Annotated in this window: 91 protein-coding genes, 4 tRNA genes, 2 pseudogenes and 2 riboswitches (2 of these 99 only partly in view); of the genes and pseudogenes, 44 read left to right on the top strand and 53 right to left on the bottom strand. The window is 36.1% G+C overall.

All coding sequences use genetic code 11. The features are described 5' to 3' along the window. Both KIK00_RS17580 and KIK00_RS17575 read left to right on the top strand, forming a co-directional pair. Positions 1 to 36 carry the 3' portion of a hypothetical protein gene (locus KIK00_RS17580; protein ID WP_255813654.1) on the top strand. Its footprint begins 942 nt before the window's first position, so the window shows 36 of its 978 coding nt (coding positions 943–978); the start codon falls outside the window, past its left edge; its stop codon occupies positions 34 to 36. Between the two features lie 79 nt (positions 37 to 115). Next, complete coding sequence (locus KIK00_RS17575; RefSeq protein WP_255813653.1) at positions 116 to 2,842, top strand: hypothetical protein; 2,727 nt, start codon at positions 116 to 118, stop codon at positions 2,840 to 2,842. A gap of 119 nt (positions 2,843 to 2,961) precedes the next feature. On the opposite strand, the gene KIK00_RS17570 is transcribed toward KIK00_RS17575, so the two are convergent. From KIK00_RS17570 to rpsL, 8 genes are all read right to left on the bottom strand, one after another. After that, on the bottom strand, positions 2,962 to 3,453 hold the full coding sequence (locus KIK00_RS17570) for a low affinity iron permease family protein (RefSeq protein ID WP_255813652.1): 492 nt from the start codon (positions 3,451 to 3,453) through the stop codon (positions 2,962 to 2,964). 107 nt (positions 3,454 to 3,560) lie between these two features. Next, complete coding sequence (locus KIK00_RS17565) at positions 3,561 to 4,757, bottom strand: PepSY domain-containing protein (RefSeq protein WP_255813651.1); 1,197 nt, start codon at positions 4,755 to 4,757, stop codon at positions 3,561 to 3,563. A 270-nt stretch (positions 4,758 to 5,027) separates the two neighbouring features. Next, the gene (locus KIK00_RS17560; RefSeq protein ID WP_255813650.1) at positions 5,028 to 5,645 is read right to left on the bottom strand and encodes a hypothetical protein; all 618 of its coding nucleotides are present in this window, start codon (positions 5,643 to 5,645) and stop codon (positions 5,028 to 5,030) included. Positions 5,646 to 5,663: 18 nt separating this feature from the next. Next, a complete protein-coding gene (locus KIK00_RS17555) occupies positions 5,664 to 7,922 on the bottom strand; it encodes a TonB-dependent siderophore receptor (RefSeq protein WP_255813649.1) in 2,259 nt (752 codons plus the stop codon). Positions 7,923 to 8,250: 328 nt separating this feature from the next. Then, positions 8,251 to 8,556 (bottom strand): 30S ribosomal protein S10, encoded by a 306-nt coding sequence (gene rpsJ, locus KIK00_RS17550; RefSeq protein ID WP_002661363.1) that lies wholly within the window; start codon positions 8,554 to 8,556, stop codon positions 8,251 to 8,253. Positions 8,557 to 8,572: 16 nt separating this feature from the next. Continuing rightward, entirely contained in the window at positions 8,573 to 10,690 is a 2,118-nt protein-coding gene (fusA, locus tag KIK00_RS17545; RefSeq protein ID WP_255813647.1) for an elongation factor G, read from the bottom strand. Positions 10,691 to 10,696: 6 nt separating this feature from the next. Continuing rightward, complete coding sequence (rpsG, locus tag KIK00_RS17540) at positions 10,697 to 11,173, bottom strand: 30S ribosomal protein S7 (protein WP_034694654.1); 477 nt, start codon at positions 11,171 to 11,173, stop codon at positions 10,697 to 10,699. Between the two features lie 23 nt (positions 11,174 to 11,196). Then, complete coding sequence (rpsL, locus tag KIK00_RS17535; RefSeq protein WP_002983146.1) at positions 11,197 to 11,610, bottom strand: 30S ribosomal protein S12; 414 nt, start codon at positions 11,608 to 11,610, stop codon at positions 11,197 to 11,199. A 457-nt stretch (positions 11,611 to 12,067) separates the two neighbouring features. Between rpsL and KIK00_RS17530 the strand changes: the two genes are divergently transcribed. From KIK00_RS17530 to KIK00_RS17520, 3 genes are all read left to right on the top strand, one after another. Then, entirely contained in the window at positions 12,068 to 12,544 is a 477-nt protein-coding gene (locus KIK00_RS17530) for a Dps family protein (RefSeq protein ID WP_255813645.1), read from the top strand. A gap of 95 nt (positions 12,545 to 12,639) precedes the next feature. After that, on the top strand, positions 12,640 to 13,818 hold the full coding sequence (pncB, locus tag KIK00_RS17525; RefSeq protein ID WP_255813644.1) for a nicotinate phosphoribosyltransferase: 1,179 nt from the start codon (positions 12,640 to 12,642) through the stop codon (positions 13,816 to 13,818). Positions 13,819 to 13,940: 122 nt separating this feature from the next. Continuing rightward, positions 13,941 to 14,411, top strand: a complete 471-nt coding sequence (locus KIK00_RS17520) for a YciI family protein (protein WP_255813643.1) — start codon at positions 13,941 to 13,943, stop codon at positions 14,409 to 14,411. A gap of 32 nt (positions 14,412 to 14,443) precedes the next feature. Here KIK00_RS17520 and KIK00_RS17515 read toward each other — a convergent pair whose 3' ends face one another. Beyond that, entirely contained in the window at positions 14,444 to 14,611 is a 168-nt protein-coding gene (locus KIK00_RS17515; protein WP_156106412.1) for a hypothetical protein, read from the bottom strand. 266 nt (positions 14,612 to 14,877) lie between these two features. Here KIK00_RS17515 and KIK00_RS17510 point away from each other — a divergent pair, with 266 nt between their 5' ends. Both KIK00_RS17510 and KIK00_RS17505 read left to right on the top strand, forming a co-directional pair. Further along, entirely contained in the window at positions 14,878 to 15,114 is a 237-nt protein-coding gene (locus KIK00_RS17510; RefSeq protein ID WP_255813641.1) for a hypothetical protein, read from the top strand. Positions 15,115 to 15,186: 72 nt separating this feature from the next. Continuing rightward, positions 15,187 to 15,942, top strand: coding sequence for a DUF5995 family protein (locus KIK00_RS17505; RefSeq protein WP_255813640.1), 756 nt, complete (start codon positions 15,187 to 15,189; stop codon positions 15,940 to 15,942). A 75-nt stretch (positions 15,943 to 16,017) separates the two neighbouring features. Here KIK00_RS17505 and KIK00_RS17500 read toward each other — a convergent pair. The 5 genes and pseudogenes from KIK00_RS17500 to KIK00_RS17480 all read right to left on the bottom strand — a co-directional run bounded on the left by KIK00_RS17500 (position 16,018) and on the right by KIK00_RS17480 (position 23,693). Then, a pseudogene (locus KIK00_RS17500) lies at positions 16,018 to 19,111 on the bottom strand (efflux RND transporter permease subunit). Continuing rightward, on the bottom strand, positions 19,111 to 20,226 hold the full coding sequence (locus KIK00_RS17495) for an efflux RND transporter periplasmic adaptor subunit (protein ID WP_255813639.1): 1,116 nt from the start codon (positions 20,224 to 20,226) through the stop codon (positions 19,111 to 19,113). The pseudogene KIK00_RS17500 and the gene KIK00_RS17495 overlap by 1 nt, the downstream one beginning before the upstream one ends. A 3-nt stretch (positions 20,227 to 20,229) precedes the next feature. Continuing rightward, positions 20,230 to 21,504 carry a TolC family protein gene (locus KIK00_RS17490; protein WP_255813638.1) on the bottom strand — a complete coding sequence of 425 codons (1,275 nt, stop codon included), beginning with the start codon at positions 21,502 to 21,504 and terminating at the stop codon, positions 20,230 to 20,232. 132 nt (positions 21,505 to 21,636) lie between these two features. Continuing rightward, complete coding sequence (locus KIK00_RS17485; protein ID WP_255813637.1) at positions 21,637 to 23,016, bottom strand: HAMP domain-containing sensor histidine kinase; 1,380 nt, start codon at positions 23,014 to 23,016, stop codon at positions 21,637 to 21,639. Between the two features lie 2 nt (positions 23,017 to 23,018). Then, positions 23,019 to 23,693 carry a response regulator transcription factor gene (locus KIK00_RS17480; RefSeq protein ID WP_077413690.1) on the bottom strand — a complete coding sequence of 225 codons (675 nt, stop codon included), beginning with the start codon at positions 23,691 to 23,693 and terminating at the stop codon, positions 23,019 to 23,021. A 124-nt stretch (positions 23,694 to 23,817) separates the two neighbouring features. Here KIK00_RS17480 and rmuC point away from each other — a divergent pair, with 124 nt between their 5' ends. The 4 genes from rmuC (at position 23,818) to KIK00_RS17460 (ending at position 27,846) form a co-directional block, all read left to right on the top strand. Continuing rightward, positions 23,818 to 25,323 (top strand): DNA recombination protein RmuC, encoded by a 1,506-nt coding sequence (gene rmuC, locus KIK00_RS17475; RefSeq protein WP_255813636.1) that lies wholly within the window; start codon positions 23,818 to 23,820, stop codon positions 25,321 to 25,323. 12 nt (positions 25,324 to 25,335) lie between these two features. Beyond that, complete coding sequence (locus KIK00_RS17470) at positions 25,336 to 26,175, top strand: LytTR family DNA-binding domain-containing protein (RefSeq protein ID WP_255813635.1); 840 nt, start codon at positions 25,336 to 25,338, stop codon at positions 26,173 to 26,175. A 91-nt stretch (positions 26,176 to 26,266) separates the two neighbouring features. Further along, a complete protein-coding gene (locus KIK00_RS17465; protein ID WP_255813634.1) occupies positions 26,267 to 27,058 on the top strand; it encodes a CPBP family intramembrane glutamic endopeptidase in 792 nt (263 codons plus the stop codon). 20 nt (positions 27,059 to 27,078) lie between these two features. After that, positions 27,079 to 27,846, top strand: a complete 768-nt coding sequence (locus tag KIK00_RS17460) for an RNA methyltransferase (protein WP_255813633.1) — start codon at positions 27,079 to 27,081, stop codon at positions 27,844 to 27,846. Positions 27,847 to 27,975: 129 nt separating this feature from the next. Here the strand turns inward: KIK00_RS17460 and KIK00_RS17455 are convergent, their stop codons facing one another. Then, positions 27,976 to 28,317 carry a hypothetical protein gene (locus KIK00_RS17455; protein WP_255813632.1) on the bottom strand — a complete coding sequence of 114 codons (342 nt, stop codon included), beginning with the start codon at positions 28,315 to 28,317 and terminating at the stop codon, positions 27,976 to 27,978. 183 nt (positions 28,318 to 28,500) lie between these two features. Here KIK00_RS17455 and KIK00_RS17450 point away from each other — a divergent pair. Further along, positions 28,501 to 29,684: pseudogene (locus KIK00_RS17450) on the top strand (hypothetical protein). After that, on the top strand, positions 29,668 to 30,249 hold the full coding sequence (locus tag KIK00_RS17445; RefSeq protein ID WP_142717134.1) for a hypothetical protein: 582 nt from the start codon (positions 29,668 to 29,670) through the stop codon (positions 30,247 to 30,249). Before KIK00_RS17450 ends, KIK00_RS17445 begins: the two are co-directional and overlap by 17 nt. Here the strand turns inward: KIK00_RS17445 and KIK00_RS17440 are convergent. Further along, complete coding sequence (locus KIK00_RS17440) at positions 30,198 to 30,773, bottom strand: 5-formyltetrahydrofolate cyclo-ligase (RefSeq protein ID WP_255813631.1); 576 nt, start codon at positions 30,771 to 30,773, stop codon at positions 30,198 to 30,200. The genes KIK00_RS17445 and KIK00_RS17440 overlap by 52 nt on opposite strands. A 71-nt stretch (positions 30,774 to 30,844) precedes the next feature. After that, positions 30,845 to 32,206, bottom strand: a complete 1,362-nt coding sequence (locus KIK00_RS17435) for a rhodanese-related sulfurtransferase (protein WP_255813630.1) — start codon at positions 32,204 to 32,206, stop codon at positions 30,845 to 30,847. Positions 32,207 to 32,544: 338 nt separating this feature from the next. Between KIK00_RS17435 and KIK00_RS17430 the strand changes: the two genes are divergently transcribed. Further along, the gene (locus KIK00_RS17430) at positions 32,545 to 34,080 is read left to right on the top strand and encodes a trypsin-like peptidase domain-containing protein (RefSeq protein WP_255813629.1); all 1,536 of its coding nucleotides are present in this window, start codon (positions 32,545 to 32,547) and stop codon (positions 34,078 to 34,080) included. A gap of 69 nt (positions 34,081 to 34,149) precedes the next feature. Here the strand turns inward: KIK00_RS17430 and KIK00_RS17425 are convergent, their stop codons facing one another. The 3 genes from KIK00_RS17425 to KIK00_RS17415 all read right to left on the bottom strand — a co-directional run bounded on the left by KIK00_RS17425 (position 34,150) and on the right by KIK00_RS17415 (position 37,703). Further along, a complete protein-coding gene (locus KIK00_RS17425; protein WP_255813628.1) occupies positions 34,150 to 34,605 on the bottom strand; it encodes a hypothetical protein in 456 nt (151 codons plus the stop codon). Then, positions 34,605 to 34,985 (bottom strand): RidA family protein, encoded by a 381-nt coding sequence (locus tag KIK00_RS17420; RefSeq protein WP_034694591.1) that lies wholly within the window; start codon positions 34,983 to 34,985, stop codon positions 34,605 to 34,607. The genes KIK00_RS17425 and KIK00_RS17420 overlap by 1 nt, the downstream gene beginning before the upstream one ends. 132 nt (positions 34,986 to 35,117) lie before the next feature. Then, positions 35,118 to 37,703, bottom strand: coding sequence for a putative LPS assembly protein LptD (locus KIK00_RS17415; protein WP_255813627.1), 2,586 nt, complete (start codon positions 37,701 to 37,703; stop codon positions 35,118 to 35,120). Between the two features lie 53 nt (positions 37,704 to 37,756). Here KIK00_RS17415 and KIK00_RS17410 point away from each other — a divergent pair, with 53 nt between their 5' ends. From KIK00_RS17410 to KIK00_RS17370, 9 genes are all read left to right on the top strand, one after another. Then, the gene (locus tag KIK00_RS17410) at positions 37,757 to 39,043 is read left to right on the top strand and encodes an N-acetylmuramoyl-L-alanine amidase (RefSeq protein WP_255813625.1); all 1,287 of its coding nucleotides are present in this window, start codon (positions 37,757 to 37,759) and stop codon (positions 39,041 to 39,043) included. Between the two features lie 59 nt (positions 39,044 to 39,102). After that, positions 39,103 to 39,174: transfer RNA gene (locus KIK00_RS17405), tRNA-Glu, on the top strand. A gap of 371 nt (positions 39,175 to 39,545) precedes the next feature. Then, complete coding sequence (locus KIK00_RS17400; RefSeq protein ID WP_047376538.1) at positions 39,546 to 39,866, top strand: hypothetical protein; 321 nt, start codon at positions 39,546 to 39,548, stop codon at positions 39,864 to 39,866. Positions 39,867 to 39,932: 66 nt separating this feature from the next. Then, positions 39,933 to 40,187, top strand: a complete 255-nt coding sequence (gene rpsT, locus KIK00_RS17395; RefSeq protein WP_002983073.1) for a 30S ribosomal protein S20 — start codon at positions 39,933 to 39,935, stop codon at positions 40,185 to 40,187. A gap of 10 nt (positions 40,188 to 40,197) precedes the next feature. After that, positions 40,198 to 40,269, top strand: a tRNA-Glu gene (locus tag KIK00_RS17390). An 82-nt stretch (positions 40,270 to 40,351) separates the two neighbouring features. Then, positions 40,352 to 40,423 (top strand) — tRNA-Glu (locus KIK00_RS17385). 66 nt (positions 40,424 to 40,489) lie between these two features. Further along, positions 40,490 to 40,561 (top strand) — tRNA-Glu (locus KIK00_RS17380). A gap of 336 nt (positions 40,562 to 40,897) precedes the next feature. Next, positions 40,898 to 41,671 carry a T9SS type A sorting domain-containing protein gene (locus KIK00_RS17375; protein ID WP_255813623.1) on the top strand — a complete coding sequence of 258 codons (774 nt, stop codon included), beginning with the start codon at positions 40,898 to 40,900 and terminating at the stop codon, positions 41,669 to 41,671. A 225-nt stretch (positions 41,672 to 41,896) separates the two neighbouring features. Beyond that, entirely contained in the window at positions 41,897 to 42,685 is a 789-nt protein-coding gene (locus KIK00_RS17370) for a T9SS type A sorting domain-containing protein (protein ID WP_255813622.1), read from the top strand. A gap of 169 nt (positions 42,686 to 42,854) precedes the next feature. Here KIK00_RS17370 and KIK00_RS17365 read toward each other — a convergent pair whose 3' ends face one another. From KIK00_RS17365 to KIK00_RS17275, 19 genes are all read right to left on the bottom strand, one after another. Beyond that, a complete protein-coding gene (locus tag KIK00_RS17365; RefSeq protein ID WP_255813621.1) occupies positions 42,855 to 45,113 on the bottom strand; it encodes a DUF5074 domain-containing protein in 2,259 nt (752 codons plus the stop codon). 28 nt (positions 45,114 to 45,141) lie between these two features. Next, complete coding sequence (locus KIK00_RS17360) at positions 45,142 to 46,335, bottom strand: cell surface protein (protein WP_255813620.1); 1,194 nt, start codon at positions 46,333 to 46,335, stop codon at positions 45,142 to 45,144. A 14-nt stretch (positions 46,336 to 46,349) separates the two neighbouring features. Continuing rightward, on the bottom strand, positions 46,350 to 47,483 hold the full coding sequence (locus KIK00_RS17355) for a YncE family protein (protein ID WP_255813619.1): 1,134 nt from the start codon (positions 47,481 to 47,483) through the stop codon (positions 46,350 to 46,352). After that, on the bottom strand, positions 47,480 to 49,513 hold the full coding sequence (locus KIK00_RS17350; protein ID WP_255813618.1) for a TonB-dependent siderophore receptor: 2,034 nt from the start codon (positions 49,511 to 49,513) through the stop codon (positions 47,480 to 47,482). The genes KIK00_RS17355 and KIK00_RS17350 overlap by 4 nt, the downstream gene beginning before the upstream one ends. A gap of 108 nt (positions 49,514 to 49,621) precedes the next feature. Continuing rightward, positions 49,622 to 49,808, bottom strand: a riboswitch (cobalamin riboswitch). A 92-nt stretch (positions 49,809 to 49,900) separates the two neighbouring features. Next, positions 49,901 to 50,848 carry a transporter gene (locus KIK00_RS17345; protein WP_255813617.1) on the bottom strand — a complete coding sequence of 316 codons (948 nt, stop codon included), beginning with the start codon at positions 50,846 to 50,848 and terminating at the stop codon, positions 49,901 to 49,903. Between the two features lie 12 nt (positions 50,849 to 50,860). Further along, positions 50,861 to 51,910: a cytochrome-c peroxidase gene (locus KIK00_RS17340; RefSeq protein ID WP_255813616.1), complete on the bottom strand. Its 1,050-nt coding sequence runs from the start codon at positions 51,908 to 51,910 to the stop codon at positions 50,861 to 50,863. Beyond that, entirely contained in the window at positions 51,903 to 52,730 is an 828-nt protein-coding gene (locus KIK00_RS17335; RefSeq protein ID WP_255813615.1) for an MbnP family protein, read from the bottom strand. Before KIK00_RS17335 ends, KIK00_RS17340 begins: the two co-directional genes overlap by 8 nt. Before the next feature lie 201 nt (positions 52,731 to 52,931). After that, complete coding sequence (locus tag KIK00_RS17330) at positions 52,932 to 53,300, bottom strand: hypothetical protein (protein WP_255813614.1); 369 nt, start codon at positions 53,298 to 53,300, stop codon at positions 52,932 to 52,934. A 4-nt stretch (positions 53,301 to 53,304) separates the two neighbouring features. After that, positions 53,305 to 53,979: a superoxide dismutase gene (locus KIK00_RS17325; RefSeq protein WP_304664981.1), complete on the bottom strand. Its 675-nt coding sequence runs from the start codon at positions 53,977 to 53,979 to the stop codon at positions 53,305 to 53,307. Positions 53,980 to 54,083: 104 nt separating this feature from the next. Continuing rightward, positions 54,084 to 54,761, bottom strand: a complete 678-nt coding sequence (locus tag KIK00_RS17320) for an SCO family protein (protein ID WP_255813613.1) — start codon at positions 54,759 to 54,761, stop codon at positions 54,084 to 54,086. Further along, positions 54,748 to 55,023: a YHS domain-containing protein gene (locus KIK00_RS17315; RefSeq protein WP_255813612.1), complete on the bottom strand. Its 276-nt coding sequence runs from the start codon at positions 55,021 to 55,023 to the stop codon at positions 54,748 to 54,750. Before KIK00_RS17315 ends, KIK00_RS17320 begins: the two co-directional genes overlap by 14 nt. 207 nt (positions 55,024 to 55,230) lie before the next feature. Further along, positions 55,231 to 55,593 carry a hypothetical protein gene (locus tag KIK00_RS17310; protein WP_255813611.1) on the bottom strand — a complete coding sequence of 121 codons (363 nt, stop codon included), beginning with the start codon at positions 55,591 to 55,593 and terminating at the stop codon, positions 55,231 to 55,233. 470 nt (positions 55,594 to 56,063) lie between these two features. Beyond that, entirely contained in the window at positions 56,064 to 58,031 is a 1,968-nt protein-coding gene (locus KIK00_RS17305) for a heavy metal translocating P-type ATPase (RefSeq protein WP_255813610.1), read from the bottom strand. 45 nt (positions 58,032 to 58,076) lie between these two features. Next, positions 58,077 to 58,496 carry a Fur family transcriptional regulator gene (locus KIK00_RS17300; protein ID WP_121486359.1) on the bottom strand — a complete coding sequence of 140 codons (420 nt, stop codon included), beginning with the start codon at positions 58,494 to 58,496 and terminating at the stop codon, positions 58,077 to 58,079. Between the two features lie 17 nt (positions 58,497 to 58,513). Continuing rightward, positions 58,514 to 59,410 carry a cation diffusion facilitator family transporter gene (locus KIK00_RS17295; protein WP_255813608.1) on the bottom strand — a complete coding sequence of 299 codons (897 nt, stop codon included), beginning with the start codon at positions 59,408 to 59,410 and terminating at the stop codon, positions 58,514 to 58,516. A gap of 18 nt (positions 59,411 to 59,428) precedes the next feature. Next, on the bottom strand, positions 59,429 to 60,310 hold the full coding sequence (locus KIK00_RS17290; protein ID WP_255813606.1) for a bestrophin family protein: 882 nt from the start codon (positions 60,308 to 60,310) through the stop codon (positions 59,429 to 59,431). 132 nt (positions 60,311 to 60,442) lie between these two features. After that, a complete protein-coding gene (locus tag KIK00_RS17285) occupies positions 60,443 to 61,672 on the bottom strand; it encodes an efflux RND transporter periplasmic adaptor subunit (protein WP_255813604.1) in 1,230 nt (409 codons plus the stop codon). 82 nt (positions 61,673 to 61,754) lie between these two features. Continuing rightward, a complete protein-coding gene (locus tag KIK00_RS17280) occupies positions 61,755 to 66,116 on the bottom strand; it encodes a CusA/CzcA family heavy metal efflux RND transporter (RefSeq protein ID WP_255813602.1) in 4,362 nt (1,453 codons plus the stop codon). A 147-nt stretch (positions 66,117 to 66,263) separates the two neighbouring features. Further along, positions 66,264 to 66,587, bottom strand: coding sequence for a DUF6660 family protein (locus tag KIK00_RS17275; protein ID WP_255813601.1), 324 nt, complete (start codon positions 66,585 to 66,587; stop codon positions 66,264 to 66,266). A 375-nt stretch (positions 66,588 to 66,962) separates the two neighbouring features. On the opposite strand from KIK00_RS17275, the gene KIK00_RS17270 reads away from it, so the two are divergent. The 6 genes from KIK00_RS17270 to KIK00_RS17245 all read left to right on the top strand — a co-directional run bounded on the left by KIK00_RS17270 (position 66,963) and on the right by KIK00_RS17245 (position 76,150). Next, complete coding sequence (locus tag KIK00_RS17270) at positions 66,963 to 67,832, top strand: cell wall anchor protein (RefSeq protein WP_255813600.1); 870 nt, start codon at positions 66,963 to 66,965, stop codon at positions 67,830 to 67,832. A gap of 6 nt (positions 67,833 to 67,838) precedes the next feature. Beyond that, positions 67,839 to 68,306, top strand: coding sequence for a hypothetical protein (locus tag KIK00_RS17265; protein ID WP_255813599.1), 468 nt, complete (start codon positions 67,839 to 67,841; stop codon positions 68,304 to 68,306). Between the two features lie 5 nt (positions 68,307 to 68,311). After that, on the top strand, positions 68,312 to 68,485 hold the full coding sequence (locus tag KIK00_RS17260; RefSeq protein WP_255813598.1) for a hypothetical protein: 174 nt from the start codon (positions 68,312 to 68,314) through the stop codon (positions 68,483 to 68,485). A gap of 195 nt (positions 68,486 to 68,680) precedes the next feature. After that, the gene (locus tag KIK00_RS17255; RefSeq protein WP_255813597.1) at positions 68,681 to 75,316 is read left to right on the top strand and encodes an RHS repeat-associated core domain-containing protein; all 6,636 of its coding nucleotides are present in this window, start codon (positions 68,681 to 68,683) and stop codon (positions 75,314 to 75,316) included. A 4-nt stretch (positions 75,317 to 75,320) separates the two neighbouring features. Further along, positions 75,321 to 75,686 carry a hypothetical protein gene (locus KIK00_RS17250; RefSeq protein WP_255813596.1) on the top strand — a complete coding sequence of 122 codons (366 nt, stop codon included), beginning with the start codon at positions 75,321 to 75,323 and terminating at the stop codon, positions 75,684 to 75,686. A 26-nt stretch (positions 75,687 to 75,712) separates the two neighbouring features. Then, positions 75,713 to 76,150 carry a hypothetical protein gene (locus KIK00_RS17245; protein ID WP_255813595.1) on the top strand — a complete coding sequence of 146 codons (438 nt, stop codon included), beginning with the start codon at positions 75,713 to 75,715 and terminating at the stop codon, positions 76,148 to 76,150. A gap of 125 nt (positions 76,151 to 76,275) precedes the next feature. Here the strand turns inward: KIK00_RS17245 and KIK00_RS17240 are convergent, their stop codons facing one another. Beyond that, entirely contained in the window at positions 76,276 to 77,769 is a 1,494-nt protein-coding gene (locus KIK00_RS17240) for a RagB/SusD family nutrient uptake outer membrane protein (protein ID WP_255813594.1), read from the bottom strand. Between the two features lie 17 nt (positions 77,770 to 77,786). Beyond that, positions 77,787 to 80,720, bottom strand: a complete 2,934-nt coding sequence (locus KIK00_RS17235; protein ID WP_255813593.1) for a TonB-dependent receptor — start codon at positions 80,718 to 80,720, stop codon at positions 77,787 to 77,789. 83 nt (positions 80,721 to 80,803) lie between these two features. Continuing rightward, positions 80,804 to 80,902: riboswitch (SAM riboswitch) on the bottom strand. A 245-nt stretch (positions 80,903 to 81,147) separates the two neighbouring features. On the opposite strand from KIK00_RS17235, the gene KIK00_RS17230 reads away from it, so the two are divergent. Both KIK00_RS17230 and KIK00_RS17225 read left to right on the top strand, forming a co-directional pair. Next, a complete protein-coding gene (locus tag KIK00_RS17230) occupies positions 81,148 to 81,555 on the top strand; it encodes a type II 3-dehydroquinate dehydratase (protein WP_255813592.1) in 408 nt (135 codons plus the stop codon). Between the two features lie 72 nt (positions 81,556 to 81,627). After that, positions 81,628 to 82,068 (top strand): hypothetical protein, encoded by a 441-nt coding sequence (locus tag KIK00_RS17225; RefSeq protein ID WP_255813591.1) that lies wholly within the window; start codon positions 81,628 to 81,630, stop codon positions 82,066 to 82,068. A 49-nt stretch (positions 82,069 to 82,117) separates the two neighbouring features. Here KIK00_RS17225 and pckA read toward each other — a convergent pair whose 3' ends face one another. The 12 genes from pckA to rimP all read right to left on the bottom strand — a co-directional run bounded on the left by pckA (position 82,118) and on the right by rimP (position 101,743). Continuing rightward, positions 82,118 to 83,734, bottom strand: coding sequence for a phosphoenolpyruvate carboxykinase (ATP) (gene pckA / locus KIK00_RS17220; protein WP_255813590.1), 1,617 nt, complete (start codon positions 83,732 to 83,734; stop codon positions 82,118 to 82,120). A 127-nt stretch (positions 83,735 to 83,861) separates the two neighbouring features. Further along, positions 83,862 to 84,767 (bottom strand): GYDIA family GHMP kinase, encoded by a 906-nt coding sequence (locus tag KIK00_RS17215; protein ID WP_255813589.1) that lies wholly within the window; start codon positions 84,765 to 84,767, stop codon positions 83,862 to 83,864. A 10-nt stretch (positions 84,768 to 84,777) separates the two neighbouring features. Then, positions 84,778 to 85,653, bottom strand: coding sequence for an ACP S-malonyltransferase (gene fabD, locus KIK00_RS17210; protein ID WP_047376515.1), 876 nt, complete (start codon positions 85,651 to 85,653; stop codon positions 84,778 to 84,780). A 72-nt stretch (positions 85,654 to 85,725) separates the two neighbouring features. Beyond that, on the bottom strand, positions 85,726 to 87,696 hold the full coding sequence (locus KIK00_RS17205; protein ID WP_255813588.1) for a LysM peptidoglycan-binding domain-containing protein: 1,971 nt from the start codon (positions 87,694 to 87,696) through the stop codon (positions 85,726 to 85,728). Positions 87,697 to 87,734: 38 nt separating this feature from the next. Then, positions 87,735 to 89,321: a bacillithiol biosynthesis cysteine-adding enzyme BshC gene (bshC, locus tag KIK00_RS17200; protein WP_255813587.1), complete on the bottom strand. Its 1,587-nt coding sequence runs from the start codon at positions 89,319 to 89,321 to the stop codon at positions 87,735 to 87,737. Positions 89,322 to 89,333: 12 nt separating this feature from the next. Next, positions 89,334 to 91,271, bottom strand: a complete 1,938-nt coding sequence (locus KIK00_RS17195) for a putative porin (protein WP_255813586.1) — start codon at positions 91,269 to 91,271, stop codon at positions 89,334 to 89,336. A 92-nt stretch (positions 91,272 to 91,363) separates the two neighbouring features. Then, the gene (locus tag KIK00_RS17190) at positions 91,364 to 92,191 is read right to left on the bottom strand and encodes a hypothetical protein (RefSeq protein ID WP_255813585.1); all 828 of its coding nucleotides are present in this window, start codon (positions 92,189 to 92,191) and stop codon (positions 91,364 to 91,366) included. 18 nt (positions 92,192 to 92,209) lie between these two features. Beyond that, positions 92,210 to 93,757 carry a RagB/SusD family nutrient uptake outer membrane protein gene (locus KIK00_RS17185; protein WP_255813584.1) on the bottom strand — a complete coding sequence of 516 codons (1,548 nt, stop codon included), beginning with the start codon at positions 93,755 to 93,757 and terminating at the stop codon, positions 92,210 to 92,212. Between the two features lie 12 nt (positions 93,758 to 93,769). After that, positions 93,770 to 96,658, bottom strand: coding sequence for a SusC/RagA family TonB-linked outer membrane protein (locus tag KIK00_RS17180; protein WP_255813583.1), 2,889 nt, complete (start codon positions 96,656 to 96,658; stop codon positions 93,770 to 93,772). 304 nt (positions 96,659 to 96,962) lie between these two features. Next, a complete protein-coding gene (gene infB, locus KIK00_RS17175) occupies positions 96,963 to 99,947 on the bottom strand; it encodes a translation initiation factor IF-2 (RefSeq protein WP_255813582.1) in 2,985 nt (994 codons plus the stop codon). 76 nt (positions 99,948 to 100,023) lie between these two features. Then, positions 100,024 to 101,259 (bottom strand): transcription termination factor NusA, encoded by a 1,236-nt coding sequence (gene nusA, locus KIK00_RS17170; protein WP_047097519.1) that lies wholly within the window; start codon positions 101,257 to 101,259, stop codon positions 100,024 to 100,026. Between the two features lie 16 nt (positions 101,260 to 101,275). Next, positions 101,276 to 101,743 (bottom strand): ribosome assembly cofactor RimP, encoded by a 468-nt coding sequence (gene rimP / locus KIK00_RS17165; RefSeq protein ID WP_255813581.1) that lies wholly within the window; start codon positions 101,741 to 101,743, stop codon positions 101,276 to 101,278. Between the two features lie 215 nt (positions 101,744 to 101,958). On the opposite strand from rimP, the gene KIK00_RS17160 reads away from it, so the two are divergent. The 13 genes from KIK00_RS17160 to KIK00_RS17100 all read left to right on the top strand — a co-directional run. Continuing rightward, the gene (locus tag KIK00_RS17160) at positions 101,959 to 103,272 is read left to right on the top strand and encodes a UDP-glucose/GDP-mannose dehydrogenase family protein (protein ID WP_255813580.1); all 1,314 of its coding nucleotides are present in this window, start codon (positions 101,959 to 101,961) and stop codon (positions 103,270 to 103,272) included. Positions 103,273 to 103,276: 4 nt separating this feature from the next. Next, positions 103,277 to 104,356, top strand: a complete 1,080-nt coding sequence (gene rfbB / locus KIK00_RS17155) for a dTDP-glucose 4,6-dehydratase (protein ID WP_255813579.1) — start codon at positions 103,277 to 103,279, stop codon at positions 104,354 to 104,356. A gap of 126 nt (positions 104,357 to 104,482) precedes the next feature. Further along, positions 104,483 to 105,346 carry a glucose-1-phosphate thymidylyltransferase RfbA gene (rfbA, locus tag KIK00_RS17150; protein WP_255813578.1) on the top strand — a complete coding sequence of 288 codons (864 nt, stop codon included), beginning with the start codon at positions 104,483 to 104,485 and terminating at the stop codon, positions 105,344 to 105,346. A 174-nt stretch (positions 105,347 to 105,520) separates the two neighbouring features. Then, positions 105,521 to 106,369 (top strand): ABC transporter permease, encoded by an 849-nt coding sequence (locus tag KIK00_RS17145; protein WP_255813577.1) that lies wholly within the window; start codon positions 105,521 to 105,523, stop codon positions 106,367 to 106,369. A gap of 33 nt (positions 106,370 to 106,402) precedes the next feature. Continuing rightward, a complete protein-coding gene (locus KIK00_RS17140) occupies positions 106,403 to 107,662 on the top strand; it encodes an ABC transporter ATP-binding protein (protein WP_213277819.1) in 1,260 nt (419 codons plus the stop codon). Positions 107,663 to 107,705: 43 nt separating this feature from the next. After that, positions 107,706 to 108,113, top strand: coding sequence for an FdtA/QdtA family cupin domain-containing protein (locus KIK00_RS17135; protein WP_047376502.1), 408 nt, complete (start codon positions 107,706 to 107,708; stop codon positions 108,111 to 108,113). Continuing rightward, a complete protein-coding gene (locus KIK00_RS17130; protein WP_255813576.1) occupies positions 108,103 to 108,882 on the top strand; it encodes an acyltransferase in 780 nt (259 codons plus the stop codon). The genes KIK00_RS17135 and KIK00_RS17130 overlap by 11 nt, the downstream gene beginning before the upstream one ends. Positions 108,883 to 108,891: 9 nt before the next feature. Next, a complete protein-coding gene (locus KIK00_RS17125; protein WP_255813574.1) occupies positions 108,892 to 110,766 on the top strand; it encodes an acyltransferase family protein in 1,875 nt (624 codons plus the stop codon). Between the two features lie 4 nt (positions 110,767 to 110,770). Further along, positions 110,771 to 111,871, top strand: a complete 1,101-nt coding sequence (locus tag KIK00_RS17120) for a DegT/DnrJ/EryC1/StrS aminotransferase family protein (RefSeq protein WP_255813573.1) — start codon at positions 110,771 to 110,773, stop codon at positions 111,869 to 111,871. A gap of 48 nt (positions 111,872 to 111,919) precedes the next feature. Beyond that, entirely contained in the window at positions 111,920 to 112,840 is a 921-nt protein-coding gene (locus KIK00_RS17115; RefSeq protein ID WP_255813572.1) for a glycosyltransferase, read from the top strand. A gap of 18 nt (positions 112,841 to 112,858) precedes the next feature. Continuing rightward, on the top strand, positions 112,859 to 113,983 hold the full coding sequence (locus tag KIK00_RS17110; protein WP_255813571.1) for a glycoside hydrolase family 99-like domain-containing protein: 1,125 nt from the start codon (positions 112,859 to 112,861) through the stop codon (positions 113,981 to 113,983). Next, the gene (locus tag KIK00_RS17105) at positions 113,976 to 114,821 is read left to right on the top strand and encodes a glycosyltransferase (RefSeq protein ID WP_255813570.1); all 846 of its coding nucleotides are present in this window, start codon (positions 113,976 to 113,978) and stop codon (positions 114,819 to 114,821) included. The genes KIK00_RS17110 and KIK00_RS17105 overlap by 8 nt, the downstream gene beginning before the upstream one ends. Before the next feature lie 42 nt (positions 114,822 to 114,863). Continuing rightward, positions 114,864 to 115,343, top strand: partial view of an NAD-dependent epimerase/dehydratase family protein gene (locus KIK00_RS17100; protein ID WP_255813569.1) — the 5' portion only. Its footprint extends 189 nt past the window's final position; only the first 480 of its 669 coding nucleotides appear in the window; the start codon lies at positions 114,864 to 114,866; its stop codon lies beyond the right edge, outside the window.

The following is a 115,343-nucleotide window of genomic DNA, read 5'->3' as shown; positions in this document are numbered from 1 at the left end:
TTAGATAGTAAATTTGTGTTAGATCGGAAATTTTAATCTCACAGAGATAGAGGCACACCACCTGTCAAACCAACCATAAACTATTATATAAAACTAAAAAAACACTACGAACCCTATGAAAAAGTATATTCTTTCACTTGCGGTTGTATCACTTTTCTATACAAAATCTGACGCCTGTGCATGGTCAGATCCTGATTATGATTACTTCAACCTTTTTACGCAAAGCATTATCAAGGATAAGGCTTACCTCCCTTTTCTGCACAATTATTCAAGCAGATTTTATGGGGGATACAATCCTGCATTGATTCCTGATGATAATATTGAAACATGGAAAAAGTTCTTTAACAATCAGCTTAGCTATACCGAAACTCAGAATCTGGTATATAAAGTGAGTATGAGCGACCTGAATGCCTTAAAGAATGGAAACCCGACAAATCCTCTTCTACAAAAGCTGGGAACAGGATTCTACCAGAAATATAAGGAAGGCCTTGATTATTTGATTGAAGCCAAGTATCTGGAACCTTACATGAGCATCAATTATGTTGAAAATGAGAATTCATTTTATTACGACAGAGATGCCAACAGAAAAAATGCTACAGCTCTTGATTATGATAAAACCATTGCTGCTTTAACGTCTTTGTACAATGCTGCGAGAAACCCAGAAATCAAACAGCGTTACGGATATCAGCTGGTACGTCTGAATCATTATACCAGAAATTATGATTCTGCGGTGCAGGCTTTTAAAACCTATGTTGCCCCGATTAAACTGAAAGGATCAGTTTATTTCATGTCTCTGGATCAGCTGGGGGGAGCACAAAGAGGATTGGAGATGAACAGTGATGCCAACTGGAATTTCTTTCAGGTCTTCATGAACAGCAAAGACCGCAAGGAATCTGCATTTGTTTCTATGAAACTTTCTGATACGGCATCTTTCAGCAATATCATGAAAAGAGCCAATACCAACGAAGAAAAGAATATGGCTTATTTTCTTTTAGGATATGAAGATTTCAACAATCCTATTCCTACTATGGAAAAGATGTATGAGATCAATCCTGATTCTGAGATCCTGAAGGTAATGGCTGCGAGAAGCATCAATGAACTGGAAAGAAGCTATCTGCCTACTTATTATTACACTTCTGATGCAGCCAACAATCCCTATGTACAAAGAGGAAAAGCTGATAACAATACTACTTCAAAAGATACTAAAGCCACTACTACAGCTGAAGTAAAAGAGGAAAAGCTTTCTTTCTGGCAAAAAATTGTAAGATTCTTTAAAAACCTGTTCGGAGGGTCAAAATCTAAAGAGTCTGCTGATGGAAAGAAAACGGATCAAAGCGATGATGAATTGCTGGACAATCCAAACAGGATTCCATTCTATACGACTTCCGGCTATGGCTATGATGATAAGATGAAGGACTATCTTGACGATCTTCAAAAATTCACCGACAAAACCAAAGAAAAGTCTAAGGATGAATATTGGCAGATCGCAGATGCTTATCTTAAATTCCTGAAAAAAGATTACAAGGGAAGCACAGAAATCCTGGAAGATATTAAAACAACAAACCCTGAATATCTGGAAGAGATCAAAAGAATGAAAGTTCTGAATGACATTGTTTCCCAGCCAAGGATTGACGCTGCCTATGAAGATCACCTGATGAAAGATTATGCTGAGTATTTCGTAGAAAAAAAGGTAGAGAAAGACACAGCCACTACAGATAATTTTGATTATTATGGTGAAGTGCCGTCTACTGCTGATTTCCTTAAGGATGTTATGGCAAACCGTTATTTCCTTCAGGGTGAAGACGGAAAATCATTCCTGATGAACAATAAGCTTTCGGATCTTCAGTACAATCCGAACTCAGCTCTTGTGAAAAGTGTGGAAGAATTCTACAGAAAGCCTAATAAAACTCAGTTTGAACAGCAGATTATTGCCAAAAACATGGACAGCGTAGGTAATATCGATGCATTCTTCAATACCATTTATGGAGACAGAGCAATGAGACTTGCCGATTTTGAAAAGGCGAAATCTTATTATGAAAAAGCAAAAAGCTTTGCCGGTATCCCAAGACAGAATTATGAATGGACAGAAAAGAATGGACAGACCATTACAACCAAACAATATGCTCCTACTGAATACGATGGATTTAAAAATATTTCAGATCTTGTATTCGGGCATAATGTTTGGGAAAGCTTTGGAAGTCCGGATGCGGAAAGCATGAAAGCTGAGAGCTATACCGATTTCCCTTTCATTAAAACCAGTATGGACAAACTTGAATTAGCAGATGCATTGATTCAACTTAAAAAGATAGGAAACGGAACAGATGAAAAAGCCGCAAAAGCCAACCAGCTTATTGGAAACCTATTGTACAACACCTCTATTTTAGGATACTATCGTCAATTATTTGTAATGGATATTGACAACAGCAACGGAGGCAAATATGACTTCTGGAATACTGATAGAAAGAATCCTTACAAGTATTATTATAAAAACTTCCTGGACACTTCTTATATTGAACCTGATAATTTTGATCTATCAATCAGCTATTATCAAAAGGCACTTAAACTTTCCAACAATAAGGAAGAAAAAGCAAGAATCTTATTCCAGATGGCAAGTGCTGAACAGGGTAAATATTATCAGTATGAAGCGAAGGCTCCAAAAGATTTTGATTATTCTGATCCTAAGTGGTCTGAAAAAGAAGATGCCCGCCAAAAGGAAATGGACAATCTTAAAAACCAGAAATACAGAACCTATTTTGCTCAGTTGAAAGCTCAGTATTCTGATACTGAAACAACGAAGAACCTGATGGGAAGCTGTAGCTATTTCAGCTATTTTATGAGATAATACAAACCATAAAAAAACCTCTGATAACTCAGAGGTTTTTATTTTTATCTTTTACTCAGCCATGTCTTAACAAAACACAAGTTATAAAGTTTAAAGAATTTTTTAAATCAAAAGTCCATTTATTTTTTTTGTTCCTTCTTCTGCATCCATTCTTCATGTCTTCTTTTAAAAAACTCATACTTATAATCATGATTTATCTGTGCAACGTCAATGGAATGAGACATATGGATATCTGTATCTTTTTTGGCAAGCTGCCCCAGTTTTTCATAATAGATATGAAGCTGATCAAGTTCTTCCTCTGTAAGATCTTCAATATCTACAATCCGGTTACTGGCTTTTTCGTGAGCGGCTAAAAGTTCATTCAGCTTGATCTGTATTGCTTTTGAATCTTTATTTTGAGCTTTCTGAATCAGGAATACCATCAGAAAGGTAATGATTGTCGTTCCTGTATTGATCACCAGCTGCCAGGTTTCAGAGAAGTCAAAAAGAGGACCGGAAACCGCCCATATCACCACTATAAGGAAAGCTCCGATAAAAGCAGACGGACTCCCGGTAAATTTTACAGCCCCGTTTGAAAATTTTTCAAAAAAATGTTGACCTTTATGACCCATATCCTCTGTTTTAGAATAATAAATGTATAAAAATTAATCTGAAAACAAGGAAAAGATAATGAATATGAGGTATCTAAATATTTACGACCGTTTTAAACTCCATTCTCTTATTTCATTTTCCTGAATCTATGCCACCAGATCAGAAACCCTGTCACCGGTAATGAACAACCGATAAGAGAGGCTATAAAGTAAAGAATAATACTTGGCAGCCCCATGATCTCTCCTGTATGTAATGGTTTTGCCAAAGCTGTAAACTTTTTGTTCAAAGGTTTGTCCGAAAACAGTTCTTTCGTTTTGAATGCTCCGGTTTTATCAAATGTTACTTCATCCGGGAACATCATTCCCAGAAAGTTTTGTCTGTTGATTTTGATAACAACATATCGCGGATTTTCTTCATTAGGAAGCTCTATACTTGTAACAGCAGGGTAAGGAAGCTGATGGTCTGCCAGCTTCAAAATCTTATCCACAGAAGCGGAAGTGACTTCTTTCAGGTTTTTCTTTTCGTCCTGTTTCTGAAGCATATCTTCCAGCAGCCCTCCGAAAGCATCATCTCCACTGTCTTTTTCTTTTGAAATATTATCTATTGATGATCCTCCCAGACTTATGATAAGAGTATTCTTCACCCACGGATAAGTCACATATAATCCGGTAACAGCAATAAAGAACAGCATCAGGAAGGTATAAAAACCCAATGTATTGTGCAGATCATAATTAACTCTTTGAAATTTTGCTTTGAACATGAAAGTCAGGCCTTGTTTCAAAAACTTCAGTTTCTTCGGGAGCCAGAGAATCAATCCTGAAATCAGCAGAATACAAAACATAAGAACCGAAGCTCCTACAATCTGTCTTCCTATATTTCCCATCATCAGATTTCTGTGAAGATCCAGAACAATTTCAAAGAATCTACCGGAACCAACATCGGGCTGTCCCAGTACCTCTCCTGTATATTGGTTATAATAAGTACTTTTGTCCAAATTATTTTCACGGTAACCAATCATATAGCTATTTCCTTTATCGTCCGGAATCATCAGGGAAGTAAGTTCTTTATTCTGCTTTAATAATTCTGCCTGAATCAGATCTGGATTCATCGCTTTTTCAGAACTCGGGCTGATGTACACCTTATCCCTGTTGCTAAAATCAATAATTTGATTTTTGAAAGCATAAAGACAACCGGTAAGACACATCACAAAAACAATACTACTTGATAAAAGTCCCAGCCAGAGATGAGTAATCCACATCAGGTATTTTGTAACTGATTCGTTTTTTCTTCTTTTCCTGTAAAGGCTTTTAAGTAATACTCTCATTGTTTAACAGCAAAAACATTAAGACGGTATTACCGTCTTAATGTCTTAAATTAAAATTGATATGAATAAATTAAAAAAAGTTAATACAAATTCGGGCAAGGAAGCATGAAGCTTTTGATGGCAGTTATTTGAGTTTAAAAGATTACTGATCTAACTTTAATCTACTTTCACCAAATTGAATAAGTTTTCTTAAAAGTAGTAAGAACTTTTAGCCCAATATCATATCCATCTCCTTCTTCTGCTTCCAGCCCTCACTGGTATCAATATCGTTTATTTTCTTCCTTTGAACTGAATTTCTTTTACGATTTCTTCAAACTTCGTATAATGTTCAGGGCTTAGTGCTTTCTGAATTGCAGCCTTTCTTTGGGTATCAAATTTCTCCCAGTATTCTTTGGCCAAATCGTTATTCCCGTGATACACATCATGAGCATCATTAAATGCTTTTTCAAAAGCATCATTCGCTGCATTTACTACTTTGAACTCATCTTCAGAAAGCTGTGCTTCCGTTTTGATTTTCTCTAACAGTGCATTATCATATCTCGGTCTTTTTCTGGAATTTTCGTCCACAAACTTATTGAACTTTTCCATCTGAGGAGCATCCAAAACGGTAGCCATTTCAATAGACTGCTGAGCTCTCAGTTCTTCATTTTTTATTCCTAAAGCTACGCGGTCCATATTACCGCCCTGAGCTTTTGCTGCCTGGAAATTCTGCTCCTGAAGCTGCTGATATTTTGCAGTAATTTCATTAAAGTTTTTTTCCTGTTCAGCAGTAAGTTTCACTTCTGTTTTAAACTGATTGTAATCTATTCCTTTCTTTTTGTCTCCGGAACATGACACAGCCGCTGCACCAAGAGCCAATGCTAAGAATACTGTTTTGATACTTTTCATATTGAATGATTTTGTTGATTAGAATTTATAGTTTACCTGTACAGCAAAGTTTCTAGGCTGAATTTGGTCAATATATCCTCCTCTGAAATAAGAGCTGTATCCTACACTATCAAAAATATTATTAAAGAATACTCTTACTCCCATTCCGTTTTTCAGGGAATATCCTACCTGAGCATCTACCGTAGTATATTCTGGCATATCGAAAGGCTGATCTCCAGGTTTTACACTGTTGATGTGACCTGCACTGAATGTTTTCTGAGTCCATTCGTCTACCGGGCGCTGTCCCACATAGTAGATTCCTGCCCCTACATCTAATCTGTCTAATAGACCCTTGTTAAATTTATAATTCAACCATGCATTGGCTGTATGTTTGGGAGCATTCATTGGTCTTGAACCATTGATATATGCCGGACTGTCCTGATATTGTGCATCAAGGTAAGCCCATCCTGACATCACCTGAAGGTTTGGCAAAATTCTTCCGATAAGTTCTACCTCTACTCCTTTTCTTCTCAGATTACCTGCTAATCCGTAAAGGATATTTTTATTGGCATCTTTAATGGGATTATAGTTAGCATCCAAAATCTGGAATGACAGGTTATCTGTATTAATATCAAACCAGGTAACATTGAATCTTAAACGTTCATTAAACCAGTCTGACTTAATTCCCGCTTCCCATTGTTTTGTATGTGATGGACCTACCAATCCTCCAGCCTGAAGAATATTATTAGAAGATCTCAATGAAGTAGTTGTGGTATAAGATCCGAAAACATTAATATTTTCAATGGGAGAAATGATCAACCCAAAATTAGGATTCCATGTATCTACAGATTCATTGGCAGAACCATTTAGTCTGCTGTATCTGATTCCCAGATGAGCTTTTACATATTTACCTATTGACATCACATCCTGAGCCATTGCTCCGATGCTTGGAGTCAATACAGAATTGGAACGTCCAAGGCTTTTATAAACAACATTTGCCGGGAGTGCGTTAGAAATAGATCCGTTTACTACGTCAAATATATCAAGCGGATTGGCTGCATATTTCACACCACCAATTTCTGTTGGCCTTGCTGTAATTAAATTTTCAGGGGCAATGGAGTTTTTATAGGCTTCATAAGTAACGGAAGATGTTTCTGTTTCTCTCCAGTCAAAACCAACCTGAAAAGTATGATTAATGATTCCTGTTTTTACTTTCTCACCAATGAAATCCAACTGTAAAACTCTGTTGATATCCAATGATTCTGACTTACCAATGGTGCGTTGTCTGATATTATAATCTGTGCCTCCTGTTGGCAATGAAACTGATGATGCTTCGCTATCTGAATTGCTCATAGAATTCACAAATGCAGCTCTTACTTTTAGTTTATCATTAAGCTGTCTGACAGCCGTTGTAGAAAAATTGTATGCTTCAGTGATGGCATAATCCGAAGTATATCCAAGGAACTTCCCTTTTGGCATATGATATAATGCTTCTACATTTCCCGGAGCCAAATTGATGGTTCCTCTATCCGGAGTTCTTTTATCATGCAGATAATCCATTTCCACATTGATGTATGTTTTATCATCCGGACGGAAAGCGATTGATGGATTTACATAAATTCTTTCCCCTTTTACATGGCTTCTGAATGAATTGTTATTCTGATAAGCTCCGTTGAATCTTACAGCAACTTTCCCCTGAGAATCCAAAACTCTCTGGAAGTCTACTGTAGGTCTGTAAAAATCCCAGCTTCCATATCGGAAACCTACATTAGTCTGATCAATAAACTGAGGTCTTTTGGTTACTACATTGATGACTCCACCTGCAGATCCAAGACCGTTTCCGATTCCCTGGCTCACTGCTGCAGATCCTTTGATCACCTGAATACTTTCTACTCCCTGCATATCTGTCATCATTCCGGCAGTACGGAAGTCAGAATCAAGCTGAACACCATTTTTCAATACCGGAACACCGCGGTACCCTCTGATGGACATACTTTCACTTCCTCCTCCGTAGCTTGAGAACAATGTTACACCGGGTACATTTTTAGCAACATCAGTGACTGTAAGTGCTCCTAGTTCTTCAATTGCTTTATGGGAGATCACAGAAATACTCTGAATCTGATCTCTGGTTTTCAATGGCAATCTTGTAATTGCTTCCAACCCTTGCGGCTGTTTTTTTCTTTCACCAAAAACTTCTACTTCGTCAATATTCTTGTGTTTTACTGAATCATTTACTTTCTGCGCATTGGCAAGAACCCCACCCAATAATAGCAGAGAAAAGGATACTACTTTATTCATCTGATAATTTTTGGCAAAATTATTATTTTTATTAATTCTAAATAAACAAACGGAAATGACATATGTCACCTGAAAAAGAACTATTAATATCAGATCATTAATCTCTGCTAAGGACCCTTTGCAATCCCAAAACAAATCAATCCTATCGTTAAGGGTAATCCCTTTAAGGCTTTTTATGGTTACAGAAAGTACAATGCAAAAAAAGCAGATTTGTAAGTTATCAAATCTGCTTTTCATGTCCTGGTCAAACTTATCAAGATAATATTCATAAAAAAATCCGTCCCTAAAAAGGAACGGATTTGTATAATCATTGCAAAGTATGCATTTATCACACTTTAATTTCAACGTCTACACCTGAAGGAAGTTCTAATTTCATTAGAGCATCAACAGTTTTAGAAGAAGAAGAGTAGATATCCATTAGTCTCTTGTGAGCTGAAAGTTGGAACTGCTCTCTTGCTTTCTTGTTTACGTGCGGAGATCTCAACACTGTGAAGATTCTCTTATTCGTTGGCAATGGAATTGGACCGTTTACAACAGCACCAGTAGCCTTTACCGTTTTTACGATTTTCTCAGCAGACTTGTCTACCAAGTTGTAATCGTAAGATTTTAGTTTTATTCTGATTCTTTGTGACATTTCTTTAATTTAAAAATTAACCTTTTGCTTTAGCTATGATTTCTTCAGCAACGTTTTGTGGAGTAGCTTGGTATTTCTCTAATTCCATAGAAGAAGTAGCTCTTCCTGATGAAAGTGTTCTTAGAGTTGTTACATATCCAAACATTTCAGAAAGTGGAACAGAACCTTTGATTACAACAGCACCGTTTTTCTCTTCCTGACCACTGATAGTACCTCTTCTTTTGTTAAGGTCACCAATGATGTTACCCATATATTCTTCCGGAGTTACAACTTCCAGTTTCATAATTGGCTCCATAATTACTGGCTTAGCAGCACGTCCCGCTTCTTTAAATCCTAATTTAGCAGCCATTTCAAATGAAAGAGCATCAGAATCCACCGCGTGGAAAGATCCGTCTTTAAGAACAACTTTAATACCTTCAACTTCGAAACCAGCCAAAGGACCGTTCTTCATTGCAGCTTTAAAGCCTTTTTCAATTGCAGGAACAAATTCTCTAGGAACGTTACCACCTTTGATCTCATTGATGAATTCTAAACCAATTTTACCTTCTTCAGCAGGTCCTAATTCAAATACAATATCAGCAAATTTACCTTTACCACCAGATTGTTTTTTGTAAACTTCTCTGTGTTGAGCAACTTTTGTTAAGTTTTCTTTGTATTCTACCTGAGGTTGTCCTTGGTTAACTTCAACTTTGAATTCTCTCTTCATACGATCTACGATGATATCCAAGTGAAGCTCACCCATACCAGAGATAATCGTTTGTCCAGAAGCTTCGTCAGTTCTAACCGTAAACGTAGGATCTTCTTCAGCCAATTTAGCTAAAGCGTTACCCATTTTATCCTGGTCAGCTTTAGTTTTAGGCTCAACAGCGATACCAATTACCGGATCAGGGAAAACCATCGATTCAAGAACGATTGGGTTTTTCTCGTCACACATAGTATCACCAGTTTTAATAGACTTGAATCCTACCGCTGCACCAATATCACCAGCTTCAATATATTCTACTGGGTTTTGTTTGTTAGCGTGCATCTGATAGATTCTAGAGATTCTTTCTTTATCTCCTGAACGAGTGTTCAAGATATAAGAACCTGCATCTAATCTTCCAGAGTATGCTCTGAAGAATGCTAATCTTCCCACGAACGGGTCAGTAGCAATCTTAAATGCTAATGCAGAGAAAGGCTCATCTACAGATGGTTTTCTTGTGATTTCAGCGTCAGTTCTTGGATCAGTACCTTTGATATCATCTTTATCCAATGGAGAAGGCAAGTATTTACATACTGCATCCAACATAAACTGTACTCCTTTATTCTTGAATGAAGAACCACAAGTCATTGGGATAATAGATAAATCAATAGTAGCTTTTCTAAGAGCTTCGTTGATTTCGTCTTCAGAGATTGAATCTGGATCTTCGAAGAATTTCTCCATCAAAGTCTCATCGTAGTCAGCCACAGCTTCTACTAATTTCTCTCTATATTCTAGAACTTCAGCTTTCATGTCTTCAGGAATTGGCACTACTTCGAAAGTAGCTCCTTGTCCTGCTTCATCCCAGATGATAGCTCTGTTTTTAATTAAGTCAACAACACCTTTGAAATCTTCTTCAGCACCGATTGGTAAAACAATTGGAACTGCGTTAGATCCTAACATTTCTTTAACCTGGTTTACCACGTTAAGGAAGTCAGCACCTTGTCTGTCCATTTTGTTTACGAATCCCATTCTAGCAACTTTGTAGTTGTCAGCAAGTCTCCAGTTTGTTTCAGACTGAGGCTCTACTCCATCTACTGCAGAGAATAAGAATACCAATCCATCCAATACTCTTAAAGATCTGTTTACTTCTACTGTGAAGTCAACGTGTCCCGGTGTATCAATGATGTTGAAGTGGTAAGGCTTAGTTTCAGGTAAAGCTTTTCCTTGATCTGTTGGAAAGTTCCAAGAACAAGTGGTAGCTGCAGAAGTAATGGTAATACCTCTTTCTGCTTCCTGCTCCATCCAGTCCATTGTAGAAGCACCATCGTGAACTTCTCCAATTTTGTGGTTTACCCCTGTATAGAATAGAATCCTTTCTGTAGTGGTAGTCTTACCTGCATCAATGTGAGCAGCGATACCAATATTTCTTGTAAATTTAAGATCTCTTCCCATTTCAGATTAGAATTTGAAGTGTGAGAAAGCCTTGTTAGCTTCCGCCATTTTGTGAGTATCAGATTTCTTTTTGAAAGCAGCACCTTCTTCTCTTGAAGCAGCTACAACTTCGTTAGCTAATTTCAAAGCCATAGACTTATCATTTCTAGCTTTAGAATACTTGATTAACCATTTCATTGCCATAGAAATTTTTCTATCAGCTCTGATTGGCATAGGGATTTGGAAGTTAGCTCCACCTACTCTTCTAGAACGTACTTCTACGTGAGGCATTACATTTGTAAGTGCATCTTTCCAGATTTCAAGTGCAGTTTTTTCGTTATCTCCTTTTTTAGTTTCTACGATCTCTAATGCATCATAGAAAATTTTGAATGCGATTGACTTCTTACCGTCAAGCATTAAGTTGTTTACGAATCTCGTTACCAATTGATCATTAAATTTCGGATCTGGTAACAACGGTCTTTTTTTCGCTTTTGTCTTTCTCATTGCTTTTGTACCTTATTTAATGATTATTTTTTCTTTCCTTTTGCAGGAGCAGCAGCTGCTTGTCCTGGTTTAGGTCTCTTAGCTCCGTACTTAGATCTTCTCTGAGTTCTTCCATTTACACCAGCTGTGTCTAATGCACCTCTTACGATGTGGTAACGTACTCCCGGTAGGTCTTTCACCCTTCCGCCTCTAACCAATACTATCGAGTGCTCCTGTAGATTATGTCCTTCGCCCGGGATATAGGCATTCACTTCTTTACCGTTAGAAAGTCTTACCCTTGCTACTTTTCTAAGTGCAGAGTTAGGTTTCTTAGGTGTAGTTGTATATACTCTCGTACATACACCACGTCTTTGTGGACAAGAATCAAGGGCAGCCGATTTGCTCTTCTTGGCAAGCGTGGCTCTTCCTTTTCTTACTAATTGTTGAATAGTAGGCATTTAATTGCTTTTTATTTTAGGGTGCAAAAATAGTAATATTTTTTTAATCTGCAAACACTTATATAAAAATTAAAATCAAATACTTACATCCGAAATAGAACACGTTTCTCAATGACAATCAGAGAAGCATAATATACATGCGGAAAAGGAACTGAAAAATAGAAATTTCTCCCCTGAAAAAATGAGTATTAAATAATTATGAAATTTACATTATAAAAGATAGCTATCACAATTCTTCATGTATAAAGAGAATCTGAACATCTCATCTGATACATCCAAACTATTTTTAAAAACTTTCGTATAGTTATCATCTATTAATAATCAGAGGAGTTCGGCACGATATTTCGTAAATTTGGGATATACAAAATGACAAACACATCTGTCACCTTAATAGAACTTCACGTCTGCTCAACTGAAGCCGGTGATTGTATCTGACCTTAAAAATAAATATATACATATGAAAAATGCTAGTATCATTGGCCTTAAAGAAGCCGATTGTAAAAAGATCTCAGAAAAATTAAATGCACTTTTAGCCAACTATTCTGTATTTTATCAGAACACAAGAGGTTCTCACTGGAATATTAAAGGAGAACAGTTTTTCACCCTTCATCCAAAATTTGAAGAGTTGTACAACAGCCTTGTTTTAAAGATTGATGAAATTGCAGAAAGAATCCTGACATTAGGAGCAACTCCTGCACACAATTACTCAGATTATTTAAAGATAGCAACTATTAAAGAAAGTAGAGAAGTAACTGACGGCACCAAAAGTGTTGAACAGATTTTAAGTTCGTTCAAAGTAGTCATTGATCTGCAGAGAGAACTTTTAGATATTACAGATGAAGCAGGAGATGAAGGTACCAATTCGCAAATGAGCGATTATATTACCGAACAGGAGAAAGAAGTTTGGATGTACAATTCTTATCTTGGAAAATAACTCCATCAAAAGCATTGAAATATTTCAAAAAAATCGCCTTACATTTAGGCGATTTTATTTTTTATTTTTATATTTGCGTTAAAATTACACATATTATGAACGACGTAAGACTGAACTCTATCCTAGATAATGATTTTTATAAAATAACCATGCAGAATGCAGTGGTAAAACTATTCCCTAGTTCTATTGTAAAATACGAATTTATCAACAGGGGGAAGCACCACTTTCCGGAAGGATTTGATGTTGCTTTAAGAGAAGCTGTTAATAAAATGGCTGAACTTAAACTTACGAAAGACGAGAAAAAGTTCATGGCAAGAACATGTCCTTATATTGACCTTCCTTATCTTGATTTTTTAGAAGGCTATCATTATGATCCGTCTGAAGTAAAAATACATCAGGAAGGAGGTGACCTTTCCGTTATTGTAGAAGGGCTTTGGTACAGAACCATTCTTTGGGAAGTTCCATTGCTGGCATTGATCAGTGAACTTCATTATGAAATGAACCACATGGAAAGGGATTCCAATGAAGTGGTAATGAGCAAAACAATAGAAAAAGCAGACTCATTGGGCAGGCTTGGGGTAACTTTTGCAGAGTTTGGGACGAGAAGAAGACATTCTTATAAGGTGCAGAACCTGGTAATGGAAGCTTTGACTCAAAAAAGGGAATCAACTTTCATCGGAAGTTCAAATGTTCATTTTGCCATGAAATATGGTGTAAAACCTATTGGAACGCATGCTCATGAATGGTTTATGTTCCATGCTGCCGAATATGGATTCAAAATGGCCAATGAAATGGCTCTGGAACACTGGGTAGACGTTTATAGAGGTGATCTTGGAGTTGCCTTGTCTGATACATATACCACAGATGTTTTCTTCCAGCAGTTTGACAAAAAATTTGCAAAACTTTTTGATGGTGTACGTCATGACAGTGGTGATGCTTTAGAATTTGCAGACAAAACCATTGCCCATTATCAAAGCAATGGCATCAATCCTATGTTTAAATACATTATTTTTTCAGATGCATTAAATCTTGAAAAAGTAGAAGAAATAACCAATTACTGCAAAGGAAAAATCGGTATCTCATTCGGAATCGGAACTAACCTTACGAATGACGTAGGATTGAAACCAATGAATATCGTGATGAAGCTCATTGGCGTACAAGCTCCCAATAAAGAATGGATTCCTACGGTAAAGCTTTCCGACGAACATGGTAAATATACCGGAGATCCTAAGATGATTGAACTGGCAAAAGAGTTTTTAAGAATAAAAGATTAGTAACCTCATCAAAACAAATAGATAACCTCGTAACTATCGAGGTTTTTTTGTATCACACCATCATTTGAAATTCGGTTTCAGAAATCTGTAAGGTTTTGTTATATTTATCAAAATAAAACAAGATGAAATCAAAAACATTACTAACCGTGTGCTTCCTCATATCAGCATTGTCCTTTGCTCAAGAAAAGAAAGCAGAAAAATCAAAGTTTAATCCGGAATTGGCAACTTCCCTAGGAGCTGACAAATATGGAATGAAACCTTATACTATTGTCATGCTGACAACAGGCTCTGTTAAGATTGAAGATAAAGCCAAAATAGGCGAACTCATGAAAGGCCATATGGCTAATATCGGCAAACTGGCAGATGAAGGTAAAATTGTTGTAGCCGGACCTTTTCTTGAAAAGAATAAAGAAAACTACCGCGGCATGTTTATATTCAATACCAAGTCTAAGGAAGAAGCTGAGCTATGGGTAAAAACAGATCCCGCTGTACAGGCTGGTGTTTTCAGTTATGAAATCTTCCCTTGGTACGGCTCAGCAGCACTGCCTTTGTATCTTAAGCATCATGATGAAATTTCAAAAGAAAATCCTTAATAAATAAAATCCCTCAACTGAGGGATTTTTTATTAATCAAAACAGATATACGGTTTTCTTGGCGGATAACAGCAATAAGGATTGCTGCAGAATATATATCCTGCCGGACAGCCTCCATCAACAGGTGTTTCACAAGCTAATGCTGCACCACCTAAAACAGTTTTTAACTCTTTTCTGTTTAAGCTTTTTAAATTTTTCATGATTAATTTAGTTTAATTTGATTTCCTACTCTTTAAGATTTTCGGATTCCTCTTTATTATTTCTCTTTGTCTGGAAATAAATATACAATTTATTTTTAAAACTTCTATATTTCAATCAATTATCTATAAATTATATGAAAATTTTAAATAATATCTCTTGTTTCAATGAATTAATTTAATTACTTTAGCTCATTGACAATTCAACTTATTTACCTAATTATAAGTGAGTTACCAACAAACCAATACCATAATTAAAACTTAATCTCATGAAAAAAATGAATTTTACAAAACTTTCGAGAACAGAACTCAAAGATGTATTTGGTGGAACCCTTTATCCGGCAGAATGTCCCGGAGGATGCCACGGTGAAGGCATGATCAGATGTCCTGACGGCACCACTACGATGACAAATTTTATATGCATGGGAGGAACCTGCCAACCTGCTGCCATGTGCAAGCCACTGGTTCTTGAACCTTTTCCAGACCCAATTATCATCACCCCATAATCTGAATGAACAATACATAAAGTGAGCTTTCCAGCTCACTTTTTTAGTATATTTAAATAAACAAATACCATCATGAAAACCATTGAGGAAGTTCTGAAAAAACTGGATGAAATCATCATCTGGTGCAAAGAAAATAAGAGTCCTGCAGGGTATTTTGCCTGTACCTACAGAATTATGACTGCACAGGTTCTAAAAGGAATTCAGCAGAAAAAATTTGAAGATAATCCCAGAATGATATCACTTGATCTTGCTTTTGCACAAAGATACCTTCAGGCATGGGATAACTACAACAAAGGAGAAAGATGTAGCAATTCATGGTATACCTCCTTTGAGGCTGCTAAAAACAAGAATCTATTGATATTGCAGTACATATTTTTGGGCATGAATGCACACATCAATCTGGATCTGGGAATTTCTGCAGCTACTATAATGCCTTACCGGAAGATAAATCCATTGAAAAAGGATTTTGAAAACATAAATAATGTCATTGCTTCCATTAATCAGAACGTTCAGGATTCTTTAAATAAAATCTGCTATCCAGTAGATCTTATTGACAAACTTTCTAACGGAAAAGATAATTCTGTACTAGATTTTGCCATTTCAAAAACAAGAGACACTTCATGGGCAACGGCAGTCATTGCATCCAACACTCCCAATTTCTTAAGAGAATCTGTAATTGGTATTGTGGATTATGCGGCTGCTAAAGTCGCTACCCAAATTCTGAACCCGAAGATCCTCACTCCCGCCCTTTTAAAAGAACTTAAAAATTGCGAAAGCAGTGATGTGGTAAAAAATATAGAGATCTTAGAATCTACAAAGAACTCTTAACTAAAAAAAGGCCGGGATCTTCCTCACGGATCCCGGCCTCATAATGAACAAAATAAAAGAAACTATATTGCTTCCTTATGCTTTTTTGCGATAGGCATAATGGAAAATAATTGGCAGTATTGTAAATGACAGCAGCATACAGACAATCAACCCTCCAACAATCATAATGGCTAAAGGTTTTTGAATTTCAGAGCCCATTCCGTTTGACATAGCTGCCGGAAGAAGTCCCATAGATCCCATTAAGGCAATCATCACTACCGGACGGATTCTGCTTTTGACTCCCAGAGAAATAGATTCTTTGAGTGACATTCTGTTTTGCAGATTCTCTTTCATGACCCCAATCAGAACGATACCGTCTATGGTTGCCACTCCAAAAAGAATGATGAAACCGATTCCTGCTGAAATTCCAAAGATGGTTCCGGTAAACCAAAGGGATAAAAATCCTCCGATAAACGCAAATGCCAGTGTAATGGATGAAATCAGTGTATCTTTTATGTTTCCGAAATTGAAATACAACAGCATCAGAATAAGAACTAAAGAAATCGGCACAACCATAGCCAGCTGTTTGGCGGCTCTTTCTTTACTTTCAAATTCCCCGGCCCATGTCATTTTATGATTTTTCGGAAGCTTTACATCTTTATCTACTTTTGCTTTTGCTTCTTTGATGGTACTTCCCAGATCACGCCCTTCAATATTGAATCCAACTCCGATGTATCTGCTGTTTCCTTCACGGTAAATAAATGACGGTCCGGTATGATAATCAATCGTTGCAATTTCTTTCAACGGAACTTTTTTATTATCCTGAGTCGGGATGAGAATATTTCCCATCTTTTCGGGAGTGTCTCTATATTCTTTTTCAAACCTAAGCATTACGTCGAACATTCTTTCTTCTTCGTAAAACTTCGTAGCAGCCTGCCCTCCAATTGTCATTTCGATGACAGCCTGTGCGTCTGCTGTGGACACTCCATATTTTGCCATTTTGGAATCGTGAAGCTGTATTCTCAGTTCCGGAAGCCCGATATTTTTGAAAACATTCACGTCTGATATTCCAGGAACTGTTCTGATGGAATTGGCTACTTTATTGGCATAATTTTCAAGTTCGAAAAGATCATTTCCAAAAATTTTAATGACCAATGGGGCTTTTACTCCTGCTACATATTCTTCCACATTATCCTGTATCGGCTGGCTGAATCCAAAGTTGATTCCCGGATATTTTTCAAGGGAAACCCTCATTTCTTCAAGAAGTTCTTCTTTGGATATTTTTTTCTTCCATTCATTTTCCGGCTTCAGCTGTATGTTGAATTCAATATTAAAAAATCCGGTAGGATCAGTTCCATCATTGGGACGGCCTGTCTGAGTCATGACAAATTTTACTTCATCATACTTCATGAGAATCTCCTTCATTTCTTTGGTCAATCGTACAGATTCATCTAGATTAACACTGTTTGGAAGAGTTGCTCTTACATAGATTGCACCTTCGTTCAGTTTGGGTAAAAATTCCGATCCGTAATTGGAGAATCTCCATCCGCAAACGGCAAGCAAAGCAATGAAACCAATGATAAATCCTTTTTTGTGACGGTCGCTGAATTCATAAATTCTATAAATATTAACTCTGAAGAATCTTGAAATAAAGTTTTCTTTCTCTTCAATATTTTTCGTCAACAAAAGTTTACACATGGCCGGAACGTAGGTTAAACTCAAGATCAGTGATCCCAATAATGCATATCCCAGCGTGAATGCCAATGGAGAGAACAGAGAACATTTTTCCTTCAACTTTCTGGAAAGAGAAAATCGGCATCAGAGCAACGATAAGAATCAACAGGGCAAAGAAAATATAGCTTGCCACACTTCCTGCGCTTTTCTTAATGATTCCCAGTTTTGAAATCTTATTGAATCTCCGAACTCCTATCGCCCTGGCTTTAAGTTCGAGGGCCACAAAGACGTGTTCGACAATCACCAGTGTTCCTTCCAGAAGCAGTCCGAAATCCAATGCTCCCATGGAAATCAAGTTGGCTGGTAATCCCTGAATTTTGAGCATAATAATAGCAAACAGGAAAGCCAAAGGAATAACTGATGCTACAATAAAAGTGGTTCTCCAATTATAAAGAAAAATAAATACAATGATAGAAACGAGAATGACTCCTTCAATAAGGTTTTTGGAAACAGTATGAACCGTAGTGTTTACAAGCTCCGTTCGATCAATGATCGGAACAATCTGAACATCGCCGGGAAGTTCTCCCCCGTTCAGCTGCTCGATTCTGTCTTTCAGTCTTGCAATGACTTCACTTGGGTTTTCACCACGAAGCATAATTACAATTCCTTCTACAACATCATTTTCTTTGTTGTATCCTACCTGTCCTAATCTCGGTTTTGCTGAAACTTTTACTTCTGCTACATGTTTTACCAAAATAGACGTAGATCCTTTTACTTCAATCTGAATATTCTCAATATCTTCTTTTTTCTCTAAAAGACCGATCCCCCGCACTACATAAGCCTGATCACCTTTTGCCACTACATCTCCTCCTACATTGATATTACTCTTCGAAACCGCTTCATACACATCCAGTGGGGAAAGGTCGTAATTGTGTAGTTCCGTAGGATTAATTTTTATTTCATAGGTTTTTTCTTCTCCACCAAAGCTTACGACATCAGCTACACCAGGAACGGCAAGCAATTCTCTTTCCACCACCCAATCCTGGATGGCTGTTACTTCTTTGATAGGAAGTTTACTTTTGATAATATATCTGTAAATTTCACCTGTTGCACCCGAAGGAGGCTCAATACTATACTCTGCTCCGGCTGGAAGTTCTACATTTCCGAGTTTATTGGAAGCATACTGCTGTGCATAAAAATCATTCACATGATCATCAAAAATAACCGTCACCACAGATAATCCAAATAAGGAAATGGAACGCACCGACGTTTTGTTTGGAATGGCATTCATTTCTTTGGAAATGGGTAATGTGACAAATTTTTCAATTTCTTCAGCACTTCTTCCCGGCCACTGGGTAATAACTCGTACCCTTGTATTGGTAACATCCGGAAATGCTTCAATGGGCGTATGCATATAGGAATAGATTCCTCCTGCCAGCAAAAGAAAAGTTCCCAAAAGAACGATCAGTGAGTTTTTTAACGAGAAGGAAACTATATTCTGGACAAACTTTCGCATTACTTCGTGGAATTATTTAATTGATTTTTCAGATTTTCATAGATCAGCAGTCCGTTGGAAGCAATCACATTTTCACCTGGTTTTAAATTACCTTCTACATAAATATACTGGCTGTTGGAAGTAATCTCGGTTACCGGTCTGATCTCAAGCTCACAGTCTTTTTTGTAAACCACTACATAGCTTTGGTTATTATCAAAGATTAAAGCTTTTGCAGGAATAGCCAATGCACTTTTATTTTGGGAATTAATAGGTAGTACAACATCTGCGGACATTCCTGGTCTCAGCTTCATTCCATTATTATCCATAATGATTTTAGCCTTTAGTACTCTTTCATTTTCATTAAAAACCTGAGAAATAGTATTGATTTTTCCTGCAAAGCTGTCATCCGGATAAGCAAGTGTTTTTACTACTACAGGCTGATCTACATAAACATGTCTCATGTTGGTAGCATATACATTAGCCATTACCCATACTTTATCCAGATTGGAAATCGTAAACAGCTGATCTCCGCCAGCAGTAACAGGCATTCCTTTCGAAATATTCTTTGAAATAACATATCCATCTGCCGGAGCTTTTATCTGAATGGTATTTCCACCCGCTGAATACAGCTGCATATTTTTCTGTGTTTTGGAAATATTGGATTGCAGTATGGCCACTTCAGAACGCGCTTCCTGCAAATCTTTCTGAGAGGCAATATCATCTTTATACATCGCTTCTACAGAGGACAGTTTTCTTTTTGCGACAGCCAGCTGAGCCTGTAAAGTTTGAGTATCATCCTGCATTTCGTTTACGGCTGTACTTTTTACACTTGCCAGAGCCTGCCCTTTTTTCACATAATCTCCGAGGGAAAAATAGGTATCAATCACCACTCCATCCACAAGACTTACGAAAGGAACCGTTTTATCCGAATTGCTTTCCACTTCTCCGGTAAGGGTAATACTTTCTTCTATGGGAAGCATTTCTGCTTTGGCCAGTTTAATATCTTTTTTGAGTTCTTTGGTGATACAATAACCTTTTTCAGCTTCTTTATTCTCTTCTTTTCCGGCACAGCCTGTAACAATGATGAGGGCAGACAGATAAGCTGCAGCAATGTATTGGGTAATATTCTTGTTCATATCTTATAAATCTTGTCCTACAACATACTGCAGGTTTTCGTAGTATTGATTAAGTTCTTTTTTAGTATCCAGGATGATCATTTTATTCCCGATGTAGGTATCCAGAAAGTCCATGTACTCCAGCATGCTGATATTTCTTAGTCTGAAATTTTTTTCATGGCTTACCAGCAGACCGTCCAGCGTAGATTCATAGTTTTCATTAATCTCTTCTGAAACCTGCTGTGTTCTGATATAATTTCTGAAAACCGATACAATTTCGTTCTCGGATTTCAGCATATTTTTACGGGTTTCAAGTTTGCTTTTCTCAATCTCAAGCCTGGCTTCCTGAATATTTCCTTTGTTACGGTCGAAAATGGGAAGGTCCATAGAAACACCCAGTCCTATAAAGTCTTTCATGATATTCCCGCCACGGTCATATCCTATAGAAACAGCAACATCAGGGGTTTTCATTGCATTTTGAATTTCCAGGTTTTTCGTAGCATGTTTCTCTTTATTTTTTGAGATCATGATATCCGGGCGGTTTTCTTTTGCCTTATCTATCCATTGTGTCACTTCCAACTCTGAAAGTTGTTTTTCAGGCATCCCAAATAAATCTGATATCACCAGATATGATTGAGAAGGCAGCATCAATAGGGCTTTAAGCTCTACCTGCTGATCTTCAATTTCCTGTTTTAATGAAATCAGTTTCTTTTTGAATTCAATTTCCTGTGCTTTTAAGCGGACATATTCAGCTTTACTGATGTTTCCGAGGTTTAATTGATTATTATAGGATTTTGTTAATTTCTCAATAGAAGCAATCTGCCCCTGATAAATTTTCTGTTGTTCCTGATTGTAAAGAATCTCGGTAATGGTATTTCTAAGTGTTTTCTTAAGTTCACGCAATACTTCCTGCAGTTCATACTTCTCACCTTCCACTTCTATTTTCTGCAGTTCAATATTTTTTCGTCTTTTACCTGCTGTCTGAATCACCTGTTCTATCTCAGCAGAAATCTGGGAATTCTTTCCCCAGTTTCCAATGAGCGCAGGCTGTTCTTCTATGTCATAGGTTCTCCATAGATTCACTTCGCTGATGCTTAATTTTGGATTGGGCCAGTATTTAGCCTGAACAACTCTTGCTTCGGCTTGTGAAATTTCAAGCTTCTGTGCAATGAGGTCTAGGTTTTTAGCCAAAAAAATAGTCTCAGCTTCCTTTCTGCCAATTTTCAGGGTGTCTGAAATCTGTGCTGAAAAGAAACTGAAACAATGAATATAAAATAGTGTAAAAAATAGCTTCTTCAAGGTCTCTTATTTTAAGACCACAAAGCTATTTGTCTAATATTAGAGGGAATTGTAAAGAAAATTAAAATTCGGTTAGTTCAACATTAGAGTTTGATTAGAACTTGTTTTTAAATACGAAAAACACAAATAATTTTACAAAGAACACAATGATGAATGAGCCGGAAATTCAAGAAGAACACTTGTCCCGACATTAATAGCAGAATCAATTTTCATCACAATATGATGATGATCAAAAATACTTTTGGAAAGCGACAAACCAATTCCGCTTCCTTTCACAGTATCTACATTTTTCCCTCTGTAGAAAGTCTCAGATATTTTTGCAAGATCATCTGCCGGAATTCCTCTTCCTTCATCTCTGATCTCGATGTACAACTGATTATCTTTTTCAGACAGTGTAACAACTACAGGTTTGCCATAAGAATATTTGATGGCGTTTTCCACAATATTATATAATGCTAAGTACAGCAGCATTTCATTTCCAGGAAATTCCAGCAAAGCAGGTTTTGTCACCTGAAGCTGTATTTTTATGAATGAATTATTTTCTTTTGCTTTAGATTCTAATTTTTCATAAATTTTCCAGATCAGCTCATCCACTCTCATTAGTTTGTGAGAAGATTCAAGTTTTGTCATTCCGGACATCAGCAAAAGATTGTTGAGAATATTTTCAATCTCATATACATTTTCCAAAGACTCTTTTGCTACTTCCCTATATTCTTCCGGCGTACGGTCTTTTTGAGCAAAGACTTCCAGATTTCCGGAGATAGCAGCTAAGGGTGTTTTAAATTCGTGAGAAACATAATTGATAAAGTTCTGCTGTAAGAGTACGTTTTCAGAAATTCTGCCCAGCAGTTTATTATATGATTTTATAAGATCTTCAATTTCATCATTGGTATTTGTGGAAGTAATAATTGCCGTAGAAATATTATTATATTCCACTTTATTGATTCGTTCTACAACATTGGAAATAGGTTTATAAACTACCTTTGAAAGATATCTGCTCAGAAAATAAATCGCAAGCAGCCCAATAACCAATACGGAAAGCATAATAATCGCAAGCCTCAGTATCTGTGATTGAAAGGAGTCGTTAGAGGATTTCACAAAAACCACAAAATCTCCCTGGTTATCCGGATAAAAAATCCCGTAATAAAATTGATTATCAGACATAAACTGTATTCCCTTATTATTCCGGACAGCCTGTAAATGGGAAAGCTTTATATTTTTATCATTCAGATTATGCCCAAACGTCACTTCATTATTCTGATTGTAGACCGCTACCCTGTTATTCTGGATAAGATGATTATATTCTTTTTTTATTTGGGCATGTCTATCTTTTGGAAGCTCATCTTTTTCAAGATAATAAATGGCAGAAATAAGAGCTGTATTTCTCAGTTTTTCAAAATAAAAAATCTTGGTACTGTCATAATAGGCAAAAAATATCACCGCAGATGTGATGATAGAAACAATGCCGAATGAAAGGCTTGAAATAAGGGTAAATCTGTTTCTGAGAGTCATTTTCAGTCTTTGATCAAATATCCTGTTCCTTTTACGGTATGAATAATTTTCTGTTCTGTTTCATCAATCTTATTACGGACATAGGAGATATAAACATCTACTACATTCGTTGTATTATCAAAATCAATTCCCCAAACTTTATGTAAAATCTGAGTTCTGCTCAGCACCTTATTTTTATTCTCCATCAGGAAAGTAAAAAGTTTGTATTCTGTAGGGGAAAATTCTATTTCCTTATCGTTCTGCGTTACTTTATGAAGATCTGTATCAATGACGATATTTCCACATGATAAATATTGGTCTTCTTTCTGATAGCTTAATTTATTTCTTCTGGTTAAAGCTTTAATCCTTGAAATCAGTTCTTCAAAATGGAAAGGTTTTGATAAATAATCGTCAGCTCCCATGTCCAGCATTTTGATCTTATCATCAGGGCTGTTCAGTGCACTTAAAACCAAAATCGGCGTATAGTTTCCTTTAAATCTTATAATCTGGGTAAGCTGCATCCCATCTAATCCGGGAAGCATAATATCCATTAAAATAAGATCAAAATCATAGGTATGAAGAAGTTCACGCGCTTTTTCCCCGGAATCTGCAAGGGTGAGATTATATCCAGCCTCGGAAAGGCCTTTTATCAGGAAATTGCTGATTCTTTGATCATCTTCTACCAACAAAATATTCATAATTCTCTGAAATTTCCTATAAATATAAGTATTCTTGTTTAGAAAGGAAGCTGGAAGAAGGAGGAGTGAAGTAACTTCCGGTATCTTTCTTCCAGCTTCCAGCCTTTTTTCATAATTTTGGAAGATGGAGATGCTATATTTAATTATTGGGTTGATTGCCGGTGGTATACTTGGCGCAGTTATATTATATTTTGTACTGAAATCATCAATGGTTTCAAGAAGTTCTTATGATGCGCTGAACACCTTATCTATTAAAACCCAGTCTGATCTTGAAAATTCAAATCTGAAGATTCAGGAACTTCATCAGAATATCAGCAATGAAAAAGAAGCCAATACGCTGCAGCAGGATCTTTTAGATGATCTGAAAAATGAATTTTCTAAAATCTCCGCCGAATATTCTTCCTTACATATTCAGTTTCAGGAATTAAAACAAGTCAATCAGAGACAGACTTCTCAGATAGAAAATCATATTCTTGAAAAGCAGACTCTTTTTGCTAAAAACTCTGAACTTTCTGCCAAAAATGAAGGTCTCCAGAAATCTCTTGATACCCAAAAAGAAGAAATTATCAAGATCCAGGAAGAATCTAAACTTCAGTTTGAAAACCTTGCTAACAAAATTTTAGAAGAAAAAACAGAAAAGTTTACTACTTTAAATCAAAATAACTTAAAAAATATCCTTGAGCCTTTTCAGGAAAAAATTGCCGACTTAAAAAACAAGGTCAACGAAGCCTACGAAAAGGAAAATAAAGAACGTTTCTCCCTTGCCGAAAAAGTGAAAGAACTGGCAGAACTGAACCAGCAGATCTCCGAAGATGCCAAAAAACTGACCCGTGCTCTGAAAGGAGAAAGCAAAACTCAGGGGAACTGGGGCGAAATGATTCTGGAAAGCATTCTTGAGAAATCAGGATTGGTAAAAGGCAGAGAATATTTCCTGGAACATGAATTACGTGATGAAGATAACAAAGCTTTATTCTCTGAGTTCTCCGGAAAGAAAATGCGGCCGGATGCTGTTGTAAAATATCCGGATGAAAGAAATGTCATCATTGATTCTAAAGTATCACTGACTGCCTTCACAGAATTGGTAGACGAAACCGATGCTGATGTTTACGCTATAAAACTAAGCCAGCACCTCGGATCTATCAAAAACCATATTACACAATTGAGTCAGAAAGCATATGATGACTATGGAAAATCACTGGATTTCGTGATGATGTTTATTCCTAGTGAACCTGCCTATATTGCGGCTATGCAGGCAGATCAGAATCTTTGGAACTATGCCTATGAGAGAAGAATCCTTCTGCTTAATCCAAGCAACCTAATCACTTCTCTTAAATTGATTGCGGACCTTTGGAAACGTGAATACCAAAACCGAAATTCCATAGAAATTGCTGAACGTGGGGCAAGACTGTATGACAAATTTGTAGGTTTTGTGGATAACTTAGAGAAAGTTGGGAGAAATCTTGATCAGGCAAAGAATGTATATAATGATGCCTACAAACAGCTTCATACAGGAAATGATAATCTTGTGATCCAGACTCAAAAGCTGAAATCATTAGGAATAAAAAATAAAAAAGATCTGCCTCAAAGTCTTATTGACAACAGTAATCTTATTGAGCCATCAGAAAGCTAAATCCCTGTTTTTATGTTTTCATTTGCAGCATATTCATACCCAAAATCCGAATCTTTCAAAGAAATTTTCGTTTCTTCTTTGGGAGCCGGAGTTTCTGTATATCTGTTTCTGATTATTTTTCAACCCTTTGGTACGGAAGACTTTCATCACCCTTATAAGTTTTTATTACTCTTCCCTTATTGTATTATTTTTGGAACTGCATTTTTCATGGCCAATCTTATGACTTCCCATTTTAGCAACTGGAATATTGGTACGGAGCTTTTAAAAATAATTTTCATTCTATTCGTTGGATCAATTCTATCCTACTTTTACAATTCATTATTCCTGAGCCATGTAAAACTTGATCTGGTCAATTATTTTTATATGTTCCTTTATTCTCTGGCAGTCGGGATTCCAATTTCTATCATCTATGTTTTATCACGGTATATCTATTTAAAAAATATTCATGAAAATACAGCGCGGAATATTTCTCAGCATCTTCCGGTTTCTATTCCTGAATTACAGCAAAATCTATTAAAGATATCAGCACAGAACCTGGAACTGATCATAAATGAAAATGATTTCCTCTGCGCCCAATCGATGGAAAATTACTGTACATTTTACTTTTTAGAGAATAATACTATAAAAAAACTCTTGGTCAGAATCAGTTTATCCAATGCTTTACAACAAATCGAAACCAGCTCTGTCAAAAAATGCCACCGTTCCTATATTGTCAATCTTGGAAAGGTCAAAAATCTTAAAGGAAATGCTCAGGGCTATAAATTAATTCTTCCAGAAATTGGTTTTGAAATTCCGGTTTCAAGAAGTTTTATTTCGTCAATTATCCCTCAATTGCAACAACAAAATCTGTAAAAATTGTCATTCGTCACTATTCTTTGTCATTCATCACATTAAGTTGAAAGCATAGATTTTAAACCACATTTTTGCTCAAAATTTAACCAACATGAGTAAAAACATCCGCTTCTTTTTCATCTTTGTCCTGGGTTTTACAGCCTATTATTTTTTAGATTTTTTCTGTTTTAAAATCGTTCAGAATTTCTCAAAAAACATATTTCACAGCAAAGCATTAGCTCATGTAATTTCTTATTCGGTGACTTTAATTCCATTGATGATTACATTAAACATTCTGTTTCCCAAAAGAAATATTGCAGATCTGTTTTCATTAAACAAGCCCATTATCAAAGGATTTACATTAGCTTTTACAGGAACTCTTCCTATGCTCATAGGATATCTGATTCATTTTAAAATAATCAGTAAAATAAATTTTGAAGCCCTGTTTATCAACACACTTTCTTCAGCATTTTTTGAAGAAATTATCTTCAGAGCTTTTCTTATCGGAATATTTTATAGGTTTACCAGGCTTGGTTTTTTATCATCAGCCTTATTTGGATCATTATTGTTTGCGCAGGTACATTTGTACCAAAGTCAGGATATAACAGAGCTTATGGAGATATTCGCCATTACATTTCTTGGGTCTTTATTCTTTGCCTGGGTCTATTTTGAATCTGAATATAATCTGTGGACAGCCATATTTCTGCATTTCTTCATGAATCTATACTGGGAAATCTTTACTGTTTCTGAAAATGTTTCCGGTAATTTTTATGGAAATCTCTATAAATTATTTTCCATTGTTGCTATCACGTTCATTATTATCTATACAAAAAGAAAAAATAAAATCCCCTTCGAGATTACTTGGAAAAGTCTTTTTATCAAAACCAGAGAAGTTCAATCATAAATTTTGCATAATTTTGCGGAATGTTGATAGAAAGTTTTCAAAACGAAAAAATAAAAAATGTCACTAAGCTCCTTACTGACAACCGATTTCGTAAAAAATCAAAAGTTTTTGTAGTAGAGGGACAGCAGGAAAATGAAAGAGCCATACAGTATCATTTTGAGCCGCTGGAATTCTTTATCTGTGAAAATATCTTTAAAGGAACCCTTCCCGAGGGGAAAATCCATCATGTAAGTGAAAAAGTATATGAAAAAATAGCTTACAGAGGGAGTTCCGAAGGAATTATCGGAATCTACCAGGCCAAAGAAACTCCTCTTTCATCATTTGTTCCTAAAGAAAATTCTACGGTAATTATTGTAGAAGGCGTAGAAAAACCGGGAAATCTTGGAGCTATTTTAAGAAGTTGTGAAGCGTTTGGTGTAGATGCTCTGATTGTTGCTGACGGAAAAACTGATTTCTACAATCCTAATGTGATCAGATCCAGTGTGGGCTGTCTTTTTGGAATGGAAGTATATCAGGCTGAAAATAAAGAAACATTGGAATTTCTGCAAAAGAACAGCTTCAATATTTACACTACACTTATGGATGAAAGTGCTGAAGACCTTTATAAGAGAGATTTCAGACAGCGTTCAGCAGTATTATTCGGTACTGAACATTCCGGATTAAGTGATTTTTGGATCGGAAAAGGAAAGAACACGCTGATTCCTATGGCCGGAAGTATTGATTCTTTAAATCTGAGCAATGCAGTGGCCATTACTTGCTATGAATCTTTAAAACAGAAGAAAGGTTAGATAAATACTGATCAATAAGCTGGACTTTATTTCAATGAGATTGCTTCGCCTTGGGCTCGCAATAACTAAGCATAAAAAAACCGTCTCACTGAGTGAAACGGTTCTTTTATTGTTAAGCGTATGCTAGAATTATTTCTTAGCAGCGTCTTTTGCAGCATCTTTAGCAGCGTCAGCAGCTCCTTTAGCAGCATCAGCAGCTCCTTTAGCAGCTTCTCCAGCTCCTTTAGCAGCATCTTTAGCAGCGTCAGCACCAGCAGCAGTTGTAGCAGCAGCAGCATCTTTAGTAGCTTCTACAGCAGTAGTTGCAGCAGAATCAACAACTTTAGCAGCAGAGTCAGAAACTACAGCAGCAGAATCAGCTACAGTAGCAGCAGCAGAATCAGTTGTTCCTTCAGTAGAAGTAGCTTCAGTTTTTTTACAAGCAACTAGAGAGATTGCAGCGATAGCAGCTACGAATAATGACTTTTTCATAATAAATTAAATTTAATTTTGTTAATATTGTTTTATAAAATTTTCTTCTGTTCTGTTATTTGAACAAGACAAAGGTATAGCAGTTAGAAAGTTTGTTTATGAAAAATAATTGTAATACCTTTGTAAAATAGTTTTACAAAAAAACATAACTGATAATCAACAATTTAATTATTTTTTGAAAAATTGACAGATTTAGATCTATTACACTTTGAACAGCTAAAAAAGGATGTTCAGGGTCAATACTTAAAAGAACATACCCCTTCGCAGGATGATATATCCAAGTGGAAGGGTATAGATATTATATATTTTCAGGAAGACCTGCGCAAAAAAGCAAAAGGTAACATCAGTGAAAAGTCATTTTATACCTATTTCAAAAGTTCGCCGGTTACTAAATTACCAAGAATAGACATGCTCAATTTACTGAGTATTTATGCGGGTTACGACTCTTGGTACGAGTTCAAGAAGAGCTGCATCTTTTTGCAGGTGAATTACTTCAGGAAAATGAAAATTTGGAGGAGGAAGAAATCAGTGAACTAGAAAAAATAGTTTCTGAGGCGCCTGAACTTCCAAAAACTGAAAATCAGCCTAAAAAAGTTGAAATCCGCACTCCGGAAAACACTGATTTACAAAAATCAAATACTGAAAACCAACAAGTTACACAAAACAGAAACACTACTCAGGAAATTGAAATTTCATCCGCTCCGCCTAAGAAAAATTTCATCAAAAAGAACGCCTGGGCATTGGTTACTTCCGTTTTGATTACCATCACTGGTCTTTTGGGATTTAAAGACGTTCTTTTTTCCAAAACCTATAAATATTGTTTCATCGATAAAGACAGAGGAGTTTCCGTGATCAACACTTTAGAAATAATGGTGGTGAAGGAAAACGAGTCCCCATTGATGTATAAAATAAAACCTGGTGAATGTTTTTATTATTCTACTAAGGATAAGAATCTAAAAATGCGCATCAGTGCTCCTTTCTATGAACCCCTGGAAGTCAACAGAAACCTTGAGAATGCACCTGAAGAGGAAAAAATAGAACTAAAGCCGGACGATTACAAGATGGCGGTGTACTATTTCTCGATAAAAGACATCAAAGGAGGAAATCCGGACGAACAGGTTGCCCTTATTAAGCAGAAAAGAAATCAGCTGGAAAATCTTATCAGCAGCAATGCTGTGATCTACCAGGTATATGACAATGATACCTATGGAATAGAAAGGCTGGACAAACAGAAATACATCACTCTGGTAACCACTCCTACAACTTCACTGAAAAACCTGAATGTAATAGAAATGAAAAAGGATAACAAAGGAAAGATTGTATCCATTAAATTTAAAATTGCTACCACAAATGAAAAAAATAAGTAATTTTTTAATTTTCACCGTGCTTCTGACATTATTTATTGCCTGTAATAATAAAACCTCAGAGGTAAGTGACCTCGATAAGCTACGAAACAGTAACAATGAAAAGAGTTATCCTGCAGTGCAGATGGACAGTATGCAGGCGATCAATTCAATTACCAAACAAAAAGTTCAGGAACTTTTTGACCTGTCTACTCTTTACCTATCCGGAAACAGAAATACAGAAATAGATACCGTAATTTATTCACAAATGGAAAGCTATTTCCATAAACCGGATTCTCTGACATTTAAAAGATTACTGAAAGAACTGGACAGCATGAAAGTAAAAACAGCAAAGGTGAGTAATCTGAATGTCTATAAAGAGTTCTATAAAAAAGACACCTTGGACTACGCCAAGTTTAATGTAGAATATTTTGATAATAAAAATAAATCTTTGGGAAGCTTTGAAAAGAATGCTCAATATATCCTTTTGTCTACTTCCAAACTCAAAAAGGAGTTTAAATTCTACTTTTTAGATTTTTATTCCCAACCGCTTAAGAAAGACAGCACTTCTGTAGGAGTAACCAAATAATCGACGGGAATATCATTTTCCCAGATATCATCCACATATTCATCGGGGTCAAAGTAATTGACTCCGATTTTTTTGGTCTCTGCCGATATATTCCGGAATAACCCATCATAAAAACCTTTCCCATATCCTACCCTATTACCTTTTCTATCACAGTACAGCAATGGCGTAATCACATATTGAAAGTTATTTTCACCTGAATCCTCATTGGAAACAGGCTCCGAAATCCCCCAGCGGCTGGTTTCAAAAACAGTATCTTCAAAAATTTCAATACTGATAAGCTTATCATCTACAATTTTAGGAACATAAACACGGATATTCTTCGCCAAAAAATAGTGAATGAAGATTTGGGTGTTAATTTCTTTTCTAGCCGGAATCGGAATAAAGACGTGTACTTTCTCTCCTTTCTTAGGATTGAAATAGTGAATGAAATTTTCAAAAATCTTTTCAGATAACAAGAAAGCCTCATCACTAGACAAGGCTTTTCTTTTTTGGGTATATTTTTTTCTAAGCTCAGCTTTTAGCATAATTATTAAGTTATTTTAACTGAAATAATTTTTACCGGACAAGCTTCTGCAGCTTTATCGCTTATTTATGATTATGCGTTTTGCACAATTCTGTACAGCTTATCAGATAAACGAACTCTGAATGGAAGTTCGAAAGTGATCTGATCTCCAATTTTTGCTGTTTCACAAGGTCCTCCATTTGCATAGATTTCAGTAATGGTAACTTCCTGTTCTCCTGTTGTCGGGCCTGAAATTAACACTTTATCTCCTACTGACAAATCTTTATTTTCAATTAAAAACTGTGCAATTTTTGATTTTGAGAAATAATGCTCTGCTTTTCCAATCAACTCTTTTTTGACAGCAATCTTTTGGCGGATATTCTTTGTTTCAGCTTTTGCTAAAGGCTTATCTGATAAATCACCTGAATTTTTAAATTTCAAGGCATCAGACTTTCCTTTTCTGAAGACTTTATTTCCGACCTGTAATCCTTTTCTTAGTTTCACTTGTTCATCCCAAGGCAGATGTATGGTATCCAGACATTCTGTAGAACAGCAGTTTTCCATTGCTGTCTTACACTCATCACACTGGATAAACAGAAGATGGCATGCATCATTAGCACAGTTGGTATGGTTATCACAAGGTTTTCCACACTGGTGGCATTGTGCAATAATATCGTCTGTAATTCTTTCCCCTAAACGGTGATCAAATACAAAGTTTTTACCAATAAATTTGCTCTCTATTCCTTCTTCTTTAATCTGGCGGGTATACTCAATGATTCCCCCTTCCAATTGGTAGACATTTTTAAAGCCCTGATGTTTGAAGTAAGCACTGGCTTTTTCGCAACGGATACCTCCAGTACAGTACATCAAAAGGTTTTTATCCTCTTTAAAGTCTTGTAACTGTTCATTGATAATCGGTAAGCTTTCTCTGAAGTTTTCCACATCCGGAGTAATAGCACCCTCAAAGTGGCCTACTTCACTTTCATAGTGATTTCTGAAGTCTACAACGATTGTATTCGGATCTTCAAGTAAATTATTGAACTCCTGTGCTTTTAGGTGAATTCCTTTATTGGTAACATCAAAAGTTTCGTCATTCAAGCCATCTGCAACAATTTTATTTCTAACCTTGATTGTTAATTTTAAAAATGAATAGTTATCCTGGTCAACAGCGACATTCAAACGGATTCCTTTCATAAAATCATAAACTTCCAGCGTATTTCGAAAAGCCTCAAATTGATCTGCAGGAACACTCATCTGAGCATTGATTCCTTCTTTTGCTACATAAATACGACCAAGTGCATCAAGTGCATTCCAGGCTATAAATAATTCGTCGCGAAATTTTTTTGGGTCTTCGATTTTGGCATACGCATAGAAAGACAAAGTAAGACGGTCTTTACCGGCCTCATCAATAAGTTGAGCTCTTTCTTCTGCGCTTAAGGTGTTATACAGTTGCATGCTATAAACGTTTTAAGTGAGAATAAAATTTTTGCAAAGATAAGAATTTTAGAATTAATTATATTTATGACACAAATCACAAGTCATTAACAATGCAGGATCAGTAATAAATTATGTCTTACTTTACACCATAAGTCTGCCATATTTTCTTTAATTTTTTTTTAAGCTTTGTTAACTCTGACATTAACAATTACGACATAAGATATAAAATGACATAATAGCCGTTAAATTTTAGTTAAAATTGAAACATAGCATACTAATTGCTTACTTATTTAACATTAAATTTGTTTACTCAAAAACATAAAAAGAAATTAATTAATAAACAAGAAAGATATACAATGAAGAGTACTTTAAAAAAACTATTACCATTTGCAGTAGTAGGAGTAATTTCCGGAGCTACTACCGTTGGAGCTTTACAATATTTAGGACACAACTCCAACAACGGAGATCAATCTTACTTCACAACGTCAGCACCTAATACTTCATTTGCAGGAATGAATACAGGAGCAGTAGGTGACGATTTTGTAAAAGCAGCCAAAACAACCGTACCGGCTGTAGTTACCATTAAAAATTACCAAAACAGAACAGCAAGCAGAGCTTCAGAGCAGGATCTGTTCGACTTTTTCTTCGGAGATCCTTTCGGGGGAAGAGGCCAGGGCCAGCAGAGACAGAAGCAGCAACAGGCTCCTGACAATATGCCATCAGGAATGGGTTCAGGGGTAATCATCTCTCCGGACGGTTACATTATTTCCAATAACCACGTGGTGGCAGGTGCCAATAAGCTGGAAGTAGTATTGAGCAACAAAAAATCATATATCGCTACTTTGGTAGGAACTGATCCAAATACAGATATCTCTCTGTTAAAGATTGAAGAGAAAGGTCTTCCTTACTTAAATTTTGCCAATTCTGACAATATTGACGTAGGACAATGGGTACTAGCAGTAGGAAATCCACTTGGATTAAATTCTACGGTTACAGCAGGTATTGTTTCTGCTAAAGGAAGAGGGATCGGAATTTTAAGCAGCCAGGGAAAAGCAGCTAATCCTATTGAAAGCTTTATCCAGACGGATGCTGCAATCAACCCAGGTAACTCAGGAGGAGCTTTAGTGAATACAAATGGGGAACTTATCGGAATCAACTCTGCAATCCAGTCTACTACAGGATATTATCAGGGATACGGATTTGCTGTTCCTTCTAACTTAGCCAGAAAAATTGTTGAGGATATCAAGAAATTCGGAATTGTACAGAGAGGGTTCTTAGGAGTTCAGTCTCTAGACCTTTCAAATGATCAATTGGTAACTTCTTACAATCAGCAATATAAGACAAACCTAAAAGTAGGATCTGGAATCTATATCACAGGATTTGGTGAGAACAGCGGTGCAGAAGATGCAGGCTTGAAAAAAGGAGATGTTATCACAAAAGTAGACACCTACGATATCACGGACTTTGCAGATCTTTCTATGTCCATTGGAAGCAAACGTCCGGGTGATAAAGTACAGGTAACTTATTTAAGAAATGGTAAAGAAGGTACTACTAACGTAACGCTTAGAGACCAGAAAGGAGGTACTTCTACAAGAACAAAAGCTGATCTTAGTGTAACTGAAAAAATCGGATCAGAATTCCAAAGCATTGATGACAGAACGAAAGCTTATTACGGCTTAAATAGTGGAGTTGTTGCTAAAAATGTTATAGAAGGAAGTGAAATGGCTAAAGCAGGAATTGTAGACGGTTATATCATCACAGAAATCAATGGTAAGCCTGTAAATTCACAGAAAGATGTGGAAAGTTTACTGAATAAATTCTCCGGAACCGCACAGATAAAATACATGGACGACTACGGAAGAAACTACCAGAGAGGATTCAAAATGCCTTAATAAGGAAACTAAATTAGTTTTTCATATCAACAAAAAACGCTGCAGAGATCTACAGCGTTTTTTTATTATTTATTTAGGCTTATTCATTTTTTCAGCAATTCTTTTCTGCTTGTTCCGCTCATAAATAACTTCTACAATCTTACCCCCAATCCAGGAAAACGGAAAGAACGTAAGGAAAATAGAGATCTTATAAAATGTAGGATGGTAAGGAAATATTATGACATCCAGCATCGCGATAAAGAGCATAATAAAACCGATCAGAATAGCATAAGCTACTTTAGCATATTTAACGATGATAGCTGTTGCAACGCCCCCAATAGTAGTTCCTAATCCGGAAATAAATAACAGGAAGCCAAAAAATGCATGATCATCTTTCATACTGAAAAGAAACCTCTGCCAGTGCTCAAACGGAGCAAAAGCCTCAAAAGTAACCCATTGCGGAAAAACCCTTATACCAAGAGTAATAATAAGCCCTGCAATACCAAGACCTACCAGAACCGCAATTGTATTTCTTATAAAATTCATTAATCCTGATGTGCGATCATAGAGATTTCGATATCCACATTTTTAGGCAGGCAAGAAACCTGTACTGTTTCACGGGCAGGATAGCTTTCTGAATCTAAGTAAGAAGCATAGATATCATTCATTACAGCAAAATCATCCATGCTCTTAAGGAAGATTGTAGCTTTTACAACGTTTTTGAAAGTCATTCCGGCTTCAGTAAGGATTGCTTCAAGGTTTTTCATTACCTGGTGTGTTTCTTTTTCAATGCCTTCTACCAATTTACCAGTTGCAGGATCTACAGGAATCTGTCCGGAGATATACAAAACTCCATTTGCCATATTAGCTTGTGAATAAGGACCGATAGCTGCAGGTGCATTAACTGTGTTGATTATTTGTTTCATAGCGGATATTTATTTTTTTCTAAGGTCATATGCTATCACTTTTGCCAGTAATAAAATTCTGTCAGCAGTGATTTCATAGAATTTATTTTGATTGCAAATATAAAATTTATATTCTCAAATGCCAATCTGATATTAGAAAGGTGCATTAGGCTGAGTAAAGCTTCTGTCTTTGTACTTCAGTGCGTCACTTAAGATATTGGCTTTTATACCAATAAAGAAGTCATACACTTTATACTGTCCGAAAGGAACCCAGTTGAAATTGATCGTAAAACTTCGCTGATCTCTTGAGAAACCAATTCTTGTATATGCCAATTCCTTAGTCACCATATCATAATGTGTACTTCCGTTGATATTCCAGAAAGGAGTCAGCTTGATGCTCCCGTCTAATCCTATAGACGCAATCTTATTGGCAAATCGGCTCAGTCCTTTTGAATAGGCATAGTTGGCACTGATGTTTAAAGTCCATGCCTGATCAAAGTGGGCGTAATGATCATCATCAAAATAGTAATTTTCATTTCGGACTTCTCCTTTTGAGGAATATTTTTTAGCATAATCTGTTTTTTCTCCAAAAATTTCGCTGCTTAAAGGATAAGATAGCTGAACATTGAATCCCTGTACACTGAAATGCCCGAACTGTTCTGTTCTTACTCCCGAATCCTGACCTGAAGAGAAATCTATTTTATAAGGTTCCAGTGCAAGACTGGTATTTACCGTAAGTTTATTATTGAAGAACGAAGACTGACCGTTGATTGAGAATACAGACCAAGGATGATCATTAGCCGCAAAATTGTAGCTTCCTGAAAGGTTTAAAGATTCAAATATCTTGATTTTTTTAACTCCTGTAGAATCACTCTTAGACTTTATTTTCATCTCGATATTGTTACCGATATTGAAACCTAAAGCACCCTGCATACCACTTGACGGGCTTCCTATGATTCCTTTTTCGAAAATAGAGTAAGGAGTCAACGCTCCGGTTGCATTGTAATAATTTTTGTAATATCCGAAATTAGGACTTGAAAAATCTGGAGAATATGTGAAGCTCACGCTTGGTGTCATCATGTGTCTTACCGCTTCTACTGCAGATCCTTTTTTGAATTTCAGCATCCCGAAAAGTGTGGTCTGAAGACTGGCAGAAGTAGAGAATGTAGAATATCCTGTGAAATTTTTATTGATCTCATCCACCGTTACATTCTTTACCGGATCATAGAATCTGTTCAGGGTTTTTGTAGTCAATGCATTGTCGATATTCGCACTTAAACTGAATGTGAAGTATTTTGCCACTGTAGTATTGGTAGCCAATGCGATATTATTTTTAAGACCCGTCTGCATTTTGTCCCACATTTCTTTTTTAAACAGCTCGTTCTCCTGGGTATTCACAAAATTGGTAAGGTTGAAACCTGTATTCACTGTAATATTTTCAAGAAGACCCTGTCTTATTCCTGTTCTTGATTTAAACAGATAAAACTGGTTAATTGCTACGTTCATTTGTGGAAGACGAAGGTCTGCCAATCCTGTTGCAAAGTTTTGTGAATAAGAAGCCGTTCCTGTAATTGTTGCCGGAAGTTTCAAAAATCTTTTGGTAAGGGTTACCGTAGAGTTCTGCTGGGTATTCAATACATTCTGGTTGAAAATGTAGTTGTTGTTAAGCGGGTTGTTATAAAACTTCGTACTTACAATATCCACAGAAGCACTGAATGTAAGAAAAGGATTGGCTTTAGAATCCTGGGAGTGGGTCCAGTTAATTCTATATGTACTGTTCTTGGTATAGTCATCCAAACCTTTAATACCTCTTACCATGGTTCCGACATCCGCTGTAAAGTTTCCGGAGTAACGGTATTTCTTCTGATAATTCACCTGAGGACGCAAATTCCAGCTTCCTTTTGTATAAATATCCGCCAGGACCTTAACGTCAAAGTGTTCTCCAATTGGTTGGTAATACCCTATTCCGTTAAGGAAAAAACCTACATCTTCCCTCTCCCCGAAACTAGGAATCAGGATACCGGCTGCTCTTTTATCTGAAAACGGTAAAATGGCAAACGGAAGGTAAAGAGGTGTAGGAACCTGCTCGATAAACATCTGGATAGGTCCAGTAACGATCTGGGATTTTGTTTTGGTTTTAATCAGCTTAATATTGTAAGCTCTCATAAAATAATCCGCAGCTGTATCTTTTTTCTTAATGAAATAATCATCCGTTGTATAATCCGCTTTTCTCATCGCGAATACAGAGTCGTTATATTTTTTGGTCTTCTGAGCTATAATTACCCCTTCACTTTCTTCTGTTCTTGCATTGAAAGCAATTGCCTGTTTAGTTTTTGTGTTATAGCTGAATTCGTTGGTTTCGTATTTTTTTCCAGCCTGCGTGGTAATTACAGGTTCAATGATTTTCCCTAAAGAATCCTGTTTTCCTCTGGCGTAGATCAGATTTTTATTATCATCTATTGAAATATAGTCTGCATCAATCTGCATATCCTGATACTTCACCTGCGCATTTTTGTTCAGAAAAGTCATCTTTTTGGGGATGTCTCTTCTCTGATCATCAGCTTTTGTGCGAAGAACATCATCCAAAGTTTCTTTTTTTACAACTATGGTATCCTTTTTGGAAATAGTATCATTAACCGCATTTTTAGGCAATTTTTCAGGAGTTTTCTGTGCTAAAAAATTGTTAAAAATTAGGATAATTAAAATTTGTAATATATTTTTGAGGACGGTTTTGGCCAATTTTATTATATATAATTAAGGCCCAAAATTAATATAATTTTTATAACTGTAAGATGCACAAACAAAATTTTAAAATAATTTTATCATTTCTCCTTATCCTTACCAGTAACTTTATTTTCTCTCAGAAGAAGTTTACTATCGTTCTGGATGCGGGACACGGAGGAAGTGATCATGGGGCCAATAGGACCTATTCCGATATTGGAAGAGTCGCTGAAAAAGACATAACACTTGCCATTACGTTAAAAGTAGGCGCAATGTTAGAGAAAAACAGAGATTTCAAAGTTATATATACCCGTAAAATTGACGAGTACCCATCTCTATCTGATAGAACTAATCTGGCGAACAGGAGCAAAGCAGATCTTTTCGTATCAATTCACTGTAATTCTTCTCAAAGACCTACAGCCTATGGTACAGAAACTTATGTACAGGGACCTAACCAGAATAACGAAAATCTTGAGGTAGCCAAAAGGGAAAATGACGTGATCTTCCTGGATGAAAAAGATAAGCAGACCTTCGGATCTTATAATCCTGATTCTCCGGAATCATTGATTGCATTAAAACTTCAGCAGAGCAAATATCTGGAATCTAGTCTTCTTTTAGGAGGATTGGTAGAGGATAACTTTGTGAATAAAGATAAACGTTCCTCAAGAGGGGTTTTCCAAAAGAACCTTCACGTTCTCCGTATGAATGCCATGCCGTCTGTACTGATAGAAACAGGTTTCATCAATCACCCTGAGGAAAGTCACTATATCGCTTCAGACAAGGGACAGAGTGAAATTGCAGAAAGTATTTACAATGCTATTATTGATTATAAAAAAGCAGTTGACAGAAAATCGGGAGGTTCTATCTCAGTCAGAAAGCCGGAACCGGAAAAACCTGCAGAAGTTCCTTTGAAAAATGATTTCAGAATTCTATTAATGAGTTCGCCTACGAAATACAATGAAAATGATCCGGCTCTGAAAGGACTGAATTATATTCTTACTCTTAAGGAGAACGGACAATACAAGTATTACTATGCAGTAACAAATATGGCTTCTGTAAAAGATATTAATCTTAAAACAGCCAAGGATGCAGGCTTTAGAAATGCTTTTGCCGTAGGATTTATGCCTAATCAAAGGATTAATATGGGATATTACACGATAGAAGTATACTCCGGGGATAAACTGAATGGCAATTCTTACATCCTTCAGAACCTGAAAGATGTAGAAAGAGAAAAAGACAATGGCGTTTTTTATTATACCTATGGAAAAGTATACACGTTGGAAGATGCAGCAAAACTTCAAAAGGAACTTGAAGCTAAAGGTATCAAAAACACAGTGATACAAAAAGTGTATAAATAATTAAAAAAAATAATTTTGAAGTTAAAGAGTTAATTATTACTTTTGCAACCTCAAAATTTGGCCTATTCGTCTAGTGGTCAGGACTCAAGATTTTCATTCTTGCAACAGGGGTTCGATTCCCCTATAGGCTACAAACTTACAAACCTTTAACGATCCGTTAAAGGTTTTTTTATGGCTATTTTTTACTGTATCTTACTTTTAAAATCAGCTTTGGATCTTTTCTGAAAACTCTGTTAAGGTAATTTTCTCTGAATTTTTATAGGGTCTGAAAAAAATTATTAGGAATTTCAACATTCTAACGACCTGAAAATTACTATCATTATAATTATAGAGTCTTTACTTTTACTGTAAAAATTCATTCCATTTACATTATATGTCACAAAAGCATTATATTTGCAAAAATTTTAGCCATGGCTGGTCACCCAATTATGGCAGCACTGATGAAAAATAATATTGATAAATCATTGTTTGTAGTTTTCTACAGGCTACCAAATTTTATATCATGCCGGATTTAAAAATACAAGAAGCGAAATTGCTTTTTAAGAAAATCCACTCTAACCCAAAAAGTTATGATTTACAAATCAATGAAGACGGGATTACAGGCAGAGATGATAAAATCAGTTTCAGACTTTACAGGGCTGGAGAAAGGGTTGCTTTTGAGGTAACAATTGACGGACTCACTTTCACCAACACCACTGGAGAATGGAACAATGCATTGATCATGCTGGGAAATACGATCAAAAAATTAGAAAAAGAACAAGAAAATTTAAAAATAGAACAAGCAATAAATAAACTAAGAAAGTACCTCTCAGAAGAAAATTAAAATTTTTGAAAATAAATTTGGTAGTTTTAAAAAAAGTTTATAGTTTTGCACTCACATTTAAACGATATGGCAAATCATAAATCAGCACTAAAGAGAATCAGACAAAACGAAACTAGAAGACTTCGTAACAGATATTACCACAAGACTGCTAGAACAGCTTTAAAAGCTTTAAGAAATGAAGAGAACAAAGCTGCTGCTACAGAACAACTGCCAAAAGTTATCGCTTTATTGGATAAATTAGCTAAGAAAAATATTATCCACAAGAATAAAGCAGCTAACTTGAAAAGCAAATTGACAAAGCACGTTAATAAATTAGCGTAAAAATATAGCTGGCCCGTTCGTCTATCGGTTAGGACCTCAGATTTTCATTCTGGTAAGAGGGGTTCGATTCCCCTACGGGCTACTTAAATCTTATAAGACCACTGTAATCACGGTGGTTTTATAAAGATCAGGGTAGAAAAAGCTATAATAAAATAAATCTAACCGGCCCGTTCGTCTATCGGTTAGGACCTCAGATTTTCATTCTGGTAAGAGGGGTTCGATTCCCCTACGGGCTACAAGATTAAGAGTTGACACTTATAAAAACAAAAGCTAACACATTACTTCGGTAATGGAAGATAGAGGGCCCGTTCGTCTATCGGTTAGGACCTCAGATTTTCATTCTGGTAAGAGGGGTTCGATTCCCCTACGGGCTACAAAAGGACTTTTTCGAAAGTCCTTTTTTCGTTTTTATACATCATTCTGACAATCTTTATCCGGCAGTATCTTATTTATTTGATCACCAGATCTTCCGAATTACTACGCTACCCTATCATTTTGGGGATCCTTCATTGAATTACACCCAATAAAAGATGCTCTTTAATCATCGCATCTATCTCTTATACAATCCAAACAATCGATAGTTTTTGTTATCCGATAACAGGGTCATATTAAATTTTATTAAAAATATCACCAATATTGGAAATATTATTTCTTACTTGCTCTTTTAATCCTTAAATTTGACTAAAACTATTCAAACTAAAATAAATAACATGAAAATTAATTTACTTTTGGGAAACCGATTCTCTTTTAAGGCTGGATTAATGGCTTTATTTCTATTTTCAACCAGTACATTATCCTTTGCACAAAACAGAATTTACGCACATGCCCAAAGCTCGGGTGTATTTGGAGTAGCATGCCTGGGATGCCGCATAGATAATCCTTTGAATGCAGTTGGGTATAACGAGGATGACTATTCAACAATGGTATTGGGAACAGCTTTGTTAGGAGGAATTCAACAAACACTGATTTTTCCTGACCTAAGATCAGACACAAGACTGGTTGTAGGAATCGGAACAGACAACATTCCACTATCCGTACAGTTATTAAGCGGAGTAACTCTTGAAACCATGAATGGAGGTACTTCTAATGAGGACCGCAGAACGATAGATGTAAGCCTTCTTAAGCTGGGAGCAACACCCAACAGAGGAACAGTAGAATTCAAGCCGTCAAAACCTTATGACGGAATAAGAATAGGCTTAACGGGAGGTGTACTAAGTCTTGGCGGCGGATTCAGAATTTATTATGCTTATCAGGATCCATTGATCAGCATTATGGCCCACAGTCAAAACGGACAGGTTATTCTTGGAGGAAATGTTTCGGTAGAAGGCTCAGAAATCACATTGTTCAATACCTCTGGTAAAGAAGTATATCGTTCGACATTAAAATCAAACACTTTTGAGCCCAGACAGCCTGAAGGTGTTTATATTATGAATGTACAGACTAAAGAAGGAAAAACATATTCCAGAAAAATTTTAATTAAATAACTACATAAGCGATACAATAAATGCGGCAGACTTTTAAGTTACCGTATTTTTTGTATTCATCTTTCAGTGAAATATAAAAATAAACCATTAAGTAAAAATAAATTCATAATCACAAATATCAATAAATTATTAACAAATCACATAAATATGAAATAAAATAATCAACATAATCATTTTATTTATAAATTTACAAAAAAAACTAAAAACCCAAAAATTTTTCTACATATGAAAACTTATTTATTACTTGGCCAACGCACGATGAAAGCTGCAATTTTGGCATCATTCCTATTTTTAACAAGCACAATGTCTTTTGCACAGATTGTGAAAACCTATGCAAGCAGCCAAACCAATCAGGTATTGGGAGTATGTTTAGGTTGCGGAGTATTGAACCCTCAAAATGCGGTAGGAAGTAACGAAACCGACTACTCTACGATCCAGGTGTCAGTAGGTCTTTTGGCAAGAACGGAACAGACATTGATCTTCCCAACTACCAATATCGCTAACAACACCAATAAACTGGTAATTGGAATTGGTTCAAATGGTACTCCACTATCTGCTCAGGTATTAGGAGGTGTAACGATTGAAACATTTAACGGAAATGTTTCCAACAACGACTACCAAAATCTTACCAATAAGCTGCTCAACATTGGAGCTGGAGATCCAAGCTTAGGTGAGGTTGAGCTTACCATGAATATTCCTTTTGACCGCGTTAAAATCAATGTGAATTCAGGATTATTGAATATTGGCGGTGAGCTTAGAGTATATTATGCTTATCAGTATAAAGATCCGTTCATCAATTTCATGGCTCACAGTAAGGATGGGCAGTTTACTCTTGACAAAAATATTTCTGCACAAGGTTCAGAGGTTAGCCTAACCAATACTTCAGGAAAAGAGGTATTCCGTTCTAAGCTGACATCGAATACATTTGAAACAAAACAGCCACAAGGAGTATATATTATGACCCTTCAAACGAAAGAAGGAAAAACATACTCTAAAAAGGTAATCATCAAATAAAAAGATTCGTAAAAGATCAAACCCGGCAAGCTTTTCAAGCTTGCCGGGTTTTTTTATAGGAAAAATGTAAACTATTCTTCATGATAAAGATGTCTCTATCATCTCATTAAAAAATCCTGGCCAAAACTGGCCAGGATTATATTAACAAGATTTGCTATCTAAATCAGCATTAGTTTTTGATTACTTTTTGCTGATATACTGCCTTATCCGTAACCGCTTTCAAGATATAAATACCTTTTGGAAGGGCGCTTACATTGATTTGTCCGTTGTTCAGCTGTACATTAACCATTCTACCTGAAGCATCATACATAGAAACATTCTGGATTTTCTCCTGAGTTTTAAGAGTAAGGATATCGGTAACCGGATTTGGATAAATACCGAATTCAAGTTTCTTCACTTCAGCGGTTGCTAAAGTAGTTCCTAAACTATTTACACTCACCGTTTTTTCAACCAGCTTACCGTTTGAGTTAAAGCTGATCACAATATCAGAAGTTCCTGAAACAAGCGGTGTCAACACCAATTCATCATTATCATTAATTACTGCAGAAACAGCTGTAGGATTACTGTTTGATTTGATAGATTTCACTACAGCTACCGCCATATTATCAGCATCGGAAACTATTGCTTTCAGATCAATTGCAGTAGTACTTGCTGCTGTAAGCTGTGAAGGTAAAGTATTGCTTACCACAGGAACCGAATTATTAGTAAATACCGTTAATGAAGGAAACCAGTAGTAATCATTCAACGTTTTTGTACTGATAAGAGCTCCCGTCATATTATAAGTATGGATCCAGTTTTTCTGATAGTGTGCACCGTATCCGCTTTCTGTTGTGTTCAGAACAAGTTCACCGGTAACAGGATTTACACGAAGAGCTGCTCCGTAAGGAATTTGCTTAAATTGTCCTGTTTGTCCCGGAATTGCTGCAAAATTTTCGTTAAATGTTTTCGTTGTAACATCAAATCTCACAATCTGTGTTCCCGAGCTCCAGCTGCTTATTGAATTGATCCAGTATAAAGCATTTTCTTTATTACTTGCTGAAAATCTACCGGCGTTCCATGCTCCCCAATCTCCAATATACTTCGTTGTTGGGATATTGTAAACTTGTGTAGCAAAAGTAGTAGGATTGATGCTGATCAGTTTCTGATCCTGAATTCCCCATACACTTCCGTCTTTTGCCTGAGCAACAGAATAGAAACCTCCGGCAATGGTACTCACTACCGCATCTGTATTAGGGTTAATTACTAAAATCCCTACCCCTTGCTTCACTGCAAATACATATTGTGAAGTACGGATCATATTTCCAATCTGTCCATTACCACCAGTTCCGGCAATTAAAGAACCTACCTGTAAATTATCAATATTGAAAGTAACAATTCCAGTAGAAGTACCAATATATCCTTTATGCTCATTTACACCTACAAATGATCTTCCATCACCACCTCCGATGTTATTAAACCCAGCAATTTTCTGCATTGTCTGCGCATTGGCTACAACCAGTCTTCCCCCCGGAGTATATTGAGTATCTCCTCCATCAGCAGCCTGTTTTGATACAAAATAGAATTTATCTCCATAGATTGTTCCGTATTGTGTAGTTGCGCCGAAAGCCTGATTGTTGTTTGCATTACTGTACACACGGTAATTGATCTGACCGTTATTATCAATGAAGTTTACAGAACCGTTAGTATGACCGAACCATTCTTCGTTCACCATGAAATATCCATTGGTAAAGTTATTGGAAGCTATATAAGGAGAAACAGGTGTAAGCGTAGATGAAATTGGAGTAGTATTAAAGCCTACATTAAAGTTCCAGACATCCCATGAACCGTTTTCCAAAGCACGTGAAGAAGCTCCAACACTAGAATATCCGAAATCGGCATCTGCAGGATTCTTTACCCAATAAGACCAATACCCGTTAACCGTCCAGCCGGACTGCCAGTGATCATTAGCTGCGTCTACAATTGTATAGCTGTCAAAATCATAAGCTGTTGTATTGACAAAACCATTCACCGGGTATAACGGATAAGTGGTATTTCCACTTTTGATCAGTGCATTGGTACCCTGACCGTTTATGTCAAAACCTATTCCTCCAACCGCTGATCCAAACTGTGTTCCCTGATACAACAATGTGTATAGTCTGTGATCTGCTTTAGCAATAGCTTTCAGCATGTCTTCTCCTGTAGCATTTCCATCCCATTTGAATCCCCAAACCATAGCGTCAGGGTTTTTACTGTCATTCCATTGTACTACAAAAGCAGCCTGATTGGCTCCCGATCCTACCCAATACTGAATATCAGAAAAACTGATTGTAGTGGTATTAAGCTTGCTGATCCCTGAAATATCATTTCTGGGTACTCCCTGAACTTTTATCTGTGCATTTGATAGGCATGCAAACAGAAAAAGCATCATAAAAAGATAAAACTTTTTCATTTTTTATTAATTTAAATAGATTGAATTATTATTTGAAATGTAAATCGTAGGCTCCTGCCACTTCTGTAGAAACTTCTCCCAGCCAGCCAGCTTCCTGATTGATTCCTGTATATATTTTCATGAAATCAACGCCGGGAAGTTTTACATATTTCCCATTTCTGTCTACAGCCCAGGAAATATCAATGTTTGAAGCATCATCATTATTTGGGGCATTATCAGCATATCCGAAATCATATGATTTTCCTACCCAATAGGATCCGTCTCCGTTCTGATCGTAAAAATTGTTTGCCAGACGTGTTCCCGAAAAACCGTAAGAACTATCTGTAAACCACAAAGGATAATAGCTCTGTGCATGAAAAGTATTCTTTGTTTTAAAGCCCTGATTACCAAGATTGTCATTCCACTTGATATATTCTACATCAGTCTGCCAGAATTCAGTTCCAGCCACAGGTGTTTTATTTTCATCAGGTTTATAATAAGTTATACTGTAATCTTTTACAGTTGTGTTTTTAAAATATTCGCTGCCTGCAATTTCGTACCACTCATCATTATCTGGTTTTCCGTTTTTATTTCTGTCGTAGGCTACCATAATAATTCCCGGTTCACAGGATCCTGAGCGTTGATCACTGGCATCATTTCCAAAGAATGCATTTCCCAGTATTTTAAAATCTCTTCCGTTCAGGTTCGGAATAGTATGATCAAAACCGAAAACAACATATCCGCCATATCCTCCCAGACTAATCATGGTAGAATTGCCTCCCACCAAAGATTCGTTTGCTTTCTGAAGCATATTTGCAGCTGTATTTCCAGGTATATATTCCGGAATTTCATTCATGAACTGTCCTACAGCGGGGCGGAATTCTAATACTTTAGCAATATATTTACTGTAAGGTGTTTTTTCTTTGGTAACGATAATTTTCGAATGATAAACCTGCTCGTTGCCTTTATTATTAATTTTTAAAGTCAGCGGATAAGCATCTGCCGTTGGGCTGATGAATTCAAGTTCTGAATTTTGAGAGATAATAGAGTCATTGATACTCCACGTAACTGATCCTGATGCATTGGTAGGAATACTCAAAACCTTAAAACGCTCAATGGAATAGGAATCGTCAAGACCGTTAAATGTGAACTCATCTTCATCATCATGCTTACAAGCTATCACTCCTGTCAGGAGGCATGATAAAAATCCGATTTTTAAATAAGTAAAGGTATTTCTGTTCATTTCTTAAAGTTTGGTTATTTGTATAAAAAGGTGAAGTGGGCAGGGATATTTCCACCCTCTGTCTTCCATTTAAAGTGTCCGTTTTTATCAAAGCAATACACAAATCCCATAGAAACATAATTTCTGGCATCTGTCATGTAGATATCTTCTGTGATTGGGTTTACAGCAATTCCGTAAGGTGTTTTAATAGCAGTTTCGTATTCTTTGTCAAAAAGTCTGTTGGCAATGATTTGTTCTGTTTTTACATCAATGATCCCAAAGCTTTTTTTATAGCTGTGCGTGTTGTAATTGAATTCATTTCCATAGAAATAAAGTTTATCATTAACGATTGTCATTTCGCTCACTGCGAGATGGAAATCTTTTTTAACAATTCCCGTTGCTGCATCTATAAGGTATAAACTGGAAGGAACGTTATAGTAATCTCCTCTTGAACTTACGTAAAGATCACCGTAATTGTCTTTTTTAATATGGTGAAGATTAATGGCAACATTTAATTTCTGAATTTCAGTAAAAGTATTCAGGTCTATTACAGAAACGGTATTATCGTAATCGGGAGCTTTATATCCTCCGGAATTGGCCACAAATAATTTATTCCCTACAATTTCCATTTCTTCCGGCTGATATCCCACTACCACTTCACGCTGGATAGAAAGAGAAGTGGTGTCAATTTCTACAACTTTTCCCTTTGGAGCTTTTGGATTAATAGCTACCGGACCTGCATAGCTGCTGGCATAAGCTTTCCCGTCTTTGAAGGTTAAATAACGGCAGTTTTGTAACGGAATAGAAGTAATACGTTTAGCTGTTTTTGCATCCAATACTTCAATTTTATTGGAAACATTAACAACAATGTACAGCTTGCTGCCATAGACTTTAATATCATTTCCTACATCTCCCAGCTCTTTCACCACATTCGGGTTAATCTCTGCATAAATATTCCGGTAGTAGGTTCCTTTGGTATAATCAAAAAAGTCCAGCGTACATTTGTTGCTTCCCATATTTCCTTCATTCAGCATGTAGAAACCTTTTATTGCTGTATTTTCTGATGGAAGCCCCTCTACTACTTCCTGACGAACGATAATATCATCTGTACGGCATGAAGTAAGAAAAGCTAATACAAGAAATAAAAAATAAAAGTTTAGTTTTCTCATAAGGTGAAGTTTAAAATAAGTTTAAAGTTTCTTCCAGGCATCGGATAATTGATCACTACATCATAATATTGGTTGAAAATATTATTCATCTCAAGGCTTACTTTAAATTGATGATTCGCCCAGTTGAATTTTTTCTGAACTGACAAATCATGGGTATACCAGGGCTGTACGTAATTGTATTGAATATTATCCTGATTCACATCATATCTTTCTCCTACATACATCGCACTGTAATTGAAGCTCCAGTCTTTATAATCTGCCATCAGGCTGAATGAGCCGCTATGCCATGGTGTATAAGGAATCTGATTGCGGTAGAAGGTATCCTCCGGATCAGTCATATCTCTTGCGCTTTGGTAAGTGTAGGAAAGCAATGGTCTTAACTTTACTTGTCCCATCTGCAATTCAGTCTGAAGATTTACATCGGCTCCTATGATTTCCACCATTCCAAGGTTCATCATCAGCCAGCGGAACATGCTTCCGTTAGGAGCTGCAACAATCTTATCCTGTACCTTGTTGTAATAACCGTCTACTTTAGCATAAAAGCTTTTAAAGAAACGGTTGTTATAATTCTTCTGGTAAGTAAATCCTATATCATACTGATTGGTGAATTCCGGTTTCAGGTAAGTATTTCCGATATTGGTATAATACAAATCATTGAAGGTTGGAAGTCGGAAAATCCTTTTATAGAAAGCTCTTAGAGTAAGCTCGGGAATACTTTCCGGCTGATAGCTCATAAATACGGCAGGTGTCCATTCTCTGCTGTCTCCGGGTCTTTTATTTTTTCTTACTTCTTCAAAAGTAAAAGTTCCTAAAAGGCTACCCAGAATTTTGAATCTGTTCCACTGATACGTTGTTGCCAATGCTACCAATGTGGTGTAGCGTGTAGGATAAGAAAAGTTATCCAGATTGGCATCCAGATTATTGTACTGAAAATCCCCACTCAGGCTGACATCCCAATTGGGTGTGATAGAATAGATATTAGACGAGGAAAGATAGAGCTCTCGCTGGATATAGGTATTATCGGTATGAATAATTGACTGCGAGCGAACCGTGTCCATGAAATGGGTATAATCATAGGCAAATTTTGCTTTCAGCTGTGTTTCAAATTTGGGAAACAGTTTTTTCCGCAGGTTGGCCTGTACGAAATAATTTTCATCAGAAAATCTCGCTCCTCTTCCTCCAAAACGGCCATTCACAATAGGAGCAGGCATTCCACGGTCTGAAATATAACCATAGCCTCTTACATTCCAGCTTCCGTTGTTTAAAGTTCCGTTTATTGAAGTTTCAAAACGTTTTGCTTTGATATCTGAGTCCTGCCTCTTTGCGATAGTATCATAGGCCTTTTGTCCATCAGGATATTTCTTTGCATACCGAAACCTGTAAATTCCGTCACTTTGCATGAATTCTCCACTGAAGCTGGCAGAAATTCTATCTGAAATTTTCTGCTCCAATCGGAAAGACGGATTAAAGAGATCAATGGAAGCACTTTTGGCTCTTAACACAAGATTGGTTTTCCGTGTTCCTTTAAATACAGGCGTTTTGGGCTGTAAATAGATTGACCCCGAAGAACCGAAGTCTTTTGCCGGTTGGAAAATCTCACTTTTCTGTCCGTTGTATAATGATATTTCTTCCAGATCGTCCAAGGAATATCTTCCCAGGTCAACGAGTCCATTTTGGGCATTCCCCAGTTGAATCCCATCATAGAAAACACCTACATGCTGACTACCCATACTACGGATATTGATGGTTTTTAAACCTCCCAATCCTCCATAGTCTTTGATTTGCACTCCGGAAAAATACCGCAATGCATCTGCTACAGAGTGACTGCTAAGTCTTTCCAGCTGTTCGCCTTGTAGGGTTTGTGCCGGAAGAATTTCTTTAAAATTTTTCTTGTAAAGGCTGATCACCTTGATGGATTCTTCCTGAAGACTGTCTTTTTTCTTGGTTTGAGAAGACAAAAGTTGAGATGTTAACACCAGTATTGTGAAAACAGCTTTATAAATTGTTGAAGTAATTAGTTTTGCCGTCATTAGCTCATTTAGGATAATGATGACGCTAATGGGTATAAGAATACAAAGACAAAGCACAGCTGTCACTGCGCAGAATCATTGATGTCCTAAGCTTTATTCCACGAAAGCGTCAAACGATTATTTTCTGGCAGGTCTTCTGACTTACTCCATTTTTGAAATCCTTCCCATTAAAAAAACAGTGGATATATTCTTCAAAAATCTTGGTGCGGAGCTTACAGCAGCGGGTCTGTTCCGGATTTTCACCGGATTCCCTTTTAAGAGCTTTTTATGGCTCACCAAATTTCGGCAAAGATAAAGAATTATTCCTAACCCCCAATTAAAATCATGATTCATAAACAATTAAAGCTCCCGAAGGAGCTTTAACATCTTTTCATTAAGGGTTTCATTTTAAATTCCAATATTCAGGAATACACTGAATCTTGATTTTGCTTCAATATCTCCTCCTGCCAGATGAGTATACATCGGAAGCATTACTTCACTTCCCAGGCTCAGTTTTTTATAAGAAGCTTCAAATCCCAGTTTGCCATACAAAGCACTTCCTGCAGTATTGGGAAGCGCTTCATCAAACTGTTTATTCTGAGCATAAACTTCTCCCTGAGCACCTGTTTTTACAGAAAAAATGGATTTTTCATTTCCCGCAACCTGATAAAAACCCGTCGCAGCATAGTTCCATTGGTTTCCAAAACGGTAATTTTTCTTATTCTCAGTTTTGATGGTATAGTCTGTATTGACCAATACTGCCACTTTATTTTTCTGAAATTTATAGTTCAAAGCCGCCTGATAATCCCAGCTGCCTGTTCCCAACTGAAAACTTGGATTAACACCAGACGCTCCTTTTTCGTCAAATTTTCCTAAAGGAATTTTCACACCCAAACCTCCGCTCAGATGATGAAAATTATCTTTAGAGCTCATCAGCTGGTAAATTCCCATCAGATTCAGATCACCTATACCATTGATCTTGATATCTCCCTGCATCATTTTCTTTTCATGGAAATGGAATGGCAGACTTGCATATACGCTCAGTTTTTTAGTCAATGGAATTTTCCCCCAAAGCTGAAGGGTATTGAAATACTGATCCTGAGTAAGGTCTTTTACAAATAAGTTTTCCTTTGCTTTGTAATGTTGTGCAAAATATTTGATTCCGATAAACTGTGGATTCAGTAAAGATTCAGAACCAGATGATCCGTTACCAGCTGCACAACCACAGGCATCACAATCATCATCAAAATCGAATCTGCTAAAGGTATCCGGAGCAATATATGCACTGTCTCTAATAATCTTTGCCTGATACTGATTAAACAGGATCAAACTTACTATCAATATAATCTTCTTCATGTTTTCTATAAATTATTCTGCAAATTTTGGATTGGATATAAAACTTTTATCCGATAATGTTTTCAGAAATGCGATAATTGACTGTTTTTCCTGACTGTTCATGGCAATTCCTACATGACCGTTCTGCTTCAGCTGCGGATCAAGATTAGCATTATCTTCCACCTGATCTGAATAGAAATTGAGTACCGCCTCTAAGCTGTAAAATCTTCCGTCATGCATATAAGGTGCTGTATATTCTACATTTCTTAAACTCGGAACACGAAATTTCATCCAATCAACCTGATTAAGGGAAACTCTGTAACGTCCTGCATCCTTGAATTCTGTATTGTAATACATTCCCGTGTTTCTGAAGCTTTCATCGGTAAATAATTCTCCGCTATGGCAAGAAGCACATTTCTGATTAAATAATGCCATTCCCTGAGATTCCCCTGAAGTCAATTGTTCTTTTCCCTGCTTGAATCTGTCGTATTTTGAATCTGCAGAAATTAAAGAAGCCATAAACTGTGATAATGCTTTTAAAATTCTTTCGCCAGTAATAGTTTCGTCTCCATATGCTTCTCTGAACAGCTTTTTATATTTCTGATCATCTTTAATCTTTGAAATTGCTTCTGGTATGGAGCTGTCCATTTCATTGACGTCTGTAATTGGGCTAATGGGCTGTTCATTCAGATTATGAATTACACCGTCCCACATATATCTTTTCAAAAAAGCCATATTCTGAATAGGTGGAGCATTCCTGATTCCTATTCTGTCATCTACACCATGGCTTACGGTATGCCCGTGATGGGTGAATGCATTTTCCTGAATATGACAAAAACCGCATGAAATGGTATTATTTCGGGAAAGCCTTCCTTCATAGAATAATTTTCGTCCCAGTTCTACTCCATTTTTGGTTACCGGATTCATCGTTTTATCAAAAGTCATTTCCGGGAAATACGAAGGAAACTGCAGATTGTAGGCTTCATCTTTTTCCAACGGCTGGATCACCTCATCAGAACAGGAAATACAGCTCAATACGAATACAAGCAGAAGTAATAACGTTTTAACAAAAAGATTAATCATTGTGAACGTGGTCTACTTTAAACATTTTTGTAAGATTATTGGTAACGTCTATCAGGTGTTGATTGGAACCCATCAGCATATCATTGCCTGTGGCAAGAGTAAGCGCTTTCTCTCCACTCAGAAACTGGTTCAGATCTGCCACAATATGAACAGAAGGGCGAATTTGCCCTGTCACTCTTGCTGTTGTCGGAAGATTTAAAGTAATTTCACGGTATAGATCAGCCTGTTGATTAGCTGTAACATTTCCCATATTTCCGGTATGATTCATGAATTCCTTCGAAGGAGCATCATTTCCATATTTGCCTTCCAGTTTTACAAAAACGTAACCGGCAGCCCATGACCATGTCATTCCTTTCTGCTTCGCTTTTGTCCAAAATTCAGCCTGACCGTCCTGCCCTAGTAAATACGCTTTCTGACTGACTCCCAATCCGAATTTTATTCTTTTGTAATTGTTTTTCGGAATACCATCCAGATTAAGGTATATGATTCCGGCTACAGCATCTGCCTGATCCACAATAAAAGCTCCTTTATCAGGGTTGTTTTCATTGTACTTAAATTCATTTCCGCTCTCGTCTATCAGTGTGATGTTACTGATTACATATTTCAAAGCAGAAAAATTATGCTTTTGTCCGTTAGAAGAAGTCTGAACCGTCTGATTCAGAACAATGTCTCCTACATTATTAAATCCGTTTTCAAATTTGATCTGAAGTTTTCCGGGCGTGGTATCCTGCGGATCATCATCCCTGCTGCTTTCACAGGCTACAAAAGAGAATAAAGTAAAGGCAATAAAGAATAGTGAAAAAAATTTATAGATTTTCATTGTTGATTTTTTAAGTTGAATTATAATTTTTGAATGTAAAAACATTCTTTTTTTACCACAAAAGGCACAAAAATTCTCACACTTAAGTTATTAAAGTGATAAGTTTTATACATGATAAGAACACTCAAGCTTTTAAAAATATTTGATTTTTAATTGATGTAAGCTTTTGTGACTTCTGTGATTAAATAGTGATAGTTTAACTTAAAAAGCCGGTGGTTTGAAAATATAAGTAAGAAACAGAAAAGAATAAGCTGTTTCGTAGGTAAAGTTAAAATTGAAAAACGTGCATTTTTCAGTAGTTATGATCTCTGCTGTTTCAGGCAGGATATAGGTATCAAGGATTTTCTGTCCTGAGTTTTTTATTTTCTGAAAGGGTGAAGATTCCGAATCATTGGTTTTTGCCAGCTCTTTACTCAGGTAACATTTTCCGTTACAGTGAATCTCCGGTCTGCTTTTATTTATACAGAGAACTTTAACAATATAATCATAATTTACAGCATACTCTACCAATGGCACCAAAGGTCTTAGCACCATATAAAAAGTAAAAAGTATGCTGTAAAATAATTTCATCAGACTATTTCTTGCTTAAAGCTTCGTCATATCTTCTGCTGATCTCTTTCCAGTTGGTAACGTTCCAGATAGCGGTAAGATAATCTGCTCTCTTATTCTGATATTTTAAATAATAAGCATGTTCCCACACATCAATTCCGAAGATAGGAGTTCCTTTCTCTTCCACAACATCCATCAAAGGATTGTCCTGGTTAGGAGTAGAGGAAACAAATAGCTTTCCGTTTTTATCCACAGATAGCCATGCCCATCCTGATCCGAAACGGTCTGCCCCTGCTTTGCTCATTTTTTCTTTAAAAGCATCCATACTTCCGAAAGTTTCAGTGATAGCTTTTGCTAATTTTGCAGAAGGCTGCGTGTTTTTCTGAGGAGTAAGAACAGTCCAGAACAGTTCGTGGTTGTAGTGTCCTCCTGCATTATTTCTCACTGCAGCAGGCAGTTTTGAGACATTGGAAAGAATCTGAAACAAAGTTTCTTTTTCCTGCGGAGTTCCTGCAATGGCTTTATTTAAATTAGCTGCATAAGCCGCACCATGCTTTGAATAATGAATTTCCATAGTTTGGGCATCAATATTTCCCTCCAAAGCATTATAAGCATATGGCAGAGCCGTCTGCTTAAACTGAGCCAGTGTAAACTGGGCTGCGAAAACTGCACTTAGAGCAGCTATTTTCAAAATCTTCATAATGTTTTTGTTTATGGTTGAACAATGTTTTTTGTGTTAAGCAGGAAGATGGAAGATCGAGGCTGGAAGAACTTCCAGCTTCAAGCACCCAGCTTCCCTCTTTCTTATTTCAATAATTTCTTAATATCCTCAATCAGGATTTCTCTGTCTGGGTGATATTTACCCGTCAGCATAGGTGTTTTACCTTCCGGATCTTCATAATTTAATCCTGAATAGTACAGGATGGGCATATTTTCTTTATTGTATCTGCATCTGATATTTCCGTCCTGATCTACCAGAGCAATCATTCCGCTGTGATTCAGGCTTTCTCCTTCATCTTCTTTATCACCTACATAGATATTAAATTTATCCGCGAGATCACCAATATAGGTACGGTCACCGGTCAGGAAATGCCAGTTCGGAGATTTTGCGCCTATTCTTTCAGCATGTTCTTTCAATGCCGATGGAGTATCGTTTTCCGGATCAATACTGATGGAGATGATTCCGAAGTTGGGGTCATTGATCTGATTCTGAATAGCCTTCATATTGGTATTCATCACCGGACATATTGTAGGGCATTTGCTGAAGAAAAATTCTACCAGATATACCTTTCCCAGCATATCCTTATTGGTAATTCTTTTGCTGTTCTGATCCGTCAGTTCAAAATCGGGAACTTTCATCACGGTATAAAGGTTTTTTTTAAAATACCCCATTCCTACTCCTATTCCCAGGAAAAGCAATGCAAATAATGCGATCGGTATAATCACTTTACTTTTGTTATTGGTCTTCTTATTTTTGGGCATATTTCTCGGGACTTTTTTTGAATTCATCTTTGCAGTAAACACTGCAAAAACCATACGTTTTATTTTTATATACGGCTGTATCTTTAAGAGCGCCGTCCGTTTTCATGTGGCAGATAGGATCTTCTTCATTCACTACCTGTACATTTTCTATCTTCTTTCCGGAAGAGTCCATGTGGCTTGCATGCTTTACCTTAGGCGTTTCTTTGGCACACGACAGTAATGATATTGACAGCATAGCGATCAAAATAATTGGAGATTTCATTTTAATGTTAAATTGAAATTAATAATGTTAAATAAAGTTATGACACAATGTGGAAGTCTGAAAAACACAGAATTCCTCAAAAAGAATCAGTGTATTTCTAACTGCTTACAATTGTTCATTTTAATTTGAGAATATATCTTTAAGGCTCGTTAATAAAGCTTTAAGTACTTTTATATCATCAACTAAAAATATAGTTTATAATAAAAATCAAGCTAACGGAGGATGGAATATCCTGGAAAAGTATTCTGAAGAATGAGAATTAAAGTAACTTGAATCGGGAATTTCGGAAAGTGACTCCGAATTCAAATGAGAGGAGAATGAAAGGATATCATGAGAAATAAAAACATCTAATCCTGCAATCTTTACTGTTTGGGAACTATTGGACTGTTTTTCTGTTTTTGCAAGTTCTTTTTCCACGTAGCATTTTCCCTTACAGGTTGACTGTGGTACGTTTCTGTTCTCACAAAGGTTTTTTACAATATAATCATAGTTCACAGCATAGTTTACCAATGGCAAAACGGGACGTACTGCAACGGTAAAAATGATGAATATGGAAATGAATAACCTCAACGATTTTGTTCTCTGTTACAAATATACTACTTCAAAACTGTTTTCTGGATGATTTATGATGAATGTCATTGTGATTGCATACTGTTACCCACAAAATTTACAAAACTGTGCCTGTCACCGGAATAATATTATCCCGAACTTTGAGTGAAACTTTAGACCTAAAAAAAATTTAGTTCTTTATATACAATTTAATCTTGTTGATAAAAGCTTTGCTGATTTTTTTAGCAGAGCTTTTTCTTATTTTGTTGGAATTGCGAAGACACAACACTTTTTTTAAATACCTACTGTTTTAAGGAGCAAAGATTTTATCTCACAGATTAGGGTGATTAAGCAAATCTTATTGATAGTGGTAATTTTTTTGAGATTCCTACGGAATGATAAACATGGTGTATATTTTTTTAAAACAAAGCTCTACTGAAACCAGCAGAGCCTTGATTGAATATAATTTAGTTGTGTTTATTATTTGCTTCTTAAAATTTCATTCTCTGAATTCTCACTGCATTCAAAATAGCCAGCAATGCCACTCCTACATCGGCAAACACGGCTTCCCACATCGTTGCCAGCCCTCCGGCTCCCAGAATCAGAACAACGGCTTTTACAGCAAAAGCAAGGATGATATTCTGCCAAACTATCTTTTTCGTTTGTTTTCCAATATTGATGGCCATTGGGATTTTACTTGGTTTGTCATCCTGAATCACAACATCAGCTGTTTCAATGGTTGCATCACTTCCTAAACCTCCCATCGCAATTCCTACATCACTTAAAGCAACTACAGGTGCATCATTCACTCCGTCACCTACGAAAGCGACGCTTTGATTTCTGGCTTTGATTTCTTTAACCTTATTTACTTTATCTTCAGGCAAAAGGTCTCCGAATGCATTGTCAATTCCCAGCTGATCTGCTACATATTTAACCACGGTATCCTTATCACCGCTCAGCATTGTAGCCTTTACGTTCATTTTATGCAAGTTGTCTACTGTTTCTTTGGCGTCTTCTTTTATACTGTCTGCAATGGTAATATATCCTGCAAACTTTTTATCATAAGCCACTGCAATTACCGTATAAACAATGTTCGCATGGTTAAGATCATAACTGATATTGAACTTATCCAGCAGCTTAAAGTTCCCTACCAGAAGCTCTTTTCTATTAACAATTGCCTTTAACCCATAACCTGCAATTTCTTCTACATTTTCTAAAGGTATAGAATGATTGATATCTCCTACATAATTGTGAATGGCTGTTGCAACCGGGTGGGTACTTTTACTTTCCAGAACATTGACCATCTGAAGGATTTCTTCTTTATTAAATTCAGCGCTCATGCTTACTTCCTGAACTTTGAATACACCTTCCGTCATGGTTCCGGTTTTATCCATCACTACATTCTTAATCTCTGCAATGCTGTCCAGGAAATTACTTCCTTTGAATAAAATACCGTTCCGGCTTGCCGCACCAATTCCTCCGAAATATCCTAATGGAATTGAGATAACAAGGGCACAAGGACAAGATATTACAAGGAATATCAATGCTCTGTACAGCCAGTCTCTGAACTGATAGTCGCTCACAAAGAAATATGGCAGTAAACAGATTCCTATGGCAAGAAATACAACAATTGGGGTATATACTTTAGCAAATTTTCTGATAAATAATTCTGTAGGGGCTTTTTGAGCTGTAGCATTCTGAACGAGTTCCAGAATTTTACTCAGTTTACTGTCTTCATAGGCTGTATTTACTTTTACCAGAGCAATACTGTTCATATTGATCATCCCGGCAAGAACCACTTCGCCTTTATTTTTAGTATCAGGTTTACTTTCTCCTGTTAAAGCAGCCGTATTGAATGAAGCTGAATCTGAAAGCAGCTCCCCATCCAGCGCCAGTTTTTCACCGGGTTTCAGCTGAATGATGTCTCCAATTTTCGCTTCTTTAGCCTTCATCGTCTTTGGCTGATTATTTTCCATAATTGTTACCTCATCAGGGCGCTGATCCAACAATGCTTTTATGTTTCCTTTAGCGCGGGTAACTGCCATAGACTGAAATACCTCTCCTACCGCATAAAACAGCATTACCGCTACTCCTTCAGGGTATTCTCCGATGGCAAAAGCTCCAATAGTTGCGATGCCCATCAGAAAGAATTCTGAAAACACATCTCCCTTGATGATACTTTTATAGGCATCTTTCAATACCGGGAATCCTACAGGAATATAAGCTGCCAGGAACCACACTAAACGTACCCAGCCTGTAAACCATGTGGGTTTTATATAGTTATCAAAGGCAATTCCCAATAATAAGATAATAAAGGATATAATAGCCGGAAGAAACATCTGAAAGACCGTCTGATCTCCGGAGTCGTGAGAGTGGTCATGCCCATCTCCTTCTGCATGATGATGTTTGTGTCCTTTTGTATCTGGTTTTTCGGGGGTTGTACTACAGCATTTTTCCATAACTGAATATTTTTATACAAATGTAAAGATGAGACTGATGCAATGCTATTGCAAATTTTCAAGACAGTTTTCGCAGATTCCTTTGGCAAACAATCGTATTTCATCAATTCTGAAATTGGTCTGGATGTTTTCCGGGAAAGAAATATCTTCTTTGCAGGTGGTTTGTTTGCATATTTTACAGTAGAAATGCAGATGCCAGTCTTTATGTGTTTTTTCATCACAATCGTCTTCACATAATTTGTATTTCGTGGTTGTATTTTCCTGAATGCTGTGAACAATTCCTTTTTCTTCAAAGGTTTTCAATGTTCTGTAGATGGTGATTCTGTCAGCATTATCAAAATGATTTTCTATTTCAGAAAGGGATAAAGCCGCTTCCTGAGAGCTTAAAAAATCATACACCAAAATCCTCATGCTGGTAGGTTTGGTATTTTTATCAATGAGTTTGTGTTCTATATCTTTTTTCATTGTAAGCTTTTAAATTTTTACAGATGGACTTCATTTTCTTCATAGCCTTCCTCTTCTATCTGAAAAGTTGTATGGCTGATTTTAAAGTTATTCACAGTAGTATCTGTCAATATTTTTAATAATTGATTCTGAGAATATCCGCCCTCTTTTACTACATGAGCACTCATCGCATTGACACTGGAGGTAAGTGACCACACGTGCAGATCATGAACACCTTTCACTCCGGGAGTTTTCTCCAATGATTGACGAAGTTCATGAATATCCACATCTTTAGGAGTTCCTTCGAGCAGAACATTAACGGCTTCTTTCAGCAGTTTCCATGTTCTTGGGAAGATCAACAGTCCAATTGCAGCTGAAATCAACGGATCGGCGTAATACCAGCCTGTCGTGAGCATAATCACTCCTGCAATCATTACTCCTACAGAGGTAAGCATATCCGAAAGTACTTCAAAGTAAGCGCCTTTCATATTGAGACTGCCTTCCGAGTCTTTTCGCAGAATCATCATTCCAACAATATTAACGATCAAGCCTATTCCTGCTACAATCAGCATTGATTTACTTTGTACTTCAGGCGGATTCTGAAACCGCTGATAGGCTTCAAACAAAACATAGATCGAAATTCCCAGTAAAACCACTGCATTAATTACTGCTGCCAGTATTTCTGTTCTATAATATCCGTATGTTCTGGAGGGATCTGCTTTTCTTTCTCCTATTTTGATGGCAATAAATGCCAATAACAATCCTACAACATCGGTCAGCATATGAGCTGCATCGGCCAATAGCGCAAGACTGTTGGTTACTATTCCTCCTATTACCTCAGCAATGAGATAGGTTCCGCTAAGGCAGAGTACAATCAGGAGGCTCTTTTTATGTCTGCTTCCTGCAGAAACAGTTTGTGTTGTTGTGCTTTCCATATTGTGTGTATGGTTTAATTACATTTCATAATAAGATGTATTTTCTTTTTTAGGAGGAACATTCTGTTCACCAATCATCTGTCTGATATTGATCTCTATGGTCTGCGCCAGAGAAGTCATCGGAGTATCTACAGGACCATTTTCAAACGGGTCCTGCATGATGATGGATGTTTTTTCAATCGCAATGAATGTCACCGGAACTAGGAAAGTAATCGCAATTTCTACCAACAGCTGCGAATCATCAAGTCCAAAAGGAAGAATAGCCGCAAAAACATAGATCAGAATATGAACTAAAACACTGTAAGAACGTGGGAAAACCGTATTCTTCAGCCTTTCACATTTTCCCATACTGTCACATAGCCTTGTGATGATGTCATTCAGCTGCATCTGTTGGAAATCGGTCAATCCTTTAGAAACTGCAATTTCTTTCAGCTGTCTGGAATGTCCGTCCAGAATTGCGTTGGGAATATTGGCTGCTTTGATCTGATGTTTATCCAAATATTGCTGAACTTTTTCAGAAAACGGCAGCTTTCTCAAAGATTCTCCAAGTGCATAGGTCCAGATGATCTGTCTTTCGGCAAAATCTTTTATTGTTTTATCATCTCCTGCAGGTATAAACTGGATAATCAGCCTTACAAAGGTCCGGGAATCATTTACGATGGCTCCCCAAACTGTTCTGGCTTCCCACCATCTTTCGTAGGACTGGGAAGTACGGAAAGCCAGCAGCAATGATACTGCTGTTCCCAGCAATGCAGGAATATTCAAAGGCAATGAGATTTTGCGAAACCATGGCAGTTCGTCCAAAAGGCCGATGGCTATGGCAAATATTCCGATGAACAGAATTTGGGTTTTTATTTCACGGATGAAATACCAGACTGATATTTTTTTGTTTAATAACATAATCAGGTTATTTATTAAAATTCGGTGAGGTTATCTTTAGTTTCTTCCAACCGTTTTTATTCAATAAAAATTACGTAAACAGCTCTAATTTAAGGATAAAAATCGATATCCTACTGATTCCGGATGCTTTCATTAATGTTCGTGTTCTCCTGAATTGACCAGTTTTGCATTCACGAAAAATGCTCCTTTCACTACTATTTTTGCATTGTCAGGAATATTTCCAACCGGAGTTATCGCGGTATATCCCATATCAGATGTTCCTTTCACTATTTCTATTTTTTCAAAGTTTAAGGTTTTCGGATGTGGTTTTCCTTTTTCTTCGTGCTCTTCTTCCACTTTTTTATCGGTTTGAATAAACACGTAGTATTTCCCATCGGCTTCCACAATGGCCTCAGTAGGAACTGCAGGAGTTGTACTTTTATCAAGGCTTACAATTCCGGTGATATTCATTCCGTCAATCAGTCCAGATTTGTTCCCGATCACTTCACAGTGCATGGAGATGGTTTTACTTTCGTTTTCAAAAGAAGATCCTATGCTATAAATTCTTGCATCATATTCGGTTTCCGGATTGTTGGTCAGTTTAAAATGAACAATCTGCCCTACTCTCATTTTAGGGAGGTCTTTTTCAAACACCTGAAGATCGAGATGAATGGAACCATTATCAATCACCGTTGCAACGGGCGAAGAAATATCTACATAACTTCCGATCTGTGCGGTGATACTACTGATTGTCCCACTGATGGGTGCTGTGATAACCAAACCGGATTTCATATTTCCGTTACTTACCTTTCCAGGGCTTATTCCCATCATCTGAAGCTGTTTTAACAAGGACGCTCTTTTTGTTCTTAAGGTTTTAAGCTCAGCATCGGCGCTCTGAAGGTTTTTCTTGGCACCTGCATCATTATTAAAAAGTTCTTTCTGTCTTCTGTATTCCTGTTCCGCATAGGTTATTCTGCTGTTTGTGGTCAGATAATCTTCCTGAAGTTGGATATATTCAGGGTTGGCGATGGTTGCAATGACCTGCCCTTTTTTCACGATACTTCCTACCTGAATATTGATGGTTTTGATGATCCCTCCGTATAAAGAAGTGATGGTTGCTTTATTACTGTTGGGTACACTCAGCAAACCGTTGGCTTTTATAGTGGATGTCAGCTCTTTCATTTCTACGGTTCCCAAAGCAACTCCTACAGACTTCATCTGCTCTTCTGTGAGTGAAGCTATTGTTTGTGGAGCTTCTTCATGAGCCTGCTCTTTCTGTTCTGTTTTTTCAGGAGCTTTTTCTTCCGAAGCTTCTTTTTTTCCACAGCTTGTTAGTAAGATTGAGATCAGGATAAGAGGGATGATATTATATTTGAGTTTCATAAGTAAAAATGTATTTTGTCTAATGCTGTGTACCATTGTTTTCATTTGTCTGGGAGAAAGTTTTATTAACAGCGTTTTCATATTATTTGTTTATAATTGAATTAATAGTAACTACAGATTGGTTCACCTGCTGGATAGATTCCAGATATTTCAACTGGATATTTGTAGCAGTCTGCAGCGCAAAAAGATATTCCACATAAGAAATCTCTCCTGTTTTATATCCAAGCTGAGCTGCTTTTACAATTTTCTCTGCGTTCGGCAGTGCCTGACTTGTATAGTAATCATACTGTTGTAAGTCCTGCTGATACTGGCTGAAAACATTCTCCAACTGGGCAGCAAGCTGCTGCTTCTGCATTTTAGCATTGGTTTCAGCTACTTGCTTTTCATATTCCAATGCCTGAATTCTCGCTTTTGTTGCCCCAAATGTCAATGGAATAGCCACTCCTACTGTTGCCGACTGAAAACGTTTCCCTGAGTTATAAAAATTCTCCTGTCCATTGATGGTATGAAGACCTATCAAAGATTGGTTGGTATATCCTAAACTAAAATCAGGCAGTCCAAGAGACTTTTCAATTTTCTTGTTTTTTTCTGCAATCTCCATTTCCTGATAAAAAGCTTTTACCGTAGGATTGTTGGCAACTACTGCACTGTCGAGTACATTTTCTGCTTTTAAAGGAGCATAATCTTTGTTAAATGGAACTTCAAGATCTTCTGAAGTGTTCATAAGAGTCTTTAAATTCTTATAAGCATTATTCAAATAGACTTCATTCTGTCTGAGCAGCAGATCAATTTCTCCTTTTTGGGTTTCCGCAGTACTGATTTCAATCTTTTTGATATCACCTGCTTTGAATCTGACGGTTGCAATTCTGATGAATTCTTCATAGTATTTATCCAGACTGGTCAGCTGAGCTTTATTATACTGAAGATATTCAATCTGATAATAATAGGTACGCACCTGTTTTATCAGCTCATTGGCTGTAATTTCCTTATCTATCTGCTTGCTTTTAATATTCTCATTGATTAAGTCTTTTCTTGCTTTAAAAAGCGTTGGAAAAGGAATACTTTGTGAGATAGCAAACGACTGATCAAACTTTGGACTGTTGTACTGTCCAAGCTGGGCTTCAAAGCTTAATTTCGGGAGTTCTTTCGCAGTTGCTCCTAATGCTTCAGCGGACTTAATGCTTAAGTCTTTTGACTGCAAGGTTAAATTATTATTCACGGCCTGCTCTACCGCCTGTTCTACAGAAATCGGTCTGGACTGTGCTTTAAAAGTCTGTCCCAACATCATGAAGCCTAAAACAAGAACAGCAGTAATTGTTCCCGCGTTATTATTTTTTCTTTTCAAAATCTTTGTGTTAAAAATGATATACAGCATTGGCAAAACGAACAGCGTAAGGAATGTTGCAGTTACCAGCCCACCAATCACTACTGTAGCTAAAGGTTTCTGTACTTCTGCTCCCGCTCCGGTGGAAATAGCCATTGGCAAAAATCCTAATGAAGCTACTGTAGCTGTCATTAATACAGGTCTTAATCTCGTTTTTGTTCCTTCAAATACTCTTTTCAGGATATCGGTTTCACCATCTTTTTCCAATTGGTTGAATGTTCCTATCAAAACAATTCCGTTAAGAACTGCCACTCCAAAAAGAGCAATAAATCCGATCCCGGCACTGATACTGAACGGCATATCTCTCACTAAAAGCGCAAATACACCGCCAATGGCACTCATAGGAATCGCTGTAAAAATCAATGCAGCCTGTTTGAACGAGCGGAAGGTAAAATACAAGAGCATAAAAATAAGAAGCAATGACACCGGAACGGCTATCATCAGACGTTTGCTTGCTTCCTGTAGATTTTCAAACTGACCTCCGTAAGTAAAGTAATATCCTGAAGGAAGTTTCACTTTATTAAGTTTTGCCTGAATATCTTTCACCACACTTTCCACATCACGATCTTTTACGTTGAATCCAATAACGATTCTACGTTTTCCCTGTTCACGGCTGATCTGTGCGGGTCCTAATTTATAACTAATATTAGCCACCTGTGATAATGGAATCTGGGTTCCTGTATTGGAAGTAATCATCAGGTTATTCACATCTGAAATATCCGTTCTGTGAAGACTGTCCAGGCGGACGACCAGATCAAAACGTCTTTCATTCTCAAAAACCTGTCCGGCAGCTTTTCCTGCAAAGGCTGTACTTACTGCATTGTTAACATCTTCAATATTCAATCCATAATTGGCAATTCTCGTTCTGTCATACTGAACATTAATCTGCGGAAGACCACTGACTCTTTCAATCTGTGGGGCTGTCGCTCCATCCACTGTCTGAATGATTTTTCCAACCTTATCTGCATATATCGTTAAAGAATCCAGGTTTTCTCCAAATATTTTTACTGCTACATCCTGTCTGATCCCGGTCATCAGCTCATTGAAACGCATCTGAATAGGTTGATTTTTCTCAAAAAAAACTCCAGGAATCGTTTCTAATTTTTCGCTGATCTCATCGGCTAGCTCATTGTATGATTTTTTGGTTTTCCATTCACTTTGTGGTTTCAATACCACAATCATATCAGTAGCTTCAGGAGGCATGGGATCTGTAGGAACCTCAGCAGAACCAGTTTTCCCGACTACCATTTTCACCTCATCAAACTGTTTGATCAATCTTGATGCCTGCATAGAAGTTTCTATACTCTGACTGAGTGAACTCCCCTGTGGTAAAATACAGTGAAATGCAAAATCTCCTTCCTGCAGCTGCGGAATAAATTCACCACCCATATTTTTAAAAATAAAAGCGGAAATCAGAAAAACAACAGCTGTAGCAGAAACAATTATATATTTTACTTTGATAGCTTTCTGTAATAATGGCTGATATATCTTTTGAAGGCGGTTCATCATTTTATCAGAAAAAGTTTCTTTGTGTGATATTTTCTTAGATAAAAACAAGGCGCTCATCATCGGAATATAGGTCAGGGATAAAATCAAAGCTCCCAGAATAGCGAATCCTACTGTTTTTGCCATTGGGGTAAACATTTTACCTTCTACACCTGCCAGGGTAAGAATTGGGATGTATACGATAAGGATGATGATTTCTCCGAAAGCAGCACTGCTTCTGATCTTTGATGCGGAAAGGAAAACTTCTTCATCCATTTCCGACTGCGTCAGGGCACGGACAGATTTCCTTACTCCTAAATGGTGTAATGTAGCTTCTACAATGATAACTGCTCCATCCACAATCAATCCGAAGTCTATGGCTCCAAGGCTCATCAGATTCGCACTTACTCCGAAAACATTCATCATTCCCAATGCAAACAGTAAAGAAAGTGGAATGGCCGAAGCAACGATAAGTCCAGCTCTCAGATTTCCCAAGAAAATTACTAGAACGAAAATAACGATCAATGCTCCTTCGATGAGGTTTTTCTGTACGGTATTGATGGCTCTGTCTACCAGGTCTGTTCTATCCAGAAACGGTTCTATAATGACATCATCGGGAAGAGATTTCTGAATGGTTGGAATTTTTGCTTTGATATTGCTGACCACTTCATTACTGTTTGCTCCTTTGAGCATCATCACGACTCCACCTACAGCATCTACTTTCCCGTCATACGTCAATGCCCCATAACGAACGGCGCTTCCTAAACGAACATCAGCAACGTCTTTTATAAAAATCGGAACGCTTCCGGTTTCGTTTTTAACTGCAATGTTTTTAATATCTTCCAAAGAGGTAACCAGGCCAATTCCGCGGATAAAATAGGCATTGGGCTTTTTATCAATATAAGCTCCTCCTGTATTCTGATTGTTTTTTTCAAGGGCAGTAAATATTTCCGTGATGCTTGTTCCCATTGCTTTTAAACGGTTGGGATCAATGGCCACTTCATACTGTTTTAATTCCCCACCAAAACTGTTGATCTCCGCAACTCCGGGAGTTCCGTTCAGTTGTCTACGAACGATCCAGTCCTGCATGGTTCTGAGTTCTTTGGCATCGTATTTCTTCTCGCTCCCTTTTTTAGGGTGAAGAATGTACTGATATACTTCTCCAAGACCTGTACTTACAGGAGCTAACTCGGGAGTTCCTACTCCTTTTGGAATCTCTTCCACTGCATTTTTCAGCTGTTCATTAATGAGCTGTCTTGCAAAGTAAACATCTACATTTTCTTTGAATACCACTGTAATCACAGACAGTCCGAATCTTGAAATACTTCTTGTTTCCTGAATATCGGGAACATTGGCAATGCTCTGTTCAATAGGAAAGGTAACCAACTGTTCCACTTCCTGCCCCGCCAATGTAGGACATACGGTAATGATTTGCACCTGATTGTTGGTGATATCCGGTACAGCATCTATTGGTAATCTGGTGGCACTCCACGTTCCCCAGATAATCAGTATCAGAGTCATCAACCCAATGATAACTTTATTTTTGATACTGAATTTTATGATTTTATCTAACACGATTGATATTTAATTTTTATTGAAAAGTGAATGCATACAGCATAAAATACTGCAGCAAAAATATCCTGAAAACCTCTGCAATGGTATTGCAAAGTTTCAAGCACATTTAAGCATTAGAAAGTTTAACTTTCTAAAAGTCAATTAAAATTAAATTTTAGGAGGCTGCCAGATAGGATCGTAAATCTGGTAAGCAAAGTCGTTTTTATGGAATAAGATTTTCTTTGAAAAATAAGCAGGTATCTGCTCAGGAATTTCCAACAAAGGATCCATTTTAAACGCAGAAACCGTCATCTGACAACAACTGCATGCACAGAGCGGAGAACAGATATCTCCTTTTTCTGTAGAATGAACTCCATTAATACTTAATGAAATCTTATTATCACCTATATTCAACGGATGAGACGTGTCTTCACATGGCATCAATGATAGCGCCATGAAGTAAATTGCCAGTATCCATCTTAAGAGGTTCATTGTTACAAAGGTAGAGATTTTTTCTAAAATTGAGAACTCTTGCTATATAACTCGCTCATAAAAAGTATAATTTTTAGCTCCAGTTTATTCTATCAAATAAACTGGAGCTAAAAAAAATCACCATATAGATAATTATAACAATAAAAAAACAACAAAAAGAAATATTTATTAAATAAAATACAATACCAAATAGTTTCTATTAAAAAATATTAATATATAAAATAATTCTTAAAATAAATAACATATTTTTATAAATTTGCGAATTAAAAATTCGTCAGGGACATTTACCAATTGATAATAAAATTATTATTAACACGACACCAATTGTCGCCTTGCGGCTATAGCTTTACAAAAAACAAATTTTAATTAATAATTATGAAAACACAATTATTTTCGATTGCACTTCTAGTTTCATCATTTACTTTCGCACAAAGCTGGAATATCACAGGGAATTCAGGGACTAATCCATCCAATAATTTTATTGGAACTACAGATAATCAACCGTTAGTTTTGAAATCTAATAGTATTGAGGTTGTTCGAATTAAGCCTAATGGGAATGTGGGGATAGGAGTTATAAGTCCCGATGCCAAATTGCATGTAGCTCAGGATAATATAAATAACCAGAATTTGGTTTTAGGAAAGTTTACATCCTCCGGGCCAACCGGGGGTAGTGCTATAGTCGGTTTAACATATAATAGTACTACTGCTAATCTGGAAGTAAATTCTACATACGCAGGTAATGGCTTCAGATATGGAACTTATGGTGACTTTAATATTGAAAATGATACTCCATCCCCAGATTTTGGAGCAATTAATTTTATTACAAACAAGAAAGTGCAAATGGCCATTATGCCCAATGGCAATACTTCATTACAAGGAAAGTTTGAAGCCAAAGAATTAAAAGTAACCCTAACTCCTACTGCTGATTTTGTATTTGATGAAAAATACGATCTCCCAAAATTAGAAGAAGTTGAAAAACATATCAAAGAAAAGAAACATCTTCCTGAAATTGCTTCTGCAAAGGTTATGGAAAAAGAAGGTGTAAACGTGGGAGAATTTCAAATTAAACTATTACAAAAAATAGAAGAACTTACATTGTACTCAATTGATCAGAATAAACAAATAAAGCAACAGGCAGAACAGCTGAAACATCTTAAGGATGAAAATGAAGATTTAAAAGTCCAATCTGCTAAAATTGAAAAGCTCGAGCAGCAGGTTCAGAAATTATTATCAACAAAAAAATAACCACAAATGAAAAGAAAATTACTCTCACTATCATCGCTGATGATAGGGTTCTTCGGCTTTTCCCAGACCGAAGTTTATTTCAAATATGATGAAGCTGGAAACCAGAGATACAGAGGAATCGATGCTGCGGCTAAAAAAGCCGAAGAAATTGTTTCAAAAGAGTCAAAAGTAGCAACCACTACCAGAGAAGTTCCTGTTATTGATGAAAAAGCTTTCCTGAAACAAATACGCCTGTATCCGGTTCCTGTTAATGATTATCTTACCATAGACTGGACAGAGGAAGTAGATGGATTAATAGAATCCGTTGCATTGTATCAACACAGTACTGTTCATTGGAAATTCCAGCAGCAGAATATTCCAGGCTTAAATCGTCAGATCAAAATCAATATGATTGGGTATGACTGGGGAGTATATGTTGTACGCTTTACGCTAAAAGATGGCAGAATTTTCAGTAAAAACATCACCAAACGATAAGAATCATGAAACTTTACGCTAAGAAAATACAACTATTTTCATCATTCATACTGTCTTTATGTTCAGTATTGGGCTTTTCACAGACCATACTGTATCAGGCGGAAAGTACCTCAAGAACCATTCAGGATCCACAAGTAGTAGTACTTGCTCAAGGATTTCAGGCTAAAGCAACTATTTGAAATCCTTTTGTAGCCAAAATTGGACCTGCTACAGAGAATCCCGGCGGAGGACCCACAGATTCAAATGCGGGGGCAACTAATCCATCGGGAACAACAGCCCCGGATGGAAAGAATTTTCATGATACCAAGGGTAATATTGAGGTTAACGGAGCTGGGCAATTACAGTTTACTTTACCTATTGCTTTACCCCCGGGAGTGAAAAGTGTAGCACCTCAGGTTAATTTAGTGTATACCAGCGGTTCTTCTAATGGGATTGCAGGATATTCTTGGAATCTTTCCGGGGTTACGACAATCTCAAGAGTTGGCAGGAATATTGAAAAGGATGGAGAAGTAAAAGGAATACAATTGGATTATTCTGATTATTATAGTTTTAATGGACAGCGATTGATTCTTAAGTCAGGCGAATATGGTAAAGACGGCGCAGAATATGTGACGGAGAAATATTCCAATATCAAGATAAAATCATTTGGAGCAATTACAGGACAATTATGGAAAGGACCTGAATATTGGGAAGTCACTTTTGAAGACGGAACCCAGGCATGGTATGGAGCTATAACATCAAGTAGCAGCACATCAATCACTCCTGTTGATTATAATATTGTAAAATGGAAAGATATAAATGGAAATTATATCACTTATAACTATTCTCAAGCAGTATCAACCAATGTTAGTTTAATCTCTTCTATAGAATGGGGAGGAAATGAAAAGATAACTAAGCCACATTTCAATAAAATTGAATTTAATTATTTTAATGAAAGATTTTTAAAAGAAATAAATTATTTAAATGGCGTTAAGTTTATACAAAATAAACTATTAAAAGAGATTATTGTAAAAACTAATGGAAACCAATTTAAAAGATATGCAATTACCTATGCAGATAATGGAACAAACTATCAGTTTGTAAACAAAGTAACGGAATACAATTCCAATGATCAATATGCTAATCCAATTACCATAGAATACGAACCTTATCAAGCAAGCAATGAGGAAACAACTAAGGAAAACAATATTGCAAATACAAATACAAAAAAATATGGTGATTTTGACATGGATGGTATTACTGACTATCTTGAATATATTCCTACCCCTGGAACTGCCGGTTCTGTGCAGGTAGGGGTTATTAACTTCAGGAATTCAGTCTATAAAGACGTGCCAATTATGCCGTTAAAATATGAGCTTAATCGGTTTACATCAAGTGAATTTGCAAAAGCAGCAACTATAACTTTTAAGAAAGATGGCTATGTGAAAAATAAATTAGGTGTTGTAATACCACATAAAGTAGCAACTTCAGATCCTAAGAAACCCAACTATGAGCTTCTGGTATATTCAATAGACGTTTCTGGTCTAAATTTTAAACTAGAATTCTCAAAATTAATACCATATAATATATACAATCCTGGAGGAGAATTAAGTGGAGGCACTGAATGTATAGAAACATCACAACTAAGTGTAAACTATTTAGACAGCTATGATTATGATGGAGATGGTATTTCCGAACTAATGATAGGATTTGGCAAACGAAACCGCTGCACAAGCCCGCCACTAGAACCAAATTCCATTTCTAGCAGCAGTATAAATCCCATCAGTGAAACACCATCTCTTCTGCATCCTTCCATTAATTCTTCAAATGTAGAATATGGAAGCGATATTCTTGCTGAAATGGAATCAGAAAATTCTCCTAATTATATTATTCCTCCCGATGGTGGCACTGTAGATAATTTCACATACTACTCATCATTTATCATGGATATTGATGAAAATACAGATGTTAGCAATAGTATTTACAAATATGATCAAGGAGTTAGTATTAATACTTCAGGAGACCCTAACAAAGACAACCACTATATTGATTTAAATGGAGATGGTATACAAGATATTGTACAAATAAAATTTGATGGTACTATTACTGGTGTCTATAATTTCCGTAAACAAACTGCTGGAACTTATGCGAAAGTAAATATTGGAGAATTTTCCGGACAGAAACTTGAAGGTATATCTTCTGGCACTCTATATGGTGACTTTAATGGAGACAATAAAGTAGATGCTTTAGTTCCTCAAGCTAATAAGTCTTATAACTGGAATCTATTTCTTTCGGATGGAAAGAAGTTTAACCAATCTTATATTAATAATTTTATCTACTATAGCTCCGGGACAGAAGTATTAAAGGAAACAAGTCATCATGTATGGGAATCAGGAGGAGGTTGTTCATATTCAGATAGCAGATATTTTCAATACAATGTTGCAGACTTAGATGCAGATGGCAAATCAGATATTATTGTTAGTTATGTATTTATGACAAATCATGAATGGAGTCAGCATCATGATGAAGAGAAAACGGTTTTGCGTACTTTCGTTTATTCAGTTAATAAGACAACAACGGACAATACTGCAAATTTTGCCAAAGCTTTCTATTCAAGCGCAGGAGGAGACAGTGCTTTTTTACAAAGTTCACCTATTCAAACCAATGGAGATTTAAATTTTTATAGAGTTAGGGATTGGAGTAGAGAATATGCCCAAAAAGTTATTCCTTTCGGAACATTAAGTTTAAACAAAACGAATCAGCAAATTATATCAATAGGAAAGCCTGATGACTGCTCAGGCGTAATTGGCTGTCCTTACAATTATGTTACTCAATATGGATATTCATACACCCCTTCATTAGCAAGAATCAAATTTATTAAACAGAGTGATATTACAACTGAAGTTTCTTATCAAGAACTTAATTCTAATGCTGATACAAACTTCTACAAGCCGGTAAAAAAAGAGTTGTTCCCTTATTTTGAATTAGAACAGATTCCATTATCTTTTGTTGTATCCCAGCTTAAACAAGAAGGCAGGAAGCAGGACTTCAGATACAGAGGATTCTTAAGCCATTTGCAAGGCAAAGGAATGATCGGCTTCCGTCAGTCCTCACGTTCTTCATGGTATGCTGATGGCTTTGAAAATACCAAGATATGGTCAGGAATTGAAATGGATCCATTAAATGATGGCACAACAATAAAAGAATGGAGCATCAGAACCAATAATGAAAACAATATCTTCCCGGCAGATATTTCAGAGAATAATACGCAGCTTTTAAGCTTTAAATCTACAATTTATCAGACCGATAAATTATTAAACGGACAAATCGTAACAGGGGTAATCGCTGATACCGATAAACCAAAGGTGATAACAGCTCTTGTTCCAAAAAGTACAATATCCAAAGACTTTTTAACCGGAACCATTACAACAGGAAATATTACCTATGGAGACTACTATTTACCCAACCAAAGTATTTCCAATGTCAATAATGGATATGGAATTACTACATCTACATTTGAATATATCCATAATCCTTCGGGAATAGGAGCAGATTATTACATAGGTCGTCTGAAAACTAAAACGGATGCTACTCAGGCTTATGGTGATACAAAATCGGTAAAAGAAGAATACACGTATGAACATAATCTTTTAAAAACACAGAAAACGTGGAATAGGGATAATACAGGATATTTGCTGGAAACTTATAATTATGATGGTTTTGGAAATATCACCGGAAAAACGACCAGCAATAGTGTAGATTCCCAAACCCAAACCAATAGCACTTTGTATGATCCCAAAGGTAGATTTGTAATACAAAAAACAGATAATTTAGGATTAGAAACTAATATTGAATACAATGATTGGGGACAAATAAAAAAACAAACCGATCCTTTAGGAAATACCCTTATCAATACTTATGATACTTGGGGAAAACTATTGACTTCTAAAACCAACTTAGGAGGAACAAGCACTTATGAATATAAAAGAGACGATAATGCAAATATTACTGTTATTCAATACGACTCTGATGGAGATATTTCAAAGAAATATACCAATAAACTAGGACAGGAATACAAGTCTTCTACCAAAGCATTCGGACAAGGACAATATGTTTCCCAAGAGACTCAGTATGATGTTTTAGGAAGGAAAATTAAAGAATCAGAACCTTATTTTGAAGGACAAAGTGCTTCTCAGTGGAATCTCATTGCTTATGATGATTCTGTATTCCCTGCCAAAGCAACGGCTACAGCATTCAATGGAAAGAAAATGGAGACTTCTATTTCCGGACTTACTACAACTATTAAAGAATTGAATGGATACGGAAGAACAACGTCAAAAACCACTGATGCTTTAGGAAAGGCAGTTTCTTCAACAGACAAAGGAGGAACGATTAATTTCACCTATAATGCAGCCGGAGAACAGATTAAAGCTCAGTATGCAGAAAATATTGTCACCACAAAATATGATTCTTGGGGAAGAAAATCAGAGTTCAATGATCCTTCCAATGGATTATATAAATATGAATATGATGGTTTCGGACAGCCAAAGAAAACAATAAGTCCAAAAGGAACGAAAGAATATACTTATAATACTTTAGGGCAATTAATTTCTCAAAAAGAAATTTCTACGACAGATGGAGGGCAGGCAACCAATAAGATAATCTCTTATGCTTATGATAATAAAGGTAGAATAATTTCAAAAGGGGGAACTTCCAAAGGAAAAGCTTACAGCTCAAACATTTCCTACGATCCACAGGGAAGAGTACTCTCATCTTCAGAAAGTAGCAATGGTAAATACTTTATCCAGAAAGGAATTACTTATGATGATAAAGCAAGGGTAATTTCTTATGAGAAGCAACTCTATTCTTCTGGTGTTCTTACCAAGGTTCAGATTGAAAATGTGTACAGTGCTTGGAATGGAGAACTTACACAAATAAAAGACAAAATAACAGGTAAGAGCCTGTGGGAACTTAAGGAAACCAATGCCAAAGGACAAGCCTTAAAAGCAAAGCTGGGAGCAGCAGATATCAACAATACTTATGATACAAATGGATTCTTAACAAACGTCAATCATTCATCAGCTGTTAAGCCAAGTATTTTACAACTTTCCTATTCATTTAATGCCATAAAAAATGAATTGAATAGTAGAACAACGGGAGGAGATTTCAATATTGTAGAATCCTTTGATTATGACGACAACAACCGACTCATCAACTGGACGAATCCTGTAACAGGTATTAAACCTTCTTCAAACAGAAATATTTATGATGTGAAAGGAAGGATCATGGAAAACGATCAGGTGGGAACGATGAAGTATGAAAATTCGGCTAAAATTTATCAGTCAACAGGAATGACATTAAATGCAGCAGGAACTCAGAATTATAACAATGACCTAATCCAAAGTATTATTTATAATGAAAATAATGACCCTGTTTTCATTGATGGAATGAAAGGAGATGTTGCCATCCAGTATGGCTTGACCAGCATGAGACAAAGAGTGACGTATGGAGGTAACTTCAGCATTGACGGAGATGGGAAATTCACCAAGTTCTATAGTGAGGATGGAAGCTATGAAATTGTAAGAGATAATACAACCGGAAAAGAAAAGCATATCCTGTATATCGGAGGAAATCCTTATGAAAGCAATATCATCTATCTTAAAAATTATAATGAAACGGGAGGTTCTTATAAATTCTTGCACAAAGATTATATTGGCAGTATCTTAGCGATCAGTGATGAAGCTGGAAACAAGCTGGAGCAGAGACATTTTGATGCATGGGGTAACTTCACACATTTACAAATAGGAAATGGAGCCATAATTACCGATAAAAATATAATTGATAGCACTTCGTTATTAGTAGAAAGAGGTTACACTTCACATGAACATTTTGCAGAAGTAGGCATTATCCACATGAACGGGAGACTGTATGATCCGTTATTAAGAAGGTTCTTAAATGCAGATGAAAATATACAGGATCCTTATAATACCCAAAATTACAATAAGTATGGGTATGTGTTCAATAATCCATTGATGTTTAACGACCCGAGTGGAGAATGGATCGTTGAATCTGCATTCTTGTCAGCAGTGATTATCGGAGCTATGGTAGCATCATTCAGCTATACGATTATGACTTCGATTAGTGGGCAAAATTGGGATTTAGGACAGTTCTTTAAATCTACCTTATTTGGTGCTGCCTCTGCGGCTGTTACCTATGGCATAGGAACTGTATTTGTCACCTCGGCTGGTACTGCTACCCAAATTGCAACAGAGCTTGGGAAATTGGGAACTATTTTAGTACAGGGAACAGCACATGCTTTAGCACAGGGAATCATATCCTTAGTACAGGGACAAGGTTTTGAAAGCGCTTTTGTTTCAGGTCTTTTGGGTAGCTACGGTGCATCGGCATTTAGTGCTGTTGCTGGTAAATTTGCTAGCAGCGCAGTAGGAACGATTGCTTCTGGTGCTATTTTAGGTGGCGTAGGTTCTGAGCTTACTGGAGGAAACTTCTGGCAAGGAGTTGTAATTGGTGGCTTTGTTGCTGGGTTTAATCATGGGATGCATAAAATTGGGAATGAATTCACTCAAAAAGAACCACAGCAGAAGAAAGAATCTTGGGATTTAGATGGCGATGGAAAAATGGACTTAGGTGAAGCAAACAATTGGTATAGAAAAGGAAAGGGACAAGCTGTAACATTAGATGCAAAAAAAATAGATTTAGATTTTGTTGATACAAAAGGCTGGATTAAAGGAAAAACGTATAATGTTCAAACTTTAATAAAATCAAGTGATGGTAGAGTATTAGGAAATATTACAGTTAAATATCTTGGAAATAATAAGGTAACTATATTATCTGACACTTATAATTTTGAACAACATGGAAAATTTATGGATAGTCCTTTTAGAAACGCTGCTACAGTTGTCGGTAAATGGTACGCAGGCCAAGGAGGAACCGATTTTCAAATAAATTTTAAAGGTATAAATACTATAAGACCAAGAGTATATAATTTTGAAAGAGGACCTAAATATTAACTATATGAAATATCTAATTTTTATAACAATTACATTTTTTACGATATTTTCTTGTAACAATTCTGATAAAGTTGAAAAATTACCTTTAGGTTATGAAGTATTATATGAAGGAGGAAGTCAGAATAGATTATTGAAAAATAATGAGCTAATTATTGATAGCGGATTAGTCGATTGTAAATTTAAAAATGATTATTTATTAATTTCTATGGATACAACTTATTCTATGAATCCACAAAAAATAAATAAGAAAAATCTGAAATATTTTATACAAAATATCAAAAAAGATACTATTCTCAAAGAAATATCTTTTACAGGTCTTTTAAAAATTATAAAAGAAAAATCCTTAGAAGATATAAACATTACGAAATAATAATTATTTTCATTTAATCAAAAACAATGAAAATCAAACATTTAAACAAAACCGCACTAATCTTATTTTTGTTCTTCATCTGCTGTTCAAAGGAAAAAGAACAAAATAAACCTAAGGATATCTCAATAGAAAAATATAAAAAAGAGATTCTGATGAATGGCAATATTGATGCTTACAAACAACTAACGTTATATTATCTTAACTCACCATTTCGTAATGAAACTTTACCCTACTCAATTGTAATGGCAGATAAATATAATAACGGAGATGCCTGTCATGAGATCTTTGTACAAATAATTGGACTGAAACAAGCTCCAGGGACTCAACATTATGATCTATCCCTTTTTAATAAGTTGAATAAGGGCGAAAAGGAATATGTCTTATTTTATTTGAAAAAAGGAGCTAAACTGAAAGATATAGGATGTATAGTAGCTCTTAGAGACCTTGGTATTTCTGACAAATAGTATAACCATTGTAACAAATTATTCTTTAAAACAAACCCGTTGCTTTTTTAGCAACGGGTTTTTATTAAAAAACCACCGCAATCGCAGTGGCTAAAAAAATCAAATCTAATTATAAGTATGTCTCCTTATAAATTCGGGTTATTCTCAGACTCTCTCTGTGGAATACTGAATAAATAATAGTTACTGTTGGGTACAAAAGCAGATTTATCTGGGAAATCAAGAACAGAATGTCCTTTACCGTCTACAGTTTTCACGGTACCGTCCGGTGTAGTGATCTGAACTTTTATAGGTTTACCATCTGCATCTACAAATGGTTTTCTTACTACTGTTCCCTGCGTTCTGATAATATCTGAAAGGGAGAATCCTTCTCCGAATAATTCTTTTCTTCTTTCAATCAAAACTGCATCTAGCACAGCATTCTGTGACAATGATCCAGAATAAATATTAGCATTTCTGGCAGATTTCAACTGATTCAATACTGCGACTGCCTGAGAAACATTTCCGTTTCTCGCTTCAGCTTCAGCTTCAATCAGATACATTTCCGCAGCTCTCATGTAAACAATATCAGCAATAAGGGTTGGCTTAAATTTAAACTTAGCATACCTCAGCAATCCTTCTCTTCCTTTCTGCCCGTCCCATGAAAACAACTGGTATCTGATATCATTGGTATCAAAAAGATCTTTAAAATAAGGATCCGCCATAAAACTGTAATAATAACTTCCTGATGAAGAAACATCCAGATAATGGAAGGCATAACTTTCATCAGACTGTTCCTGTGTCTGACCGTGTCCCCAGATCCATTCAGCATTGTTTATATCATTGAAGCCATCTTTATATTTCTCCGGGGCCATCAAAGGGAAACCTTCTCTTGCAATTTTCGCAGATGCTGAAGCTTTACTCCATTCACCTGTATTCAGATAAGTTCTTGCTAAAAGCCCGTTCACTACAGCACGGTTGATCTTATCCTTATTGTTTCTTGTATAACTTTTCAGCAGGTTATCAGCATCAGTAAGATCGCTTTTAATCAAAGTATAGATCTCTTCAAGACTTGCTCTTTTCTTCCCTACTGTGCTTGTTGTGGAAGGTTCGGTATAAATTGGAGCCGTTAAAGCTGACTTGTCTTTCAGGTAACTGAACTGATAAAAACTCGCAAGATTCAAATAACAGAAAGCGCGTAATGCTTTTGCCTGACCTTTCACCTGATTCTTTTTCTCCTGACTGCCTTCTGTCCCGTCAATTCTTGTAATCACATTATTCATATTATTGATAGTGGAATACAACATAGTCCAGATAAACAACGGTCGGCTTGCTGTACTGTTCACCATCTCTGTGAAGGCATAAGTGGAAGCAAAACCATATTTATTAGTCAGAACTGCCACATCACTTCCCATCGCATCACTGGCTCTTAAAACAGTAGAATAGCCGATATTGGCATATGTTGTTCCGTCATTATTAAATTTTGCCCAGGTACCGTTCACAACTGTTTCTGCACTTTCAACTGTTTTAAAAACCTCTACACTATTAGCCTGATCAGTTGGCGCTGTATCAAGATCATTCTCACAGCTTGTCAACGCTAAAAATCCGATAAGAGCAAACGATAGATATTTTAATTTTTTCATTGTTTCAATTTTAAAGGTTAAAGTGTTGCCTGAAGACCAAAAGTGATCGTTCTCATTGCAGGATATCTGTAATACGTTGTTCCATCCAAAGCCTGTTCAGGATCCATTCCTTTATGTTTATAGAATGTCAGAAGGTTCTCTGCCTGGATATAAATTCTGAATTTTTTAAGCCCTATTTTCTCAAAATAATCTTCAGGAAGTGTGTATCCTAAGCTTACATTTTTAAGCCTTGCATACGTTCCGGAATACAGAAATCTTGAAGATGTTGACGTCCAGTTATTCGTTGTTGTACTCAATCCCGGAACATCTGTATTAGGGTTTTCCGGAGTCCATCTGTTCAGCATTTCCGCACTCCATGCACGTCCTCCCGCACTTCCGTTATGCATGATGGAGGTATAGTCGGTATCCAAAATCTTCCCTCCGATTTTGAATGTCAGTAATCCTGAAAAATCGAAATTCTTGTAATTGATACTTGTACTGATTCCTCCTGTCAGCTTAGGCAATGCAGAACCTTGCAACAACTTTGTTGCTTTGGAATATTCTGAAGTAGTTCCTTCCACTGAGTTTCCGCTGGCATCTGTAGAAACCGTTTTCCACAATGGTTTTCCATTGCTTGGATCTACCCCAGCCCATTCCGGAATAAAGAAATCATATACGGAACCTCCTACTGTTAATAACTTAGTTCCTACCACAAGAGAACCTCCAGGTAATTTGGTTACTTTATTGTTTAAAGTGCTCAGGTTAACATCCACATTCCATTGGAAATCATCATTCTTAACTGGCGTTGTAAATAGTGAAAATTCAAATCCTGTATTCTGAATGGTTCCGATATTGGCAGGGTAATCACTGATTCCCAATGATGGAGCAACCGGCATATTAAACAGAAGGTCCTGGCTTTTTCTTTTGAAGTATTCGATATTTCCTTTAATTCTGTTATTCAGAATGGCAAATTCCAATCCTACATTTAAATTAAGGTTGGTCTCCCACTTTACATTATTGGTAGATGTTTTTTCAAGCGTTGTTCCCGGTTCTCCACCAAGACTGATAAATCTGTACAACTCCTGATACGCATAATAAAGCGGCTGGCCGTTGGGTCTAAGTAATTTGTCATTCCCTTGGCCTCCGTAGCTGGCGCGTAATGTCAATTGATTGAAAACATTCAAACTTTTAACAAATTCCTCGTTTGAAATCTTCCACGAACCTCCTACTGACCAGAATCTTCCCCATCTGTTGTCCTTTGCAAATCTCGAAGAACTGTCTGCTCTTCCTGATGCAGATAAGAAGTAAGTATTGTTATAATCATACTCTACTTTCCCAAGGAAACTTAATAGACTTAATTTATTACTGTTCCCACTGAAACTTCCCAATAAAGAAGCAGCATCAGGTTCATAATAATAAGGCAGAGAAAACTGGCTTCTTGTTCCGGAAATAGTCTGATAGTCATATTTATAGAATTCATGCCCTGCTAAAGCATTTACATGATGTTTTCCAAATTTCTTATCATAAGTAAGAATATTACTGGTGGTGTAAGAAAGTGTTCTGGTATTTGTTTTCGTTACCGAACCTCCAATCTCCGCACCTTGTCCCAGCAATGGATTTGAATAATAATGTCCATTATAATTCACTAAATCAACAGAAAAACTTGTCTTGAATTTCAGTTCCGGTAAGAAAATAAATTCCATGAATCCTTTTCCGGAGAAATTATCTTCTTTATTTTCATTTTTGTCTAATGGCAGTGTTGCTGCGGCATTCTGATTCTGTAGTGCATTGGTAGGTCTGTACTTTCCAAAATCATAAATCGGGTTTCCGTCTGCATCCAAAATATAAGTTCCATCTTCATTTCTTTCATAATAAGGATAGAAGGAAGGAATAAATCTTGCTGCGTTGATGATGTTGCTCGCCTTAGAATCTGAAGAAGTAGGAGCTTGCTGAATACTGTTTGTATAATTTAAGTTTACCCCAACATTCAGCCATTTTTTCACTTCAGAGTTGATCTTTAATCGCGTATTGTATCTTTTATATCCTGATTCAATAGCCATCCCTTTATCATCCAGGTAACCTAATGAAAAGAAATAATTACTCTTTTCACTTCCGCCACTGATATCAAGATCTACCTGATTTCTTGAAGCAACTCTCTGCAAAATATCTCTCCAGTCATCATTCCAAAGTGCTGATGCACCAGGTAATAATTTTCCATCTGTTCCTACTGGTTTTGGATAAGCAGTTCCATATGGGTTAATTCCAAGTGTAGAAACAAGATTGTCTGTTGCCATCTGAGCAGCCTGTTGTGAAGAAACTTTTCCGGATTGATATCCGTTTCTCAATGCTTCCCAATATAACTGAAAGTATTGGTCTGTATTTACCTGTTCATAATCTTTTACGGCTCTTCCAGAAAATCCCTGGCTTATATTAAAATTAACTTTTGCTTCCCCTTTTTTACCTGATTTTGTGGTAATAATGATAATCCCATTTGCTCCTCTTGATCCATACAAAGCACTTGCTGTAGCATCTTTCAGAACACTGATAGATTCAATATCACTTGGACTGATAGAGTTCAGATTTCCGTCAAAAGGGATTCCGTCTACTACATATAAAGGATCACTGGAAGCACTTATTGAACCAATCCCTCTGATTCGGATGGTAGAAACAGCACCTGGCTGCCCTGATGCACTTGTCGTTTGAATCCCTGCAACCTGTCCTTCCAATGCTTTGGTAATATTGGTTACAGGTCTGTTATTAATCTTATCACTTGAAATTGTAGCTACAGAACCAGTATAGCTGTTTCTTTTAGCTTTTCCGTAAGCTACAACTACTACTTCATCAATCTCTTTTTCATGAAGGCTATCTTTTTTCGGCTTGGAATTCTGTGCACTTACGCTGGTCACACCCAGAAAAAATGCAGCAACCGGAGGTATCCAAGCTTTAGAAGTGAATAAATTATTGCTAATCATAATCAATTTTGTTTATCATATATTAAAATTTTTCCCTTTGCAGAAAAATTAGCAAAGGGCATCGATAAATACGATAAACCAAATGCTTATTTTTCCTAAAAAGGCTGAACGTAACACCTTGCCCCATGGGTAGGTTGTCAAGATTTCATTGGGTCAGTTCCCTCCATCTTTCTTTATAAGCCGATCGAAATATGTTTGCAAAGCTAAAAACTTTTAGTCCACAAAACAAGTAGACTTATAAATTTTTCATGATAATTTTTCAAAAATTAACATAAGTTTTTAATAAAAGCCACTACTATAAGGAGTTGTAACCATTATCATTTTAACAAACATGACAAATATCATTATTAATAATACAATTGAACGAACGTTAATCTGTGCGGAAATTTTTGATCATTTAATTAAAAAAAGTTTTTAATTTTATAGTATGAAAGTTTTAATAATAAACGGGCCCAACCTCAATCTGTTAGGCACTAGAGAACCTGAAATCTATGGGAATGTTTCTATGGAAAGCTATTTGGAAATTTTAAAATCCGAGTTTCAATCTCATGAATTAAAATATTATCAGTCGAATATTGAAGGAGAACTCATTAACAGACTTCAGGAAGATGACTTTGATGCCGTAGTGATTAATCCGGGAGCTTTCACCCATTATTCTTATGCCATTGCTGATTGTTTAAAAAACATCAGAAAACCAAAAGTAGAAGTTCACATCAGTAATATTTATAAAAGAGAGGAATTCAGGCAGAAGTCGGTAACAGCGGCTAATACTGATGCTGTTTTATCTGGCTTTGGAATGGATGGGTATAGATTGGCTATATTAAGCTTGAAGTAATTTATATTTTTTACTTTTCCTACAGATCGCAAAGATTTTCACAGATAATTATGGGTAGTAAAAGAATAATTTATGAAAATAAAGGATAAGATTTACTGTAAATGTATTGGGGTATATTCCGGACAATTAACGAAAAGAAAATCTTATATTATTGAAGAAATAAATACTGAAAATGTAAGGGTTCAGAATGATGAAGGAAGACTGAAATGGTATTCACAATTTTATTTTAGCTTATACAATCAACCGGAAATAATTTCTATTAACATAGATGATACAATAGAAAATATTGAATCTGATGCAATAGAAGTAACTATTATGTTTTCCAACAAAGCAAAATATTGGATGACTTTCACTACTCCAAAGTATTTAGATAAAATATTGAACGAAGAGCCTTACTTTTCTTCAAAACATTTTATGATCATAAAACATCTAACAGAAGAATCAATAAAATCAACAGTCCTAAAACTGGATGAACAGAACGAATTGATTGAAAGCTGTAAAAAATATGAATAAAAAAGCCTCATCATTGATGAGGCTTTTTGTATATGTTGGTTGGTAACTATTAGATAGTCTGTTCCTGCAATTGAGGTCCTGAAGCCACTAATTTCTTACCTTCTTCAGTATCACAATACTGCTCAAAGTTTTTGATATATCTTGATGCAAGATCTTTTGCTTTTTCTTCCCATTCTGAAGCATTTTCATATGTATCTCTAGGATCTAAAATACCTGCAGAAACGTTTGGTAATTCAGTAGGGATCTCAAGGTTCATGATTGGAACCTGAGTTTTAGGAGCATTATCAATAGAACCGTCAATGATTGCATCAATAATTGCTCTTGTATCTTTCAGAGAAATTCTCTTTCCAGTACCATTCCAACCTGTGTTCACCAAATAAGCTTTAGCTCCGTGCTCCTGCATTTTACCGATCAGTGTTTTAGAATACATTGTTGGGTGTAATGTAAGGAATGCTTCACCAAATGCTGGTGAGAAAGATGGTTGAGGTTCAGTAATTCCTCTTTCAGTTCCGGCCAATTTAGATGTATAACCGCAAAGGAAGTGGTATTGAGCCTGATCTTCATTCAAGATAGAAACCGGAGGAAGTACCCCGAACGCATCTGCTGAAAGATATACAATCTTCTTAGCATGACCTGCTTTAGAAGGCAATACAATTTTGTTGATATGATAGATTGGATAAGAAACTCTCGTGTTTTCTGTGATAGATCCGTCAGTATAATCTGCTACTCCATTATTCACAACTACGTTTTCAAGAAGCGCATCTCTTTTAATCGCTCTGAAAATATCCGGTTCTTTTTCTTCTGATAAGTCAATTACTTTAGCGTAGCATCCTCCTTCATAGTTGAATACTCCGTTATTATCCCATCCGTGCTCATCGTCACCGATAAGGTATCTTTTAGGATCTGCTGATAAAGTAGTTTTACCTGTTCCTGAAAGACCAAAGAATAAAGCAACATCACCTTTTTCTCCTACGTTTGCAGAACAGTGCATTGAAGCCATCCCTTTTAATGGAAGGTAATAGTTCATCATGGCAAACATCCCTTTTTTCATTTCACCTCCGTACCAGGTACCTCCGATGATCTGTAGTTTTTCTGTAAGGTTGAACATGATGAAGTTTTCGGAGTTTAATCCCTGAGCTTCCCAGTTCGGGTTTGTTGTTTTTGATCCGTTGACTACTGTGAAATCCGGCTCACCGAAGTTTTCCAGTTCGTAGTGAGAAGGACGAATAAACATGTTTGTCACGAAATGTGCCTGCCATGCTACTTCAACGATAAATCTTACTTTAAGTCTTGTATCTGCATTTGTTCCACAAAAAGCATCTACTACATAAATCTTTTTAGCTTCAGAAAGCTGGTTCATCACTAGTTCTTTACAAGAACCGAAAATTTCTGCTGATGTAGGTAAATTTACTTTACCATCCCAGAAAATTGTATCTCTTGTAACATCATCCTGAACAATATATCTGTCTTTAGGTGAACGACCTGTGAAAATTCCTGTTTTTACTGATACCGCGCCAGATTCTGTAAGTTCAGCTTTCTCAAATCCCTGATTTTCAGAAGAAACTTCAGCCTGGTATAATTCTTCATAAGAAGGATTGTACACTACTTCATAGTTTCCTTTAATCCCCAATTTCTCTAAATCCTGGATGATTTTAGTGTTTTTCATTTTACTTATATTTTCTATTTCTTTATTGACTTCAACAAAAATAATATTAATTATTTGTTAAAGGTGGTTTAAATATACTGATATAAGTCAGAATGACAAATAAAAAAACGGGATCGTAACGATTTGATTATAAATTAATTATATTTTCCCACTCAAAAACAATGGGAAAACCTTTCTCCCAAAAATAGTTCTTATAGTCCCCAAATTTGGCACTCATTACAAAATCTCCCCCCCATGCACCTAAACTTTTGACAAAAGAAGGACAATCTGAGAATAATTTTTCTTTAACTGTGGAAATTTCAAGAAAATCAGCAATTTTATGCTCATGAATCATCATTAATTCAGAAAAATTTTCCAATTCACTGCATAGCATTATTTTCTTTGTGATATCTGAAAATTCATCAACCAATTCCGGAGACTTCTTTTTTGATTTATAAAAGTTGATTCCTTCTCTGCTATCCTGCTTCTGATTTAAGTGAATAAAAATCAGTTCATTTTTAAATGAAGGATTGAAATCTACCTTCTCATATTTAATCTCTGGTTTACTTTGGAAAAGAACTGCAGATTTTTCTTTTGCTACCGCGATATCATATCCACTTCCTCCTAAACTAATCGTATTCAGATGAAAAGGATCAATCTCTGCCCATTCCGCAAGATTATTCATCAAAGTAGAACTGCTCCCAAGGCCATAGTCTGCAGGAAACTGAAGATTGGTCCTTAAATGATAGGTAAGGTCGGTCTTGAATTTAGTAATAGAAAGCTGCTGAACATTCTTTAATGTTTTAACAATAAATTCAGCGCTTGATGGAATGTTAGTTTCCAAGATCTGCCAGTTTTTATAATCAATGACAGCCTTCAACCAGAATTTATTTTGATGATAAGCCTCCCAATGAATAAGTGACTTGCCATCTTCTTTTTCTTCAAAGAAAAACTCTTGTCCCAGCTTGGTAGGTACCGCTAAGACAAGAGCTCCATCGATTGCGAAATATTCTGAAGTAAGCATAAGCTTGCCCGGTGAAAATATCGCGTTCATATATTTTTAATTAGATTGCAGAAGCAGCATCTACTGATCCGTCGATTTTTTTGATCAGCCCCTGAAGGGTTTTTCCTGGGCCTACTTCTACGAAGTTAGATGCACCATCTTTAATCATATTCTGAACAGACTGTGTCCATTTTACAGGACCCGTAAGCTGAGCAATCAGGTTTTGTTTGATTTCGTCAGGATTCGTTACAGCTGTTGTAGTGATATTCTGGTATACTGGAATAGTTGCTTTTCTGAATTTTGTTTTTTCGATTGCTGCTGCCAGTCTTTCTTGTGCAGGCTGCATCAATGGTGAATGGAAAGCTCCGTTTACCGGTAGTAACAATGCTCTTTTAGCACCTGCTTCTTTCAGTTTTGCACAAGCTTCTTCCACTGCAGGAGTTTCTCCTGAAATCACCAATTGTCCTGGGCAGTTATAATTTGCAGGAACAACAATTCCGCTGATCTGTGCACAGATTTCTTCAACCTTAGCATCATCTAATCCTAAGATAGCAGCCATAGAACTTGGATTGGCATCACAAGCATCCTGCATAGCTTTTGCTCTTTCGGAAACTAACTTCAAACCGTCATCAAAGGATAAAACTCCGTTGGCAACCAAAGCTGAAAACTCTCCTAAAGAGTGTCCTGCAACCATTTCAGCACCAAGACCGTTTACGGCTTTTAATGCTGCTACTGAATGTATAAATATTGAAGGCTGGGTTACCTCTGTTTTTTTAAGATCCGCGTCCGTTCCGTTAAACATAATGGAAAGAATGTCGAAACCTAAAATTTCATTGGCAGATTCCATCAGATCTTTAATATCTTTTCTAGAATCATACAATTCTTTTCCCATTCCTACGAACTGAGAACCCTGCCCTGGAAATACAAGTGCTTTCATGTATTGAATTAAATATTATGCAAATATAACTATAATGTTAACAATATTCTTTTTAAAGAGCTATAAATCATGTTAAGGTACCAGCCTGATTACTCTGTAACCAGTGTTTACATAAGCACCATTAGCTTTAGATTTTACAAACTCAAATTTTGTAGCAAGCTGAGTCTGAACTTTATTCATCTGCTTAAAGATCTCGCCTTTTTTATTTTCTCTGGTTAACATGTCGTTTACTACATCAAAACCTACGATGGCATATTTTGGAGGAGTTTTACAGTATTTGCTTTTGTAAGCAGCCAGAATTTCTTTTTCAAAGCTGCCATCTGTATTGATCTTTCTATCCATCAGATATACCAGACTGGCCTGGCTCAGCTCGTCAACTTTTTTCTCAAAAACTGGAGAATAAAACATACTGAACGCTTTCACTCCCTGTACTTCTTTAGAAACAGCAATGATTCTGTTGGCAAAAGCATCTCCTGCTGCATTATCATCATTCGCCAGAATGGCAATAACCGGTGCAGACTGACCTGTCATCATATTCTGATCAGGCTGAATATCTGCTGGTGAGTTGACGATAATAATATTAGGATTTTTCACAGCTTTTTCAAGCCCTGCTTTAATGTAATTGGCATTTTCTTTTTTAGCATCTGCCACTACATATATTTTTTGGTCAGAATAAATTCCTTTTACTTCTTCTACAATCTTATCAGCATATGTCTGATTGTTTGTTTCAACGATAATAAGATTATTGTAGTTATATAGTTCCGGAGTGTTGGCAAATGGCGCTACAATCGGAATTTTCTGATTTTTGGTAAAATCAAGAACATCAATTACATTAGATTTAAAGAAAGGGCCAATAATAAGATCTGTATTATCAGGATTGATCTGTGTCAAAGAGTTTTTGAATGATGCTTCATTTCCTGAATCTACTATTTTGATATCCAGTTTCTGCCCACCTCTGGCATTTCTTTCAATAGCAAGTTTAGCTCCTGTTAAAAAGTCAAGTGCCATTGCTCTGTACTGGGTTTCGTTTGTACTGTACCCGAATGGAAGCATTAGGATAACACTAAGGGCGTCACCATTTTTCTTAATGTATGCTGCATCCTGTTTTTTGATCTTTAAAACCATTCCGGTTTTCAACCCATGAGAAAGATCCGGGTTAAGAGCAATAAGTTCATCTATAGAAACACCGAATTTATTCACGATGGAAAATACTGTATCTCCCTGCTGAACGGTATAGGTTACATAATCGTCTCCTGCCACAACATTGGAAGAGGTTGTCGATTTTTCGTTCCCTGAATCCATTTTTGCTTTTGGATTTACGGTCTCAGTAACGCTATCAGTGTTTGTATTACTATTGGATGTTTTTATTTTAATAGTTTCGCCAGGTTTAAGTCCTTTTTCTTCCAATCCTGGATTTAAAGCAAAAAGATCCTGCTGACTGATTCCAAACTGTTTTGTAATTCTATAATAATTATCTTTAGCCTGGATTACATAAGATTCTCCTTCTACAGCAGCCGTTACAACTGCAGGAGTAATGGTTGTTATTGTTTTTTCTACAGGAGGTTCAGCATGTTTTTCTCCTGTTGTTACAGTCTGCTGAGTACCACCATATTTTTTGATGCTTGCAAGAGGCAAAGTAATTTCGTCTCCGATTTTCATATGAGAATCCAGTTCAGGATTCAGTTTCCTTAAATCAGTTTCAGAAATTCTGTATTGTTTTGTGATGCCATAGATCGTTTGCTTTGGCTGTAAAACAATTTTACCCGTGGAAGAAGTACTTGTGTTTGAAGTCACTTTTTCTACTGGAGCTGTTTTTGTGACAACCGGAGTGGCTGTTTTATCTGATTTTATTGTTAAAACATCTCCGATAGCCAGTTTGCCATCTTTATGTTTTGGGTTTAGCTTCAGCAATTCATCTACAGTCATTCCATACTTTTTGGCAATGCTGTAAGGATTATCACCTTGCACAACCGTATGTGATTTCTGGGCTGAAACTCCCAAAACCATACATAAACTGGATAGAATAAAAAACCTCTTTATCATATTCGATAATTATAATTTACAAAAATACTTCTTTAAAATTAAATGGCAACAATAATTAATTTGGAATCTTGAACCACCATTTCTTCCAAACAATTTTCAAGCCACGAATAACCATAATCTGAAAAGAATACACTAAAATTATAAACTCTCTCCTGCCACGTTTTGGCTGGGTGAACATCTAAAAACAGATTTTCAAGTCTTTCCAGCAACTCATTTTGTTTTATTTTCTCAGCGTGGAGCAGACGTTTTTTCATTCTTTTGAAAGACTTCAATTGTCTTACTTCCTCAGCCTTCACCATATTTCCGAAAGATTTCTCAGTGGTTTCTGCCGAAGTTCTCAGCGCTGAAAAACTGCTGATCAGCAACTCCTCTTTCTCGTTAAGTAATTGTAAAATCGGATTATCTTTTAAAATTTTATGATTGGTAAGTACTGTGAAATTCTGGAAAAATTCTTCGATTTTAAGATCCAGTTTCTCAATTTTCCCTAACGTTTTCTCTTTCAGGAAAAGCATAGAATTTCTTGGAATCAAGATAGGGAAAGGAATAGTAATCTTTGAAAAATAGTCTTTCAGCTCCAGCCAGTACATGATTTCAGCATTACCTCCAATATAAGCCAAATTCGGAAGTACATTTTCCTGATATACCGGACGCATCAAAGCATTGGGACTGAACTTTTCCGGATGGTTTTCCAATTCAGCCAATATTTCTTCTTCTGTAAACTGAATCGTTTTATCTACGATGATGTATTTCTGTCCGTTAAATTCTATTCTGTCTCTGGTTTCTGAAAGATAGAAAAGGTTAATTTCACGAGGGTTTACCTGAACTTTCCCGTATTTTTCCATCAGAAAATCCACTTTCTTCTTAGAAGTTTTCTGTAAACTGAAATAAAGAAGTTCATCTTTAAAGATCTCCTTCATCTGATTTTTAAGTTCTTTAGAATCTCCATCCAAAATCAAAAGTCCGAATTCTGAAAAAAGACGGTTGACAAGAATCTTAATTGCCTCTGTTAAAGTATTTTCTGTTTTATAAGCTTCCTTCATCATTAAGATCAGCTCGGTTCCAAAAATGGAATCTTTGAATTCTTTTTCAAATTCAGAAATAAAATAGGTATCACTGATCTCAATCCTTCCTACAGGTCCGCCAGATTTCTCATTGGTTTCATAATAATTATTTTCGGTTTTAAAATGATTGATCTCGGCAAAATCATGATCTTCTGAGGCCATCCAATATACCGGAACAAAATTAAAATCCGGGAAATTTTCTTTCAGATAGGTACATGTCTTTATGGTCTGAAGAATTTTATAGACAAAGAAAACAGGTCCCGAAAACAGGTTCAGCTGGTGTCCAGTTGTAATGGTAAATGTATTGGGTTGTTTTAGATTCTCAAGATTTCCTTTCTGTTTTGAAGAAAGGGAAAGGCTTGAAAGCTGGCCTACTAACACCTCCGATAAAATTTCTCTCTTCCTTGATGAAAAAGAGTCTTTTTTCAAATGAATCTGTTGTTTAAAATGATCTAAAGAAAATGTATTATTTTCAAAACCCTCAATTTTCTGATTTAAAAAATCTCTTACCAATTGAGGAATGCTTTCTATATCGTTGAATGATATTTTATTTATTGTTTTCAACCTGTACAGTTTTTAGTTGAACAAATACCACACAATTCCGATGTTCAATCTGAAATCATATACCGGATAATGTGGAAATGCGTATGCTTTGTTATTGGAAATAACAGTTCCTATCTGCTGCCCTTCTATGAAAAAGAACATCTTTTTCACTTTCATATTGATATAGATATCGGCGATAGGCTGTCCTCCAATTGAAAATGAATCTGCTCTGGGAAGGATATATTCATTAAGAACAGGGAAATAATCTCTTGATGCAAATTTAGAGAAATAATATACTTTAATACCTGCCTGTATTTCTGCTGCTTTTTTGAATGCCTGTGTCTGATAGAAGAAATTGGCTCTACCAATAAAGCTTGGCATAGGAAGCAATTCTTTATTGGTTAAAGTATTTTGAAAGTGTAGTCTTGTATTCAGATGGAATTTATTGAAGCTAAATGTAGCATCACCTCCGATCTGAGAGATATTCACAGAATTATCACTTTGTTTCGGGCTTCCGTTGCTGTCAAAATAAGTATAGTTATCTATTCTGAAATAGTTGGCAAAAATCTCTGTTTTAAACCATTTCAAATTGATACTTCCTCCCATTTCCATTACAGACTGGTTCTTTGCATTTTCAAGATAATAATTGAAATTATTGTAAACAGAAGTATTCAACAAGTAGTTGAATGAAGGATATGCACTTTGGAAATTCACTTTAGCATTAACGAAGTAATCTTTAATAGGCTCAAACTTCAAATTATTGGTTGTTTTCAGGTAGCTTTTGAACTGACTTCCGTTTGAAAATTCCAGGAATGAGTTCAATTGAATTTTATCCCAAAGTTTTACCTGCAGGTTTCCTACAGCTCCGATTCTGTTTTCTTTTAGTTCACCAGGAAAAGGAACACCATTCAGGGCAACAATATCTCTTATTCCCAATTTGATCATCTGATAACGTACACCAGCATCCAGTTTGAATTTTTCATTATTAAAAATCAAGCTTACCGTATTGCTGAAGTTTTCAGAATATTTTTTTGTAGTCAATGGAAAACCATCAACCAATTCAGTAGGAGCATCATACCAATAAGATTCCAAGGCTGTCTGATTATAGTAATATTTATTTCCCTGATGCGAAATAATATGTCTTATACTGAATGGAAATTTTCCAGAATTGAATGGAGTGAACTGGTGGCTCAGGTAGTATCTTCTGTAAGAAAACTGTGAGCTGCTGGATGCCAGATTCACCTGGGCATTTTGCCTGTTGCTATAATTACTGTCACCATTCATAAAAAGATTATCTTCTGTAATACCTCCACTTTCCTGATTGTTTACATTCTGGTGAAGATAGTGTGCAAAGATTTCATAGTTTCCGCTTTTTGAAATATAGTGCCCTGAAAATAGAGTATTATTATTCGCCGATAATGAGTTTCTGTAAAGCCCTTGAGAACGAAGTCCCATATATTCAAGAGCAAAATTGAATCTTTTCCCGATATTCTGGGTATAAGTAGAGGTTAAAGCGGCCCCGTTTCGCATTGCATTATGGTATACAAATGTAGCGGTAGGTGTTTTTACATCGTAGTATTTTACATCATTTGCCCCAATGATCATATAAGATTTATTGGATGGCAGTAAGGAAAGATTCTGTTCATCATTCACCTCAAATACCAGAGGATTAAAGCCAGATCCTATATTGGAAGGCTGTACTCTTCCGAAGTTATCTTTATTATTTTGTTGTGAAAAGATGTAGGTTTTATCAAAAGTCATTACGGTATCAAAAACTTTCTTTTCAGAAAACTGAGTCTGATACAGGTAATCATTAATAGTAGGCTTGAAAATTTTCAGGGAATCTTTTTTCCCGGAATCTATTACAAGAGTGTCTTCTTTTTTGGGTTGAGGCTTGGTATCAGCTTTATTAACAACCTGAGCCTTGGATACAAAACTTAAAGAGAAGAGTATGAAAAGGATGTACTTCATTATTCATTATTGTACAGCAAAAATAAGAAATAAAAGGACATAAAAAACCCCACAAGATGTGGGGTTAATTATATATCAATTGTAATATTTACTTATTGACCTGTAAATACTTCGTCATAATCTCCAAAACTTCCTAGTGAAGCACCAGTAGCAGGATTTTTAACAAAAAAGTTAACACGAAGTTTCAATATTCTTGTACAAGCATTGAATGATGATTTAGTTCCATCAGCAGCATCTTTTATATAGTTAACTCCACCATTGGAATTAGAACCAAGACTTTGCTCAGGAGTAGTAACAGCATAAGTATCAGGATTATACTTCAAAATCATATCTGCGCCATTATCCATAAATCCAACAACTTTAAGCGTTCCTACGCCAGCTGTAACGCCTAAATCTTGGATTGTATAAACTGCAGTAGGATCTTCTTTCCATGAAGATACCGTGTTTTTGAACTGTCCATTTCCAACGAATGCAGATGCTGGACAAGCTTTAGTATATGTCAGAGTATAAGTCTGGTCAAATGATGTATTAGCGATTGACGAAGATTGTAATGTAAATACAATTACTTTAGGCTCAACAGTAGCTCCAGCTTCAAGAAGCTTTACCTGAAACTTTCCTTCAACTTTACCTGCATCAACTGTTACAGTAGGATTTACAATCTGGAAATCTGTACCTTCCACAGCCGTTGAAACAGTTTTATCTACAACAAGTTTTACTTGTGCCGAAGAAGATAATGTTTGAATTGTTCCAAAGTCGATGTCAACTGTAGTGGAACCTGTTCCCATTTTTACAACAGCTTCTCCTCTTACTCCCTTATTGAAATGTAAATATGAATCACCATCATAAGTCTGGGCTTCGTCTTTACAACTGTTGAAGAAGAAAGCGACGAATGCCAATATTAGGAATGCAAATTTTTTCATAAATTCTATATTATTATATTAATAACCTGGATTTTGTTGAACATTAGGATTTGCATTAATTTCATCCAATGGAATAGGTAATGTAAATCTATAATCACTAGCAGGTAATGTAAGAGGTAAAGTCTTATTGTCATCATCATAAACATCTCTGTCTACTCCAACACCAGCAGCTACCCCCATTCTTTTTAAGTCTACATAACGATGACCTTCAAAACATAGTTCTCTTCTTCTTTCCAAAAGAATATCTGCATATGCTTGCTGAGGAGAGGTATAAGTAATTGTAGCAGCTAAAGACTGTTTAGATCTTGTTCCTCTAATAGCTCTAACACGAGTTGCAGCAGTTACTAAATCCCCTTCATGCACTGCAACTTCAGCTAAGATCAGATACATTTCTGATAATCTGAACATCTTGATATCATTTCTTAGTGCCATTGTAGAACTTGCAAGAGGAGCAAGTTTACCAGGATATTTATCTATAACAATAACATCGTCTTCTCTAGCATTTGGTCCGTTAGGATAAAGCTGATCAAACTGACTCGATGGATCAACAAAAACATCAAATCTGATATCTCCACCTGGCAATTGATTAAGAAGTGAGAATAATTTTCTACTCATATCATAATTCACAGACCCATTAATATCAGTAGAGTTTGTAGTCCATAATCCAGCAATGTTTGACCAAGATCCTGTTGAACTGTTTGGTCTGTATAATGACCATAGAATTTCTCCTCTACCACCATTCGCCGCAGTAGCATCTTTCCACATATTAGTATATGCAGTACCATTACCACTTGACAACGTTAAACCACTCGTAGTGATCGCAGCTGTAGCATTAGCTTTAGCATTAACATCGTCACCTTTGTAGTTATAATATCTTGCCGCAATTGCATTAATTGAAGCTTTTTTATCGAAATAGTGTTGTGCAGAAACCCCCGTAGAAACTACGCTTCCATTGAAGTTTGTAAGTGCATATTGCAAATCAGATTCAATCAAAGCAAAAACTTCAGAGTTTTTTACTCTTGGTAATTTTGTATTAAAAATGTCTGCAGGTTCAGTGCTAAGCATTACCCCCAAAGCATTAGGATCTTTCATATTTGTAGAAAAATATGATTCCAATGTAAGATAAGCATAAGCTCTTAAAGCTCTTGCATTTACTAATATACCAGTATACAATGCTTTATTAGCATCAGATAATGAATTATAATTAATCAAAGCACTTCCTTTCAAAAGGATATTCACTTTATTAATAATGTTATAATTACTTACCCAAATACCTGACGGCTGGCTAGTCGTAGAATTAAGTACAAATCTATGTGTTAAGATATCTGATGTACTTACACTACTTGGTCCAAATCCGACCTCATCTGTAAATAGTGAAGTAAAGAAAATCTCATTAGTTGGATTTACAGCCGGGTAAACACTTCCATTAAGAAACTTCTGCATATCATCCACCGATTGAAAAGCAACATTTGCATCATTAATCTCTCCATCCTGGACAATCTCTAGTGCATCATTACATGATGTCAGCACTAAGAAAAACGATAATATATAAAATACTTTTTTCATTTTAATAATTTTTTAGAAATCAATTTTCACCCCTACAGTATACATTCTTGGGTTAGGGTATACACTTAAGTTGGATCCTGTAATTGGTTCAGGATCGAAACCTCTCCATTTTGTCCACGTATAAAGGTTTTCTCCTTGTACATAAATTCTAAGTCCTGTAATTGGCAAATTCTGTAACTGCTCTTTTTGAAGTTGGTATCCTATTGTAAAAGATCTGATTTTCAAGAATGAAGCATCTTTAATAAAATAATCTGAATCTGCTGTATATCCCCAGTTTGTAGCTCTTAAGCTTGGAATATCAGAATTTTGATTTTGAGGAGTCCACGCTCCCAATAGATCCGTAGACATGTTTGAAGATCCAACAGCACTAGATCCTAATCCTTCAGGATTTGCTAGCCAGTAAAGAGCATTATCAAATTTCTTAACACCTTTTTGGAATGTGAATAATCCATCAACGAAGAATCCTTTGTAGTTTGTTTCAAAACCAAAACTTCCTGCATATTTAGGAATTGGACTTACATTAAGGAATTGTGCATCTTCCACTTTTGGAGCTTCTGTAACCCCGCCGTCTTTAGAATAGAATAGTAAGTTACCGTTACTCTTGTTAACTCCTGCATATTTATATACATACCACTCACTTAGAGTATGACCCGCCATGTTAACCGTTGTACCTGGTTCTGGATCTCCGTTAATTGTAAATTCATTAATCTTGTTATTGTTATAAGAACCATTCGCAAATACACTGAAAGTAAAATCATTGGTTTTGATAACATTATAACGTAATCCAAGTTCAATACCTTTGTTTGTCATAGCTCCATTGTTACCATTTACTGCATAAGAACCTGACACCCCAGAAACTGGGATCGTACTGAATAGATTTGTGGTTTTCTTCTGGTACACATCAAGAGTACCCTCCAATTTATTATTAAGTAAAGTGAAGTCTAATCCAATGTTCGCCTGAGCTACATCTTCCCATTGTACTAACGGGTTTCCATAGGCAAAACCTAATCCAAGAGCGTTACCATATCCTGTAGGAGATGTATATAAGTCTCTTACAATCTGGCTAGCTGTCAATAAAGGGTTTGAACCTGGAGTAGCGGCAATAATATTCTGGTTACCATTTGTACCATAAGAAGCTCTTAGTTTAAGAGTATTGAATGTAGATCCTTCCATGAAGCTTTCTTTATCAATATTCCATCTACCTGCTACAGACCAATACGTTGCCCATCTGTTTTCTCCGACAAATCGGTAAGATGCATCTCTTCTTAACGTACCACTGAAACCAAATCTTCCAGCGTAGTCATAGTTAAGGGTTCCAAATACAGCTATTGTTCCCGCTGTAACTCTTGAAGCGCTTACAGAAGGGATATAAGGAGATGTTGCAGTGTTATCAAATGGTACGTATCCTGTACCCGAACCTGGCACATAAGTTCTTGGATCCAATCCGTTTTGTCTTCTCGATGTGGATCTGTAATTTACTTTGTTATATTCCATGTTCACGGAAGCATCCACAGAGTGTTCACCTAATTTCCCGCTATATAAAGCTGAAATTACATTGTTGATCGTTAAGTCTCTTGTCGTTACCTGATCTTCAAAACCTGTATATTTAGCCGTTCCTTGTGTTGCTAAAGCCAAATATGCCCAAGGAGCTCTACCGGTAATTCTATCACTTTGTCTGTAATCAATACCTAACTTATTACTAATGGTAAAGTTTTTATTAATATTATAAGACGCTCCTAAGTTTGCACCGATAGATACCTGATCTACCATGTTTGGAAGATTTCCTCTTGTTAGAAGGTTTTGTAATACATAGATATTATTACCATTATTAAAATTGGTTCCAATAGAATTAAATAACTCCTGTCCGTTAGCATATCTAGTCGGAGACAAATATGGTAAGCCCATCAGAACCCCAAGAAGCGGGTTCTGTACAGAGTTATTTCTAATACCAGTATTGGTCTCTTCGTTTAATTCGTTTCTTCTTGAGAAGGCAAGAGCAATCTGTGAGTTAACGTTTAGCTTATTATCTTTAGATTTAGCCTGAATGTTTGATCTAACAGTAAATCTCTTGAAATCCGTAGTTGGTACAGCTCCTCCTTGTTCCATATAACCAAAAGAGTTATAAGAAGACACATTTGCTCCACCTGTTGAAAGCGCTACGTCATGAGACTGGAACATCTCTGGCTTAAAGAAGTAATCTTTCCAATTTGTATTAATCCCCTTAGCTAAAGCGTCTTTAGCCTTAATATATTCAGAGTTGGTATCAGAGAAACCGTATAATTTCATAATCCCCATATACTGTTCCGTATTGGCAAGATTATATTTATCAAGCGGTCTTAGTGACATACCTGTCATTCCTGTATAGGAAAGCTTAAATCCACTGTTATATTTACCTCTTTTTGTTCTGATAACTACAACTCCGTTAGCACCACGGTTACCATATACGGCAGTTGCTGCAGCATCCTTCAAAATAGTAGTTGACTCTATATCATTAGGGTTCAAGTTTCTATATTCTGAAGCATTTGATGGAATATCATCGATAACAATTAAGGCATCTGTGTTACCATTAATAGAACTGGTACCACGAATCAATAAGCTAAACTTAGCAGAACCCGGGCTACCAGAACCACCGTTCATAATTACCCCTGGTGCCGATCCCTGTAAGGAAGTTAACATATTGACATTTGGTCTGTTCTCGAAGAATACCTCCCCAACAGTATTAGAAGCAACAGTTGATTTAGGCTTTGTGATACTTTTTGAGTAACCTAGCAAAACTACTTCATCAATTGATGTTTCTTTTTTTACCGTGTCCTTTTTCTTAGTTGTTGTCTGCTGTGCAATAACCATTCCTCCAAAGAAAAACAGCGCGCCAGCACTCAATACACGTAATTTAACATTCATATTAACAAATTTTAATATATTTAATGGGCAAATATGTTAATAAATATTAACATCCACAAATTAAACCACTGTTTAAACTACGCTTTTTTTTGATATTTCGTTGAAATTTTAAACAAAACAAATAAGATTCAATAATTATAGACTGTTTTTATTACATAAAAAATAGTTTTTTTTTACTTTTAATTCGCTTTAACAAATTATTAATAATTTAAAAAAAATTATTTAGAATGGTTATAAATTACCAGGGTATAAAAATAAAAAAACCACTTTATAAAAAAGTGGTTTTCACATATTTAGGATATATTTATTTCAGTTTCTTCTTAACTGCTACTTCTTCGTAAACTTCAAGAATATCTCCGATTTCGATGTCATTATAACCTTTTAGATTCAGACCACATTCGTAGCCTTTTGTGACTTCTTTAACATCATCTTTGAAACGCTTCAAGCTTTCAAGTTCACCGTCAAATTTAACAATTCCATCTCTTAATAGACGTACTTTTGATTGTCTTGTAACTTTTCCGGTAAGAACCATACATCCGGCAATGGAACCAACTTTAGAAATCTTGAATACCTCACGGATTTCAACATTACCTATTACCTGCTCCTGAATTTCCGGAGAAAGCATTCCTTCCATTGCTTCTTTTACCTCATCTATAGCTTTATAAATTACAGAGTACGTTCTGATTTCAATTTCCTCACGGTCTGCAAGCTCTTTTGCGTTAGCACCTGCTCTCACGTTGAATCCAATGATAATTGCATCTGATGCTGCTGCTAAATTGATATCAGATTCAGTGATCTGTCCTACACCTGAGTGAAGAATTTTCACGCTGATTTCCTCTGTTGACAATCTTTGTAACTGATCGGAAAGTGCTTCCACAGAACCATCCACGTCACCTTTAAGAATAATATTCAATTCTTTGAATTCTCCTAAAGCAATACGTCTTCCTAATTCTTCAAGCGTTGTATGTTTTTTCGTTCTGATAGAAAGTTCTCTCTGAAGCTGCTCTCTCTTGTTAGCAATAGCCTTACCTTCACTTTCGTCAGCATATACACGGAATTTATCACCAGCTGTTGGCGCTCCGTCCAAACCTAAGATTGTTGCAGGAATTGAAGGCCCCGCTTCCACAAGGTTTTTCCCTCTTTCATCAAGTAAAGCTTTTACTTTACCATGATTTTTACCCGCTACTACATAGTCTCCTACTCTTAAGGTTCCGGTTTGTACTAGCATTGTAGCAACATAACCTCTACCTTTATCTAAAGACGCTTCAATAACAACACCGTTTGCTGAACGGTCAGGATTTGCTTTTAGTTCAAGCATTTCAGCTTGTAATAAAACTTTCTCCAATAATACATCTACATTATTACCAAACTTCGCTGAAATTTCCTGCGCCTGAACATTTCCTCCCCATTCTTCAACTAAAACCGGAGGGTTTAAGCCTGAAAGTTGCTGACGAATGTTATCAGGGTTTGCATTTGGTTTATCAACTTTATTGATTGCAATAATCATTGGTACCTGTGCAGCTTGAGCGTGAGCAATTGCTTCTTTCGTTTGTGGCATAACATCATCATCGGCAGCAATTACAATAATCGCAATATCCGTGATCTGTGCACCTCTCGCTCTCATTGCCGTAAAGGCTTCGTGACCAGGAGTATCTAAGAATGTAATTCTCTGACCGTTTTCCAGTTTCACGTTATAAGCACCAATGTGCTGAGTAATACCTCCAGATTCACCTGCAATTACGTTAGTTTTTCTAACATAATCCAATAATGAAGTTTTACCATGGTCAACGTGTCCCATTACAGTAACTACCGGTGCTCTTGACACCAAGCTTTCTTCGCTGTCGATTTCATCTTCGCTATCGCCTTCTTCAAGGTCAGCATCCGAGAATTCAATTTTATAACCAAACTCATCTGCTACCAATAATAAAGTATCAGCTTCAAGTCTTTGGTTCATGGTAACCATTACCCCTAGTGAGAAACAAGCAGAAATTACTTCAGTTGGAGAAACGTTCATCAAACTTGCCAATTCACCTACAGTGATGAATTCTGTTACTTTAAGAGTTCTGTCTTGTGCTTCAAGCTCCTGCTGACGCTCATCCTGCTCTCTACGGAAAGTTCTTTTGTCTTTTCTGTGTTTTGCAGATTTAGATTTACCTCCTTTATTAGTAAGCTTTTCTAATGTTTCTTTGATCTGGTTTTTAACTTGCTCGTCAGTCAGCTCAACTGGCATAACTCTTTGTCCAGGTCTGTTGTTCTGGCCGCCTTTTTTGAAGCCGCCTCCACCTTGTCCCTGACGGTTTCCACCACCTTGGTTATTTCCAAAACGGTTTCCGCCCTGGCCTTGGCCGCCCTGACCTTGAGGACGATTTCCTTGTCCTCCCTGACCTTGACGGTTTCCTCCTTGTCCACCATTGTTATTATGTGGACGGTTTCCTCCTTGCCCTTGACCTTGTCCGCCTTGGTTATTATTTCCTGAGTTTTGATTGTTCCCCTGACCTTGTTGGTTATTCTGGCCACCAGGTTTTTCAATTCTCTTTCTTTTCTTTTTTGCTCCAGAACCTGGTTTTGGTGCAAATTGAGTCAAGTCGATCTTTTCTCCCACGATCTTAGGACCGTCAAGTTTTTGATACACTGTCTCAATTTTCTGAGGCTCCTGAGATTCAGGCTCAGCTTCTACTTTTGGAGTTTCCACTTTTTTCTCCTCTACAACAGCAGGTTTTGGAGTTTCTTTTACTGGTTCCACAGGTTTAACTTCTTCTTTTTTCTCCTCCATTTTTGGCTTGTCTTTTTTCACAGGTCTGTTTCTAGATTCTATTTGAGACAAATCAATTTTATCCAAAACTTTGAATTCCTGTTTTTCAGGAGCTGTTTTAACTTCCGGCTGTTCTTCTTTCACGATTTCTTCTTTCTTTTCTTCAACCGGTGTCGCAACAGGAGCCACAGGAGCTTCAGGAGCTTCCTCAACTTCAGGCTTCTTAGGTTCTAAATCTATTTTACCTAAAATTCTAGTTTCTGGTTTATTTGCTTTAGCTCTTATCACTTCAGGGGTTTTCTTTTCTTCAATTTCCAGTTTTTCTTCCGGAACTTTAGTGATCACCACCTCATGGGAAGCCTTTCTTTGTTCGCCATCCTTAGCAAACTCAGCCTCCAATGCAGAATATGCCGATTCTTCCAATTGAGCGTTAGGATTGCTTTCAACCTCGAAACCCCTTGACTGTAAAAACTCTACTAATCTGGACATCGAAATGTTAAATTCCTTAACCGCTTTATTTAATCTAATTTTTGGCATCTATATTATTTACTGTTTTTTAATTTTTAAAATTAAAGTATTTCCTTTTTACTGTTTATTAAAATTTATTTAAATCTTAATCTTCAAATTCTTCTCTCAAAATACGTTTTACCTCTTCGATTGTTTCTTCTTCAAGGTCTACCATATTTAAAAGACTTTCAGTTTCTTTATCCAATACTGATTTTGCAGTTGTAAGTCCTACTTTCTTAAACTCATCCAAAATCCACTGCTCGATATCGTCATTAAATTCTCTCAATTCAACATCGTCATCCTCGCTGGACTCTCTGTATACATCAATTTCATATCCTGACAACCAAGAAGCCAGTCTAATATTCTGTCCTTGTTTTCCAATTACTTTAGAAATCTCTTCAACAGGAGTATATACTAATGCATAGTTTTGATCCTCATTGATGTCAATTTTATTGACAGTAACGTTTCCTAAAGCTCTCTTCACCAAAATCTCAGGGTTTTTAGACCACTGAATAACATCGATGTTCTCATTTCTCAACTCTCTTACAACCCCATGAATTCTGGATCCCTTAACACCTACACAGGCACCTACCGGATCAATTCTGTCATCATAAGCATCCACTGCAATCTTCGCCTTTTCACCAGGAATTCTTACTACTTTTTTAAGCATAATTGTTCCGTCCTGGATCTCAGGAATTTCCAGCTCTAATAATTTCTCAAGGAATTTAGGTGCAGTTCTGGAAATAATAATCTGCGGTTTAGAACCTTTAAAGTCTACTGTTTCAACAATAGCTCTGATATTCTCACCCTTTTTAAAGAAATCGGATGGGATCTGGTTTTCTTTTGGTAAAATAAATTCATTTCCTTCATCATCCAACAGAATCACATGCTTGTGACGGATATGGTGGATTTCACCAACAACAATTTCCCCAATTTTATCTCTAAACTGCTCGTACAGCATTGCATTATTGTGCTCCTGAAGTTTTGTAGCCAGAATCTGCTTAAGGGTAAGAATATTTCTTCTTCCCAACTGTGCAACAGGAATTTCCATTGTAAAGTCCTCACCTACTTCGAAGGTAGGGTCAATCTTCTTTGCTTCAGAAATTTCAATTTCCAAATCATCATCTTCAGACATTTCGTCTTCTACAATTGTTTTATTTAAAAATATCTGAAAATCTCCTTTATCCGGGTTTACAATCACATCAAAATGATCATCTGAATCAAATCTTTTTCTCAAAAGAGTCTTCAGTGAATCTTCAATAATTGCCATAAGATCAATTTTACTGATCCCCTTTTCGTCTTTAAAATCACCAAAGGATTCAATCAACGCTATATTATCCATCTATTCTTTTTTCTTTTTAAAATTTAATTACTACTAATGCTTTCTTGATTTCGGAGTAAGAAATCTCTTTCTCCTCTTCTACATCTACTTTTCCTTTTCCGATATCTTTCGGCTTACGGTAACGCAAAGTAAGTGTGATCTTTTCATCATCTACTTTTGACAATTCTCCTTCTATTTTAGAAGAATCCTCCAACATCACCTCAATCTCTCTTCCAATGTTTTTACCGAACTGTCTTGGTGTGGATAATGGCTCGCTCAATCCGGCAGACATCACCTGAAGGCTGAAGTCATGCTCTTCACGATCCATATTGAATTCTATTGCACGGCTTGCATCAAGGCAATCCTGCAGTGAAACTCCGTTATCACCATCTAAAATTACTGTAATATCATCCCCTGCAGAAATTTTAAGATCAATAAGAAACAGATCTTTTCTGGTCTCAAGGAATTCATTTAACAATTCGTCAATTCTTTTTCTAAACTCCATATAATTTTATCTTGATTTACAGTACGAAAAAAGGCTTTCTTCCGAAGCCTTCCCATTTTTTCCCGTAAATCCATTGCAAATATACGCATTTTTTCCAAAAACACAAAATTATCTTAAGTATCAAGCAAATAGCGTCAGATTCATTTACAATAAATTAAAGGAATATGTCACAGGATTTTTATTACTTTTGTCTTTAGAATTTTAAAACAAACATTTTGAATATAACGATTGTAGGAACAGGTTATGTAGGACTAGTTACAGGAACTACTCTGGCAGAACTTGGCAATTCAGTATACTGTGTTGATATTGATGAAAAAAAAGTAGAAGGTTTGAAAAACGGCATTGTTCCCATCTATGAGCCGAACCTTGAAGAGATGTTTTTAAGAAACATTCAGTCTGAAAGATTATTTTTCACTACCGATCTTAAAGAAGCCTTAGACAAAAGCGAAGTAATATATCTGGCATTACCAACTCCTCCGGGAGAAGACGGCTCTGCAGATTTATCTTATGTACTTCAGGTAGCCAACAACATTGGCGAGATGATGACAGAATACAAAGTTGTCGTCAATAAAAGTACGGTTCCTGTAGGAACTGCGGACAGGGTAAGAGAAACAATCTCTTCCAAAACAAGCCTCCCTTTTGATGTAGTTTCAAATCCTGAATTTTTAAGAGAAGGTTTTGCCGTTGAAGACTCTATGAATCCCTCAAGAGTAGTGGTAGGTGCCAGCTCAGAAAGAGCAAAAGACATCATGTCTAAAATTTACCAGCCTTTTACCAATACGGGAATTCCAATCATCTTTATGGATGAGAAATCATCGGAGCTTACAAAATATGCTGCGAACTCATTTTTAGCTGTAAAGATTACCTTTATGAACGAAATTGCAAACTACTGCGAAAAAGTAGGCGCAGATGTAGATAAGGTAAGATTAGGAATGGGTAGTGATGACAGAATCGGGCATAGATTCTTATTCCCGGGAATCGGATATGGAGGAAGCTGTTTTCCTAAAGATGTAAAAGCTCTTATAAAATCCGGAAAACAGGAAGATTTTAATTTTCAGATTCTTGAAGCTACTGAAAATGTAAATACCACACAAAAAGTAATTTTAGTGTCTGAAATTGAGAAATATTTTGGTGGCAATATAGAAGGAAAGAAAATTGCAATGTGGGGACTTGCCTTCAAAGCAAATACAGATGATATCAGAGAGGCTTCATCTTTAGACAATATTGCTCTTTTACTGGAGAAAGGGGCAAACATTATAGCATATGATGCTGTTGCAGAAAGCAATGTTCAGAAACTCCTGGGCAGCAAAATACAATATGCCAAAGGGATGTATGATGCACTGGAAGACGTTGATGCATTATTTATTGCTACAGAATGGCCAGAGTTTAAAAATCCTAATTTTGAGCTTATGGCTAAAAAAATGAAAAACAAAGTCATTTTTGACGGCAGAAATATGTACCCATTGGAAATCCCTGAACAAAACGGATTTCATTATAAAAGTATAGGAAGAAAGACCATCTCAAAATAAATAAATGAAAAACATTATCATTACAGGAGGCGCCGGCTTCATCGGCTCCCATGTTGTAAGAGAATTTGTGAAAAACAATCCGAATACCACGATCATCAACCTTGATGCTCTTACCTACGCCGGAAATCTTGAAAACTTAAAGGACATTGAAAATGAACCTAATTATGTTTTCGAAAAAGCAGATATCACAAACCCGGAAGAACTTAGAAGAGTTTTTGAAAAATACAATCCGGATGCTGTTGTACATTTAGCCGCAGAAAGTCATGTAGACAGAAGTATTACTGATCCTATGGCCTTTATTAACACCAATGTAAACGGAACCGCTAATCTTCTGAATCTTTGTAAAGAGTTCTGGACATTAAACCCGGATCACACTCATGGGAGATTTCCAGATGAAAAAAGAACCAACCTCTTTTACCATATTTCCACTGACGAAGTATATGGAAGTCTGGGTGAAACAGGATTCTTTTTAGAAACAACTGCATACGACCCACAATCTCCATATTCTGCTTCAAAAGCAGCTTCCGATCATTTGGTAAGAGCTTACGGAAATACATACGGAATGCCGTTCATCGTTTCCAATTGTTCAAATAATTACGGCCCGAATCATTTCCCTGAAAAATTGATTCCTCTTTGTATTTCAAATATTATCAACGAAAGACCTCTTCCTATTTATGGTGATGGGAAATATACCAGAGACTGGTTATTTGTAATTGACCACGCCAAAGCAATTCATCAAATCTTTAAGGAAGCAAAAACTGGTGAGACTTATAATATCGGAGGATTCAATGAGTGGCAGAATATTGATCTTGTAAAAGAACTGATCAAGCAAATGGATGCTAAACTGGAAAAACCAGCAGGCTATTCTGAAAAACTGATTACGTTTGTAAAAGACAGACCAGGCCATGACAAACGTTACGCTATTGACGCAACAAAGCTAAATAAAGATTTAGGCTGGAAACCCTCAGTAACCTTTGAAGAAGGACTGGGAAAAACAATTGACTGGTATCTGGAAAACAAAGAATGGCTTGACAATGTAACTTCAGGAAATTATCAGGATTACTATAACAAACAATACAGCTAAACACCTGGCTATTGAGAAAAATAAAGAATAGACTGAAATAAATTTTTATTCTTTATCACAACTTCTGAATAGCAAAAGAACTTCAACTTATAACACAAAAGAAATAAGCGTAATACGCACCACCAAATGAAAGGAATAATATTAGCCGGAGGATCCGGAACAAGACTTTACCCTCTAACGATTGCCGTGAGCAAGCAGCTGATGCCTGTTTATGACAAACCCATGATTTATTATCCGCTTTCCACACTTCTTTTAGCAGGAATCAAGGATATTCTGATCATCACCACACCACACGACCAGGAAGGTTTTATCAAGCTTTTGGGTGATGGTTCTCAAATTGGCTGTAATATAGAATACGTTGTACAGCCAAGCCCTGATGGTTTAGCACAGGCATTTATTTTAGGGGACCAATTTATCGGCAATGACTCTGCTGCACTGGTACTGGGCGATAATATTTTCTATGGCTCCGAAATGGGAACTTTACTGAAAAATAAAACCAATCCCAATGGAGGAGTTGTTTTTGCCTATCACGTTGCTGACCCGGAAAGATATGGTGTGGTAGAATTTGACAAAGACTTAAAGGCAGTTTCTATTGAAGAAAAACCTCTAAATCCTAAGTCAAATTATGCAGTACCTGGTCTTTACTTTTATGATAACGATGTGGTAGAAATTGCTAAAAACATCAAGCCTTCTGCAAGAGGTGAACTGGAGATCACCGATATCAACAACGTCTATTTAAAAAACGAGAAACTTGAGGTTGCTGTTCTCGACAGAGGTACTGCATGGCTGGACACCGGAACTTTTGACTCTCTTCATGACGCTTCAGAATTTGTAAGTGTTATAGAAAAAAGACAAGGATTTAAAATCGGCTGTATTGAAGAAATCGCGTTCAGGAACAAATTCATCAATGAAGAAAAACTGCTTGAAACCGCAGTAAAATACGGCAAAAGCGGCTATGGCGAATACCTGAAACAACTTATCGGCAAATAACAAAAACAATTTATAAAAATCATAGACTATTGGCTTTATGGCCAATAGTTTTTGTTCATACCGCCAATTATCAATATATTAGTTGTTGATTTTTAGTTTTATTTATTATGAAAATTTATAAACGAAAAGATACGGTAAGAATTAATTATTATAAATTTGCAAAAACTTACACAGATGAATGAACCACAACAGAAGTGGACTGAGACGATTGATGCAAATCATTCGTTGTTTGACTTGAAGCTAAAAGAAGTCTGGAAATACAAAGATCTTGTTTATATGTTTGTAAAAAGAGATTTTATATCCAGTTTTAAGCAGACTATTTTAGGACCTATATGGTTTTTTATTAATCCCATTCTAACAACTATAGTATATCTGGTTATTTTTGGAAGAATTGCCAAGCTCCCAACAGATGGGGCTCCACCTCTTCTTTTTTATCTGGCTGGCGTTACTCTTTGGAATTATTTTTCTTCCTCTTTACTGGCTACATCCTCTACTTTTACAGGAAATGCCGGAATTTTCGGAAAAGTGTATTTTCCAAGACTGGTTACCCCGCTTTCTATTGTCATTTCTAACCTTATGCGATTTGGAGTACAGTTTGTTCTATTCATCCTTGCATGGGCTTATTATTACAATAAAGGAGAAGCCCATCCTAACATCTGGATTTTGGCAACTCCATTTCTTATATTCCTGATGGCACTTTTTGCATTAGGAGTTGGAATGATATTTTCTGCCCTTACTACGAAATATAAAGATTTGGCAATGCTACTGGGTTTTGGGGTAAGCTTATATATGTATGCAACTCCAGTAATATATCCTGTCTCATCATTACCGGGATTTTTTAAAAAATTAGCTTACTACAATCCTTTGACAGGTATTTTTGAATGTTTTAAATATGCATGGATTGGTGTGGGAGATTTCTCCCCTGCTATGCTTGGGATCAGTACTGGTATTATTCTTATCCTTTTAATGATAGGAATTGTTGTATTCAATAAGGTTGAAAAAACTTTTATGGATACCGTGTAATTATTTTCTTTTAAAAATTTAAATTAAAAAAACATGCTGGCTTTAAAAGCAGAAAATATATCTAAACAATACCGCCTGGGACAAGTCGGGACAGGAACTCTTTCTCATGACCTTAACAGATTCTGGCATAAAGTAAGAGGAAAAGAAGATCCTTATCTTAAAATTGGAGAAGCAAACGATAGAACTACAAAAGGAGATTCAGAATATGTATGGTCTCTTCGCAATATTGATTTTGAAATCGAAAAAGGAGATGCTGTAGGAATTATTGGTAGAAACGGTGCAGGAAAATCTACATTATTAAAAGTTTTAAGTAAAGTCACAAAACCTACAACAGGGCGGATTTATACCAACGGAAGAATTGCCTCTCTATTGGAAGTAGGAACAGGATTCCACCCTGAAATGACGGGAAGGGAAAATGTCTTTCTTAATGGAGCCATCCTGGGAATGACAAGAAAGGAGATCAAGAGAAAATTTGATGAAATTGTAGATTTCTCAGGGGTTGAAAGATATATTGATACTCCTGTTAAAAGATATTCTTCGGGAATGTACGTTCGTCTTGCGTTTGCTGTAGCAGCGCACTTAGAATCTGAAATTCTTATTGTAGATGAAGTTCTGGCAGTTGGAGATGCTGAATTTCAGAAAAAATGCCTTGGAAAAATGAATGATGTAACAAGAGGAGAAGGCAGAACAATTCTTTTTGTGAGTCATAATATGACGGCCGTTAAAGAATTATGTACAAAAGGAATTCTTTTAAACCAAGGGCAAATTGATTATCAAGGTGATATTCTTAGCACAATTATAGAATATCAAAAAAGCAGCGCAAGAGAAAGCTCTTATATTTATAACGGAAATCTTGATGAAGCTATAGGCAATGAAAATATCAGGGTAAAAGAATTTTCAGTATCTCCTATAAACGGGGACTTGTTAGATATTGATTCCGGAGTGCATGTAAAACTTGTCTTTCATAATTACTGTCCTGACATTACACTTGATACAACCTTTGAATTGAAAAACTATGATGAGTTAGTCATTTTTCATGTTGGAAAATTTGTTTCAGCAAAAGGAGATGCAAAAGTAGGTGAATATACTGTAGAATTTGATATTCCGACAGGGCTTCTAAATGCAGGAAATTATTATTTTAGACTTTATTTTGGAAAAGATCAGAAAACGCTTCTATATGGAATTGATAATTTTATTGGATTTGAAGTAGAAAATGTAAAAGTAGGAAACATCATGTATGTTTACCCTGGAGTAACCAGACCTCAATTTGAATATAAAGTACAAACACCATAACTACCTATAACATTCGTTTTATCGTCTTATCAAAAACAACTTTATGACAGGCCCTCACATAATAAATTTAAACAAAATAGGTTCTCCCGAACTTGGATATATCACTATTTCTGAAGCACAGAAAGATGTACCTTTTGATATTAAAAGAGTATATTGGACTTATTATACCCCACAGGATGTAAGCCGTGGAGGACACGCCCATAAAAACCTTCAACAACTAATTGTTGCCGTAGCAGGAACAATTACGTTCAATACAGAAGATAAAGATGGGAAAAAAGAAGTTTTCGTATTAGACAGTCCCAATACAGGTTTATATATTCCTAAATTAGTATGGAGAGATATAAAGTTCAGTCATAGCGCAGTATTATTATGTTTGGCATCCGAACTTTATGATGAGGATGACTATTTTAGAAATTATCAAGACTTTAAAGATTACCCAAATGAAATTTAATAACAAAAATGTTTCTATAAGCGATAAAGCCAGAATAGGCAAAAATGTAAAAATAGGTGACAATACTGTAATCTATGACAATGTTGTTATTGGAGATAATTCCATTATTGCTAATGATTGTGTTATCGGAGAACCGCTTAATGATTATTATTTTAAAGATGATTATGTAAACCCTGAAACAATAATCGGTGAAAATGCATTGATAAGAAGTCATACTATCTTATATGCAGGTTCTCGTTTCGGAAATAATTTTTCTACCGGCCACAGGGTTACGATAAGAGAGAACTCTGTTTTCGGAAACAACTGCAGATTGGGGACTGTTACAGATATACAGGGACATGTTACTTTTGGTAACAACTGCTGGCTTCACAGCAATGTACATATTGGTCAAAAGTCTACCATAGGAAATTTTGTTTTCATTTATCCTTATGTAGTATTTACCAATGACCCTACTCCTCCATCAGATGTATGTATAGGTGCTACTATCGGAGATTTTTCTCAGATAGCAGTCGGTACTGTTTTATTACCAGGAACGGTAATAGGAAAGCATTGTTTGGTAGGTGCACAATCTCTTGTAGGGGGCAATTATGAAGATTATTCTTTAGTTCTTGGGAATCCTGGAAAAAAAATCAAGGATGTTCGTGAAATGAAATCAAGAGAAACAGGAAAATCCCATTACCCTTGGCCTTATAACTTTTCAAGAGGTTTACCTTGGGAAAAAGAAGGCTTTGAAGAATGGAAAAAAGAAAACGGATACGAAAACGATTAAGTAAAATAATTGAAAAACAATAGTTTCAGATACGATATTTCTTTTCTGCGTGCATTTTCAGTACTCGCAGTACTTTTCTATCATTATAAATTTCAATGGTTTAAATCCGGATTTATCGGTGTCGACATATTCTTTGTTATTTCAGGGTTTTTAATGACCAAAATTATTTTGTCATCCTTTGATAAGGGAAGCTTTAATCTCTGGGATTTTTACAGAAGAAGAATTATTAGAATTATTCCTGCACTTTTAGGAGTAGTAGCGGTTTTCTCATTAGTAATATTTCTTTTTCTTCAACCGCAGATTGTCAACTTTTTTAGAAGTGCTTTTTCCAGTGTCCTATTTTTTTCTAATATTTATTATTATCTGAATAACGGATACTTCGACTCATCTTCTCAATACAACTTTCTATTACATTCATGGTCTCTTTCTGTCGAATGGCAGTTTTATTTAATCTATCCGCTCATATTACTTCTCTTAAAGAAATTATATACCACCAAAAAAAATATCTTTATTGCAGTCTTTTTAGCATTAGCCTTTATTTCATTTGGTGCTATGCTGATTCATAGCAATTATGACCCGGATTTTTCCTTTTACATTTTTTATCCAAGAGCCTGGGAAATGATGTTAGGTGGATTTGCATTTTTATTGGAAGACAAAATACAACGTATTCCGAAAAAGGTAAAGCTAGTATTGGCTTTGATTTCCCTTTCAGTGATAATATCTTTTATTTTTCTATTTCATGCCTCTTCGTGGCCATCGTTGTACACAACAATTCCGGTGTTTTTTACAGCAATGCTTATCAGCCTGAATTATGAATTCATTGCGTACAAAAATAAAATAGTTACCTACCTGGGAAATATATCTTATTCCCTGTATCTCTATCACTGGCCATTGTATGTATTGATCCTATTTTTTGAAGTGGATACCAGTTTGAAATATCGTGTTCTAACAATATTTGTTTCATTTATTCTTGCCATATTTTCCTACGAGGGAATCGAAAAAAGAAACTATTCTAATAAAGCTAAATCTGTTCTGGCAGCAAGTCTGATTATATTCATTTTTTCATTCTCAATTACAAAAGTAGATGCTGAGAATTATACGAATGAAAATAAAAATCTGATCAATATTACTTCAAGCTATAAGTACAGCAAAAAGGCTGAAGATCAATATAAAATTGATACCAAGCACCTTACTCATAAAAAGGACTATAAAACGATTATACAGAATTTGGATATTCCTGTATCTGATAAAAGAAATGTTGTTCTTTTAGGAGACAGCCATGCAGGAATGTTTTCTGAAACAGTTAATAATATCTTTGCAGATAAAAAAGATATTAACCTTATTCAGATTACCGCAGATGCTACTTATCCAATGGAAAACTCTAAAGGCATTTATCCAAATCCCGTACAGTATTTCAATTATATATTCAAGGAGTATTTTCCAAAATATTACAAAAATATAGACCTTATTATTATTAATGCTAATTATTCAGGATATCCTGAAAAAGAGATAAAAAACAATCTTAAAACAACCGAACAATATTTTTCAAAATATAAAGTACCTACTCTTTACATAGGCATGACTGATTTCTACGTGATAGATTTTCCAACATATTACTATATCAAGAAAAAGTATAATGCCAATATGTATACAGAGGAAAAGAAGATCAAAGAGACTGAAAAATTCAATACTTTTTTAAAAAACTATCTGGGTGATCAATATATTGACCTGTTGAATGTAAAGATTGATAAAGTATCTCCAGAAAACTATCCTTACATATATGACACCAATCATTTAACACTGTTTGGTACAGAACAATACAGAAATATTTTATCACAAAGAATATACAAAACACTGAATATCAACACAAATAAAGATTATTAAAGAGATGATTAAATTTTTAGACTTACAAAAAATCAATTTAAAGCATCAGGAAGAAATTGAAACAAAACTTTCACAGGTTTTCCGTTCCGGATGGTATCTAATGGGGCAGGAACTTTCATCTTTTGAAAGCAATCTTTCTCAATATATTGGAGCAAAACATGCTATTGGTGTTGCTAACGGTTTGGACGCATTACGCCTTATTCTTCGTGGATATATTGAAATGGGAATAATGGATCGTGGAGATGAAATTCTTGTACCTTCCAATACTTATATTGCTTCCATTCTTGCCATTTCAGATAATGGCCTGATTCCTGTTCTTGTAGAGCCTGATATTGATAATTATAATATTGACATCACAAAAATTGAAGGAAAAATCACTTCAAAAACAAAAGGAATTCTGATTGTTCATTTATACGGAAGAACTGTTTTCTCTGAAGAACTTAAGAATCTGGCTGGAAAACATGATCTAAAAGTAATAGAAGATAACGCTCAGGCTATCGGTGCAATATGGAACGGGAAAAAGTCAGGTAACTTAGGAGATGCAGCTGGTTTTAGCTTTTATCCTGGAAAAAACCTAGGCGCATTAGGTGATGCGGGAGCTATTACAACCAATGATGATGATTTGGCAAAAGTAATCAGAGCATTGGCAAATTATGGATCTAATCAGAAATATGTCAATATTTACCAGGGGTTAAATTCAAGATTGGACGAAATTCAGGCTGCCGTTTTGGACATTAAGTTAAAATATATTGATGAAGAAAATACGGTAAGAAAGAATATTGCGAAAAAGTATATTACAGAAATATCAAACCCAAAAATAATTCTTCCGGAAAACCCGGCTGATGAAAACGAACATGTTTGGCATTTATTTGTCATCAGAACAGAAAACCGTGATGAACTTCAAAAGTATTTAACTGAAAATGGTGTTCAGACACTGATACACTATCCTATTCCACCTCATAAGCAGCAAGCTTATAAAGAATGGAATGATCAGTCTTTCCCGATCAGTGAAAAAATCCATGAAGAAGTATTAAGTTTGCCTATCTCCCCTGTAATGACAGAGGAAGAAATTGAAAAAGTAATAGAAATTGTAAACGGATTTTAAAGTTTTTAACTCTTATAAAAAAGCTTGAATTCAATAAAGTAAAATATCATGACAGAATTGCCTCTGGTTTCGATTTTATGCCTTAGTTACAACCAGGAACGGTTTGTAACAGAATCTTTAGAAAGTTTCAAATCTCAGAAATACAGTAATATTGAGATACTGATTTGTGACGACTGTTCTAAAGACAATTCTGTAGAAGTCATCAATAACTGGATTAAAAATAATCCACAGCTGAATATCCAGTTCATTCCTCATTCTCAAAATAAAGGAATCTGTAAATCATTAAACGAACTATTGAATATATCAAAGGGTAAGTATATTATTACCATAGCTCTTGATGACCTTATGGAGTCTGATAAAATAGAAAGGCATGTTGCTATTCTTGAAAATTCGTCTCCTAACGAAGCTTTGGTGTTTTCAAATGCTCATATAATAGATGATAATTCGATACGTTTTCAAAATACTTTCATTCCTTATTTTCACAGATATCTGACTATTGAATCCGGGAACTTTTACAAAACATTACTCGAAGATAATTTTCTTCCTGCAATGTCATGTGTAACCAAATCTTCTATAATAAAGGAGATTGGAGGCTGGGATGAAGCTTTAACTTTTGAAGATTACGATATGTGGCTGAGACTAAGCCAAAAATATGATTTCATCTATGATGACTACAAATCCTGCAGCTATAGAATGCATGCTACAAACTCTCATAAAAAGAAAAACTTTTTAGATGTATCTTTTTTTGATATTTATCTGAAACACAAAGAACAGCCTGAAATGAAAAAGAAAATACTAAAACTTATTCATGAGGCTTATAAAGAAAACAGATTGACTGAAGGTCATAAAAAATACCTTAGAGAACTTGATAATAAAACACTTACCGAGAAATTAATTTTAAGAAATGTAGGAAAGTTCACTTTTAACACACTACATTATCTTCAAAAAGTTTATTATAAAAGTTGGTAACATTATTCTTAATCAATTATGAAAAAAATAAAACCCCTTGCGTTCTACCTCCCTCAATACCACCCTGTCCCCGAAAATGACGAATGGTGGGGAAAAGGTTTTACAGAATGGACGAATGTAGGAAAAGCCCAACCTTTGTTTGAAGGACACGAACAGCCTATACACCCAGGAGAGTTGGGATATTATGACCTGCGCGTTCCTGAAGTAAGAGAACAGCAGGCTCAGATGGCGAAAGATTATGGAGTACACGGATTTATCTATTATCATTACTGGTTTGGTAATGGCAAGCAGTTGTTGGAACGTGTTGCCAATGATGTTCTAAAATCAGGAAAACCAGATTTCCCATTTTGCTTCTGCTGGGCCAATGAAACATGGTCGGGCATATGGCATGGATTATCAGAAAAAATTCTGGCTCAGCAGGTTTACCCTAATGAACAGGACTTAATTGCTCATTTCGAATATCTTCTTCCTTTCTTCAAGGACGAAAGGTATATAAAAGTAGACAACAAACCTCTTCTCATTATCTATGATCCCAACCATTTGAATGACGGAGATCCTCATTATATTTCCAAATTCAGAGAACTTGCAAAAGAAAACGGATTTGATGGCTTATATGTTATGGCATCCAATAAACTCCGTGATGATCTTGATTTTAGATCTATGGGATATGACAGTAAGATTTCTAATGCTTTTCAGAAAGCATGGATACCTCATATTGACAAAAAAGAATATATCTCCCATTCTCAATATTATAAAAACAGAATAAAAGGATTAATCGGAATTAAGAAAAAAGAACAGCCTAAAGTCAGAATTCAGGATGCCCAGGCGGTAGTGAATGATTTAAAGTTTGAAGAAAGCAACGTTCCTACCTATCCATGTATCCTGCCTAATTGGGACAATACTCCAAGAAGCGGATACAGAGGCATCATATTGGCTAATAATTCCCCGGAAATATTCGAACAACAGGTTGAAAAAGCTGCAAAATATCTTGAAGAGAAAAAAGACTACCCGGAACAGTTTTTAATTGTTAAATCCTGGAATGAATGGGCAGAAGGAAATATTCTGGAACCGGATAGAAAATATGGTTTCGGATATCTGAATGCATTAAAAAAAATCTTGAATAAACACAGTCGAAATGAGTAAATTCAGTGTACTTATTGCCAATTATAACAATGGACATTTTTTTGAAAAATGTTACCAAAGTTTAGTTGCACAGACTGAAACAGACTGGGAAGCAGTAATTTTGGATGATGGCTCTACCGATGACTCTCTTGAAGTTATAAAAAAAATCATAGGTGATGATTCCCGGTTTAAAATAAATCAAAATGACCAAAACAGAGGAATAGGATATACAAAAAAGAGATTAATAGATCTTGCCGAATCAGAAATATGTGGTTTTTTAGACCCTGATGATGCTTTAGCACCTCATGCTTTAGAAATTGTTTTAAAAACACATACTGAACATCCGGAAGCAGGTTTGGTTTACTCCAATTTTGTCCGTTGTGATGAAAATCTTAATCCTCTGTCTGTTCATAAAGCAAAACAAATTACAGCACTGGATCAGGCTTATTATAATTTCAATGCTGAGATTTCACATTTCGTCACTTTTAAGAAAAAGATTTACGAGAAAACATCGGGTATTGATCCCTTCCTAAAAATTGCTGAAGATAAAGACTGGTACATGAAAATGTGCGAAATCGCTCCGGTAAAGTATATAGATGAAGATTTATATTTATACAGAATCCATGACAGTGGTATCTCTACTACTAAAAATGCAGAAAAAGCATTGTTCTGGCACTGGGTTGCATTGATTAAAATGGCAGAAAGAAGAAACGTAAGTGTTGAAGATCTTTTTCTTCAGAGCTATGTCCCTAAAAAGAAATATGAGCAGGCACTCAACCAATTGAATCATGTAAAAAATTCAAGATGGGCAAAATTGGGAAATACACTTGGACTTTTCAAAATCTTTAAAAAACTTTAAATCTATTGAAGCATTTAAACATCTTAATTAGAAAAGAAGCATATGATAATTGGTAGTGGAATTCTGGCAAATGCCGTAAGATTTTATGATAAAGAGGATGTTATTTTTTTTGCATCAGGAGTTTCCAATTCGCTGGAAAAGGATCCTGCTGAATTTGAAAGAGAAATATCCCTGCTGAAATCAGTTATTAGCCAGTACCCGGATAAAAAGCTGATTTATTTTTCCACATGCAGTATTTATGATCCCACCAAAACCGACAGCCCGTATGTCCTTCATAAAATGACGATCGAAAAAATAATTGCTGAGCATTGTTCAAGCTTTATTATTTTCAGAGTAGGAAATGCTGTAGGCCGCGGAGGAAATCCCAACACATTGATCAACTTTCTTAAAAACTCAATCCTGTCTGAAAATAAGCTCACAATTCACAGCAATGCAAGAAGAATCCTGATTGGTACAGATGACATTGCATCATTTGTCGGGAAGTATATGCAAAACCTCAACAATGAGATTGTCAATCTGGCC

Origin of the sequence: Chryseobacterium sp. MA9 (genome assembly GCF_024399315.1) — a bacterium.
In the GTDB taxonomy this organism is placed as follows: domain Bacteria; phylum Bacteroidota; class Bacteroidia; order Flavobacteriales; family Weeksellaceae; genus Chryseobacterium.
The sequence above is the reverse complement of the archived record's forward strand: the minus strand, read 5'-3'. Positions and strand labels throughout refer to the sequence as shown.

What these genes read in the sequence shown, in the direction of transcription:
- KIK00_RS17230 (WP_255813592.1), top strand. Translation starts at nt 81,148, where the DNA reads ATGAAAGTTTTAATAATAAACGGGCCCAACCTCAATCTGTTAGGCACT.
- KIK00_RS17515 (WP_156106412.1), bottom strand. Translation starts at nt 14,611, where the DNA reads ATGAAAAATTTAAAAAGCTTAAACAGAAAAGAGTTAAAAACTGTTTTA.
- KIK00_RS17455 (WP_255813632.1), bottom strand. Translation starts at nt 28,317, where the DNA reads ATGAAAAAGTCATTATTCGTAGCTGCTATCGCTGCAATCTCTCTAGTT.
- KIK00_RS17180 (WP_255813583.1), bottom strand. Translation starts at nt 96,658, where the DNA reads ATGAATGTTAAATTACGTGTATTGAGTGCTGGCGCGCTGTTTTTCTTT.
- KIK00_RS17130 (WP_255813576.1), top strand. Translation starts at nt 108,103, where the DNA reads ATGAAATTTAATAACAAAAATGTTTCTATAAGCGATAAAGCCAGAATA.
- KIK00_RS17485 (WP_255813637.1), bottom strand. Translation starts at nt 23,016, where the DNA reads ATGACTCTCAGAAACAGATTTACCCTTATTTCAAGCCTTTCATTCGGC.
- rpsT (WP_002983073.1), top strand. Translation starts at nt 39,933, where the DNA reads ATGGCAAATCATAAATCAGCACTAAAGAGAATCAGACAAAACGAAACT.
- KIK00_RS17470 (WP_255813635.1), top strand. Translation starts at nt 25,336, where the DNA reads ATGTTTTCATTTGCAGCATATTCATACCCAAAATCCGAATCTTTCAAA.
- KIK00_RS17275 (WP_255813601.1), bottom strand. Translation starts at nt 66,587, where the DNA reads ATGAACCTCTTAAGATGGATACTGGCAATTTACTTCATGGCGCTATCA.
- KIK00_RS17140 (WP_213277819.1), top strand. Translation starts at nt 106,403, where the DNA reads ATGCTGGCTTTAAAAGCAGAAAATATATCTAAACAATACCGCCTGGGA.
- KIK00_RS17360 (WP_255813620.1), bottom strand. Translation starts at nt 46,335, where the DNA reads ATGAACAGAAATACCTTTACTTATTTAAAAATCGGATTTTTATCATGC.
- KIK00_RS17560 (WP_255813650.1), bottom strand. Translation starts at nt 5,645, where the DNA reads ATGAAAAGTATCAAAACAGTATTCTTAGCATTGGCTCTTGGTGCAGCG.
- KIK00_RS17115 (WP_255813572.1), top strand. Translation starts at nt 111,920, where the DNA reads ATGACAGAATTGCCTCTGGTTTCGATTTTATGCCTTAGTTACAACCAG.
- KIK00_RS17315 (WP_255813612.1), bottom strand. Translation starts at nt 55,023, where the DNA reads ATGAAATCTCCAATTATTTTGATCGCTATGCTGTCAATATCATTACTG.
- KIK00_RS17445 (WP_142717134.1), top strand. Translation starts at nt 29,668, where the DNA reads ATGAAAAAAATAAGTAATTTTTTAATTTTCACCGTGCTTCTGACATTA.
- pncB (WP_255813644.1), top strand. Translation starts at nt 12,640, where the DNA reads ATGAACGACGTAAGACTGAACTCTATCCTAGATAATGATTTTTATAAA.
- KIK00_RS17105 (WP_255813570.1), top strand. Translation starts at nt 113,976, where the DNA reads ATGAGTAAATTCAGTGTACTTATTGCCAATTATAACAATGGACATTTT.
- KIK00_RS17335 (WP_255813615.1), bottom strand. Translation starts at nt 52,730, where the DNA reads ATGAAAATCTATAAATTTTTTTCACTATTCTTTATTGCCTTTACTTTA.
- KIK00_RS17555 (WP_255813649.1), bottom strand. Translation starts at nt 7,922, where the DNA reads ATGAATAAAGTAGTATCCTTTTCTCTGCTATTATTGGGTGGGGTTCTT.
- KIK00_RS17460 (WP_255813633.1), top strand. Translation starts at nt 27,079, where the DNA reads ATGTTGATAGAAAGTTTTCAAAACGAAAAAATAAAAAATGTCACTAAG.
- KIK00_RS17330 (WP_255813614.1), bottom strand. Translation starts at nt 53,300, where the DNA reads ATGAAATTATTTTACAGCATACTTTTTACTTTTTATATGGTGCTAAGA.
- rmuC (WP_255813636.1), top strand. Translation starts at nt 23,818, where the DNA reads ATGGAGATGCTATATTTAATTATTGGGTTGATTGCCGGTGGTATACTT.
- KIK00_RS17435 (WP_255813630.1), bottom strand. Translation starts at nt 32,206, where the DNA reads ATGCAACTGTATAACACCTTAAGCGCAGAAGAAAGAGCTCAACTTATT.
- KIK00_RS17110 (WP_255813571.1), top strand. Translation starts at nt 112,859, where the DNA reads ATGAAAAAAATAAAACCCCTTGCGTTCTACCTCCCTCAATACCACCCT.
- infB (WP_255813582.1), bottom strand. Translation starts at nt 99,947, where the DNA reads ATGCCAAAAATTAGATTAAATAAAGCGGTTAAGGAATTTAACATTTCG.
- fabD (WP_047376515.1), bottom strand. Translation starts at nt 85,653, where the DNA reads ATGAAAGCACTTGTATTTCCAGGGCAGGGTTCTCAGTTCGTAGGAATG.
- KIK00_RS17480 (WP_077413690.1), bottom strand. Translation starts at nt 23,693, where the DNA reads ATGAATATTTTGTTGGTAGAAGATGATCAAAGAATCAGCAATTTCCTG.
- KIK00_RS17465 (WP_255813634.1), top strand. Translation starts at nt 26,267, where the DNA reads ATGAGTAAAAACATCCGCTTCTTTTTCATCTTTGTCCTGGGTTTTACA.
- KIK00_RS17205 (WP_255813588.1), bottom strand. Translation starts at nt 87,696, where the DNA reads ATGATAAAGAGGTTTTTTATTCTATCCAGTTTATGTATGGTTTTGGGA.
- nusA (WP_047097519.1), bottom strand. Translation starts at nt 101,259, where the DNA reads ATGGATAATATAGCGTTGATTGAATCCTTTGGTGATTTTAAAGACGAA.
- KIK00_RS17305 (WP_255813610.1), bottom strand. Translation starts at nt 58,031, where the DNA reads ATGGAAAAATGCTGTAGTACAACCCCCGAAAAACCAGATACAAAAGGA.
- KIK00_RS17510 (WP_255813641.1), top strand. Translation starts at nt 14,878, where the DNA reads ATGAAAAAAATGAATTTTACAAAACTTTCGAGAACAGAACTCAAAGAT.
- rpsL (WP_002983146.1), bottom strand. Translation starts at nt 11,610, where the DNA reads ATGCCTACTATTCAACAATTAGTAAGAAAAGGAAGAGCCACGCTTGCC.
- KIK00_RS17400 (WP_047376538.1), top strand. Translation starts at nt 39,546, where the DNA reads ATGCCGGATTTAAAAATACAAGAAGCGAAATTGCTTTTTAAGAAAATC.
- fusA (WP_255813647.1), bottom strand. Translation starts at nt 10,690, where the DNA reads ATGGGAAGAGATCTTAAATTTACAAGAAATATTGGTATCGCTGCTCAC.
- KIK00_RS17300 (WP_121486359.1), bottom strand. Translation starts at nt 58,496, where the DNA reads ATGAAAAAAGATATAGAACACAAACTCATTGATAAAAATACCAAACCT.
- KIK00_RS17145 (WP_255813577.1), top strand. Translation starts at nt 105,521, where the DNA reads ATGAATGAACCACAACAGAAGTGGACTGAGACGATTGATGCAAATCAT.
- KIK00_RS17425 (WP_255813628.1), bottom strand. Translation starts at nt 34,605, where the DNA reads ATGAATTTTATAAGAAATACAATTGCGGTTCTGGTAGGTCTTGGTATT.
- KIK00_RS17135 (WP_047376502.1), top strand. Translation starts at nt 107,706, where the DNA reads ATGACAGGCCCTCACATAATAAATTTAAACAAAATAGGTTCTCCCGAA.
- KIK00_RS17370 (WP_255813622.1), top strand. Translation starts at nt 41,897, where the DNA reads ATGAAAACTTATTTATTACTTGGCCAACGCACGATGAAAGCTGCAATT.
- KIK00_RS17260 (WP_255813598.1), top strand. Translation starts at nt 68,312, where the DNA reads ATGAAACTTTACGCTAAGAAAATACAACTATTTTCATCATTCATACTG.
- KIK00_RS17225 (WP_255813591.1), top strand. Translation starts at nt 81,628, where the DNA reads ATGAAAATAAAGGATAAGATTTACTGTAAATGTATTGGGGTATATTCC.
- KIK00_RS17505 (WP_255813640.1), top strand. Translation starts at nt 15,187, where the DNA reads ATGAAAACCATTGAGGAAGTTCTGAAAAAACTGGATGAAATCATCATC.
- rfbA (WP_255813578.1), top strand. Translation starts at nt 104,483, where the DNA reads ATGAAAGGAATAATATTAGCCGGAGGATCCGGAACAAGACTTTACCCT.
- KIK00_RS17190 (WP_255813585.1), bottom strand. Translation starts at nt 92,191, where the DNA reads ATGAAAAAATTTGCATTCCTAATATTGGCATTCGTCGCTTTCTTCTTC.
- KIK00_RS17265 (WP_255813599.1), top strand. Translation starts at nt 67,839, where the DNA reads ATGAAAAGAAAATTACTCTCACTATCATCGCTGATGATAGGGTTCTTC.
- KIK00_RS17270 (WP_255813600.1), top strand. Translation starts at nt 66,963, where the DNA reads ATGAAAACACAATTATTTTCGATTGCACTTCTAGTTTCATCATTTACT.
- rpsG (WP_034694654.1), bottom strand. Translation starts at nt 11,173, where the DNA reads ATGAGAAAGACAAAAGCGAAAAAAAGACCGTTGTTACCAGATCCGAAA.
- KIK00_RS17245 (WP_255813595.1), top strand. Translation starts at nt 75,713, where the DNA reads ATGAAAATCAAACATTTAAACAAAACCGCACTAATCTTATTTTTGTTC.
- KIK00_RS17410 (WP_255813625.1), top strand. Translation starts at nt 37,757, where the DNA reads ATGCACAAACAAAATTTTAAAATAATTTTATCATTTCTCCTTATCCTT.
- KIK00_RS17285 (WP_255813604.1), bottom strand. Translation starts at nt 61,672, where the DNA reads ATGAAACTCAAATATAATATCATCCCTCTTATCCTGATCTCAATCTTA.
- KIK00_RS17345 (WP_255813617.1), bottom strand. Translation starts at nt 50,848, where the DNA reads ATGAAGAAGATTATATTGATAGTAAGTTTGATCCTGTTTAATCAGTAT.
- rimP (WP_255813581.1), bottom strand. Translation starts at nt 101,743, where the DNA reads ATGGAGTTTAGAAAAAGAATTGACGAATTGTTAAATGAATTCCTTGAG.
- KIK00_RS17350 (WP_255813618.1), bottom strand. Translation starts at nt 49,513, where the DNA reads ATGACGGCAAAACTAATTACTTCAACAATTTATAAAGCTGTTTTCACA.
- KIK00_RS17240 (WP_255813594.1), bottom strand. Translation starts at nt 77,769, where the DNA reads ATGAAAAAATTAAAATATCTATCGTTTGCTCTTATCGGATTTTTAGCG.
- KIK00_RS17185 (WP_255813584.1), bottom strand. Translation starts at nt 93,757, where the DNA reads ATGAAAAAAGTATTTTATATATTATCGTTTTTCTTAGTGCTGACATCA.
- KIK00_RS17235 (WP_255813593.1), bottom strand. Translation starts at nt 80,720, where the DNA reads ATGATTAGCAATAATTTATTCACTTCTAAAGCTTGGATACCTCCGGTT.
- KIK00_RS17250 (WP_255813596.1), top strand. Translation starts at nt 75,321, where the DNA reads ATGAAATATCTAATTTTTATAACAATTACATTTTTTACGATATTTTCT.
- rpsJ (WP_002661363.1), bottom strand. Translation starts at nt 8,556, where the DNA reads ATGTCACAAAGAATCAGAATAAAACTAAAATCTTACGATTACAACTTG.
- KIK00_RS17195 (WP_255813586.1), bottom strand. Translation starts at nt 91,271, where the DNA reads ATGAAGTACATCCTTTTCATACTCTTCTCTTTAAGTTTTGTATCCAAG.
- KIK00_RS17120 (WP_255813573.1), top strand. Translation starts at nt 110,771, where the DNA reads ATGATTAAATTTTTAGACTTACAAAAAATCAATTTAAAGCATCAGGAA.
- KIK00_RS17215 (WP_255813589.1), bottom strand. Translation starts at nt 84,767, where the DNA reads ATGAACGCGATATTTTCACCGGGCAAGCTTATGCTTACTTCAGAATAT.
- KIK00_RS17530 (WP_255813645.1), top strand. Translation starts at nt 12,068, where the DNA reads ATGAAAAATGCTAGTATCATTGGCCTTAAAGAAGCCGATTGTAAAAAG.
- KIK00_RS17290 (WP_255813606.1), bottom strand. Translation starts at nt 60,310, where the DNA reads ATGTTATTAAACAAAAAAATATCAGTCTGGTATTTCATCCGTGAAATA.
- KIK00_RS17520 (WP_255813643.1), top strand. Translation starts at nt 13,941, where the DNA reads ATGAAATCAAAAACATTACTAACCGTGTGCTTCCTCATATCAGCATTG.
- KIK00_RS17430 (WP_255813629.1), top strand. Translation starts at nt 32,545, where the DNA reads ATGAAGAGTACTTTAAAAAAACTATTACCATTTGCAGTAGTAGGAGTA.
- KIK00_RS17295 (WP_255813608.1), bottom strand. Translation starts at nt 59,410, where the DNA reads ATGGAAAGCACAACAACACAAACTGTTTCTGCAGGAAGCAGACATAAA.
- KIK00_RS17320 (WP_255813613.1), bottom strand. Translation starts at nt 54,761, where the DNA reads ATGCCCAAAAATAAGAAGACCAATAACAAAAGTAAAGTGATTATACCG.
- KIK00_RS17575 (WP_255813653.1), top strand. Translation starts at nt 116, where the DNA reads ATGAAAAAGTATATTCTTTCACTTGCGGTTGTATCACTTTTCTATACA.
- KIK00_RS17495 (WP_255813639.1), bottom strand. Translation starts at nt 20,226, where the DNA reads ATGAACAAGAATATTACCCAATACATTGCTGCAGCTTATCTGTCTGCC.
- KIK00_RS17420 (WP_034694591.1), bottom strand. Translation starts at nt 34,985, where the DNA reads ATGAAACAAATAATCAACACAGTTAATGCACCTGCAGCTATCGGTCCT.
- KIK00_RS17355 (WP_255813619.1), bottom strand. Translation starts at nt 47,483, where the DNA reads ATGAGAAAACTAAACTTTTATTTTTTATTTCTTGTATTAGCTTTTCTT.
- KIK00_RS17365 (WP_255813621.1), bottom strand. Translation starts at nt 45,113, where the DNA reads ATGAAAAAGTTTTATCTTTTTATGATGCTTTTTCTGTTTGCATGCCTA.
- KIK00_RS17340 (WP_255813616.1), bottom strand. Translation starts at nt 51,910, where the DNA reads ATGATTAATCTTTTTGTTAAAACGTTATTACTTCTGCTTGTATTCGTA.
- KIK00_RS17570 (WP_255813652.1), bottom strand. Translation starts at nt 3,453, where the DNA reads ATGGGTCATAAAGGTCAACATTTTTTTGAAAAATTTTCAAACGGGGCT.
- KIK00_RS17565 (WP_255813651.1), bottom strand. Translation starts at nt 4,757, where the DNA reads ATGAGAGTATTACTTAAAAGCCTTTACAGGAAAAGAAGAAAAAACGAA.
- KIK00_RS17325 (WP_304664981.1), bottom strand. Translation starts at nt 53,979, where the DNA reads ATGAAGATTTTGAAAATAGCTGCTCTAAGTGCAGTTTTCGCAGCCCAG.
- pckA (WP_255813590.1), bottom strand. Translation starts at nt 83,734, where the DNA reads ATGAAAAACACTAAAATCATCCAGGATTTAGAGAAATTGGGGATTAAA.
- KIK00_RS17375 (WP_255813623.1), top strand. Translation starts at nt 40,898, where the DNA reads ATGAAAATTAATTTACTTTTGGGAAACCGATTCTCTTTTAAGGCTGGA.
- rfbB (WP_255813579.1), top strand. Translation starts at nt 103,277, where the DNA reads ATGAAAAACATTATCATTACAGGAGGCGCCGGCTTCATCGGCTCCCAT.
- KIK00_RS17440 (WP_255813631.1), bottom strand. Translation starts at nt 30,773, where the DNA reads ATGCTAAAAGCTGAGCTTAGAAAAAAATATACCCAAAAAAGAAAAGCC.